The following is an 82048-nucleotide window of genomic DNA, read 5'->3' as shown; positions in this document are numbered from 1 at the left end:
CGCAGCGGCGGGAGCCGGTGCCGGGGTCGCTGCAGCGGCAGGCGCCGGGGCCGGAGCCGCGGCGGCCGGAGCGGGAGCCGGCGCAGGAGCAGCGGCGCCCGCGGGTTCAAGCATCACCAGCACCGAGCCTTCGGCCACGTTGTCGCCGACCTTGACCTTGACTTCCTTGACCGTGCCGCCCTGCGGCGAGGGCACGTCCATCGTCGCCTTGTCCGATTCCAGCGTGACCAGCGCATCCTCGGCGTTGATCGTATCGCCCGGCTTCACGTGGACTTCGATGACGGGAACGGCGTCGTAGTCGCCGATATCCGGCACCTTGATTTCAATCGCTTGACTCATTCAGTGTCTCCTGGACAGGACGGCGCGCGTGACAACAAGCAACAAGAGCGTCGAGATTACTTTGACGCACGTGCCTTGTCACGCCGCGGCGCCCCGGCCATTTACTGGACAACGCCCAGGCAAGGCCCGGGCGACCCGGGCGCGGCGTTGCCGTGCCCGGGGGTTCGCGGGAGTGACAGCCGGATCAGACCGTCATCGGGTTCGGCTTGTTCGGGTCGAGGTTGTACTTCTTGATGGCCTCGGCGACCTTGTCGCGCGGGATGGCACCCTCGTCGGCAAGCGCCTTCAGGGCGGCCAGCGTGACCCAGTGGCGGTCCACCTCGAAGAAGTGGCGCAGCTTCTCGCGGGTATCCGAGCGGCCGAAGCCGTCGGTGCCCAGCACCACGTAGCGGCGCGGCACGAACGGGCGGATCTGCTCGGCGAAGGCGCGCACGTAGTCGGTCGACGCGATCACCGGACCGCGCACCGACTTCAGGCACTGGGTCACGTGCGATTCGCGCGGCGTCTCGGTCGGATGCAGCAGGTTCCAGCGCTCGGCGGCCTGGCCTTCGCGGGCCAGCTCGGTGAAGCTCGGGCAGCTCCACAGGTCCGACTCGACGCCCCAGTCCTTCTTCAGCAGTTCGGCGGCGGCGATCACCTCGCGGAAGATCGTGCCCGAGCCGAGCAGCTGCACGCGCGGGGCGTTGCTGTTCTCGGCGCCCTTGCGGAAGGCGTACATGCCCTTGACGATGTCCTTCTCCACGCCAGCCGGCATTTCCGGATGCTCGTAGTTCTCGTTCATCACCGTCACGTAGTAGTACACGTCCTCCTGCTCGGCGTACATGCGGCGCAGGCCGTCCTGCATGATCACCGCCAGTTCGTACTGGAAGGTCGGGTCGTACGAGATGCAGTTCGGGATCACCGCGTGGAACACGTGCGAGTGGCCGTCCTCGTGCTGCAGGCCTTCGCCGTTCAGCGTGGTCCGGCCCGAGGTGCCGCCCAGCAGGAAGCCGCGCGAACGCATGTCGGCGGCGGCCCAGCACAGATCGCCGATCCGCTGGATGCCGAACATCGAGTAGTAGATGTAGAACGGGATCATCTGCACGCCGTGCGTCGAGTACGACGTGGCGGCCGCGATCCAGTCGCACATCGCGCCGGCTTCGTTGATGCCTTCCTGCAGCACCTGGCCAGTCTGCGATTCCTTGTAGAACATCAGCTGGTCATGGTCTTCCGGCACGTACTTCTGGCCCTGCTGGTTCCAGATGCCGATCTGGCGGAACAGGCCTTCCATGCCGAAGGTGCGCGACTCGTCCGGAACGATGGGCACCACATGCTTGCCGATCTGCTTGTCCTTGAGCAGCGTGTTCAGGATCCGCACGAACGCCATCGTGGTCGAGACCTCGCGGCCCTCGCCGGTGGCCTTGAGCAGCGCCGAGAAGGCCGACAGGTCGGGCACCGGCAGCGGATCGGCCTTCTGGCGGCGCGTCGGCAGATAGCCGCCGAGCTCCATGCGGCGGGCGCGCATGTATTCGAGTTCCTTCGAGCCTTCCTCGAAGGTCAGGTACGGGACTTCTTCCAGCTTGTCGTCCGGCACCGGCAGATTGAACTGGTCGCGGAAGCGGCGGATCGCCTCGACCGGCATCTTCTTCTGCTGGTGCGTGATGTTCATCGCCTGGCCGGCATCGCCCATGCCATAGCCCTTGATGGTCTTGGCCAGGATCAGCGTCGGCTGGCCCTTGTGCTCGGTGGCGGCCTTGTAGGCGGCGTAGATCTTGTGCGGATCGTGGCCGCCGCGGTTCAGGCGCCAGATGTCGTCATCGGACCAGTCGGCCACCATCGCCTTGAGCTCGGGCGTATTGAAGAAGTGCTCGCGCACGTAGGCGCCGTCCTTGGCCTTGAAGGTCTGGTACTCGCCGTCGACGCACTCCATCATGCGCTTCATCAGCAGGCCCTTGGTGTCGCGCGCCAGCAGCGAATCCCAGCGGCTGCCCCAGACGACCTTGATCACGTTCCAGCCGGCGCCGCGGAATTCCGACTCCAGTTCCTGGATGATCTTGCCGTTGCCGCGTACCGGACCATCCAGGCGCTGCAGGTTGCAGTTGATGACGAAGACCAGGTTGTCCAGCTGCTCGCGGCCGGCCATGCCGATCGCGCCCAGCGATTCCGGCTCGTCGGTCTCGCCGTCGCCGAGGAAGGCCCAGACCTTGCGGCCCTCGGTGTTGACCAGGCCGCGGCTCTGCAGGTACTTCATGAAGCGGGCCTGGTAGATCGCCATGATCGGGCCCAGGCCCATCGACACGGTCGGGAACTGCCAGAAGTCCGGCATCAGCCACGGGTGCGGGTACGACGAGATGCCCTTGCCGTCGACTTCCTGGCGGAAGTTGTCGAGCTGCTCCGCGGTCAGCCGGCCCAGCAGGAAGGCGCGCGAATAGACGCCCGGAGCCGAGTGGCCCTGCACGAAGACCAGGTCGCCGCCGTGCTTGTCCGACGGCGCATGCCAGAAGTGGTTGTAGCCGACGTCGTACAGCGTGGCCGCCGACGCGTACGACGAGATGTGGCCGCCGACGTTGGTGTGCTTGTTGGCCCGCAGCACCATCGCCATCGCGTTCCAGCGCGAGTACGAACGGATGCGGTGCTCGATGTCCTGGTCGCCCGGGATGCGCGCCTGCTGCTCGACCGGGATCGTGTTGATGTACGGGGTTTCCGCGTGGAACGGCTGGGTGACGCCATTGACGCGGGCATATTCGATCTGCTTGTCGATCAGGAAGGCCGCGCGCTCGCTACCTTCCGCGCCGATCACGCCCTGCAGGGCCTCCAGCCATTCTTGGGTTTCCTGCGGGTCGGCGTCGTTGGCGCCGGCTGCGCCGAGGATCTGCTCTGGTACGGCTGACATGGATCGTCTCCTGTGGAATGCGTGCGCCAGCAACGGCCGCTTTCGTGGGTGGCTGGCCTGGCGCTGTCTGACGGGGGTGCGGAGCGAGGCGTGGATGGGCGGATGGGCTGGCCTGTCGCCGGCGTGTCGCTGACACCCGGACAAGGTCCGACCGTCTTCCTCCCGCATCGTTCGGTCGGCACCGATTCTATGGAAGGCGATTTCTCAGCACAAGCGAAATTTTCAAATTACGGTATCGTTTCTCATGATGCGAAATATTGCCGCAACGCACCACGAGGCCGCCAGCCGCGCCCCCACGCGGCCCGCGGGCAGACGGAGCGCGGCGCGTGCCGCATAGGCGCTTTCCCCAAGCGACGCACTGCAGCAATCGAGCTACACTGCCCGGTCAGTCGTCAATCCCATCATGCTGTCCATCCACCGCCTCGTCCGCCGGCTGCTGCCGGCCCTCCGCCTGCCGATGATTCCCCCCGCCGCCGATGCCTCCCGCGATGCCGGCGGCGCCGGGATCCCTGGCGGCGGCCCCGGCGCGATCGACCAGTTGAGCGCGCTGACGCCGCTGGACGCGCTCGAGGGGCTGGGCCCCGCCGACGAGGCCGCCGACGGCCGCCCCTTCACGGGCCCGCCGCGCGGCCTGTGGTGGCTGCGCTGGCGCAACCTGGTCGCGACCAGCTGGTTCATGTTCATCCCGCTGGTGGCGATCGTGCTGTTCTCCGGCGCGATGGGCGTGATCCTGTGGTCCCTGCACGAGACCGAGCGCCAGCAGCAACGCGACGCGCTGTATCGCGACGCCGCCTGGGCGCAGCAGCGCGTCCGGTTGTCGCTGCTCAGCAATCAGGACCAGCTCGCCTCGCTGGCGCGCGACATCGCCGCGGCGCAGCTCGACCAGCGCGCTTATCGCACCGCCGCGCAGGAGGTGCTGCGCGAGAATCCGGAGATCGTCTTCATCAACTGGCTCGACGCCACGCGGCGCGCGCGCTGGTCGCTGCCTTCCACGTCGGAATTCGCCGCGCGGCTGCGCGAGACGCCGGAGCAGCCGCTCGAACCCGACGTGCTGGACACCTTCGACACCGCGCGCGAGACCCAGCGCGTGGTCTATTCGCGCCCGCTGGTCAACGAACGCGGCGACAGCTTCATGCTGATGCAGGTGCCGATCGTGCGCGACAACGAGTTCCTCGGCACGCTGGGCGCGCTCTATTCGATCAACGGCATCCTGACCCATCTGCTGCCGCCCGAGCTGACCGAGCGCTACCGCTTCTCGCTGATCGACAAGAACAACCAGCTGCGCGCCAGCACCTCGCTGCGGCCGGTGCCGGCCACCGCGCTGTCGTACGAGGTGCTGCTCGACCCGCCGGGGCACTCGCTGTCGCTGCGTGCCGATGCCTATCCGCCCGCGTCGAACCTGCCCAACAACATGCTGCTGTGGCTGGTGGTCGGGCTGTCGTGCTTCCTGCTGTGGAGCCTGTGGAGCATGTGGCGGCATACCAGCCGCCGCTCCGAGGCGCAGCGCGCGCTGCTGGCCGAGACCTCGTTCCGCCGCGCGATGGAAAACTCGATGCTGATCGGGCTGCGCGCGCTCGACCTGAACGGGCGCATCACCTATGTGAACCCGGCCTTCTGCCGCATGACCGGCTGGCAGGAGCACGAGCTGGTCGGGCGCGTGCCGCCCTTCCCCTACTGGCCGCCCAACGACCAGCAGGAGATGCAGCGCCAGATCGATCTGACGCTGCAGGGCAAGTCGCCCACCGGCGGCTACGAGATGCGCGTGATGCGCCGCGACGGCACCAGCTTCTTCGCCCGCATGTATGTGTCGCCGCTGATCGACAGCCGCGGCCGCCATACCGGCTGGATGAGCTCGATGACGGATATCACCGAGCCCAAGCGCGCGCGCGAGGAACTGGCCGCGGCGCACGACCGCTTCACCACCGTGCTGGAAAGTCTGGATGCCGCGGTGTCGGTGCTCGCCACCGACAAGCCGGAGCTGCTGTTCGCCAACCGCTATTACCGGCAGCTGTTCGGCTGGGAGCCCGAGGGGCATCTGAAGCTCGCCGGCGGAGAGGTCGAGCAGGAGCAGGTCACCAGCGACCATACCGATTTCGTCGACGCCTACGCCGGCCTGCCGGCCTCCGAGCTGATGCCGTATGCGTCCGACGCGCGCGAGATCTTCGTGCCGGACATGCAGAAGTGGTTCGAGGTGCGGCGCCGCTATATCCAGTGGGTCGACGGCCATCTGGCGCAAATGCAGATCGCCACCGACATCACGGTGCGCAAGGCGGCCGAGGAAATGGCCCGCCAGCACGAGGAACGCCTGCAGTTCACCAGCCGCCTGACCACCATGGGCGAGATGGCCTCGTCGCTGGCGCACGAACTGAACCAGCCGCTGGCGGCCATCAACAACTACTGCATGGGCGCGGTGGCGCGGCTGCGCTCGGGGCGCAGCACGCCAGAGGACCTGATGCCGATCCTGGAAAAGACCTCGGCCCAGGCGGTGCGCGCCGGCACGATCATCAGCCGCATCCGGGGCTTCGTCAAACGCAGCCAGCCGCAGCGGCGCGAGACCGCGCTGCACGATATCGTCGCCGACGCGGTGGGGCTGGCCGATATCGAAGCCACGCGCCGCCGCGTGACGATCCTGACCCGGCTGCCGCCTCCGCCGGTCACGCTCTATGTCGACCCGGTGCTGATCGAGCAGGTCCTCGTCAATCTGCTGAAGAACGCGGTCGAGGCGATGTCGGGCCTGCCGGCGATGCGCGCCGCGGGCGTGGTGCGGCTGCACGCCCGCATCGACCAGGGCGAGCTCGGCCAGACCGTCTGCATCGACGTGATCGACCAGGGTCCGGGCGTGGACGAGGCCACCAAGGAACGGCTGTTCGAGCCCTTCTTCAGCACCAAGTCCGACGGCATGGGCATGGGCCTGAATATCTGCCGCTCGATCATCGAGTCGCACCAGGGCCGGCTGTGGGTCGAAAACAATGCGGACGGCATCGGCTGTACGTTTAAAATCATGCTGCCGCTGGAGCCGGAGGTTGCCGATCAGTGAGCGCCCTCGATGAGGGCAGATCGGCAGGGCCGGATCGGCAAGACCATCGGAGAACCGGCCGCCCCGCTGCCCCCGCCGTGGCGGGTGTGCGGCGCAGGCGGCCGGAGTTACACTAGCCGAATCGCACAGACGCAGCATCAGGAGACTTCATGACCGTAGCGCCAAACCCCACTCCCCACCGCGGCGAGACCGTCTTCATCGTCGACGACGATGAAGCGATGCGCGACTCGCTGACCTGGCTGCTGGAGGGCAATGGCTACCAGGTTCGCAGTTTCGCCAGCGCCGAGCAATTCCTGGCCGCCTACGATGCCAACCAGGTCTCCTGCCTGATCCTGGACGTGCGGATGCCCGGCATGAGCGGCCCCGAACTGCAGGAACGCATGATCGCGGAGAACATCCATCTGCCGATCGTCTTCATCACCGGCCACGGCGACGTGCCGATGGCGGTATCGACGATGAAGAAAGGCGCGATCGACTTCATCGAGAAGCCGTTCGACGAATCCGAGCTGCGCGCGCTGGTCGAGCGCATGCTGCAGAAGGCCAGGGCCGACCATTCGGCCGCGCGCGAGCAGCGCGCCGCGCAGGACTTGCTGGGCAAGCTGACCACGCGCGAACAGCAGGTGCTCGAGCGCATCGTCGCCGGACGCCTGAACAAGCAGATCGCCGACGACCTGGGCATCTCGATCAAGACGGTGGAGGCGCATCGCGCCAACATCATGGAAAAGCTCAACGTCAACACCGTGGCCGACCTGCTGCGGCTCGCGCTGTCGCGCAACAGCTGATCGACGCCGACGGATCCTTTACGTCAGATCCGCTCGCTCTTCCCCGGCTGCCGTCCTCCCTCACCTCGTTCCTCCCCATCCCTTCAGGCCAGCGCCCGGCACCACGCCGGACGCTGGCCGGTCCTCGAAAAAGCTAGCGTTCCGGCGGTTCCGCGACAGCGTGCGCGACGGCCGCCGAGCATCGTTCGGTTCCCCCGGGCGCGGTCCGCCGTTGCCGTTCCGGCTTGGCCGCTCCCGCTCTTCCCCTGCCGGAGCCGACCGATGCTGAACCCCTCGCCACTCGCGCCGTCCTCACCGTCCTCACCGTCCTCACCGTCCTCACCGTCCTCGTCGAACGCCTTCAGCGCACCTGCCGGCCACGCGGTAGCAGCCGAAACCGCGCGCCCATGGCTGACGCTGCTGCCGCAATCGATCCTCGAGCACGTGCTCGACTTCCTGTCCCTGCATGACCGCGTCACGCTGGAGCGCAAGGCCTGCCATGCGCTGAGCCGGAGCCTGCGGGCTCGCGCCGCCGTCGACGGCGCGCTGATGCAGGTGACCGACATCTGGTCCGCGGCATCGCTGCGGGCGCAGCTGGGCGTCCTGCCGCAGTCCAACCTGCCTGTGTTCGGACGCGCCCAGGTAATGGCCGGCATGCTGGCGCGCCTGCCCGAATTGCCGCGTGGCGAACGCTGGAGCGCCATCGAAGCGGTACTCGACCGACTCGATACGGTGTCCGGCGCGGCCGGGCCGGTGCTGGACGCGCTGGCCGCCTGCATCGCGGACCCGCTCACCAGCGGCGAGCTCGACGAAGCGCAGTGGAAGCGCCTGGCGCAGGCGGTTGCGATGGTGCCGCTGGCGGTCGGCGCACGGGCGCGCGTCGCGGCCCTGCGCCGCGCCGTCGGACCCCGGCCCACGCCATCGAGCCGGCGGCTGGCGACGACGCTGTTGCCCGACGCCACCCGCGCACTGGCCGTGGCGCGCGCCTTGCCCGCCTGCGAGCAGCGCCAGGGATTCGAGCAGCTGCTGTGCGCGCTGATGGCCGGTGCGCGCGATCACGCCGCCTACGCGGCGGACTGGTCGGCACTGCTGGCGGCCGCCGCCGGCGAGATCGGCCGCGATGCCGCCTTTGCCGCGCGCCTGTTCTGCGCCCTGCTGACGCTGCTGCCCGGCGGCCGCACCGCGAGCGAGTACCACGGCCGGGCGCCTTCACCGGAGGAGGCGTTGCAGCGCTGGAGCGCGGTGCTCCATGGCGCGGCGGCACTGCCCGGCGACGCCGGCTTCGCGGTCGCCCGCGCGGCCATCCGCACCGCCACGGCCACGCTGCTCAGCGATCCCGAGCGCGCCGAGCCGGCGATCGCGTCGCTGCTCGCCCATCTGCAGGCATCGCGCATGCAGACGGCGCAGCAGCTGCACGTACGCGCCGAACTGATTCCCTATCTGCCGCCCGCGCAGCAGGTTCCGGCATGGCACGCGCTATGGGACGAGGTCGAACGGCGGTCGCTGCCGTCGCCGGCGATGCTGCTGGTCCATGTCCAGCGCTGGCACCCTTGCGATCCGGTCCATGCCTGGCGGCGCGCGCAAGACTACTGCCTGACCGCCACCGCGCCGACGCCCGAGCAGCGCGCCGCGCTGATGTGCCAGGCCGGGCTCTTCTGCGCGCCCGGCACGGCCGACGCCGAAGCCATGTTCGATGCGATCGGCGAACTGGCCCTGCGCCACCACCAGTTGCTGCCGCTCGTGCAATGGGTGGCCGCCGATGACGACCAGCCTGCCGACCGTATCCTGTCCGTCATCTGGAAATTGCCGCCGCCGGTGCAGGCGCGTGCCTTCTCGCAATGGCTGGCGCTGCGCGGTTGGGTCGACGAACTGCTGCCTGTGCCGCTGCCGCTGGCACGGCAACTGCAAGCGATGGGCTGCTGGGAGGAACTGGGCGAGATGTCCACTGCCTGGACCCGGCGCTGCAGCCGCCTGCTGGAAACCGGGCCGACGCTGCTGCCCTCGGCGGCGCACGACGCCTTGCCGGAACTGGCCGCGGACATGCTCGGCGTGCTGGAGGCGTCCGCCCCTGCCGCTCGCCCGCCGGAGCTGCTGGCGGAGGTCGCCCAACTGACCAGCGGCCTGTGGCTGCAGGCCGCTGCATCGCCGCTGATCGATCGCACCTGGGACCTGATCGACCGGCTCGATGCGCCGGCGGTGCGTACCGCGATGGAGACCCTGTACCGGCTCAAGCAGGCATCCCGCAAGCTGCCCGGCGACGGCGACCTGCTGTTGGGCGAGTGCTGGGCCAGGCCGACGCTGCTGCGCGCCGCCGAGCTGGTGCGCACGCGCTTCACCGCGCCCGAGCGCCGCCGCTGGCTGGCGCGGCTGGTCGAGGCCGAAGGCCGGATGGGTGATTTCCGTCCGGACGTGGAGCGCAACCGCTTCGATGCGGTCCGGCAGGCGCTGTGGCGTATCGCGAGCGCCCTGCCGAGGGAGGCCATCGACGCTGTGCACGGCACGATCGCGGCCTGGTTTGCCCCCGCCTCGCGCGATCCGTCGGCGCTCAGGGCCTGGCAGCAGGCCGTGGCCCAGTTCGACGCATACCGGCGCTAGGGCGGCGCGGCGGTCGCGGTCGCTGTCGCTGTCGCTGTCGCTGTCGAGGAGGGTAGGCCTTCCTCCCCCCCAATGGACATTCCGCGCACGGCATGCGGCCGGGACCGAGAACCGAAAGGCGCGGGCGCTTCCGGATCGCGGCCCTCCACATCCGCCGACAGAATGCCGGGCCCGCGAACCGCGGCAGTCGGGCGCCATTCCGGCCGTCCACCGCCGGTTCGCCGAAGAGACCTGTCATGCAAGCCAGCCCCGCCCGCCAGACCGTTGCCCCTTGCCTCGCCGACGGCACCCCGCCATCCGAGCCGGTTCCGCAGCCGGCCACCATGTCCGGCCTGGAGTTGCTGCCCGCACCGGTGCACGACTTCATCCTCGCGCTGCTGCCGCCGCAATCCAGGCTCTGCCTGGAACGGCAGGTTTCGAAGGGTCTGCAAACCCGGCTCGAACGACATGCACGCCACGATCTGGCGCTTCGGCGCGCCGCCAACGTATGGACCGTTGGCGAGCTGGCGGCAGTCCTGTCCGATGGATCGGCCCAGCCGTTCGGCGGCCTGCCACCCGCCTCGCGCGCGGCGGTTCTGGGCACGCTGGTCGGCCGGCTGCGCGGCCTGCCGCGATCCGGACACGACGCCGGTTTCCGGCTGCTGCTGGAACAGACCCTGCGGCTGCCCGCGCCGCTTCGGACGGCGCCGCTGAACACACTGGCCAGTTGCATCGACGAACGTGCGGCCGTGGTGAGCCTCGACACCTTGCTTGACTGCGTCGCCATGATCGCGGCCGAACCGCTTGCGCTATCGGCAAGGCTCAGGCGCACGGCCCTCGCGCTGGAGAACCGCGCGAAGCCGTGCGGCATCGCCAGCCAGTTGCTGCCGGACGCTTCCGCGGCGCTGGCGCTGGCTCGGGCGTTCCCCGCTGCCGAGCAGGCCGAAGCGCTGTCGGTCGGCACGGCGGCTTTCGCACGCGCCTGCGCCAACGACCAGGACGCTGCGGCCCCGTGGCGCGCCCTGCTCCAGTGCGTGGCGCGGGACGAGGCCAATCCCGCGCAACGCGGTCGCTTGATCGCCGCGCTTGCCGGCTGCCTTCCCGGCATCGACGGACAGCACGCATTCTTCGGCATCGACGCCGCAACGGCGTCGCGACATTCGACGCTGCTGCTGGATACGGTCTTTTCCCTGCCGGGCGATGGACCGTTTCACGCCATCGCCTGTCTGCTGGGCACCGAGGCTTCCCCAGGTCCGTTCCAGCATGTCAGCCGCACGCAACGAACCGAATTGCTCAGCGACATCGCGCAGCGGATGCAGGCTGCGGCCTTGACCGAGCCGCAGCGGCTCCATCTCCGTGCCGCGCTGTTGCGCTTCGTGCCGGATCTGGCGACATGGGACACCTTGTGGGACGCGGCGCTGCGGGGCGAGCACGCAGAAACGCTGCGATTGCTGGGCTCGGTCCTGCCGATTTGCCAGTCGCCCGCGCCCGATCCCACCCGGCTGCTGCGCTTGCAATCCGCCGCGCTGGACGCAACGGCGTTGCCGCCTTCGACCCGTTCCGCACTGCTGAAGGAGGCGCTGTACTACGGCCGGGACGCGATCAACGCATCGGGCCTGACCGAATCGACGCTTGCCGGCGCCGCAGCCTTGGCGCGCGACCACGGCGAATATGGCGCACTCGCGCGCTGGGCGCAGGCCGGCCGGCCAGCCGCGAGGCGTCGCGTTGTCCAGGTCATCCGAGGCCTTGCGCCGGCGCATCAGGTGAGCGCCGTGCGGCAATGGCTGGACGACGGGAGGTGGTCGGGTCTGGAAGATCTCGTCGACCTGTCGGCACTGGCGGATCCGCTTGCGCGGACGGGCCACTTCGGCGAGCTTGCCGACCTCGTCCGTACCGTCTGCGAACGGGGCGCGAAATGGACCGGCCAGTGGGGCTGCAGGCCCGCGCTTCGAGGACGGGTCGAAGCTTCGGGGCGGATACTCGCCGACTATTGGATCGGGCAGCTCGAAGCGATTCCGCAGTGCCGGAGGCCCGCAACGCTTGCCGCGGCGGCCCTGTTTGCCCACCAGCTCGACGCGGTGACGGATCACGACGCCGAACGGGTCCAGCGGGCATGGAAGCTGATCGAGCCCCTCGATGCGGACGATCTGCGCCTCTGTCTGGCGGACCTGCGCCCGTTCCGCCGGCTGGAGAAGTGGAATGCGCCGGGACAGGGATTGCAGGACCGCTGGCCAAGGTCCGCCGTCCCGCTCGCTGCCGCGATCGTGCGCACCCGATTGTCCGGACCGGAACGGCGCGAATGGCTGGCGCATTTGCTCGGCAGGCTGTTGGCCCTGGAGAGCGAGGGGGAGGCTGCCGGGCAGGGCGGACGCCAGCCACGCTTCGACCGCGCAAGGCAGGCGGCATGGGACCTCGCCATCAGCTTGCCGCGGGCGCAATGGTCCTATGCCGTGGGCTATCTCGCGCAGTGGTTTGCCGCCCCGCCGGACGCGCCGCATGAGCGCGCGCCATGGGAGCAGGCCAGGGCAAGCTTCGATGCATGGTTCGGCGCCTGAACGGGCGGAGTGCATGCCGGCGGTTCCTCCGCCCTCCCGTCCGCCGTCCCCTCCGTCATCCCAACGACGGCGCCCGCTGACGGCGCCCGCTGACGGCTCCCTCTTGCGGCGCCCTCTGACGGTGCCCTTTGGCCGGACGGGACGGCCAGGGCGCGCCGGCGGGCACGCGCCCCGGCCACCGGTGCCGACGCTTTATAATCGCTGTTTTGCGCACCGTCCCTCCCCGCCCTGCCCTGCAGGCAATCACGCCGGTCGCATCTCCACCCGCGTCTTTCACCTCTGCCGCTCCTGCGCCTCAAGCCCATGCCCGCCCAATTGATCGACGGCAACGCCCTTGCCAAGCAAATCCGTTCCGAAGCCGCCCTGCGCGCCGCCCGCCTGACCGAGCGCGGTCACCAGCCCGGGCTCGCCGTGGTCCTGGTCGGCGAGGACCCGGCCAGCCAGGTCTATGTCCGCAACAAGGTCAAGGCGTGCGAGGACAACGGTTTCTACTCGTCGCTGGACCGCTATCCCGCGGACCTGTCCGAGGCCGACCTGCTGGCCCGCATCGACGAACTGAATCGTGATCCGAAGATCCACGGCATCCTGGTGCAGTTGCCGCTGCCCAGGCACATCGACAGCCACAAGGTGCTGGAGGCGATCGCCCCGGAGAAGGATGTCGACGGCTTCCACGTCGCCAACGCCGGCGCGCTGATGACCGGCGCGCCGCTGTTCCGCCCCTGCACCCCCTATGGCTGCATGAAGATGCTCGAGTCGATCCAGTATCCGCTGCGCGGCGCGCAGGCGGTGGTGGTCGGCGCCTCCAACATCGTCGGCAAGCCGATGGCGATGCTGCTGCTGCAGGCCGGCGCCACCGTGACGATCTGCAACAGCAAGACGCGCGACCTCGGCGCCCATACCCGCCAGGCGGACGTGATCGTCGCCGCGGTCGGCCGCCGCAACCTGATCACGGCGGACATGGTCAAACCCGGCGCGGTGGTGATCGATGTCGGCATGAACCGCGACGACGCCGGCAAGCTGTGCGGCGACGTGGACTTCGCCGGCGTACGCGAAGTGGCCGGCTATATCACGCCGGTCCCGGGCGGCGTCGGTCCGATGACGATCACCATGCTGCTGGTCAATACGCTGGAGGCGGCCGAGCGCGCGGCAGGCTGAGGCGAGCGCCGGTACACTGGTCAAAACGGCTGGGCAAAACCGCTGGGCAAGCCCCTGGCCGATCCGCTGGACGACCCGCCGGACAACGCGCCGGCCCCCTCGCTGCGAAGCCACGCTGGAAAACCGCGCAGATGCCCCCAGCTGCGGAATATCCGACCGTCAACCCCAACGCCAACGCGAACGAACAAGCCATGGACCAAGCCGACAAGAACGCCAACCCGCTGCTGGACTTCAGCGACCTGCCCCGCTTCGCCGAGATCCGCCCCGAGCATATCGGCCCGGCGCTGGACGTGCTGCTTGAAGCGGCGCAACGCGCCGTCGCGCTGGTCGAGGATCCGGCCCGGCCCGCCACGTGGGCCGATACCGTCGACACGCTCGAGCAGGCCACCGAGCCGCTGGGCCGCGCCTGGGGCGTGGTCGGCCACCTGAGCTCGGTCGCCGACACGCCGGCGCTGCGCCAGGCCCACGCCGAAAACCTGCCGCGCATGACCGAGTTCTGGTCCTCGCTGGGCCAGAACCTGGCGCTCTACGAAAAGTACAAGGCGCTGGCCGCCAGCCCCGAATACGCGGCGCTGAGCCCGGCCCGCAAGCAACTGCTCGACAACGAGCTGCGCGGCTTCCGCCTCGGCGGCGCCGAGCTGCCGGAGGACCAGAAGCCGCGCTTTGCCGAGATCCAGGAACAGCAGGCACAGCTGGGCAAGGCTTTCTCCGACCACGTGCTGGACGCGACCAACGCCTACTCGCTGGTGATCGAGGACCCGGCGCGCCTGGCCGGCCTGCCGCCCGACACGCTGGAAGCGGCGCGCGAGGCCGCGGCCAAGGACGGCAAGGAAGGCTGGAAGTTCACGCTGCATTTCCCCTCGTATTTCCCGGTGCTGCAGTACGCGGACGACCGCGCGCTGCGCCAGACGCTGTACGAGGCCAACGTCACGCGCGCCTCCGAGCTGAGCCCGCAGTACGGCACCGGCCAGGCCGACTGGGACAACACCGCGAATATGCGCGAGCAGCTGGCGCTGCGCCGCGAAGAAGCCCGCATGCTGGGCTACGGCTCGTACGGCGAGGTGTCGCTGGTGCCCAAGATGGCCGATTCGCCGGCGGAAGTGCTGCGCTTCCTCGACGAACTCGCCGCCAAGGCCCGCCCCTATGCCGAGCGCGACTGGGCCGAGCTGCGCGAATTCGCCGCCAAGGAACTGGGCCTGGCCGAGCTGGCGCCGTGGGACGTCGCCTATGCGTCCGAGAAACTGCGCCAGCAGCGCTATGCCTTCTCGGAACACGAGGTCAAGCAATACTTCCCCGAGCCCAAGGTGCTCGAAGGCCTGTTCGGCGTCGTGCAGAAGCTGTTCTCGGTGCGGATCGCGCCGGACGAGGCGCAGACCTGGCACAAGGACGTGCGCTTCTACCGCGTCACCAGCCCGGACGGCACGCTGCTCGCGCAGTTCTATCTGGACCTGTACGCGCGCGAGGGCAAGCGCGGCGGCGCGTGGATGGACGACGCGCGCGGCCGCCGCGAGCGCGGCGACGGCAGCGTGCAGACGCCGGTCGCCTACCTGACCTGCAACTTCTCCGCACCGGTCGGCGACAAGCCGGCGCTGTTTACGCACGACGAGGTCATCACGCTGTTCCATGAGTTCGGCCACGGCCTGCACCATATGCTGACCCAGGTCGGCGAGCTGGGCGTGTCGGGCATCAACGGCGTCGAATGGGATGCGGTCGAGCTGCCCTCGCAGTTCATGGAGAACTTCTGCTGGGAATACGAGGTGCTGGCCGACATGACGCGGCACGTCGACACAGGCGAGCCGCTGCCGCGCGCGCTGTTCGAGCGCATGCTGGCCGCGAAGAATTTCCAGAACGGCATGATGACGCTGCGCCAGATCGTGTTCTCGGCGTTCGACATGCACCTGCACACGGACTTCGATCCGGACGGCGACAAGTCGGTGCTGGAGCTGTCGCGCGAGATCAACGACCGCATCCACGTGGTGCCGCAGTACCCGTTGTCGCGCTGGCCCAATACCTTCAGCCATATCTTTGCCGGCGGCTATGCGGCGGGCTACTACAGCTACAAGTGGGCCGAGGTGCTGTCGGCCGATGTCTACGCGGCCTTCGAGGAAGCGGCGCAGCTGACCGGCAGCGTGCTCGACAGCGAGACCGGCGCGCGCTATCACCGCGAGATCCTGTCGGTGGGCGGCAGCCGTCCGGCGATGGAGTCGTTCACGGCGTTCCGCGGCCGGCCGCCGCAGATCGATGCGCTGCTGCGCCACGGCGGGATGGCGGCATGAGCGGCGCGCCCGACGACCTGCTCGCCGGCATCGACGGCGCCCCGGCGGTGCCGGCCACCGGCAGCACGCTGCCGCCGCCGCTGCCCGCCACCGCGCCGGCCACGCTGCGGATCGCCTCGTGGAACGTCAACTCGCTGAAGATCCGGCTGCCGCAGGTGCTCGACTGGCTGATCGCGCAGGAGAACGCCGATACGCCGATCGACGCGCTGTGCCTGCAGGAACTGAAGCTGCCCGAGGACAAGTACCCGCTGGCGGAACTGGAGAGCGCCGGATTCCACAGCATCTTCGTCGGCCAGAAGACCTATAACGGCGTGGCGATCCTGGCGCGCAACACCACCATGCCGGCCGCCACCGACGTGGTGCGCAATATCCCCGGGTTCGAGGACGCGCAGCAGCGCGTGGTCGCCGGCACCTATGGCGACGTGCGCCTGGTCTGCGCGTATTTCCCCAACGGCCAGGCGCCCGACAGCGACAAGTTCGCCTACAAGCTGCGCTGGCTCGAGGCGCTGGCCGCGTGGCTGCGCGACGAACTGCAGCGCTATCCGAAGCTCGCGCTGCTGGGCGACTTCAATATCGCGCCCGAGGATCGCGACGTGCACGACCCGAAGAAGTGGGAAGGCCAGAACCTGGTCTCGCCGCCGGAGCGCGCCGCCTTCCAGACGCTGCTGGAACTGGGCTTTGCCGACGCCTTCCGGCTGTTCGAGCAGCCGGAGAAGAGCTTTTCGTGGTGGGACTACCGCATGCTGGCCTTCCGCCGCAATGCCGGCCTGCGGATCGACCATATCCTGCTGTCGCCGGCGCTGCGCGAGCGCTGCACCGCCTGCACGATCGACCGCACGCCGCGCACCTGGGAACAGCCGTCGGACCATACCCCGGTGGTCGCCACGATGCGGCTGGGCTGAACGCGAACGGCCGTTGCGGCAATGGCTGCAGCGGCCGTTTCATCGGCCTGCCTTATCGTCTGCCCTCTCGCCTGCCTTATCGTCTGCCGCATCGCGTCCGCCTTATCGCCTGCCTCATCGTCCGCCTTATCGCCTTCATAAGGGTCACCATCGGCCCCGAGACATCGCCCGCCTCGGGCGATGTTTTTCGAATGACGGTGGCATCGCTTATCATGCGGGGCAGAGACACCACCGACGCGCCGGACCACGAGCCGGCGCGCAGCCCCTCGGGCCCGCCATGCAAGCCGTGCAACCGTTCCCTTCCTTCGTCTTTCTCCCCGCCCGCCTGACGACCCTCGCCGGCGCCACCGACCTGCCGCGGGACGCCGTTCCCGCGACCGCCCGGTGACCGCGCCGGCGGTGAGCCGCTCCGCCCGCGGCTGGCAACGGCTGCTGCCGGCCTGGCGCCATCGCGTCAGCGCGGCGACGCTGCGCGCCGATCTGCTGGCCGGCCTGCTCGGCGCGGTGCTGGTGCTGCCGCAGGGCGTGGCGTTCGCCACGCTGGCCGGGCTGCCGCCGCAATACGGCATCTACGCGGCGGTGGTGCCCTGCATCGTGGCCGCGCTGTTCGGTTCCAGCTGGCACGTGATGTCCGGCCCCACCAATGCGAATTCGCTGGCACTGTTCGCGATGCTCAGCCCGATCGCCTTCGCCGGCAGCCCCGAGTACATCAACCTGGCGCTGGGCGTCACGATCCTGGTCGGCGTGCTGCAGCTTGCGGTCGGTACGCTGCGGCTCGGCTCGCTGGCCAATTTCATCTCGCCGTCGGTGCTGCTCGGATTTACCTGCGGCGCGGCCTCGCTGATCGCGCTGTATGCGCTGAAGGACCTGTTCGGGCTGCAGGTGCCGACCGGCACCAGCGCCTTCGGGGTCGTGCGCCACCTGTTCGAGCATGCCGCCACCATCAACTGGAGCGCGGCGGCGGTGGGCGCGGTGACGCTGGCCGTCACGCTGGCGGTCAAGCGGGTCGCGCGCCGGCTGCCGTTCATGCTGCTCGGGCTGCTGGCCGGTTTCCTGTGCGCCTGGCTGCTGAACCGCAGCGGCTGGGGCGGTGCGCAACATGTCGACGTGGTCGGTCCGATCCCGGCCGCGGTGCCGCCCTTCCGCATTCCCGATATCCCCTGGGACCGGCTGTCCGATCTGCTGGGCATCGCGTCGGCGCTGACCATCGTCGCGCTCGGGCAATCGATCTCGATCGCCAAGGCGGTCGCGCTGCGGTCGGGCCAGCACATCGACGCCAATCGGGAGTTCATCGGACAGGGGCTGTCGAACATCGCCGGCGGCTTCTTCTCGGCCTATATCTCCTGCGGCTCGCTGAACCGCTCGATGCCGAATTTCGAGGCCGGCGCGCAGACGCCGCTGGCCAGCGTGTTCTCCGCCCTGCTGCTGGTCGCGCTGGTCGCGGTCAGCGCGCCGCTGCTGGCGCAGATTCCGCTGGCGGCGATCGCCGCGATGCTGCTGCTGGTGGCCGGGGGCCTGTTCGATTTCGCGCGCCTGCGCCGCATCGCGCGGCTCTCGCGCACCGAGTTCGCGATCGCGCTCGGCACCTTCGCCGCGACGCTGGTGATCCGGCTCGAAATGGCGGTGCTGCTGGGTACGGTGCTGTCGCTGGTCGCTTATCTATATCGCACCTCGCGCCCGGCGGTGCGGACGCTGGTGCCCGACGCCGACGATCCCGACCGCCGCTTCACGCCGCTGGACGAACTACGCCGCCCGCAGCCCGAATGTCCGCAGCTGAAGCTGATCCGGATGGAGGGCGCGATCTTCTTCGGCGCCGTGCAGTACGTCACCGACAGGCTGCACGAGGCGCGCGCGCAGATGCCGACGCAGACGCGGCTGCTGGCGATGACCAAGAGCATGAACTTCATCGACCTGGCCGGCGCGGAAATGTGGGAGGCGGAGCTGGCCGAGCGCCGTGCGCTGGGCGGCGATCTCTATTTCCACCGCCCGCGCACGCAGGTGCTGCAGACCTGGGCGCAGACCGGCTTCATCGCCAAGCTGGGCGACGATCATATCTTCGCCACCAAGCGGCACGCCCTGCACAGCATCGTGCCCACGCTGGATCCGAAGATCTGCGCGACGTGTACCGTGCGGGTGTTCGAGGAGTGTCCGCATGAGGCGGCGGCCCCGGGAATTCCGGGTCAACCGGTGCGGGCAGCGCAGGAGACGAAGGCGGACGCAGCGGACGCAGCGGACGGCGTGGCCGGGCCGGAAGCGGCGGCTGGTGAGATCGAAGCCGTGAAGCGGAAACAAGCGCGGGGGGAATGAACGCGGCGGAAACAAGCGCGGCGGGAATGCGCGAAGCGGAAATGAAAAACGCCGGTATGAAACCGGCGCCAGACTGGGTCCAGCCGCAGCGCGCCCTGTTGCCCGGACCGTAGCGGCCCGGTGCGGGCGCCCCTGCTCAGACGGGCGCCACGTGCGCGCGCTTGACCACGATGGGCTGCGGCACGCCCTGTTCGATCAACACGACAGCGGCGCGTTCGATGGTATCGCGGCCGGCGCGGAATGCTTCTTCGAGCGACAGCACCTGGTCGGCGCTGAACCCTTCCCACAATGCCTCGCGCGTGACCACGCAGGTCACCTTCTGGCCGTCGACAATGGCGTGAAACAGCAAGCCCTCGTTATTGATGTCATAACGATCTTGCTCCTGGAATTTGATCTCCATCGGTACAGCCCTCCATTGCAAGTGAGTGGGCATCCTAACATGGGTCCCGCCGACGTCGCACAAAAGTCCTTTGCGAAGATCGGTCATCTGCCGAGACTGCCGCCGCCATTCCGAGTTCCATCGGCGAGCGCAAATTTTGTCACGGCCGCCGATGCGTTTCAGCGTGCCGGGATTTGACAACTTTGCAAATAATGCTAGAATCTCGGACTTCGTTGGGGCGTTAGCTCAGTTGGTAGAGCAGCGGACTCTTAATCCGTAGGTCGAGTGTTCGAGTCACTCACGCCCCACCACTTTTCAACGCCCAACCTCTATCGGTTGGGCGTTTTCGTTTCCGGGTTCCCCGACGCCGCGCGGGGTTCGGCGGCGTTCTGCGTGTGCCACGCAGTGAAGCCGCACCGCCCGAAAGTCGCCCAGTTCGACTCTCTTTTGCTCTCTCTTCTCTCAAAACCGGCGCCAACTTCTTGGCGGAAGCGCACGCAGGCGGCCTCGTACGTCAATGACTTGCGCGTGCGTCACGGCCAGCGGTTGTTCATCGTGCTTGGAAGAGCAAGGCATCAAGCCTGCACGGGGCTCAATGCTGCAGCACAGGGCATCGAGTACAGCCCCGGGCGCCCCTGCACGACCTGGACGAGGGCCCGGTATGCAACGAGTGGCCCTTCGGCTTCCGGCTTGCCCTTGTCGCGCGTCTTGACCTTGAACACGTCGATGGGCTTGGCGCTGTCGAGCCCGGCACGCCGCATGACCTGTTCGGCGGTGCGGGGCTCCCCCTTGAACGACCACAGGGCCTCGAACACTGCTGCCTGAGCCTCGGTCAGCCGGATCGGGCCGTGCGGCCCCTCGGGCAGCGTGACCCAGCGGAAATCCGCCGAGAAAGGCCCCTTCACCGGCGTCGTTGGATCGCTGGCCTGCGGGCCTGGTGGCTCACCCGACATGCCGATGAACGAGATGCCGCCGCCGTAGAAGGCGAACCGATCCTCCAGAGCCAACCACTCCACGCCCGGGCCGAAGGGCGCCCCGCGCGTCTCGCGCGGCTTCGGCGTGATGACGCGGATCGGCCCGCCTGCGACCCGCACCCGCTCCAGCAGGGCCGGCTCGCGCCATAGCCGGATCAGATCGCGCGCCAGCAGGACTGGCGAGCACCGGGAATCGCCAAGGCGCCACACGCCATCGCCGAGGGCGTCGATGCCGTCGCGGCTCTCGATCGAAAGCGCCAGCCGCAGCTTTCGGCGCAGCCAGTCCTCGTCCAGCGCCAACGCGGCCATGTCGTCGGCCGCGACGTCCACCGGCCCGCACTCGGGGCAATGGCAGGTACGCCCCTGGTGCCCGTTGCCCCAGACCTGCGCCCGGTGCTGGTGGCAGTAGGGGCACAGCACGAACCGCTGGTCCAGGGCCGTGGGCTTCACCGCCTGCCCGAGGGCCGGCAAGGCGGCGATCTCGCGGGGAGAGAGCGCCGCTCGAAGGATGGGCGTGCCGCCCGCGAACAAGCGGCACACCAAGGCCCAGGCGTCGTGCGTGGCCACCGGTTAGTCCTCGCCAATCGTGGAGCGATGCGGCTCAGGATTGGCAGTTCCCGCTTCCGGCGGCGCTTCCCGGACGTTCAGCGTCTGGCCGGGCTGCAAGATGCCCAGCGAGACCAGGTAGCCCTCCAACTGCGCCTGCAACGCGGCATCGAACTTGTGCAGGTTCAGCCGTCCGCGACGCGTCACCTCGACCGTGACGACCTTGGAACGAGCCTTTCCGGGTTCGGGCGGGTAGTAGAGGTTGATGCGTGCCGCCGTGATCAACCAGCCGCGGGCCAGCGGGTCCTCACCGGGGAACTCCTCGCGCAGCAGTTCGGTGACGCAGCGCTGCTCGCTCGACGCCATCGCCGTGCAATCGAGCTTCAATGCCGTGCTCGGACTCAACACCGAGAGGGACTTGACCTGCAGCGCCACGAAGCCGTCCGCCACGGCCTGCGGCACGTCGAAGCCGAGGCGCAAGACCGACAGGTCCAGCGTCGGCGGCTTGATACGGTGCGCGTCCACCTTGACGCCCAGCAGGTGCTCGGCGAAGGCGTCCACGAGCATCTGGTGGTACTTGGCGCCACCGCGCACGAGGGTGCGAACGACCCCAGTGGCCACGGCGTACTCCAGCACCATGTGGATGTTCGGGTTGCCGACGCGACGGGTGAGATGGGCGCCCTCGAACTCCAGGCGCAGCATGGCCAGGTCCTTGACGTGGACCGTCAGCAGGAACATGCCGGGGCGGCGTTCCACCAAGTAAGCCACGCTGCCGTCGCCGCACTGCAGTTCGCGCTGATAGAAGGCCGAGATGGCCTGGCGCAGCGCGGCCAGCGCGGCATCCGAGGTGTTCGGCCGACGCTTCACGCCGAGGTCGTGCTGCTGGGCCTGCGATCCGTGGCGCTCCAGGTAGTCGAACTCACAGGCCCGCTCGAACAGCGCCGGGTGGCTGGCATACAGCCAGAAGGAGCGGTGGGTGTCGCTCCGGCATCCCACCAGGCCCAGCAGCGCGGCGCCGTCCCCGGCGGCGGCCTGGAACATCGCCTGCTTGCCGGCCGGGTCGGCCAACTGGACGCTGGCCATGAGGTTGCCGATCAGACGGTCGCGGGCGGCGACGTCGGGCCAGGCGCGAACGGCCTCCACCAGCGCCTGCGAGGTGCGCGGCGTGTCCTCCCAGTCGAAATCGTCGGCCACGGGCAGGCCGTGCGAGGCCAGGAAAGCGCTGAGCGTCGCGTCCACCGGCAGTTCGAGCAGCACGTCGACGAAGGTCTTCTTCATCTTCTCGGTCCTTTCCGCAAGAGGTGTCGAGGGCTGCGGACCGAGGGGCGGGTTCGCGGGCCGGCGACGGGGTTACCGAACAGGGCTCTCACCAGCGTAAAGCAGCGAGATACAGCGCGATTGTGTCCCGCCCCATTCCGCCTGTCAATCATCGCGGCACGTCTGGCGCTTTTTGGTATATCGTGGCTATACTTTTGGGTCTGTTTTCCTACACTGACAGTCGATTCGAGACGGGACATCGCCATGGCTTCGGCGTTTGGAGTACGCCTGCGGCGATTCCGCGAGGCGAAGAAGTTGACCCTGCAGCAGGTGGCCGACGCGGTCGGCTGCACCAAGGCCTACATCTGGGAACTGGAGATGAAGGAGGGTCAACGCCCCTCGGCTGAGCGCGTGCAGGCGCTGGCCAAGGTGCTGGGCGTCACGATGGAAGACATCATGGGCGAGCCCATGCCCCAGGTCCCCGAGGCCAGCCCCGAGGATGTGGCCTTCTTCCGTGCCTATGCCGGCATGACCGAAGCTGAGAAGGACCGGGTGCGCCAAGCGCTGAAGATCATCTTCCCGGACAAGGATCTGCCGGAAAGCAAAAGGTGAACACGCCCCCGGCCCTCAACGGCGCGATCGCCGCCAACAAAGTCCACCACTGGTTGCGGGCTTGGTACGGCGCGGACGTGCCCGAGGCCATCGATCTCGATGTCGTGCGGCAGATGCTGCCGACCACGCCCTACGGCAAAGGGGTTCGGGAAATTCGTCCCCCGGTGCAGTTCAACGACGATGCCTTCGAGGGCCTGCTGGCGCGGGACCCCGGTGACCCTCAGGTCTGGGGTATCGCCTACAACGGCACGGTCAGCCCGCAGCGCCAGCGATTCACCATCGCTCACGAGCTCGGGCACTTCGTCCTGCACCGCGACCGGCAGCCGCGTTTCAACTGTGACAAGGAAAGCGTCCACTCCGGCCACGAGACGATGCGCCTGATCGAGCGCGAGGCCGACGATTTCGCCGGCAACTTGCTGATGCCCGGTGATCGGCTGCGCGAGTGGATCTCGAACCGACGCATCGATCTGCACGTCCTCAGCGCCATTGCCGAGCGCTTCCAGGTGTCGTTCGAGGCGCTGTGCATCCGCTTCATCAAGTTCACCCCGCAGCGCGCCATCTTGGTCTACTGGGACAACGGCTACGCGAAGTACGAATGGCGCAGCAGCAGCGCCGTGAGAACCCGGGCGCGCATCCGGCGCACCGGCGATCCGCAAGAGCCCTTACCCGGCACGCTCGCCGCCGACGCGAGCGTCGAGCAGGCATGGGACGGCGTCGAGATGTCTGCTGCGATCTGGTGCCCCGAGGAGGCGCCCTACATGAAGCTGCGCGAGTTCAAGCACAGCTACGCCTCGAGAGATCGCGTCCTGACCCTGCTGCTGTTGGAGAGCGCCGAGCCGCGCGCTTGGGATCGATCCTGGCAGGATGGCGAAAGCAACGACTGCGATGACCGGTTCGTCTCGACAGGCCAGCACCCGATGCGATGACGCAGGGCGCCGTAGCCCGCGCATCCCCGCCAGAACACGTTACGCGGAGCCCCATCGATTCCTAGCATGACAAGCGTTTTCCATAGGAACGCTTGCGATGCACGAACTCGAACCTTTCTCCCTTTCTCCTGCCGCCGATCAGCCAAGGCACGCGCACCAGGAAGTCGTTGATCTCCTCGCCGCAGGCCTTCTGCGGCTTCGCGCCCGCCGCGAACTCCCGCTTTCCGACACCAGAGACGAAGTTGGCCTTGGCTTTGTCGGCCAACAGCGCGTGAATGCGAACCCCGATAACAACAACGGAGTTCGCCCATGACGGCACACGCACCCACAGTCGACGCTACCACCATCGCCGCTCGCATCGCCCAGCTGCCCCACCTGCCGATGGACAGCCTCTGGGCGCTGTGGGACGAGTACTTCGAGGAGCGGCCCAAGCATCACCACCGCACGTGGCTGGAGAGTCGGCTCGCCTACAGGATCCAGGAGCGCGCCTTCGGCGGGTTGAAGCCCGCGACCCGCCGCAAGCTCGAGGAGATCGGTGAGACGGGCATCCTGCCGCGCCAACTGCGCCGCGACGCGAGTCGGCTGCTACCGGGCACCGTGCTCACGCGGATCTTCGACGACGTCGAGCACCGCGTCCTGGTGCGCGGCCCGAACGACTTCGAGTATCAGGGGCAGCGGTTCAAGAGCCTGACGGCGATTGCCCGCCACATCACCGGCACGCCTTGGTCGGGCCCCGCGTTCTTCGGCCTCAAGACCAAGCACGGCCAGAAGGAGCCGGCATGAGATCACGATGGCCCGCATCCCCGTCGACCATGCCGACGCCTGGTCCCGTCACGCCATCGAGGCGCTGTGCGGTCTACACCCGCAAGTCCACCGACGAGGGACTGGACCAGGAGTACAACAGCCTGGAGGCCCAACGCGACGCGGGGCTGGCCTTCATCGCCAGCCAACGCCACGAGGGCTGGATCGCCGTCGAGGAGGGTTATGACGACGGCGGCTACTCCGGCGGTAATCTCGACCGCCCGGCGCTCAAACGGCTGCTCGCCGACATCGATGCCGGCAGGATCGACATCGTGGTCGTCTACAAGATCGACCGATTGACGCGAAGCCTCGCGGACTTCGCCAAGCTGGTGGAGGTGTTCGACCGCAACGGCGTCTCCTTCGTCTCGGTCACGCAGCAGTTCAACACCACCACCTCGATGGGGCGGCTCACGCTCAACATCCTGCTGTCCTTCGCGCAGTTCGAGCGCGAGGTCACCGGCGAGCGCATCCGCGACAAGATCGCCGCCTCCAAGGCGAAGGGCATGTGGATGGGCGGCATGCCGCCGCTGGGCTATGACGTCGTCGATCGCAAGCTCGTCGTCAACGAGCGCGAGGCCGCACTCGTGCGTGACATCTTCCGGCGCTACGCCGAGCATGGCTCGGCTGCACGGCTGGTGCGGGAGATGGCGGTCGAGGGGCACACCACCAAGGCCTGGGTGACCCAAGGCGGGCGCCGGCGCACGGGCCGACCCATCGACCAGCAGTTCATCTTCGCGCTGCTGCGCAACCGCATCTACCTGGGTGAGATCCGCAACCACGGCACGTGGTATCCCGGCCAACACGAAGCGATCGTGCCGCAAGACCTGTGGGACGCCGCGCACGCGTTCATCGCGCGCCGCAAGCAGGCGCCGCGCGAGCACCGCGCCAAGCATCCGGCCCTGCTCGCGGGGCTGCTGTTCGCGCCCGATGGGCAGCGCATGCTGCACACCTTCGTCAAGAAGAAGAGCGGACGCACCTACCGCTACTACGTCCCCTACCTGCACAAGCGCCGCAACGCGGGCGCGAGCCTGGCGCCGGACGCCCCGGACGTCGGGCATCTGCCCGCGGCCGAGATCGAGAACGCGGTGTTGACGCAGATCCACGCGGCGCTCTCGGCGCCGGAGGTGCTGATCGGCACCTGGCGGGCGTGCCAGCGCCACCCGGCCGGTGCTGCCCTCGATGAAGCGCAGGTGGTGGTGGCGATGCGACGCATCGGCGACGTGTGGGCGCAGTTGTTCCCGGCCGAGCAGCAACGCATCGCGCGGCTGCTGATCGAGCGGGTCCAACTGCATGAGCACGGACTCGACATCCTCTGGCGCGAGGACGGCTGGCTGGGATTGGGGCCCGAGATCGGCGCGCATCCGCTGGTCGAGGAATCCAGCGCACAGACCGAGGAAACACCGGCATGAGCACCACGACGAACCCGCGCAAGCGCGCTATCCGCGTCGAGGTCGGAACCGATGCCCGCAGCTACGTCAGCGATGGCCAGCGCGTCACGCTGGTGCCGCTGACGATCAAGCGCCGCCAGAACCGCAAGCTGCTGATCCCGCCCGCGCCCGATGCCGCCACTGTGACGGGTGGCTTCGACGTGCCGATGATCAAGACGCTCGGCAAGGCGTTCTACTGGAAGCGGCTGATCGACGAAGGCGTCTATCCGACGACCGCCGACCTGGCGCGCGCGCTGAAACTGGAGCCAGGCTGGGCGGCCGAGGTGCTGCGCATGACCATGCTGGCACCGGACATCGTCGAGGCGATTTTCGAGGGCCGCCAGCCCCGGCATCTGAATCTGCACACGCTGCGTGGCCGCCAAGACCTGCTGCCTCGCGACTGGGGCGAGCAGCGTCGGCTGCTGGGCTTTCCTTCAGCTTGAGACTGGCGCTCAGCTGGCGCAACAACTACCTCTGCCACGCTCCTGGATTGGTGGGCACGGCACAGTGCCGTAGGAGCAATAGACGCAGCAGTCCCCGGGCTTGGGCTTGAGTATGGCGTGGCAGGCCTCGCACTCATAGAACCACTGGCAGGCATCGGTAGGCATGGTCTCGGTCTTGGTGTGACCGCACTCCGGACAAGTCAACGTCGATTCCAGAACGACGGCAGTCACTTCACGCTCCCGACCACCGTCGAGGGGTAGCCAGCATCCTGGGTCGCCCGCGTCAGCGCCTCTACATTCGCCCGCGCGTCGTCGAACGTCACGGTCGCCTGTCGTTTGTCGAGGTTCACGTCCGTCTTGGCCACGCCCGGCACCTTGCCGAGCGCCTTCTTGACCGTAATCGGGCAGGCGGCGCAGTTCATGCCCGGCACTGACAGGGTGACGGTCTTTGTCGCGGCGATGACTGGCACGCTCACGATCAGGGCGAGCGTCAGCATCGGAAAACCAAGCAATCTCTTCATAAAACCTCCGTTCAGTAAAACCAGGGCGCGACCAGCGGGAAGCCGAGCGCCACGATCACCAGGGCGACCACGATCCCGAACAGCAGCTCGTAGCCGCGCCGAACCGACGGCACCGCGCAGGCCTGTCCGGGTTCGCACGCCGGGGCTTTCGCCCATATGCGTCGCCCGGCGAGGAACAACGCGACGAGGGCCGCGCCGATGAAGATCGGGCGGTAGGGTTCGAGGGCCGTCAGGTTGCTGATCCATGCCCCTGAGAAGCCCAGCGTGATCAGCACCAATGGCCCGAGGCAGCAGGTCGATGCGAGGATGGCCGAGACGAATCCGGCCGCGAGCGCCGCACGGCCGCCTCCGGTACTGCCTTGCGCAGTTGGGGTGTCTGGTTTCATGGAGTAAGCTTACTTCCGTACTTAAGTACGGAGTCAAGACCATGAACAGCACGCCCGAGATCGAGGCGATGACGATCGGCGCGCTGGCGCGCGCGGCTGGCGTCAATGTCGAAACCATCCGCTTCTACCAGCGCAAGGGGCTGTTGCCCGAACCAGATCGGCCGCAGGGAAGTATCCGCCGTTACGGCGCCGACGAGCTTGGCCGCGTCCGCTTCATCAAGTCGGCACAGCGGCTGGGCTTCAGTCTCGACGAGGTGTCCGAACTGCTCAAGCTCGAGGACGGATCGCACTGCGCCGAGGCGCGTGCGCAGGCTCAGCGCAAACTCGTTGACGTTCGCGAACGACTGGCTGACCTGCAGCGCATCGAAGCGGCGCTGTCCGAGCTCGTGCAGCGCTGCAATGCCATTCGCGGCCGGGTGCGCTGCCCCTTGATCGCCGCCTTGCAGGCGGAGTGACGCACAGCCGTCCTTGACTGATCCTCGACCATGACGGCGGGCCTTGTGCCCGCCGTTTTCGTATCGGCGAGAACTTTGGCGAACCCGAAGTTCCCGCGTGGTTCGCCATTCGGTCCCTCCAAGGTTCGCCACCCGAAGCCTGCAATGACACCTGTTCCTCAACAGCGTCATAGGAGGCTTCCATGCCGACAACGGCAAGCACCATCCCCCGGTCGCCGGTCGATGCGATCAACGGCCTGTCTCCCGGCGACCGTCGGGTCCTCAACGAGAACGAGCTCGCGCAGCGCTGGGGCCTGAGCCCCAAGACCCTGCAGCGCTGGCGCAGCGAAGGGCGGGGCCCGCGCTACCTGAAGCTGTCCAAGCGCGTCAGCTACCCCCTGGAGTCGGTCATCGAGTTCGAGCGTGGCGCCCTGCACGACTCGACCTCCGAGCGCGCGGCGCGCTGAAGGGGGATGCGATGAGCGATTTGACCCTCTACCCCGCCGACATCGCCGCGATGTCCGTCGGCCAGCTGGCTCAACTTCCGCCCGCCCAGAAGGCGGAGATCAGCCGCCACCTGGACGAAGCGCTCGCCTGGCTCAAGCAGGCCCGCGCCAAGTTCGACGCTGCGCTGGAGGCCGCCTACGGCGAGCAGGCCCGTGCTGCCCGCCTCGAGGCGGGCAAGGACTTCGGCGTCGTGCACCTGAAGGACGGGCTGCTTCGCGTGACGGTCGATGTCCCGAAGCGCGTGTCCTGGGACCAGGCGCAACTGGCCGCCATCGCCCGGCGCATCGCCGCCGCCGGCGAGAAGGTCGAGGACTACCTGGACGTCGAGTACTCCGTCTCGGAATCGCGCTTCTCCAACTGGCCGCCGGCACTGCGCGCCGGGTTCGATGCCGCCCGCACCGTCAAGCCCGGCAAGCCCACGTTCCGGCTGGCCCTCGTCTCGGAGGAGTGATCCATGAGCACCGAACTGATCCCGTTTGATTTCGAAGGCCGTCCGGTCCGGGTCGTCACGGATGCCCAAGGCGAACCGTGGTTCGTCGCGGTGGATGTGTGCGCGGTTCTTGAACTGCCGAACACCACCCGCGCCCTGGCGCGACTGGACCCTGACGAGCAAGCCCTGATCTCAATTCAGGGCATCTCGCGCGGCAATGACCAGGTCAACGTCGTCAACGAGCCCGGGCTGTACAGCCTGGTCCTCGGCAGCCGCAAGCGCGAGGCCAAGCGCTTCAAGCGCTGGGTCACCCACGAGGTGCTGCCGGCGATCCGCAAGACGGGCAGCTACACGGCGCCAAGTGCACGCCCGACCCTGCCGGCACCCACCCAGGACCGCATCGCCGCTCTGCTGCTGATCGGCGAGGCCGTGGCCAAGGTGCCGGGGGTCAAACCCGGCATCGCGATGGCGGCCACGCTCTCCTGCATCCAGGAGAACACGGGCCTGGCGGTCGAGACGCTGCGCCGCGCCCTTCCTGCCCGGGACACTGCGGCGAACGAGGCGATCTGCTCGCTCAACGCCACCCAGCTCGGCAGGCTGCTCGGCCTGTCGGCCAAGGCCATCAACCAGCGCCTGGCCCACCACGGCCTGCAGTTGCGCAACGAGCGGGACGAGTGGGAACTGACCGAAGCCGGCGAGGCTTGGGCCGAAGCCATGCCGTACTCGCGCAACGGGCACAGCGGCTACCAGATCCTCTGGAACCCGGCGGTCGCGGAGCGGCTGAAGGAGGTGGCGTGATGGCCCTCCCCATCATCACCGCCGATCAGCGGCTGCGCGAGAAGCAGGGCGTGAAGCTCGTGCTTCTAGGCAAGAGCGGCATCGGCAAGACCAGCCAGTTGAAGACCCTGCCCGAAGCCTCGACCCTGTTCGTCGACCTCGAGGCTGGCGACTTGGCCGTCAAGGACTGGCGCGGCGACTGCGTGCGCCCGAGCACCTGGCCGGAGTTCCGCGATCTCGTGGTGTTCCTGGCCGGCCCGAACCCGGCGTTGCCGGCGGATGCGCCGTACTCCGAGGCGCATTACCGGCATGTGTGCGAGCGCTACGGCGATCCCGCGCAACTGGCCAAGTACGACACCTACTTCGTCGACTCGATCACGGTACTCGCGCGCCTGGCGCTCGTCTGGGCCAAGACCCAGCCGCAAGCCTACAGCGAGCGCACCGGCAAGCCCGACACCCGGGGCGCCTACGGCCTGCTCGGCTCGGAACTGATCGGGGCGCTGACCCATCTGCAGCACGCGCGCGGCAAGCACGTCGTGTTCGTCGCCATCCTCGACGAGCGCCTGGACGACTTCAACCGCAAGGTCTTCGTGCCGCAGATCGAGGGCGCCAAGACCGCGGCGGAACTGCCCGGCATCGTCGACGAGGTGGTCACCTTGGCCGAGATCAAGGCCGAGGACGGATCAATCTACCGCGCCTTCGTCTGCCACACGCTGAACCCCTACGGCGTCCCGGCCAAGGACCGCTCCGGCCAGCTCGAGTTGCTGGAGCCGCCGAACCTGCGCGCGCTGATCGACAAGTGCGCCGCCGCCACCCGCCTTCCGCCATCCGCTACCGCCTTCGAGGAGTGAGCCATGACCGCCTGGAACGATTTCAACGACGCGCAGCAGCAGCCCAGTTTCGACCTCATCCCCAAGGGCACGCTCGCCCGCGTGCGCATGACGCTCAAGCCCGGGGGCTTTGATGACCCGGCCCAGGGCTGGACCGGCGGCTACGCCACGCAGAGCTTTGGAACTGGCTCGGTCTATCTGGCGGCCGAGTTCGTGGTGCTGGAGGGCGAGTACGCCCGGCGCAAGCTCTGGAGCAACATCGGCCTGCATTCCCCGAAGGGCCCGGCTTGGGGCCAGATGGGGCGCAGCTTCGTGCGCGCCGTGCTCAATTCCGCCCGCAACGTCCATCCGCAGGACATGAGCCCGCAGGCCGCCGCCGCGCGGCGCATCCAGGGCTTCCACGAGCTCGACGGCATCGAGTTTGCGGCCCGCATCGACATCGAGAAGGACGGCCGCGGCGACTTGAAGAACGTCATCCGAAACGCCGTCGAGCCCGACCACCCGGACTACGCCCGCCTGATGGGGCTGCCGCCGAAGAACCCCGGCACCGCCCACTCCGGCGCGCCGGCGGCGGTCGCCCCGCCCCGTGCGATGCCCGCACCGGTTGCCCCGCAACGCCCCGCCGTGCCGGGCAAGCCGGCCTGGGCGCAGTGAGAGGAGGGGCGATGAAAACGAGCGAAGCGAAGTTTCGCGAAGCCGAAGGCGAGAGCGAATGCAATGAGCGGCAAGTGCTGGGTCTGCAAACGACAGGCGGGCGGCTACGGCCACTCGGACCTTCGGCATCCGGTGGGCGATGCCCGGCGCTATCCGATCGACTGGGTGTTCTGCTCGCGGCGTTGCCAGCAGGCGTTTCACGCGCTCTACGGTCAGTGGCTGCGGGTGCAGGAAGGACGCACGCCCAAGACGGAGGTGGCCATGATCGACCCGTCTGACGTCGAACTGGCCGCGATGAAGAAGTGCCTCAAGGCCTTCGGCGAGGTCGCGGGCGAGATCGGCTTTGCCAAGCCGCTGGGCGAGTATTCCGAGGCCGAGGCGCTCCAGGTGGTCGACGCCATCGTCACCTGCTACACGGAGGCGATGGTCGAGCACCACGAGGCGACCAAGTATCCGCCGGTGCGGGGCTTGAAAGACCCGGTGTCCGACCCCTTCGCCGACCTCGAGGACGATCTGCCGTGGGAGGAGCCGAAGGCTCAAGCGCAGACGGCACGCACGGCAGCACCCAAGGAGGCGCGGCGATGATGGACTTCAACGCCTCCAAGAGCCTGTCGGGTCAGCTCACGGCGCTGATCGACGCCGGGCTGCAGCAGTCTCGCGCGGCGCAGCCTCGCCGCACCTACCTCGGCGCCTCGCGCCTCGGGGTCGCCTGCGAGCGCGCGCTGCAGTACGAGTTCGCCGACGCCCCGGTCGATCCGGGTCGCGAGACCGACGGCCGCATGCTGCGCGTCTTCGAGCGCGGCCACCTCATCGAGGACTGCATGGTCGGATGGCTGCGTGCCGCGGGCTTCGATCTGCGCACGCGTAACGACGCGGAGGAGCAATTCGGCTTCTCGGCGCTGGACGGGCGCCTGCAGGGCCACGTCGATGGCGTGCTCGTCGCCGGGCCCGACCTGGGGTTCGGTTGCGGCTACCCGGCGCTGTGGGAGAACAAGTGCTTGGGAGCGAAGTCGTGGCGCGAGCTGGAGAAGCACCGGCTCGCGTCTGCCCGCCCGGTCTACGCCGCGCAAGTGGCGCTCTACCAGGCCTACCTCGAACTGCACGCGCACCCGGCCCTGTTCACGGCGGTGAACGCCGACACCATGGAGATTCACGCCGAGCTGGTGCCGTTCGATGCGGCGTTGGCGCAGCGCATGTCCGACCGGGCCGTGAAGGTCATCACGGCCACCGAGGCGGGCGAACTGCTGCCGCGCTCGTTCTCCGATCCCACCCATGTCGAGTGCCGGATGTGTCCGTGGCAGGACCGGTGCTGGAGGGCTGCGGCATGAACGAGACACCGCTGCACCAGGTGCTCGGGGAGCGCCTGATCGACGCACGCGAGGCGGCACTGGCGCTCAATCTGCCGCACTACTGGCTCACGCACGCGAAGGAGCGCCGGCGTCTGCGCCTGCCGCACTACCGGGTGGGCAAGCTGCTGCGTTTCAAGCTCTCCGAACTGATGGCGTGGATGGAGGAACGTCAAGCCCTGCTCACGGCCGACGCAGGGCACGAGGAGGAGTCGGATGCTGGACTTCAATGACACCGCACCCGCGCCCGAGATCCCGGCGTCCGAGCGCCGCGAGGCCGTGCGCGCCGCGCTGCTCGCGAGGCTGGAGTCGGTGCTGTTCACCCTGTTCCCCGCTGGAAAGAAGCGCCGCGGCAAGTTCGTCATCGGCGACGTGCTCGGCAGCCCGGGCGACAGCCTGGAAGTCGTGCTCGACGGCGACAAGGCGGGACTGTGGACCGACCGCGCCGAAGGCTCCGGCGGCGATGTGTTCCACCTGATCGGCGCTCACTTCGGCGTGGACGTGCACGGCGACTTCGCCCGCGTCCTCGACCTGGCCGAGGACCTCGTCGGCCGAGCGCTCACGGCGCCGCCGCGCAAGGCGGCCAAGAAGGCCTCGATCGACGACCTCGGCCCGGCCACCGCCAAGTGGGACTACCTCGACGCACAAGGGCGCCTCATCGCCGTGGTCTACCGCTACGACCCGCCCGGGCGCAAGAAGGAATTCCGGCCCTGGGACGCCAAACGGCGCAAGATGGCACCGCCCGAGCCGCGGCCGCTGTACAACCAGCCGGGGATCCAGGACGCCGCCCAGGTCGTGCTGGTCGAGGGCGAGAAATGCGCCCAGGCCTTGATCGAGCTCGGGATCGTGGCCACCACCGCGATGCACGGGGCGAATGCGCCCGTGGACAAGACCGACTGGTCGCCGCTGGCGGGAAAGGCCGTGCTGATCTGGCCCGACCGCGACAAGCCGGGCTGGGAGTACGCCGTGCAGGCGGCCCAGGCGATTCTGTCGGCGGGCGCGAAGACCTGCCACATCCTCTACCCACCCGAGGAAGCCGCCGAGGGCTGGGATGCGGCCGATGCCGTGGCCGAGGGCTTCGACGTCGCGGCCTTCCTCGCCCACGGCCCGCGTGTGCAGGTGCATGACATTGCGGACCCCGGCGAGCCGGTGATCGGCGCGGATGAATCGGTGTGGGGCACCGAAGATGCCCTGGCGCTGGCCTTCACCCGCCGCTACCACCGCGACTGGCGCTACGTGGCGGCCTGGGGCCGCTGGTTGGTGTGGGATGGCCGGCGTTGGCGCAACGAGGAAACGCTGGCGGCCACCGACTTGATCCGCGGTGTCTGCCGACACGCGGCCCTCCAGGCCGACAACCCCAAGCTGGCGGCCAAGCTGGCCACCTCCGGCACCGTCGGCGGCGTCGAACGCCTGGCTCGCGCAGACCGACGTCATGCCGCGACCACCGCCGAGTGGGACGCCGATCCCTGGCTGCTCAACACCCCAGGCGGCGTGGTCGACCTCAGGACGGGCCGCCTGCGCGCACACGACCGCGCCGACCGCATGACCAAGATCACCACCGCCACGCCCGGCGGCGACTGCCCGACCTGGCGGCGCTTCCTTGCCGAAGTCACCGGCGGCGACGCGGACCTGCAAGCCTATTTGCAGCGCGTCAGCGGCTACTGCTTGACCGGCTCGACCCGGGAGCATGCGCTGTTCTTCCTCTACGGCACCGGCGCCAACGGCAAGTCGGTGTTCGTGAACACCCTGGCCACGATCCTCGGCGACTACGCCGCCAGCGCGCCGATGGACACCTTCATGGAGGCGCGCGGCGACCGGCATCCGACCGACATGGCGGGCCTGCGCGGGGCGCGCTTCGTCTCCTCCATCGAGACCGAGCAGGGCCGGCGCTGGAACGAGTCCAAGGTCAAGGCCATCACCGGCGGCGACAAGGTCTCGGCGCGCTTCATGCGCCAGGACTTCTTCGAGTACACGCCCCAGTTCAAGCTGGTCATCGCCGGCAACCACAAGCCCGCGATCCGCAACGTGGACGAGGCGATGAAGCGCCGGCTGCACCTGATCCCCTTCACGATCACCGTGCCGCCCGAGCGGCGCGACAAACACCTGCAGCAGAAGTTGCTGGCCGAGCGGGACGGCATCCTGGCCTGGGCGCTGGAAGGGTGCCTGGCCTGGCAGCGCCTGGGCCGGCTCGATCCGCCGCCGCAGGTGGTGGCGGCCACCGAGGAGTACTTCGAGGCCGAGGACGCGCTGGGCCGCTGGCTGGAGGAGCGCTGCGTGCGCGAGGCCAATGCCAAGTCACTGACCGCCGAACTGTTCACCGACTGGAAGCAGTGGGCGGAGGCCGCCGGCGAGTTCGTCGGCTCACAGCGCCGCTTCTCCGACCTCTTGATCACCCGCGGCGTCGAGAAATGGCGCAACGCCGCCGGCATCCGGGGCTTCCGTGGCGTGGGTCTCAAGCACCCGATGCAGCCCGCCTACACCCCCTATGCCGACGACTGAACACCCGTGACCACCGACAGGACTGACGCATCTGACGCTGTCCATCGTAAGTCTCTACGCGCGCGCGCGTGCGCGCGCCTCACGGGAACTATCGATATCGTGCGTCGGATGCGTCAGTCCCCACCGAACGAGGACTGACACCATGCACACCACGATCCTGGCCCTGGACCTGGGCACCACCACCGGCTGGGCGCTGCGCGACCGCACGGGCCGAATCACCAGCGGCACCGAATCCTTCAAGCCCCGACGCTTCGAAGGCGGCGGCATGCGTTTCCTGCGCTTCAAGGGCTGGCTCACCGAACTCAAGGCCCACGCCGAGGGGATCGACGCGCTGGTCTTCGAGGAAGTGCGCCGCCACGTCTCGACCGACGCGGCGCACGCCTACGGCGGGTTCCTGGCCACGCTCACGGCCTGGTGCGAGCACCACGGCATTCCCTACCAGGGCGTGCCGGTGGGCACGATCAAGAAGCACGCCACCGGCAAAGGCAACGCCCGCAAGGACGCGGTGATGGCGGCCGTGCGTCGCCGGGGTCACGCCCCGGCGGACGACAACGAGGCCGACGCCTTGGCGCTGTTGCACTGGGCCATCCAGCATCACGACGCGGCGCAGGAGGCGTGAGATGGACGTCCCGACCCCTCGCTACCGCTGCCCGCTGGGGCGCCTGCAGCCCGAGCCGATGGACGTGGAGGCCGTCAAACGCCGCGGCTGGCGCGAGCAGCGCCTGCTCGTCGTCTGCCTCGACGACGACCGGCTCGACTGGATGGAACGCGAGCTGATCCGCCGAATCGGCGAGCGGCTCTACGGCGCACGGGAGGCGCGCCATGGCTGAGTGGACCGTCGAGCGTGTGGCCGAACGCTTCCGGGAGGCGGCCATCACCGCCCACCGCCTGCCGCCCGTGCGCGTGCAGGGCTACTTCAACACCTGGCCCGCGATCCGGCGCATGCCCTGGGAGACGCTGGGGGCCGAACCCTCGATCCGGCGCTTCCCGCCCGCACCCGAGACGGTCGAGCGGATGCTCGAGACCATGCGCTGGGTCTTGTGGCTGGAGGAAGAGGAACGCCACCTGGTATGGATGCGCGCCGAGCGCCACCGCTGGCGCGAGATCTGCGCCCGCTTCGGCTGCGACCGGACCACCGCCTGGCGGCGGTGGCAGCGGGCGTTGCATTTGGTGGCCGATCACCTCAACGGCGTCGCCTTGACGGCGTAGTGTTTTGGCGTGATTTGGCGGGTGCGGTCGCGCATCCGCGCGCATCGGCGGCGAAATGCGGCTTTCGCCGCTGCAACAGATTCGCCGGTCCGGGGGTAGGATTGCAGCTATCTTCTGGACAGCGGTGACGGTCGAGGAAGCCGCCCGGGCATTCACGGGTCCTTCCTGGCCAATAGCCCATGCGGGGGGCGCGAGCGCGGCATTCGCCTAGCGTCCGACTGCAAACCAAGGTTTGCAGGGTTTGCAGTTTGCACCCGCACCAGTCCGCACCCATCACGAGCCCGCCCGCGGTTTTCCGTCGGCGGGTTTTCCTTTTTCGAGGAACCGATTCTGAACACGCTCAACGTCGAGTACCGCAAGGTCGAGGCGCTGATTCCCTACGCCCGCAACCCGCGCACGCACACCGACGAGCAGGTGGCCAAGATCGCGGCCAGCATTGTCGAGTACGGCTGGACGAACCCGGTGCTGGTGGACGGCGACAACGGCATCATCGCGGGCCACGGCCGTTTGGCTGCCGCGCGCAAGCTGGGACTGGATCAGGTGCCGGTCATCGAACTGGCGCACTTGTCGCCGACGCAGAAGCGCGCCTACGTCATCTCCGACAACCGGCTGGCGCTCGATGCGGGATGGAACGGGGAACTACTGGCGCTGGAACTGGCCGAGCTGTCCGAGGCCGGGTACGACCTTGGGCTGACCGGTTTCGAGGATGCCGAGATCGAGGCACTGCTCGCCGACGACGTGGTCTCCGATGAGGCCGACCAGGAGCAGCAGGACGCAACGGACGGCGACGAACCGGACGCCGCTGACGACGTGCCGGATGCACCCGTGGTGCCGGTGTCGCGCACCGGCGATGTCTGGGCCATCGGCCAGCATCGCCTGATCTGCGGCGACGCGACCGACCGTGCCGTGGTCGGCACGCTGATGCAAGGCGACATGGCTCGCCTGTGCTTCACCTCACCGCCTTACGGCAATCAGCGTGACTACACCTCGGGCGGCATCGCCGACTGGGATGGCCTGATGCGCGGCGTGTTCGCCCATCTGCCGATGGCTCAGGATGGCCAGGTGCTGGTCAACCTCGGGCTGATCCACCGCGACAACGAGGTCATCCCGTATTGGGATGCGTGGCTCGGTTGGATGCGCCAGCAGGGCTGGCGGCGTTTCGCGTGGTACGTCTGGGATCAGGGCCCGGGCATGCCCGGCGACTGGGCGGGCCGCTTCGCGCCAAGCTTCGAATTCGTTTTTCACTTCAACCGCCAGAGCCGCAAGCCGAACAAGATCGTGCCGTGCAAGCATGCTGGCCAGGAATCGCACCTGCGTGCTGACGGGTCGTCCACGGCAATGCGCGGCAAGGATGGCGAGGTGGGCGGCTGGACGCACAAGGGCCAGCCGACACAGGACACCCGCATTCCCGACTCGGTGATCCGCGTGATGCGCCACAAGGGCAAGATCGGGCAGGACATCGACCACCCGGCCGTGTTCCCGGTCGCGCTGCCGGAGTTCGTCATCGAGGCCTACACCGATTCGGGCGACATCGTGTTCGAGCCCTTCGGTGGCAGCGGCACGACGATGCTGGCTGCAGAGCGCACCGGTCGGATCTGTCGCACGGTCGAAATCGCGCCGGAGTACGTGGATGTTGCGATCAAGCGCTTCCAGCAGAACCACCCTGGCGTGCCCGTCACACTGCTGGCCACAGGCCAGTCCTTCGACCACGTCGCCAACGAGCGTCTGGCCACCACGGAGGCCGAGCAATGAACGCCTCCTGGTTGGCCGACAAGATCGAGCAGTGGCCCACAGGCAAGCTGCTGCCCTACGCCCGCAACGCGCGCACCCACTCGGATGAACAGGTGGCGCAAATCGCTGCGTCGATTGCCGAGTTCGGGTTCACCAATCCGATCCTGGCGGGTAGCGACGGCGTGATCGTCGCCGGGCACGGTCGGCTCGCCGCCGCGCAGAAACTCGGGTTGGAGGTGGTGCCGGTGGTCGTGCTCGACCATCTGAGCCCGACCCAGCGCCGGGCGCTGGTCATCGCGGACAACCGCATCGCCGAGAACGCCGGGTGGGATGACGCGATGCTGCGCATCGAGATCGCGGCCCTGCAGGACGATGACTTTGACCTGTCGCTCACCGGCTTCGATGCCGACGCGCTGGCCGAGTTGATGGCGGGCGACGAGCCGGATACTGAGGGCGAAGCCGATGACGATGCGGTGCCCGAGGTCAGCGAGACGCCGGTCTCGCGTCCGGGCGACGTCTGGCTGCTCGGTGGTCACCGCCTGCTGTGCGGCGACTCCACTCTGGCCGAAAGCTACGAGCGACTACTGGAAGGCGAGCAGGTGGACATGGTCTTCACCGATCCGCCGTACAACGTGAACTACGCCAACAGTGCCAAGGACAAGATGCGCGGCAAGGATCGCGCGATCCTGAACGACAACCTGGGCGACGGCTTCTGCGACTTCCTGCTGGCGGCGCTGACGCCCACCGTCGCGCATTGCCGGGGCGGCATCTACGTGGCGATGTCCTCCAGCGAACTCGACGTGCTGCAGGCGGCGTTCCGCGCCGCCGGTGGCCACTGGTCGACGTTCATCATCTGGGCGAAGAACACCTTCACGCTGGGTCGCGCCGACTACCAGCGCCAGTACGAGCCGATTCTGTACGGATGGCCCGAAGGGGTGCAACGCCACTGGTGCGGCGACCGTGATCAGGGCGACGTGTGGCAAATCAAGAAGCCGCAGAAGAACGACCTGCACCCGACGATGAAACCGGTGGAGCTGGTCGAGCGGGCGATCCGCAATTCGAGCCGCCCCGGCAACGTGGTGCTGGACCCGTTCGGCGGCTCTGGCACGACGCTGATCGCCGCCGAGAAATCGGGGCGGCTGGCGCGGCTGATCGAACTCGACCCGAAGTACGTCGACGTGATTGTGCGCCGCTGGCAGGACTGGACTGGGAAACGTGCCACCCGCGAGGCGGATGGCATGGCGTTCGATCAGGCGGCCCGCGACTCGTCGGTGATCTCGCAGTGAATCACGAAGCCCGTCAGGTAGGGCAGACCGCGCGGGATGCCGTATTGCTTGCTGGTCTGGCGTCCAATCGTCCAGCCCATCCACTGTCGGGTGGCGGCGTTGATCGCGTCCGTCAAGGTCTGGCCCCGGTACAGCCCGTTCTGAACCTCGTCGGCAAAGTGGCGGCCGTGTCGGCTGTCGAGGAAGATCCGCACCGATTCGAGGGGCTGGCCGGTGGCGTCCGAAATGGCGTTCATCGCCAAGGGCCACGCAGCGCTGGCGTGCTCGTTCATCGTGCCCCAAAAGCCCCAGGCTTCGTTCTGGGTGGCAGGGATCTGGTTGGTGGTCATCTCGGGCTCCTTCGGGTTGATCGTTGCGACGTCCGTAGTAACGCGCTGCTCGATTGAGAAGCCAAGCGCCGCTTGGCCTCTTTCTCGATCTTTCTGATCAGGCGATGCGGTAGACCCGCTCGCCGCCCTGAGCCTTGTCCGAGACGATGGTCAGGCCGAGCTTCTTCTTGAAGGCTCCGGCGAAGGTGCCGCGCACCGTGTGCGCCTGCCAGCCCGTGGCGTCGCAGATCTGGCGCACCGTCGCGCCCTCTGCGCGCTGCAGCATCCGGATGACTTCGGCCTGCTTGCTGTTTTCGCGGGTGCGCGGCTTGGCCTGCGTGGTCTTGTCCTGGGCCCACTCGGCCTCGGCGGCCGTCACGGCGGCCTCGATCTCCGGGTCGGCGTCCAGGGGCGCGGGACGGGCGCGACCCATCGCGTCGTAGCCCTCGGCGGCGACGAACCAGTCGTTGCCGTCGGTGGTGATCAGGGCGCGGTTGAACAGGCCGTCTAGCACTTTCTTGCGTGCGCCGCCTTTGATGTTGTCAGGGAACCAGTCGATCTTGCCGCCGGTGTGTTCGAGGGCGTAGGCCAGGATCGCGTGCTGGGCCGGGGTCAGTTGGCTGGTGGTCATTTGCTGCTCCTTCGGGGTGGTTGATGGGTGACGTGATGAACGCGCTGTTCCAGAGAGAAGCCAAGCTGATTCCGGGGGAATGACGAACAAATGAATGAAGGGGCCGCTGGTTCTCAAAATGGGCATCTCGATACGCGCTTACGCCCGCCACCGGGGCGTAACCGACACCGCTGTTCACAAGGCCATCCGGGCTGGGCGCATCACGCCGGAAGCTGACGGCACCATCGACGCCGACCGCGCGGATCGGGAGTGGGCACGCAACTCGGATGCTCCCAAGGCGGGGACGCGCGCCAAGGCCACGAAGGTCGCCGTACCGGAAGGCGGTGGCGACGGTCCCGCCGCCCTTCCTGCTGGCGGTGCGTCGCTGCTTCAGGCGCGCACGGTCAACGAGGTGGTCAAGGCGCAGACGAACAAGGTGCGGCTGGCCCGGCTCAAGGGCGAGCTGGTGGATCGGCCGCAGGCCATCGCCCATGTCTTCAAGCTGGCGCGCTCCGAGCGCGATGCGTGGCTGAACTGGCCCGCTCGCATCTCCGCGCAGATGGCGGCCAAGCTCGGGGTCGCCCCGCACACGATGCATGTCGCGCTCGAGGCCGCCGTGCGCGAGCACTTGCAGGAACTTGGCGATCTGCGCCCGCGCGTGGACTGAACAGGAACAAATGGACGTCGATTACGAAGGCGCAGCCGAAATCGAACGCGCGTGGCGCGAGGGCTTGACGCCCGATCCGCTGCTCACGGTGTCCGAATGGTCGGATCGGCATCGGATGCTCTCCAGCAAGGCATCCGCCGAACCGGGCCGCTGGCGCACCAGCCGCACGCCGTACCTGAAGGCCATCATGGATTGCCTGTCCCCGACCTCGCCGGTCGAGCGCGTGGTGTTCATGAAGGCTGCCCAGCTCGGCGCGACCGAGATGGGATCGAACTGGATCGGCTACGTCATCCACCATGCGCCGGGCCCGATGATGGCGGTCTGGCCGACGGTCGAGATGGCCAAGCGCAACTCCAAGCAGCGCATCGACCCGCTGATCGAGGAATCGGGCGTGCTGGCCGAGTTGATCGCTCCGGCTCGCTCGCGCGATTCGGGCAACACGATTCTGGCCAAGGAGTTTCGCGGCGGCGTGCTGGTGATGACCGGCGCGAACAGCGCGGTCGGCCTGCGCTCGATGCCGGTGCGCTACCTGTTCCTCGACGAGGTGGACGGCTACCCGCTGGACGTCGAGGGCGAAGGCGACGCGATCTCGCTGGCGGAGGCGCGCACGCGCACCTTCGCGCGCCGGAAGATCTTCATCGTTTCCACGCCGACGATCTCGGGCGCATCGGCCATCGAGCGCGAGTACGAGGCCAGCGACCAGCGCCGCTACTTCGTGCCGTGCCCGCATTGCTCGCACCGGCAGTGGCTGCGCTTCGAGCAGTTGCGCTGGGACAAGGGCGCGCCGGAGACGGCGGCCTATGTCTGCGAATCCTGCGACACCGCGATTGCGGAGCACCACAAGACGTGGATGCTCGAACACGGCGAGTGGCGCGCGATGGTCGAGGACGGTGCGCCGCGCACGGCGGGCTTTCACCTGTCCTCGCTATACAGCCCGGTCGGCTGGCGCGCGTGGCGCGACATCGCCGCCGCGTGGGAAGCGGCGGTCAGCAAGGAATCCGGTTCCGCCGCCGCGATCAAGACCTTCAAGAACACCGAACTCGGCGAAACGTGGGTCGAGGAAGGTGAAGCGCCCGACTGGCAGCGGCTGGTCGAACGCCGCGAGGATTACCGCATCGGCACGGTGCCGCAAGGCGGTCTGCTGCTGGTGGGCGGCGCGGACGTGCAGAAGGATCGCATCGAAGTCTCGGTCTGGGCCTTCGGACGCGGTAAGGAAGCATGGCTCGTCGAGCACCGCGTGCTGATGGGCGACACCGCGCGTGAGCAGGTGTGGAAGCGTCTGGCCGAGATGCTCGACGAAACCTGGACGCACGCCACGGGCGCGGCGATGCCGCTGGCACGCTTCGCGCTCGACACCGGCTTTGCCACGCAGGAAGCCTACGCCTTCGTGCGCGCCTGCCGCGATGCGCGCGTGATGGCCGTCAAGGGCGCATCGCGCGGCGCGGCGCTGATCGGCACGCCGACGGCGGTCGATGTCTCGCGCGACGGGAAGAAGCTGCGCCGTGGCATCAAGGTATTCACCGTCGCGGTCGGCATCGCCAAGCTGGAGCTTTACAACAACCTGCGCAAGGCGGCCAACGTCGGCGAGGACGGCGTCACCACGACGTTCCCCGCAGGCTTCGTCCACCTGCCCAAGATCGACGCGGAGTTCACCCAGCAGCTCTGTGCCGAACAACTGATCACCCGCCGCGACCGCAACGGTTTCCCCGTGCGCGAATGGCAAAAGATGCGCGAGCGCAACGAGGCGCTCGACTGCTACGTCTATGCCCGCGCCGCCGCAGCGGCGGCGGGCCTGGATCGCTTCGAGGAGCGTCACTGGCGCGAACTGGAGCGACAACTCGGCATGGAGCGTCCACCGGACGATTCGCCGCCGCTCGAACCGACACATCCCAACGAGGCCACCCACAGCGGTGGCCTTTCTGCTTCTGGAACCCGCAACGGCAGCCGGCGCGTGATCAAGAGCCGCTGGCTGACCCGATGAGAGAAGACCTTTGACCTACACCACCACCCAACTCGATGCGCTCAAGCGCGCGCTGGCCACTGGCGAGCGCCGCGTGAGCTTCGGCGACAAGACGGTCGAGTACCGCTCGGTCGAGGAACTGCAGGTCGCTATTCGCATCGTCGAAGCGGAACTTGCGCGCAGCGTCGGTCGGAGCACCAAGCGTCAGATCCGTGTCACCACGGGCAAGGGCTTCTGACATGGCGTGGTTCTCCCAAACCGTGCGCCGCCTGTTCGGCCAATCGCCCGTCCATGAAGCCGCCGGCCGTGGCCGCCGCGCGCTGGCGTGGATGCCCGGCAATCCCGGCGCGGTCGCCGCGATGCTGGCCACCCACACCGACCTGCGCGTCAAGAGCCGCGACCTCGTGCGCCGCAATGCGTGGGCGCAGGCCGCGCTCGACGCCTTCGTCGCCAACGCGGTCGGCACCGGCATCAAGCCGCAGAGCCTGTCGGACGACGAAGACTTCAAGGCCGACGTGCAGGCGCTGTGGCGCGACTGGACCGAGGAAGCCGACGCGGCGGGCCAAACCGATTTCTACGGCCTGCAAGCCTTGGCCTGCCGTTCGATGCTCGAAGGCGGCGAATGCCTGATCCGGCTACGGCCGCGCCGTGTCGAGGATGGCTTGGTCGTGCCCTTGCAGCTTCAACTGCTGGAGTCGGAGCACCTGCCGATCCACCTCACCACCGATCTGCCCTCCGGCAACGTGGTGCGCTCGGGCATCGAGTTCGACGCGCTGGGCCGCCGTGTGGCCTACCACCTGTACCGCTCGCACCCCGAGGACGGACGGCTCGCGCCGATGTCGGGCCAGGGCGGGATGGAGACCGTGCGCGTGGACGCGCGCGAGGTCATCCACCTCTACCGCGTGCTGCGTCCCGGCCAGATCCGCGGCGAGCCGTGGCTGTCGCGCGCGCTGGTCAAGCTCAACGAACTCGACCAGTACGACGACGCCGAACTGGTGCGCAAGAAGACCGCCGCGATGTTCGCGGGCTTCGTCACGCGCCAGAACCCCGAGGACAACCTGATGGGCGAAGGCCCGGCCGATGGCGACGGCATCGCGCTCGCCGGGCTGGAGCCGGGCACGCTGCAGATTCTGGAGCCGGGCGAGGACATCAAGTTCTCCGATCCGGCGGACGTGGGCGGCTCGTATTCGGAGTTCCTGCGCACGCAGTTCCGCGCGGTCGCCGCCGCCATCGGCATCACCTACGAGCAACTGACCGGCGACCTGACGGGCGTGAACTACTCGTCCATCCGCGCCGGACTGCTTGAGTTCCGCCGCCGCTGCGAGATGGTGCAGCACTCGGTGCTGGTCCATCAGATGTGTCGCCCGGTGTGGGCGACGTGGATGAAGCAGGCCGTGCTCGCCGGCTCGCTCGATGCGCCGGGTTTCGCGCGCGGTGGGCCGGCGCGCCGCCGCCAGTACCTGCAAGCCAAGTGGATTCCGCAGGGCTGGCAGTGGGTCGATCCCGAGAAGGAATACAAGGCCATGCTGCTGGCGATCCGTGCGGGCCTGATGAGCCGCTCGGAAGCCATCTCGGCCAACGGTTACGACGCCGAAGACGTCGACCGCGAGATCGCCGCAGACAACAAGCGCGCCGACGACCTCGGCCTGATCTTCGATTCCGACCCTCGCTACACGTCGAAGGACGGCGCGAATGTGCGTGATGGGGCGGAACCCAACCGCAACGCCATCGCGCCCGACGCCACCGGCGGCGACTCCTCCGCCTGACCGCTTTCCCCGAAGGATTCCCATGACCGTGCTGCCTCATCTGGCGGCTCGCCTGTTCGGCGTGCCGCTGGCGATCCATCGCCCGAAACTCGACGTCATCCTCTCCGTGCTCGGCGCACGCATCGGCCTCGCCGATCTCGCCGCGCCCGTGGGTTACACGCCAACGGCGCGCGCGCCCACGCCGGTCAGCGGCAAGGTCGCTGTCATCCCGATCCACGGCACGCTGGTGCGCCGCACCTCTGGCCTCGAAGCCGAGTCGGGCCTCGCCAGCTACGCCGGCATCGCCGCGCAACTGGACGCCGCGCTCGCCAGCCCCGAGGTCGCGGCCATCCTGCTCGACATCGATTCACCGGGCGGCGAGTCGGGCGGCGTGTTCGATCTGGCCGACCGCATCCGGGCGGCGTCGCAGCTGAAGCCGGTCTGGGCCGTGGCCAACGACATGGCATTCTCGGCCGCCTATGCGCTGGCGTCCGCCGCCACCCGCGTGTTCGTCGCGCGCACCGGTGGTGTCGGTTCGATTGGCGTCATTGCGATGCACGTCGATCAGTCCGCCAAGGACGCCAAAGACGGCGTTCGCTACACCGCCGTGTTCGCGGGCGAGCGCAAGAACGACCTCAACCCGCACGAGCCGATTTCCGACGCCGCGCACGCGGTGCTCAAGGCCGAGGTGGATCGCGTCTACGAGCTGTTCGTCGAGACCGTCGCGCGCCATCGCGGCCTCGACGCGGGTGCCGTGCGCGCCACCGAAGCCGGCCTGTTCTTCGGCCCGAATGCCGTCGCCACCGGACTGGCCGATGCCGTCGGAGGTTTCGACGACGCGCTCGCCCAGCTCACGCAATCGCTTTCCCCACTCCCGACTCTGGTGACTCCGGCCAGCCAAGCGGGCTTACGCGCCGCCGGGCCGTCCCAAGGCAAGCGCGCCCCCTCGGGGGGCAGCGAGCCGCAGGCGCAGCTTGGGGGCCATTTTCGCAACCACCCGATGGAGTCTTCCATGAATGAACGATCCGACCCCACTGCTCTTGATCGGCCTCTTGCTGATCCTGCTGGCAGTCCTCCTCAACCGTCCGCCGGCACCACGTTGAGTGTGCTTGAGGCCATCGAGATCGCACAGACCTGCACGCTCGCCGGTCGCGCCGACCTGATCGCAGGCTTCCTCGAAACCAACACCGCGCCCGCCCAGGTGCGCAGCCGACTGCTCGCGGCGCAGGCCGAGGCCAGTCCCGAAATCGTCAGCCGCATCGCGCCCGATGCCGCGCGTCCTGCGGCCAGCAATCCGCTGATCGACGCGGCCAAGCAGCTCGCGGCGCAATCCACCAAGAAGGAGATCTGAAATGTCCGTTCTCGCCGAACCGCTGAATCTGGGCGACCTGCTCAAGTTTGAGGCGCCCAACCTCTACTCGCGCGACCGCGTCACGGTCGCCTCCGGCCAGAACCTGCCGCTGGGCGCGGTCATCGGCATCGTCACCGCCACCGGAAAAGTCACACGGATCGACCCGTCCGCCACCGACGGCACGCAGGTCGCCGCCGGCGTGCTGCTGCAAGCTTGCGACGCGACGCTCGCCGACCGCGACGACGGCCTGATCGTCGCGCGCCACGCCATTGTCGCCGACCACGCGCTCGTGTGGCCCGCGGCCATCACCAACGCCGAAAAACTCAGCGTCGTGGCGCAGCTCAAGGCGCTGGGCGTGCTCGTCCGTCAAGGAGCCTGACCATGAATAACCCCTTCAGCAATCCCGCATTCTCGATGGCCGCGCTGACCGCCGCCATCAACATCCTGCCCAACCGCTACGGGCGCCTGGAAGAACTGAACCTGATGCCACCCAAGCCGGTGCGCCAGCGCCAGATCGTCGTCGAGGAAATGAACGGCGTGCTCAACCTGCTGCCCACGCTGCCGCCGGGTTCGCCCGGCACGGTCGGCGTGCGCGGCAAGCGCAAGCTGCGCTCCTTCGTCGTGCCGCACATCCCGCACGACGACGTGGTGCTGCCCGAGGAGGTGCAAGGCATCCGCGCCTTCGGTTCGGAAACCGAAACCGAGACGGTCGCGGGCGTGGTCGCGCGCCATCTGGAGACGATGCGCAACAAGCACGCGATCACGCTGGAGCACCTGCGTGTCGGCGCGCTCAAGGGCGTGATCCTCGACGCGGACGGCTCGGTGCTCTACGACCTGTTCGATGCCTTCGAGATCGCGCAGCAGACGGTGTCCTTCGAGCTAGGCACGGCGGGCACCAACGTCAAAGCCAAGTGCGGCACGGTGCTGGCGACCATCGAGGAAAACCTCAAGGGCGAGTTCATGAACGGCGTCCACTGCCTGTGCTCGCCGGAGTTCTTCGCCGCGCTCACCGGCCACGCCAAGGTCGAGAAGGCGTTCGAGAACTGGCAGAACGGAGCCATCCTCATCAACGACATCCGTCGCGGCTTCACCTACGGCGGCATCACCTTCGAGGAGTACCGGGGCCAGGCTACGGACGCCAGCGGCACCGCGCGCCGCTTCATCGCCGCCGGTGAGGCGCACGCCTTTCCGCTGGGCACCATCGACACCTTCGGCACCTACTTCGCGCCGGCGGACTTCAACGAGACCGTCAACACGGTCGGCCAGCCACTGTATGCCAAGCAGGAGCCGCGCAAGTTCGACCGGGGCACGGACCTGCACACCCAGTCGAACCCGCTGCCCATGTGCCACCGCCCGGGCGTGCTGGTGAAGCTGACCGTCTAATGGTGCGCGTCGAGGAGCTGTACGCGGCGGCCGCGGACGCGGGGCTGCTGGTGGATGCAGAGGTCGGCGGGCAGATCGTCATGGTGGACTTCCTTGCCCCGGACGAGACCGTGCTCGATGGCCTCGCGCTCTCCACCGACTACACGATGCGCTTCCTCGCCTCGGCTCTGCCCGATCTGGCCGTGGGCCAGGTCGTGAGCATCGGTGGCACGAGCTACCGCGTGCGCGACGTGCGGGCCATCGGTGATGGCAGCGAGCGGCGTGCCGATCTCACCCGCATTTGAGGACTCTGCCTATGAACTCCATCCGTGAGCGCATCTTGCGGGAGGTCGTGGCCCGTCTGTCGGCCGCTGTCGCACCCGTTCCAGTGCTGCGACAACCGGCCGTGCCGGTCACCCGCGACGCGAGCCCCGCGCTGCTGCTCTTCGCCGAGAGCGACCGCATCACCGGCTACGCCAACCACCTCGTCGACCGGGTGCTGACGCTGCGCCTCACCGTGGTGGCGCGCGGCGATGACGCGTTCGACCAGGCCGACCGGGCGATGGTAGACGCCCACTCGGCGCTGATGCCTGACGCGACCCTCGGCGGCCTCGCGCTCCTGCTGCACGAGGTCGATGCCGAGTGGGATGCCGAGGATGCCGACGCTGGCGCCGTCGCGCTGCCGGCCCGCTACGAGATCCGCTACCGCACCCATGCCATGGACCTGACCCAGAAAGGATGACTTGCCATGACCGTTGAACTCATCAAACCCCACACCCATGCCGGCGTGCAGTGCGTCCCCGGCACGCGCCTCGACGTCGACGAGGCCACCGCACGCTGGCTGATCGAACGCGGCGTCGCCAAACCTACCGAGGCGCCCGATGAGCCGGGCGTCAAACCGCAATTCACCGCACGCAAGGGAGACTGACCATGCCGTATTTCTCTGGACAAGGCCGTGTCTACATCGGCGCCCGCGACGCTGCCGGCAACCCGCAAGGGCTGAGTTTTGTCGGCAACGTGCCCGAGCTCAAGGTCTCGCTGTCGGTGGAAACGCTGGAACATCAGGAATCGACCAGCGGACAACGCCTGACCGACCTGCAGCTGATCAAGACCAAGAAGGGCGAATTCGCCTGCACGCTGGAAGAGCTGATCGCGGTGAATCTGGGCCTGGCGCTCTACGGCACGACCATCGAACAGGTCAGCGGCACGGTGACGGCCGAGGCACTGCCCAACCCGGTCACGGCAGGAAGCCTGTACCTGCTCGCCAAGCAGAACGTCTCCTCTGTGGTGGTCAAGGACGCCTCGGGCACGCCCAAGACGCTGCCCGCCGCCCAGTACAGCCTCAATGCGAAGCACGGATCGCTGGTCATCAACGACAAGACGACGGGCGGCCCCTACGTGGAGCCGTTCAAGGTCGACTACGCCTATGGAACCGCGCAATCCACCGCGTTGTTCACGCAGCCGCTGCCGGAGCGCTGGGTGCGTTTCGAAGGCCTGAACATCGCCGACAGCAACCGCGAGGTGGTGATCGACCTGTACCGCGTGGCGATCAACCCGGCCAAGGAACTGTCGGTGATCACCGACGAACTGCTGAAGTTCGAGCTTTCCGGACAGGTGCTGGCGGACACGCTCAAGCCCGCTGCCGGCGACCTCGGTCAGTTCGGCCGCATCGTGCTGCTGTGAGGAGTACACGATGACCACCTCTGACCTGGATGTTCTCGTCCCGCAAACCCAATCCCTGGAGATCGCCGGGCAGCGCCTGACGATCAGCCCGCTGGTAATCGGCGAGCTGCCCGCGATGCTCAAGGCCGTGCGGCCTTTTGCCGAGCAGCTGACGGGCGAACCGGACTGGCTCGCCTTGCTCTGTGACTACGGCGACGCCTTGCTGGCTGCGCTGGCGCTCGCCAGCCGTCAGCCGCGCGAATGGGTGGACGCGCTGGCGCTCGACGACGCGATCACGCTCGCCGCCACGGTGTTCGAGGTGAACGCGGATTTTTTCGTGCACCGGGTCGCGCCGAAGGTCAGCACGCTCGCGCAGTCTCTGAGCGGACGGTTGGCTGGAGCGACGCCATCGCCCGCCTGATCCGCAGTGGCCACCGCTACCCGGACATCCTCGGCTACACGCTGGGCCAGCTGAACGCGTTTCTGGCCGCCGACAGCCGTCTCGAGCGCGAACGGCTCTCCACCCAGCTCGCGGTCATGACCACCGCCGCCCAGGGCAACCGCGAAGGCATCCGTCAGCTCCAGGCCGAACTCCAACAGGGAATGCGCGATGAAGATCGATCTGGTCGCTGAGGGCTTGCTGGATCGTCGTCGCTTCAACGCCTGGCAAACCGATACCCACAAAACGATCCACACCGCCGTCGCCCGCGCGATGCGGGATTCCGGCAAAGAGATGGCCGAGCGGGTGCGGGGCGAAATGCGCGCCAGCTTCAAGGTTGCAAGTCCCAAGTTCCTCCGGTCGATGCACGCCAAGGTGTTCGACCGTAAAGCCACGGAATTTCCGGCGCTCTACATCGGCTCGAAGGTGTCCTGGCTGGGCCTGCACGAACAGGGAGGAACGATTCGGGGGCGGATGCTGATCCCGCTGCTGCCGCAACACCGGCGTATCGGACGCAAGGCGTTTGCCCGGGTGATCGATGCGCTGATGCGATCCGGCAATGCCTGGTTCGTCGAAAAGAACGGCCAGCAGATCCTAATGGCCGAGAACATCGGCGAGAACGCCCGGCCGCTGGCGCGCTTCCGCAGCGCCGAGCGGGAGCGCACCGGCGCCAAGCGCATCAAGCGTGGCCAGGAGATTCCTGTCGCCATGCTGGTGCGGCGCGTGACCCTCAAGAAACGTTTCGACCTTACCCGTTCGGTGCGGGTCGATCTTCCCCGCCTGACGGCGGCCATCAGCAAGGCAATGTCGAAGGTTTGAGCAATGGCGAATAATCGCGCGCAGATCCTCATCACCGCCGTCGATGAGACGCGACGCGCCTTCCAGTCCGTCCAGGGCAGCCTCTCGCGCCTGCGCAGCGAAGCAGGCCAGGTGGGAGAAGTCCTGTCCCGCATCGGCGGTGCCATCGGTGTGGGACTGGGTGTGCGCGAACTGGTCGAGGTCGCCGACCAGTACAAGAACCTGCAGGCGCGCCTGCGGCTCGCGGTCACCTCCCAGGAGGAGTTCAACCGCGCCGACGCGGCGTTGTTCGAGATCGCGCAGCGCAACCGCGCACCGCTCGCCGAAACCGTCACGCTCTACGCGCGGCTGGCGCCCTCGGTGCAGGCGCTGGGGCGTTCGCAGGCGGACGTGCTGGCGGCGACCGATGCCATCGGACAGGCCGTATCGCTCTCCGGCGCCTCCAGCGAGGCCGCGGCCGGGGCGCTGTTGCAGTTGGGCCAGGCCTTCGCCTCGGGACAACTGCGCGGCGAGGAATTCAATTCGGTCATCGAGCAGACACCGCGTCTGGCGCAGGCCATCGCCGATGGCATGGGCGTGCCGCTCGGCTCGCTGCGGGCCCTGGCGCAGGAAGGAAAGATCACGTCCAAGGCCGTGCTCGACGCCTTGCTCAAGCAGCGTGGCCGGCTCGCCGAGGAGTACGGCAGCCTGCCCGATACGGTGTCGGGTGCGCTCACCCGTCTCAAGAACGCCTTTCTGCGCGCCTTCGGCGAGCGCGACGCGAGCTCCGGCCTGACCGCAGGTCTGGCGCAGGCGATCCAACTCGTCGCCCAGCATCTCGAACTGCTGATCGATCTGGCGGGGGTCGTTCTGGTTACCGCCTTCGGCCGGATGGCGGGCGCCTTTGCCACCAGCATCGCCGCCGCCCGAGCGGAAGCGGCGGCGCGGCGTGCCAACCTGCGCACGCTGGAAGCCGAGGCGCTGGCACGGGTCCGCCTCGCCGATGCGGCCTTGGCCCAGGCGCGGGCGCAAGGCCTCGCCACCAGCGCACTGGTCGTCGATGCGGCAAAGGCCCGGCTGCAAGCCACCGCCGCCACCGGTGCCGTGACTCAGGCGGTGGCCTCCACGTCGCTGCTCGGTCGCGCGGCGGGTTTGTTGCGCGGGGTGCTGGCACTCCTGGGCGGCCCCATCGGCGTGATCGTGACCACGGTGACGCTTTTGGCCGGGGCCCTCTATTCGGCGCGCAACGCCGTGGTCGAGTTCGGCGGCAAGACCGCTTCGATCAAACAGATCATCAGCGCCACCTGGGACCTGGTGGTCGAGAAGGTCGGCGACGTCGTCAGCGCCCTGGGGCGGCTGGTCGGCGCCAACAATCTGAGCTGGGCGCGCGTCCGCGAGGTGATGGTCGATGCGCTCCGAGCCATCGGATCTGCCATTCGAACGATGGTCAATGTCGTCATCGGCGCCTTCAACGCGGTCGGCAGCGTCGTCGGCGTCACGGCTGCCTTCATGGTCGAGCGCTTTCGCAATGCCTTCTCCGACATCGGGGAACTGGCTAAGGCCTTGGGCCAGGACGTGGCAGCGGCCTTCAGCGGCGACTTCTCGATGCAGTCGCTGCGCGCCGCGCTCGGCCGCCAGCTCGGCGAGGTACGAGATTTCGGGCAGGAACTGGCGGGGGCCGTGCGCGATGCCGTGACGCGCGACTACGTCGGGGAGGTCGCACAGGCCATTGCCGGCCGCATCCGCTCCTCCGATAAGAACCAGCCTGGCGTATTCGGCCGTCCACAACCACCCGCCAAGCCGACACCCGACAAGGGGGTCGAGGCGGCCAAGCTCGAACTCGTGCAGGCGCAGGCCGAGGCCGAATTCAAGATCCTCAAGGATGCGCTGGATCGCCAGGCGCGCGAACTGGACGCGGCGCTCGAAGACCGGCTGATTTCGCTGAAAGACTACTACGCGGCCAAGACCCGGATCGAGCAGCAGGAGATCGATGCGGAAATCCGGCGCGTGCAGGTGTCGCTCTCGCAGCAGCAGCGGCTGGAAAAGACGGGCAAGGACGAGCCCGCACGCATCAAAGCGAAAGGAGAAGTCGCAAAGCTCGAGAGCGAGTTGACCGTCCTCAACCACAAGCGCGCGGACGTCGAGGTCGCCAATGCCCGCAAAGCCGTCCAGGCCGAGCGCGAGTTGCGCGAGGAGCTCGCCAAGGTGCGCGACGAACTGCTCGATCTCACGGGTGCGGCGACCAGCCAGGACCGGCGCGCAGCCATCGAGCGGCAGTACCAGCCCCTGATCGAGCGGCTCCGTGCCGAGGGCGACACCGAAGGGGCGGCCACCGTCGGTCGGCTGATCGACGTCAAAGCATCGGCCGCCGACCTCGCCGAGTACGAGCGCCAGTTCAACGACACGCTCGCGCGGATGCGTGCGTCTGAAGAGTCGATCAATCTGCAGCGTCAGTCCGGGCTCCTCACGGAATCCCAGGCCCGCCAGCAGATCCTTGCGCTGCACCGGCAGACCGGCCAATCGCTCGATGCTCTGCTGCCGCAGTTGGAGGCTACCGCCACAGCCATTGGCCCGGACGCCGTCGCCCGGGTGCAAGCGTGGAAGAACGAGATCGCGCAGGTGAAGTTGGTCGTCGACGACGTGGCGGTGGCCATCGACGGCGCGGTGCAGGATGGTTTCGCGCAACTGTTCCAGGACATCGGCAGCGGCGCCAAGTCGGCCAAGGACGCATTCGCGGATTTCGGGCGATCCGTGCTGCAGACGATCAACCGCATCGCCTCGCAGAAACTGGCCGAAGCCTTGTTCGGCAGCCTGATGGGCGGTGGCACGGCAGGCAGTGCCGGAGGCTTGGGCGCGTTGATCTCGTCGTTCTTCGGCTTTGCCTCCGGGGGCTACGTGACCGGTCCTGGCACATCGACCAGCGACTCCATCCCGGCGCGCCTCTCCCACGGCGAGTACGTGGTCAATGCCCACGCGGTGAGCCGGCTCGGGTTGTCGTTCCTGGATGCCATCAACGGCTTGTCTGCCGGGCCCCGTGTGGCTGGTGGTCGTCTGGCCTTTGCCGCTGGCGGCCTCGTGCCGGAAGCCCCCGCGCAGCCAGCCCCGGGTCAGAACATCCGCATCGTCAATGTCATCGACCCGGCGATGGCGGCCGACTACCTCAACAGCAGCGCCGGCGAGCGCGTGGTGATGAACCTCATCCAGCGCAATGCCGCCTCCGTTCGCAACATCCTTGGAAGATAAGAATGGCCTGGACTTCTGGCACCGCAACCAATGCCGCCGACCTGTTCAACAAGCTGATCACGTTTCTGACCTCCGACGCGACCCTGGTCGCCGGGGGCGAAGCCTGGACGCTGTTACGCCGTGACACCTTCACGCTTGACGCGAAGCGGGATCTGGCCGAACTGCGGGGCCCAGGTTCCTCGGCGGGCGATGCGATCTACGTGCAGGTTTGCCTGTTCGCCGACGGTGCGGCACCCGCGTATTCGATCCGGGTGCTCGGGTCACAGTCCTGGCAAAGCATCGTTTCGATCAACACACCCGAGGGCCAGCCGGGCAGCCTGCTCTCGGGCGCCGGTTCGCTGGGCATCGTGCCGAGGATGCCGCTCTTCAACAGCGCGATCAGCTACTGGTTCGTCGCCAACGGCCGGCGCTTCATCGTGGTGGCGAAGTCCTCGGCGTATTGGGGCGCGCTCTACGCGGGCTTCATCCTGCCTTACGGCACCCCGGCCCAATATCCGTACCCGCTATTCATCGGGGCCAACACGTCGCGCGGCGACAACTACCAGAGTTCGGATCTCGACATCGCGGGCAGCGCCTTCTGGCGCAACGATGGTGAATACGGCAGCTACAGCGCGGCGCTCCTGCAACCGAGCGGCGGCTGGGTCGGCACCAACCGCTTCGATACGACCTACACCGGTCGCGCCTGGCCCTGGGCGATGTCGTTGGAGACCAGGAAAAACAGCGCCGGGCGCTACGACCTGGGCAATCTCACGCAGTTGCCGAGCGGCGCGAGCCCGCTGCTGCCGGCGATCCTCTATGACTGCGCGACGACTCGTCCGTTCTCGATATGGGGCGAGCTGCAAGGCGTGTTTGCCGTGCCGGGCTTCGGAGTGGCCGCTGGCGACACCGTGACCGTGGCCGGCAAATCCCATCTGGTCGTGCAGGCGGCGACTTCCACCAACGCGGCGCGCTTTGCCGCCATCCAACTCGCTTGAGGCGATCATGGCTTACATCACCGGTGCGTCGGCCGACATCAACACGCTGCTGACTGCCATCAAGAATTTCGCGGTCGCCAACGGCTGGACGGCCAATGCAACCGACACCTTTACGCTGACCTTTCCGACCTATGGATCGAATGGTGGCGCCACTCACGCCGGCACGACGTCGATGATTTCCTCGGTCAGTGGCTCCGATGCGTACAAGAACCAGTCGGAAACGAGCCTCGTCGCGAACCGGGTCGTGCTGACCAAGAACGGCTTGTCCTACCAGCTGTTCGCGGTCAACAAGAAGCTCTACAAGAACGGCGTCAATGGCACCTACGCCTGCCTGGAGGCCTGGGTGTGCGACGGCTTCGCTGCCGGCACGGCCGCCAACCTGCAGACCAACAACCGAAAGTTCGTGATGGTAGGTCCCTTGGCCACCTCACTCTATGCCTACCACCTGTTTTCCAACGGCGACTTCGTGCACGTGGTGATCGAGGAAACGCCGGGCCGATTCCGCCACCTGTCGTTCGGCTTCATCAACAAATACGGCGCCTTTGCCGGGGGCCAGTATCTGACCGCAGGATGCCCCATCGAATCGTTCACGACCACGGCCTACGCCTTCAACAGCTCGAATCAGATGGTCCCGTTCGGATCGAACGGCCAAGGGCTGTCGCGATCGGCGCTCGCGTCGAACGGTTATCCCGGTACCTACGTCCGAGCCGACATCGACGGCTGGACGGTCGGCTGGCGCCTGCTTTCGACCGGTGTCTGGGATACGGCCAACCTGGATGCCTACGGCTGCACGACCTATTCCAACTCGGTGAACAACCGCGCAGGCTATATCTCGGGGGGACCCCAGGTTTCCTTCCACACCCTGGCACACGATCTGGCCTACCACTGCTCCCCGCAGAGCTACAACGGCCTGGCACCGATGATGCCCTGCTACGTGGGCGTCAATCGCACGCCCTACGTCGGCACCTGGACGCTGCTCGGTGAATTCCCCGATGTGCGCTTCCTGAACATCTCCAATTTCAACCCGGGCGACGAACTGACCCTCGGCACCGACGTATGGAAGATCTTCCCGCTGTGGAACAAGGCCTACACGCTCGGGGCAGAACCGATCAGCTACGACTACGGCTTGGCTTACCGCAAGGTGGTGTGAATGCCTGACTTTGTCGGAGCCTTCACGTCAGGCATTCTGGGCGGTGCAGCGGCCGCAGGAATGAACGCCCTGTGGGACAACGGTCGGCCCGGGTATTACGAGCCGGCCACCGCCGTTGCCGCCATCGTCGGTGCGATGGGTGCCATCGCGAGCGGCCAGCCATCGCCCGAGGCCCTGATCGAGCGGGCCGGCGCACACTGCGGTTCGTTCTCGGACGACTACTACCACCGGATCTACCTGTCGCCGTCCCGGATCGAGTTCGGCAACCTCGTCATCCCCACGACCCGTACCGTCGAAATCTGGAACGCGTTCCTGGACCCGGTCACGATCTTCCTGCTCGATGGCGATACCGAGGGGCTGTCCCTGGGCTTCTTCCCGCCAGCGAGGATGCGAGCACTGGAGGACATCTTCTACGAGGTCACGGCCACCCTCGACGGCCCGAGCTTTGTCGACACGCTGCTGACGCTGCATTTTTCCGCCGGCGGCACCCGCGACCTGGCGATCAGCTACGGCCGGGTGCTGGTCATGGGCCTGCTGCACGATTGGCAAGGCGGCTTCACCGAGCGCCTGGAATGGCTCACCGACGTGCTGACGATGCGCGATGGCGGCGAGCAGCGGGTGCGGCTGCGAGCCGATCCCCGGCGCTCGTTCGAGTTCGACGTGCTGGAGTACGGCAACGGCGGGCAGCTGGACCTCTTGATGAACGTCTGGCAGTCGCGCGTCTATGCCGTGCCGGTGTGGACCGACAAGGCCTGGCTTGCGGCCGCCATCCATCCCGGCGACACGGTGCTGGCCGTGAATACCACTGACATGGACTATCACCCCGGTGGGCTCGCCATCGTCGGCTCAAGCGCTGGCGCCAGCGAGGCCCTCGAAGTTCTGTCCCTGACCGCCGGAACGATCACGCTCAAGCGCCCGACGTTGGGGAACTGGTCCGCAGGCTCCTGGATCGCCCCGGCCCGGCTGGGACGGTTACCCGCCCAGCAGACCGTCACCCGGCCAACGGCGGCAATCTCCCAGGCCAAACTGCGCTTCGAGCTGGAGGACCTGGCCTCGCCGGTGACGGCGATCAGTTCGCCGATCCAGTACCGAGGCTACGACACGCTGCTGCAGCACCCGAACCGGGTCGAGGACGTCAGCATCGACTATCAGCGACTCGCCGATGTGTTCGACGTTGAGACCGGCACGCCTGCGGTGATCGACATCCCGAATCGTCCCCTCATCGTGCGCCGCCACCAGTACCTGCTACCGGATCGCGCCCGGCTCACTGCGATGCGGGGCTGGCTCGCCGCCCGCGCCGGCCGGCAGGTGCCTTTCTGGGTGCCGACCTGGGAGCGTGGCCTCGAAGTCGCCCAGCCCTTCGCCCTGGATGCCACGGAAATTCTGGTCCAGGGCCGGGGCTTCGCCACCTACTACCAGGCCATGCCCGGCCGGCGGGACGTGGCCTTCCTGCACAACGACGGCACCTGGTTCTTGCGCAGCATCACCGGGTTCGAGTTCGTGGACGGGGTGGTGGAACGGATGCGGATCGACGCCGCGCTGGGACGGGCCTGCGTGCCGTCCGATTTCCGGATCGTCTGCTTCCTGGAACTGGCACGACTGGAGAGCGATGCCGTGGAATTTTTCTTCGAAACGGATCGTGTGGTTCGGGTGACTTTGCCTATTCGGAGCATCAACGGATGACCTATCAGAACATTGAGGCGAGCGTCCATTCCGGGCAGCCGGTCGAGTTGTACCGGTTCACGCTGGGCACGACCGTCTGGCGCTACACGTCGGCGCGGGATGCCGTGACCTACAATGGCGAGCCGTACATCCCGGCGCCGATCCGGCGCTCGGAGATCGAGCAGACGCAGGAATTCGGCCGCGCGATGCTCAATCTCGAAGCAGCGCTCGACATCGGCGTGGTGCAGTCCTTCATCGTGACCCCGCCCGATGGCGTGCTGTCACTCACCATCTTTCGCCAGCACCTGTCCGACCCGGGGACGGAATTCATCACTTGGTGGAAAGGGCGCGTCGTGTCGGTGGTGTTCGGCGGCATCACGGTGCAGATGCGCTGCGAACCGATTTTCACGACGCTCAAGCGTTCGGGGCGGCGGGCGAACTACCAGATCAACTGCCGTCATCCGCTCTACCACGGCGGCTGCAAGGTCAACGCGGCCGATTACAAAACGGCCGGCATCGTCGAGAGCGTGGCGGGGCTGGAGGTGACTGCGTCCGTCTTTCTGCCCAAGCCGATTGCCTGGTTTGTCGGCGGACGCCTCATGGCCGCCGGGGCGCAACGGATGATCGTCGCCAGCTCCGGCGGCGCGGTGACCCTCTCGGCGCCGATCCCCGGCCTGAAAGCCGGCGACGCCTTCGAGGCGTATCCGGGCTGCGACCACACGCTCGCGACCTGCGCCGCCAAGTTTGGCAACCAGCTGAACTACGGCGGTTTCCCCTACATCCCGGTGAAGAACCCCTTCACCGGCGACGCCATCGTTTGAGGCTTTTCCATGTGGCAATACCTGATCGTGTGGGTGATCACGACGGTCCTGTCGTCGCTGCTCGCCCCCAAGCCCAAGACCACCACGCCGCAGCCCGGCGATGTCGATGCGCCGGTCGCCGCGACCGACAGCCCGATCCCGGTGTTGTTCGGCACGCGGACGATCAAGCAGCCGAACTGCGTCTGGTTCGGCGACGTGCGCACGGCGCCGATCAAGACCAAGGGAGGCGGCAAGAAATGAGCGAACCCCGCATTGCTACCCATCTCGATGCCAAGGCGCTCGGCTACTGCAACGCTGGTCTGCGCCGATGGTTTCCGCGTGACGGCGTGACTTTCGATGATTTTCGCCGGCAAGGCGTGAGCACCGACTGGCTGCGCGCCACCGGGGACGCGATGGCGATCCGGCTGGCCGAGCACGTGGAGCGGGCCGAAACGGGAGCCAAGGCATGAGCGGCGGCAAAGGCAGCAAGAGCGTCACGGTCGGCTACCGCTACTACGCGGGGATGCATCTGACGCTGTGCCACGGTCCGGTCGATTCGCTCAACAAGATTGTCGTCGGCGAGCGCACGGCGTGGTCGGGGTCGATGACGTCTAGCGGCCAGATCACCATCAATCAGCCCGACCTGTTCGGCGGTGACGACCGTGAGGGCGGTATCGTCGGCGCCGTGGACCTGGTGATGGGCAATGCGGCGGACGGCCAGAACGACTATCTCGTGGCCAAGCTGGGAACCAATGTGCCAGCTTTCCGGGGCGTGGTGTCGCTGGTGCTACGTCAGCCGCAACTGTCGGCGATGAACCCCTACATCAAGCCCTGGAGCGCGGAACTCACGCGGATCATCCGCCGATCCGACGGCTCGCCGCAGTGGTACTCGGACAAGGCCGCCATCGCGGGCGACATGAATCCGGCGCACATCATTTATGAGTGCCTGACCGACCGCACCTGGGGCCGGGGCTACAGCTCGGCAGAGATCGACGACGCCTCCTTCCGTGCCGCTGCCGACACGCTCTATGCCGAGAATTTCGGGCTGTCGATCCTGTGGGATCAGCAACAGGACATCGAGGCCTTCATCGAACGCATCCTGCAGCACATCGACGGTTCGATCTACGTGAGCCCCCGCACCGGCCTGTTCACCTTGAAGCTGACCCGCGACGACTACGATCCGGCGACGCTGCTGGAGCTGAACCAGACCAACGTGATCCGGCTGGAGTCTTTCGAGCGCACCTTGCCGGAGGAGCTGATCAATCAGGTCACACTGTCCTACCACGACCGCACGACCGACAAGAGCGTGTCGATCTCGGTGCAGGACATCGCCGGCATCGAGCGATCCCTGGGGGAAATCAAGGACGCCAAGGTCAGCTACGAGGGCGTGGCCAACGGCGCCTTAGCCGCACGCCTCGCGATGCGGGATCTGCGCCAGCTTTCGTCCACTCTGGCGAAGATCACGCTGGTGGCCAACCGCACGGCCGCCAGCCTCAACATCGGCGACGTGTTCAGACTCTCCTGGCCCGAGCTGCGGATCGAGCAACTGATCCTTCGGGTCGCGCAGATCAGCTACGGGACGCTGGCCGACGGCCGGGTGCGGATCACCTGCGTCGAGGACGTGTTCGGCCTGCCCGATGCCGTCTATCTCGCACCCGCCGAGAGCGGCTGGGTCGATCCCCGGCAAGCGCCTATCGCCGCGAATTTCGTGTCAGTGAGCGAACTGCCGTACTGGACGATTGTTCACGAGCTGACCGGCGAGTCGGCCGCCGCCCAGGCCGAGATTGATCCGAATGGCGGGTTCCTGTCCGTGTCGGCGGTGCGCCCCTCGGATGCGGCGATCAACTACGCGGTGCTGACTCGGCAGGGATCGGCGGCCTTCGAGAAGATCGGTGTGGGGGACTTCATCCCGTCCTGTGTGCTCGCCAATGACATCGGGCAAACCGAGACGGTGCTGAACGTCCTCTACGGGGTCGACCTGGATCTGGTCACGCTCAATACCTACGCGCAGGTCGGCAGCGAGTTGGTCGCCGTGAACGCGGTCAATGTGGCCGCCGGCACGGTGACGGTGGATCGGGGCGTGTTGGACACAGTGCCGGCGAAGCATTCAGCGGGTGCGCGGCTGTACTTCGTCGAAGACGGGCAGTTTTACAACACGAGCCAGTACCTGAGCGGTGAGATGGTGCAGACCAAGGTGCTGCCCGCCACCGGGATGGGTGTTCTGGCAGAGGCGTCGGCGCCGACGATCAGCTACACCTTTGCCAAGCGGCAGATCCGCCCCTATCCGCCGGGGAAGTTTCGGGTCAACAACCTCGATTACAGCGTCAGCTACATCACCGGGGAGGTAACGGTCAGCTGGGCCCACCGCAGCCGGGTGCTGCAGACCGCCTATCTAGTGGCGCAAGGCGAAGCGAATATCGGGCCGGAGCCAGGCACGACCTACACCGTGCGGATTTATGGCGAGGCGGGGACGCTCAAGCACACGGAAACAGGGCTGACCGGCACGAGCTGGACCTATCCGATGGCCACCGAAATCGCCGAGAGCGGCCTAAATCGCCCCCATGAAAAACTGACCGTCAAGGTCGAGGCAGTGCGCGACGGCCACATCAGCTGGCAGGCCCAGCAAATCGACATCCCCGAGTGCCGGGGCTACGGGATGTTCTATGGGGCAAGTTATGGGGAATGACCCCACCACAATCCATTGGAGAGAATGACATGGCAGCTCTGCAAGGCCCGAACTTGGGCGTGAACTACGGCTGGGCCGCCCGCGAGTCGGGCTGGAACACGGGGATGGACGCCAACCTGAAGCTGCTCGATGCGGTGCTGCAGCTGTCGGTGAAGTCGCGCGCGCAAGCCACGCCGCCGGCCTCGCCCGCCAACGGCGACCGCTACATCGTGGCGGCCAATCCCACCGGTGCCTGGGCCGGAAAAGCCGGCCAGATTGCCGTCCGCATCGATGCGGGGTGGTCGTTCTATGCTCCGAAGATCGGCTGGACCTGCTTCATCGAGGACGAGGGCGTGCTCTCAGTCTACAAGGCCTCCGGCTGGAGCCCTGGCCTCGCCTTCTGATCATTACTTTCGCCCACCTGAAACCCGCCCTCGAGGCGGGTTTCGCATTTCTGGAGACCACCCATGACTGAACCTGACAGCAAACCAGCGCTCGTCGAGAACATGCTCCTGCTGCGCAAGGAGGACTTCGACGAACTGCTCGACCGTGCCGCCGAACGCGGAGCCGAGCGTTGCCTCGCCCATCTCGGCCTGGAAAACGGCCACGCGGCGCGCGACATCCGCGAGCTGCGTGATCTGCTGGATGCGTGGCGCGATGCCCGGCGCACCGCGTGGCAAACCTTCATCAAAGTGGTCACCACCGGCATCCTGGCCGCGCTGCTGGTCGGTGCCGCCATCAAACTCAAACTGATGGGAGGCCCCCAATGATCGAGACTCTGCTTGGCGGCCTCCTCGGCGGCGCCTTCCGTCTCGCGCCGGAAATCCTGAAATGGCTCGACCGCAAGGGCGAGCGCGGCCACGAACTGGCGATGCAGGACAAGGCACTGGAGTTCGAGAAGCTGCGCGGCGCGCAGCGGATGGCCGAGATCGGCGCGAGCGCGGATGCGGCGTGGAACGTCGGTGCCATCGAGACGCTGCGCGAAGCCGTGCGCACGCAGGGAGAGAAAACCGGCGTGCGTTGGGCCGACGCGCTGTCGTGCAGCGTGCGGCCCGTGATCACCTACTGGTTCATGGCGTTGTACTGCGCGGCCAAGACGGCGGCGTTCGCGGCCGCCGTGACTGCCGGCACGGGATGGGGCTTGGCCGTCCTGCACGCGTGGACAGAGGCCGACCAGGCGCTGTGGGCCGGGGTGCTGAACTTCTGGTTTTTGGGTCGCGTGTTCGACCGGGTGCGGCCGTGATCGAGGTGCCGCAATCGGCCATCGATCTGGCCAAGCGCTTCGAGGGCTTCCACCGCGTTCCGAAAGCCGATCCGGGCCGCGCGTATCCGTACATCTGCCCGGCGGGGTATTGGACGATTGGCTTCGGCCACCTCTGCGATGCCCAGCACCCGCCGATCACCGAGGACGAAGCGGAAGCGTATCTCGCCCTCGACCTGAACACGGCGCTGGCCGCCACGCTGCGCTATTGCCCGGTATTGGCCTCCGAACCCGAAGGGCGGTTGGCGGCCATCGTGGATTTCACATTCAACCTCGGTGGTGGGCGCTTGCAGACCTCGACGCTGCGGCGGCGGATCAACCAGCGGGACTGGCCCGCCGCCGCGACGGAGCTGCGGCGCTGGATCTATGGCGGCGGCAAGGTGCTCCCCGGCCTTGTATCGCGTCGGGAAGCTGAGGCCGTTTGGCTCCTTTGCAATGCCTGAAAACGAGCAGTTCGCAAGCGCTTGGCTTCACGCCGAAACAGCGCGTTCATGTCATCTCCTTGATTTCTGGAGTGCGCTGTGAACCCACGATTCAAGAAGGCCATCATCGACGACGTCACCGCCGCGAATGTCGACGAATCCTTGCAAGCCCATCTTCTCGATCTCTTCGAGTACGCCATGAAGTCCGTCGCTCCAACGCTGATCCGAGAGGCGCGGTTTGACACCAGCGATTTCGGCACGGCCTGCCAGCACGGCGGCGACGGCTTCGCCATGCTGCTCAGCCGGGCCCATGCCAATTCCCGCGATGCATGGTTTGGCGCGTTCCAGCGCGGCGACCAACGACTTGATGTGGTCGGGCACCTTGAGTGAACAGATTCACGCGCTGCCCTGCGGCGGCGCGGGCGGTGTTGCACCGGGGCGATAGGTCGAATCGAACACCATGTCCGCCAGCCAGCGTTTGAAGTTCGGGTTGTCGCTGAACTGCTTGAAGAGTTCCGTGTGGTCGTCCAGCAGCTCCAACACCACGCGATTGAGCGCCTTGTCGTGCTCCAGCCGCGCGTTCTGTTTGCCCGAGTTGGCCTGCGCGTTCTGGTAGGCCTTGTCCTGCGCGACGCGCGCCGGAATCTCTTCGGTGACGACCTTGCGAATGTTGTCGGCGTCATGCCACTCGATGTTGCCGAACAGGTCGTTGAACTGCTTGATGATGTTCGACAAACGATCCAGTTCCGGCTCGCCGCCACCTCCGCCACCACCGGGCGGTGGAGGTTCGACCAAGGCATCGGTGTCGTCCATGGCCATGCGCATCGAGGCCTGCGCCTGCGCGCGGTAGCTGTCCATGTCGATGGCCTCCAGCACACCCTTGGACAGGTCTTCCTCTTTGGGCGCGGGCAGCTTCGGAATCAGGAAGTTCAGGAAGATCGACAGCTTCTCCCAGGCCGGGTGACCGTAGGGCAGGATGGCCGAAAGGAACGAATAGCTGCGGACGAAGGCCTTCGCCTTGCCCTTGAACTTCACTTGGTCGTCCTCCGAGAGCTTTTCGACGTACTCGGCGACGCACGCATCTAGGATCGGGTCGAGCCGGTCGCGCTCGGCGCCGCCCAGGTACTGCGCAACGAGGTCTTCGACCTGCTGCCAGCTGTAGACCTGCTGTGCGTCCAGGTCGCTCTTCAGGTCGTGGAGCTTGTTCGGGTCAGTCTCCCCCTCCTGGATCGTGGCGCGGTAGTACTCCTGAAACGCCGCCTTCACGGCCTCCGCGTTGTCGGCGAAGTCGAGCACGAAGGTGTCGGCCTTCTGCGGGTGCGCCCGGTTCAAGCGCGAGAGCGTCTGCACCGCCAGCACGCCGGCCAGCGGCTTGTCCACGTACATCGTGTGCAGCAGCGGCTCGTCGAAACCGGTGACAAACTTGTTGGCGACGATCAGGAAACGATACGGCTCCTGCCTGAGCTTGGCCGGAATGTCCTTGCTCGGAAACCCGTTGAGATCGGCCTCGGTCTTCTTCGAGCCGCCCACCTCGAACTCGCCAGAATACGCCACGATGGCCTTGTACGGACTCTTGATCTCGGTGAGGTAGTCCGACACCTCGCGGAAGTAGTCGATGGCCCGGGCGATGCCATTGCAGACGATCATCGCGCGGGCTTTGCCGCCGATCTTCTTGGCGCCGATCACCTGTTCGGCAAAGTGATCGACCATGATCTCGGCCTTGCGGCGGATGGCCTTGTCGTGGGACTCCACGTAGCGCCGGATCTTCTTCAGCGCCTTGGCCTTGTCCACCTCCGGGTCGTGCTCGACGGTCTTGGCGACGTGGTAGAAGCTCGACACCGGCGTGTAGTTGGCGATCACGTCGAGGATGAAGCCCTCCTGGATCGCCTGCTTGGTGGTGTAGGTGAGCTCCTCGGGCGAACGGAATTGCACCGTGTCGCCCACCACCTGGCGCTCGCCGAAAAGCTCCAGGGTCTTCGTCTTGGGCGTGGCCGTGAAGGCGTAATAGCTGGCGTTGCCCAGCATCCTTCGGGATTCGATCAAGGCGTTGACCTTGTCCTCGACCGACTCCTCTTCTTCCTCGGCGCCCTCTGCCGCCTGGCTGGAGAGCGCCAGATGCATCTTGGCCGTGGTCTTGCCGCCCTGGCTGGAATGCGCCTCGTCGATTAGCAGCGCGAACTTCTTGTCACCAAGGTCCCCCAGTTCGTCCAGGATGAACGGGAACTTCTGCACCGTGGTGACGATGATCTTCTTGCCCCGGCGCAGGAAGGTGCGCAGCTCGTCGGCGCTTTCCGAATGACCGTAGATCGAAGCCACGTGGTCGTAGGCCTTGATGGTGCGGGCGATCTGCGCATCCAGCGCGCGGCGGTCGGTGATGACGATGACCGAGTCGAACTGCGCCTGTGTGTTGTCCGCCGCCGTCTTCAGCTCCACCAGCTGGTGTGCCAGCCAGGCAATCGTGTTGCTCTTGCCGCTGCCGGCCGAGTGCTGGATCAGGTAGCGCTTGCCCACGCCGTCGGCGCGCGAACGGCGCAGCAGCGCGCGCACGGTGCGCAACTGGTGGAAGCGGGGAAAAATCTGCTTGCGCGTCCTGCGTTTGCGGCCATTGGTGTCTTCCTCTTCCTCCTCGATGACCTGCGCGTAGTTCTCGATGATGTTGGCCAGCGACTCCTTGGCCAGCACCTGCTTCCACAGGTAGTCGGTCCTCAGGCCATTCGGGTTCGGCGGGTTGCCCGCGCCGCTGTTCCAACCCTGGTTGAAGGGCAGAAACCAGGAGGTCTTGCCGGTCAGGTGGGTGCAGAAGCGCACCTCGGCATCGTCCACCGCCACGTGGGCGATGCAGCGGCCCAGCTGGAACAGCAGTTCGGCCGGGTTGCGGTCGGTCTGGTACTGCACCACGGCGTCCGCCACGGTCTGCTTGGTCAGTGAGTTCTTCAACTCGAAGGTGAGCACCGGCAGGCCGTTGATAAACACCACCATGTCCAGCGCACGCTGAGACTCGTCGTTGCTGTACCGCACCTGGCGGGTGACGCTGAAGAGGTTCTTGCCGAAGGCCTCGGTGGCGGCCGCATTGCCCGGCGTGGGCAGCAGCTTGTAGAGATCGACGTGTACCGGCCCGTGGCCCACACCTTTGCGCAGCACGTCCACCACCCCGCGCTTGGCGATCTCGCCTTGCAGCCGGTGCAGAAACTGGGTGCGCTGGATGCCATCGGCGTCCAGGTTCAGCGTTTCGACGGCCTTCGGCTGCGTGGCCCGCAAGAAGGCGAGCAACTGGGTCAGGTCCAGCGCCACGTCGCGGTGGTAGTCCGCGGCATGGCCCTGCACGTAGCCGCAGGCGACCAGATCGCGCACGATCAGGGCTTCGAGACCTTTTTCGCTGGTGTCAGTTGTCGCCATCGGCTTCCTCCTCGTCGCTGTTGCCAGCCTCGTCGTCGCCCAAGGCAGCCAGTTCCTCGTCGCTCGCCACATCGTCCGGGCCGGGCTGCCATCCGCGCACATCGATTTGGCCGGTGACCACGTCGGCAATGAGACGGTCGCGGTATTCGCGGATCAGCTTGATTTCCTGCTCGGCGCGGGCGATGGCTTCGTCCAGCGGCGCACTCTCGGTCTTGATGTGCGCAACGATGTCCTGCTGCTCATTCACGGTTGGCGGCAACGCCACAGGGAAGCGCCCCAGCACAGTTTCTGCGATGGCGGGATATGCGATGCCGATGGAATTGGCCGTCACCCGGTTCACGAAGGCGTTGCTCTGGATGACGTAACCGAGGTACTCCGGCTCCACACTGTTGCTGGGTGTGAGCACCGCGAAACCGGTGGATGCGATCAGGTCTTCTGCGTCCTCACTGACATACCAGATGGCCTTCAGGTAAGTCCGCACAGTCGAGATAATGGTGTCGCCTCGGCGCAGGACGCGACGCGCTCGGGACGGCGCAGCCTCGAAGCGGATGCGCTCAAGTTCCTTCGCCAAGCGCCCGGTTCCTACCGAGCCGATGTCCACGTAGCGGAACTCGAAGTCGGGGTCTGTTTTCTCGCCGAGCGTTCTGGCGTTAAGGCGTGCCCACCGTTTCAGTGGCTTCACCTCCCAATGCGCTGGCACCTCGCCCAGCCATGCGATGCCGGAGGGTTTGAGCGGCGCGGCGGGGTTCAGGCCGCGCGTGACGGCGCGGTCGATGATGGCGAGCTTCTGTTCGGTGAGCAGCTCGATGAGCTTGCGCTTGGCGCGGATGAAGCGGGCGATGTGCGCGTCCTGCGCGCGCAGGTAGGCGACGATCTGGTCTTGCTCGGGGCGCGGAGGCACAAGCGAGGGCATCTGTTTGAAGGACTCCCAATACAGCCGGTTGCGGTCAGCCACGATGCCACGCGAGAACTTGTTGACCTCCTGCATGTAGGCTGCTGTGCGGAACAGGTAGCTGCAGTAGTGGCTGTTCGCCTCGTCGTAGGGCCTCACCACGACATAGGCCGGGCTGACCAAGCCGTCGGCAGGAGCGGGGCCGACCGCGCCTTGCCACATGCGCATCATGTTGTAGGCAATGTCGCCCTTGCACGCGCGCTTGTATTTCTCCTTCTGGCTCATCATCTGCTTGCGCTTCAGGTTGTCCATGTCCCGGACGCGAACGCCTGTGCGCAGCGACACCTCCAGAATCGGCAACTCAGGAAAACCCGTTTCCACACGGTGGCTGAACAGCCGACCATTGCGCAGCACTTGCCAGTCAGCGGGCACCCTGGGAGCCCATGGCAGGCCAGAGTCGCGGTAGCACGGATACGCGCTGCCCGCCGCCATCACACCGCCCCCACGATCTTCTTCAGCAAACCCTCGCTCTGCTGCTCCAGCGCGAGGATGTCGGCGCGGATTTCGGCCAGTGTGCGCAGCGGCGCGGGCTTGTAGAAGTAGCGGGCGAAGGAAATTTCGTAGCCGATCTGGGTCTTGCTCCGGTCGATCCAGGCATCCGGGGCGTGGGGCAGCACCTCGCGCTCGAAAAACGCCTCGATGCCGCCGGGCTCCTTGAGCGGCACCTGCTCGGTGTCGCGCAGCTCCGGGTCGGGCTCGTACTCGACCAGGAAGCGATCCTTGCCAACGACCTCCAAATACCTGCCGTCAAAGCCCTGCTCGAAGTGCCCGTCCATTTTCAGCTTGGTGCGCTTGGCAATCACCGGCGGCGCCGATTCGTCGCGCCAGCTCACGGCCTTGAAGATCGCCTTCTTTTCGGCGGCGGTCGGTTTCTTGTCGTGTGCGGCCATGGCGGCGTCGAAGCGCTTGCGGAACACGTTGTGGTCGTCGAAGACGCCGTCGCCCAGCTCCTGCCGAGCCAGTAGCGCCAGTTCCAGCAGCGCCTTGTCGCGTTGCCACGTCGTGGCATCGAGCAGCTTCTTGCGGCGCTTCTCGGGCACTGCCTTCTTTGCGGGCGTGCCCTCGTCCTCATCGCCCTCCAATTCGTCTTCTTCTTCCCCAGTATCGCCCTTCAGCCAGGCTTCGATTTCGGGCTTGAGCTTGGCGAACCGGGTGTAGAGCGCATCGCCATACCGGGCCCAAAGCTCGGCGCGCAGCGCCTCATCGCCGCTGGCAAAGCGCAGGCTCTCGATGGCGCTGCGCTTGAGCTGGCTCTTCAAGCGCAGCGGGCGTTCGACGGTGATCTTCCAGTAGCCGAAGTCGGCGTTGTCGAACCATTTGCATTCGGGTGTGTCTTGCGGCTGCCCGAGGTAGAGGTCCAGAATGCGCTGGATGTCGGCCTCGGCGAGCTCGCAATTCTTCTTGCCCAGGTTGCGGCGCAGCGGCGCAAACCATTTGCTGGCGTCGATCAACTGCACGCGGCCCTTGCGGTGCTCGGCCTTGCGGTTGGCGAGCACCCAGATGTAGGTGGCGATGCCGGTGTTATAGAAGATGTTGAGCGGCAGCGCGATGATGGCTTCGAGCCAGTCGTTCTCGATCACCCAACGGCGGATGTTGCTTTCGCCCTGGCCGGCGTCGCCAGTGAACAGGGCCGAGCCGTTGTGGACGATGGCGATGCGGCTGCCCAGGGGTGAGTTCTTCTTCATCTTCTGCAGCTTGTTCACGAGGAACATGAGCTGCCCGTCGCTGGTGCGGGTGATGAGCCGGAACTCGGGGGCGCCGCCGTGGCTCACGATGAAGCGCGGGTCGGAAAAGCCCTGCTTGCCGCCCATGCGCTCCAGATCGGTCTTCCAGCTCTTGCCGTAGGGCGGGTTGGAGATCATGAAGTCGAACTCGCGGGCGCGGAACTGGTCGGCCGAGAGGGTGGACTTGTCCGCGCCGCCGACGATGTGCTCGGCCTCGTCGCCCTCGCCCTTCAAGAGCAGATCGGCCTTGCAGATGGCGTAGGTTTCGGGATTGATCTCCTGCCCGAAGAGATGGATGGAAACTTCCTTGCCGTGCTCCTCGGCCAACTCCTGAAGCGTCTCCTCCGCGACGGTCAACATGCCCCCGGTGCCGCAGGCGCCGTCATAGAGCAGGTAGGTGCCGGACTGGATTTGGTCGGCGACGGGCAGGAACAGCAGCTTGGCCATGAGCTTGACCACGTCGCGCGGTGTGAAGTGCTCGCCAGCCTCCTCGTTGTTTTCTTCGTTGAAGCGACGGATGAGTTCCTCGAACACGGTGCCCATGCCGTGGTTGTCCAGCGCGGGCAGCTTGATGCGGCCGTCGGCGTCCTTGACCGGCAACGGCGACAGGTTGATGTCCGGGTCGAGAAAGTCCTCGATCAGATAGCCCAGCACATGGGCATCGACCAGGGTCTGGATCTGGTCGCGAAACTTGAACTTGGTGAGGATCTCCTGGACGTTGGGCGAAAAGCCGTCGAGGTAGGCGATGAAGTCTTCGCGCAGGCGCTGGCCCTGGCTTGCGGCCTTGAGCTTGGCCAGCGTGAATTCGGACGTGTTGTAGAAGGCCTGGCCGGCGGCCATGCGCAAGGCCCCGTCCTGCTCGGCGACCTTGTTCGTGTCGAGGAAGCGTTTGCGCTCCAGCACCTTCTGCTTGGTCGGCTCCAGCACCGCATCTAGCCGCCGCAATACCGTGAAGGGCAGGATGACGTCGCGGTACTTGCCGCGCACGTACACGTCGCGCAGGCGGTCATCCGCGATGTTCCAGATGAAGTCGGAGATCCATTTGATCTGGCTTTGGTCTTGTACTTTTCCGCTGTTCATATCGTCATGTTCTGTTCGCGCGGCACGGGCTGGGCTTGGGCATGTCAATCCTTATGGCCTTGCCGCCCCCCTTCGGTCTGCTCCGTGATCCACAGGTCGATTTCCTGGCGCCGGAAGCGCCAGGTGCCCCCGACTTTGAATGCCGGGATCTTCTTGGCCGCTGCCAGGCGGTACACCGTGCGCTTGCCCACCTTGAGGTAGGCCGCCACTTCATCGAGCGTGAATATCTCTGCCGCGTCGTCTGTCATCGCTGTTTCACCCGGTGCCGAAAGTAGGCCGGCATGGTGGTAATCTTGGCTAGGATACGGCAAAATCGTGCAATCTTGAACAGCTAACCGATTTACTTGGCAGGAGGGGGGATGATCGACCCGGCAAGCCAGGCCCAACTGAAGGAGGCCATCGCGGACTGCATCGGCACCGACCAAGGGGTGCTGGATGCGCTGCGGGAAGAGATTCGCCCGCTGAAAAGCGCCACACGCCGCATTCAGCCGCGCGCGACGACGTCCATCTCGCTGGTCGGCACCGATGGCGGAAACAACCAGCTCCAGTTCGACCCCTTTCTGATCCAGCTGGTCCGGGTGGTGGACAGCAGTAACAACGAGTACTGCTTGGAGGCCGTCTCGCCCACCACACCGGTTCAGAAGCTCAATGAGCGTCAGTTCGGGTCGGACGGGTCGGCGCGCACAGCCTTGGGCGAGATGATGGCTTTTTTGGGCGTCGACAACCTGCCGGCGCTCTCTCACATGATTCGACCGACCGACAAGGGCAAGCCGGTCTCTCCCAGCTGGGTGCAGGTCTACCGGGAGCTGGTCGAGTGGGCCATCTTGTTCGCGATCCTGAAGAAGGACTTTGGCACCGATACCTTGATCGTTTGCGACGGCCTGCTGCGCAGCAAGGTCTTCGCCAAGGATCGGTTCCAGCGGCTGCTCCAAGGCATGAAGGAGCGTATCGACGCGCAGTGGAACAAGAGCCGTCGTCGGGTGTACCTCGCTGGTGTGGCCAAGCACAGCAAGGTGCTTTCGCGGTATCGGCTCGCCATGGCCCTGGAAGGCGTGCTTCAAACTGACTACCCGGCCTACGTGGAAGTGCCGCGTGAAGTGGAGGAGAAGGCCTACGTCTGGTCGGAGTTCGCGCGAGGAGATGACCGCGCTGATGATGGCGGGGAGACCAACAAGTTTGTCGGCGGCAAGATGTTCTTGGTGAAATTCGGGTCGCACCGGCGTGACCCGGTGTGGCCGGTTGACGTCTTTGTTCCGCAAGTTGGCGATGCTCAGACCATCCTCGGCTCGATGCTGGCTGACGCGATCAACGGCTTTCCGGTGCCGCACTATCCGCGTTGCCTGCAGAAGGCCCATGAAAACGCAGCCCTGGTCGATTTCGATTTCGACATCCTGCAGGACTTCATTTACGAAGGTGTGCGATCGAGTCTTGGCGGTGACGCCGGGACCCTGGACGCGTTTCAGCTACAGGACGCTGACCCAGCCCAACGCCGGTACGGATAAGGAAGCACAACATGGCAGAAATTCAACTCTTTCCCAGGGAGCAGGTCGTCGGCATCTTCCGGGGCTTCCAGCAAGGCGGCATGGAGTTCCACGCCGACCTGGTATTGCCGTACCGGAACGAGTTCCAGAACATCCCGATGCACGGGCAGTTCCTCCTTGTCCAATTGGAGACGCCCGATGAGGCCGTGCTGGGACGCATCGCCTCCTTCTCCTCGGAGGGCAAACTGTCTTTCGGCTCCGGCGAGGAATTCAATATCCGCGCAGTCCGCGAGGAGCGGCCGATCCCCGAGGATCTGCGCGAGCAATACCTCAAGTACCGGGTCAACATTCGCGTGCTGGGCGTGCTGCGAAAGAATGGCAAGGGGCTGACGTTCGTCCCCTCGCATCGCCGGCTTCCCCATGTAGGCAGCAAGGTGGCCTTCCCGAGCGATGAGGTGCTGCGCGAGATCGCCGGCCACAACATCGACGGAGCTCCCATCGGCCATCTCGCCTTCGGCGAGTACATCTACGCCGCGGGCAGCAAGTCCTTCCAATCGCAGGAATGGATGCAGGTCGTAGACCCGGAGGTGCTGGTCCGCTTCCCCATCGAGTCGCTTGTGTCTCGCCGCAGCTTCATCTTTGCCCGCGCGGGCTTCGGCAAGTCCAATCTCAACAAGCTGCTTTTCTCGAAGCTCTACGAGACGACACCCTTCGTCACCAAGCGTGCCGGCAAGCAAGTTCCCGTAGGCACGGTGATCTTCGATCCGGATGGCGAGTATTTCTGGCCCGATGACAAAGGCCGCCCAGGTCTCTGCGATGTCCCGGCGCTGGAGGACAAGGTCGTCGTCTTTACGGACAGGAGGAATCCAAGTCCCTTCTACCAGTCGTTCGTGGCGGGCGGCATCAAACTGGACATCCGGCGCTTGCGCCCAGGCGATGTGATCTCGATCGCGCTCGGACCCGAGCGCCAGGAGCAGCAGAACGTTCGCAAGCTACGCGGTCTTCCGCAAGACCGGTGGGAGTCGCTGGTCAACCTGATCGACACCAACGGGAATACCACGCCGCTGGACGACATTTGTGGGCTGCTCGACCTTGACCCCCAGCGGCAAGAGGCCGAGGCCTTGGCGGCCCGAGGCAACATGACAGCGATCGTGAAGATGCTGCATGACAAGAGCAGCCAGCTCATGGACATGCTGGTTCACGCGTTGTCCGAGGGGAAGCTGTGCGTCATCGACGTGTCCCAGATGCGTGGCGGTCAGTCATTGGTGCTATCGGGGTTGATTCTTCGCCGGATCTTCGACCGCAACCAACAGGAATTCACCGCAGCCGACCCGAAGACGATTCCGACGATTGCCGTCGTCGAAGAAGCGCAGTCGGTGCTGAACGAGAACGCCCCGGCTGCCGAGCCCTACGTCGCTTGGGTAAAGGAGGGCCGCAAATACGACCTCGGCGCGCTGTTGATTACCCAGCAGCCGGGCAGCATCCCTGTCGAGATTCTCAGCCAGGGCGACAACTGGTTCATCTTCCATCTGCTGTCGGCAGCGGATCTCACCTCACTGAAACGGGCCAATGCCCATTTCAGCGACGACTTGCTGAGCTCGCTGCTCAATGAGCCCATCCCGGGCCAGGGTGTGTTTTGGAGCTCAGTGGGAGGCAAGCCTTACCCGGTCAGCCTTCGCGCCTTGTCCTTCGAGAAGATGTTCTCGATGCGCGATCATGACTACAACCAGCCTGCGGGCAATACCTATGCGCAAACCCTGCGCAGCACTTTCTCCGGGATGAGGCAGATGGCGGCCCGTGTCCCGGAAGCCGAGGGCACCGGCGGCTTGTTTCCAGCGGAGACGGAGCATGAAGAAGCCGACTCCGTGGATGTCATGGCAGCCATTGAGCGGCGCGCTATCGAAGCTCTGCAGGGAAACGACGACCTTCGCCAGAAACTCGAATCCCAAAATGGCATGCCATGGTATGGGGTTCAACAGTTCCTGATCGACCACTTGCCGGAGCACTTGGAGGACCGCCGTCAGTTTGCGTACAACTTGGTCTCGAAGGCCATGAACGCAGTGTTTGGACCACAACCCACAGCGTGGGAGACCTTCAAGAACCCAGGCACAGGAAAGACGTGGATAAGAGTCAGAAAATGACCGTTAACTTTCAGCGTGGCGATACCGCCCTGAATGGAATTTGTCCGTACTTCACGATGTTCCCGCTCGATTTTCCGCTGAACATACTGCAGCGGAAAGCGCGCCCGGGTGATGTCGTGCTTGATCCATTCTGTGGCCGGGGCACCACCAATTTCGCGGCGCGTCTGGTCGGCCTCCGTTCCCTTGGGGTGGATTCCAGTCCGGTTGCCGCAGCCATTACGGCTTCCAAGCTCGCGACAGCCACCGTCGAAGACATCCTTGCCGAAGCGCGCAAGATTCTGACCGAACGTGAGGCGCACCGCATCCCGACCGGTGAGTTTTGGCAATGGGCATTTCACTCCACCGTGCTGGATTCGCTGTGTCGGTTCCGGGAGGCATTTCTGGAGGACTGCGCCACGGACGCGCGCATCGCGCTGCGCGGCATTGTGCTGGGTGCCCTGCATGGCCCGAAGCAGAAGACCTTCCCGAGCTACTTCTCCAACCAATGCCCCCGCACCTACGCTCCCAAGCCTGCCTATGCGACACGCTTCTGGCAAGGGCGGGGACTTGTGCCCGAGCCTATCGACGTGTTGGCCGTGATCGAACGCCGGGCGAAGCGCTACTTCGGAACGTCTTCCGACATCACGGGCGCCGTGCGATTGGCAGACAGCCGCGAGGCGGGAGCGCTCCACCCGAACACTGCGGGCACTCGGTTCGACTGGGTGATCACCTCGCCGCCGTACTACGGGATGCGGACCTACATTCCCGACCAGTGGCTGCGCAACTGGTTCGTCGGCGGTCCCGACGCTGTTGACTACAGCAATCGCGATCAGGTCGTACATTCCAGTCCCGAGGACTTCGCAGCTGATCTGCGCCGGGTGTGGCGGAACGCGGAAGAGGTGTGCGCCGAAGATGCAAGAATGGTCATTCGATTCGGCGGCATCACGGACAGGCGCGCCGACCCGCTGGACCTCATCAAGAGCTCTCTCGGTGACAGCGGCTGGCGCATCACCACGATCAGGGAGGCAGGCTCCGCCACCGAAGGCAAGCGCCAGGCAGATGCCTTCCTTCGCACCAAGTCCAAACCGATGGTCGAGTACGACGTTTGGGCGACCAGACAGTAGCCTGTGGCCCGGGTTGCCTTGAGCTTCCCAGCTTTCACTTTTCTGCCCGCCCGGGTCGAAGAGCGAAAGTGGGCCGCGAAATGAGCGAAATCAACGAAATGAGAGTCCCGACAAGGACTTGCGGGCGTTTTGGTGAGGCGAAGCGAGCGAAATGAGCTTCGCGCCACTACGCGAGTCGGTACACCCGCGTTGGCGTACCCGGCGTGTCGGCAGGCCGCTCGACCCACTGCACGCTGATCCTGGGCGGCGTGCTGGCCAACAGGTGCTCCAGGCTGGCGTCGATCCGCGCCTTGGTCACCTTGCCCCGGAAGCACTCCGCGCTGATCTGGCTGCGCGTGGCCTGGCCACGCTCGTGGAGGAAAGCCAGCACGCGGTTCGACATTTCCAGCACCTGCGCCAGCTTCGCCTCCTCGGCGGCGCTGACGAACACGAAGCGCACGGACGCCGTGGCGTGGCGAATCCATGCCGTCGCCGCGTCGATGTGCTTGGCATCGATGCGGGTTTGCAGATCGGTCAGCGCCATCAGCATCGCCAGCCGTAGCAGCATCGGGGCACGGCGCTCCAACAACGCGCCGACGACGCCGTCGCCGAGATCGTCGTTCAGTTCGCCCCGGTAGAGCTGGGCATAGCGCCATTGCGCCTGCGGCGATAGCTCCATCCGCAGGTGGTCGCGACGGTCGTGCCGATTGGCATGAACGAAGGCCAACACCTCGAGCGTCCTGCACGCCAGATGCTCCACCACCGCCTGCGGCGTCTCCTTCGGGAAGGGCAGCATCCGCGTGCGCTCGGCCCAGATCAACAGGAAGCGATTGGCGAAGCCGTTGGTGAGATCGCGGGCGCTCATCAGGCCCGTCAGTTCGCTGGGCGAGATCGCGCCGCTCAGGCAGACGTGTGGTTGGCTGGCGTAAAGCCGGTTCGACTTGGTGGCGGGCTTCAGATCGACGCCATCCCAACAATCGCGCAGCGCCGCCGACAGCGTGTTGCCGTCGCGCCGTCCCTGATGCAGCACGTTGGCGAATTCGGATTCGACCACCCACAGCCGCTTGTCCTCGATGGCGGGCACCTCTAGTCGGCCTTGCCGATAACCATCGTGCATCAGCGCCACCAACCCCTCGCGGCTGGACAGGCCGCCGCGATGAATCTGCGGCGCGAAGCCTTCGTCCATCGCGCGCAGCGCCTGATCGATGCGCAGCACCAGCGACACCGCGTCGCCCTTGCGGCCACGGCCCGAGCGCCCGACATGCAAGCAGAACAGCCGCGCGTGGTGGCGGGTGTTGCCGACAGGCAGGTACACGCCGCGCCCGACCGCGCAGGACAGATAGGCCATGAAGTTGGCGGCGATGGCGACTGCATTGGTTTCCGTGCCTTCGCTGCCGGCATGGGCCACGTCGCCGATCAGGCCATACAGGCACGCCGGATCGGCCACGGGCGCATTGCGATGCGCGACCATCGCCGCCTCTCCGCCGTCATCGGCATCGTCCGGCGGTGATGTGGCGTGCGGTCGGTGAATAGCATCGCCGATCCGTCGCATTCACTTTCCGTCCAGCGCCACGGTCTGGATGATGTTCTCGAACTCGGCCAGCACGTCAGGCTGGCGCTGCGACAGAAAACGGAACACCGCCTTGTTGTCGATCAGCTTGCCGAGGTAGCCGCGTGCCAGGACCAGGAGTAGCACGTCCTGACCGTAGGACTTTTCGACCAGCTTCAGTTGCCCTTGGATGTTTCCCATCTCGCGCTCCATCTTCACCATCTGTTCCGCCGTGACGCCGGGCAGCTTCCGAGGCCGCTTCTCGCTGACCAGCAGGTGCGGCGGCGTGGCCGCAAGCAGGGCTTCGGCGTAGGCGACCGTCATGTTGTTGGCAGTGAGCATCAGCTCCACGCACTCGACCTGCCGGGTGGGTTTGAGTTTGCGCAGCACCGAACCGAGGTTGGCAGAGAAGTGCTGATCCTTCAGCATCTCGACCGCCTCCGGGCAGATGCCTTCGAGCAGGCTCACCTTCTTGTGGATCTGGCTGATGTCCACGTTCAGCGCCTTGGCCAGCCGCTCGGGCGAAACGCCACGCTCGACTGCTCGCCGAAGCATGTGGTGCTCCTGAATGGACGAGATGCGGTTGATCCGGTTGTTGTAGGTGTAGCTTTCGTCGTCGGTAGCGACCAGGCACGGTGCGTCGACGTAGCCGAGCTGCCGCAGCGCCAGCAGGCGCATGTGCCCGTCGAGCAGGATGTGCTGGCCGGTGGCCTTATCGGCCTTGCCCACGCTCAAGGGTTCGATCAGTCCGACTGCTTCCATCGAGGCCATGATCTGCTTGAACTTTCGCGACGTATTCAAGCCCTCCGGCGTCTTGCGCGACGGCAGAATCCGATCCAGCGCAAGCGTGATCGGTTCTGGGATGAACCCCAGCGGCGGGCGGCTCATGCCGCGTGACCTCCAGCCCAGACGCGCTCGGCCAGTTGCTTGGGCAAGGTGTCCAGTCCTTCGGCGCGCAGCAGGTTGGAGAAATGCTCGTCGGCCAGCAACTGGCGCAGCGCCTCGATCACGAACAGCAGGCGCTGCTGGGTGAATTCGGCCTTCTTGACCATCAGCTTCTGCCGCTCGACCTCGTGCTGGTAGTTGCGCACCAGGCTGGAGGTGGTGACGGACGCTCCCTTGCGCGTGGGCCGGTGGGCCAGCGTTTTGCCCAAGCTGCTGCGCCGCTGAAGCACGCGACGCGCCTGCATCAGTTGCCCGCCGCGCAGTTGGCCGCTTTCGTAGGCGTCCTGCAACGCGGCCTGCACCGCTTCTTCGTCGCTTGCGCCCGCGATGGTGATGGCGACGCTGAGCGGAACCCTTCCGGCCTCGACGGCGGCCAGCAGGCGTTCCTCGCTCTTTTCGAAGAGGAGCAGGATGCCTTTGATGTAGTCGAGACTCAGGCCGGTCTTCTGGGCGATGACGCGCTTGTCGTAGCCCTGTTGGCTCAACTGCTCGATGCTCATCAGCAGTTCCAGCGCACTGTATTTCCTGCGGGCGATGTTCTCGGTCAGGCTCATGATGAAGGCGTCTTCGTCATTGACCCGCACCACCAGTGCCGGAATCTCTCTCTCGCCGAGCGACTTGAAAGCCTTGAGCCGTCCCTCACCGCAGATCAGCAGGTAGCGTTTGCCGTCTTTGAGATCGTCGCGCGGCGTGACCGTGACCGGCTTCTTCAGACCGACGTTCTTGATGTTGCCGACGATCTCCTCGAACACGCGGCCGTTGCGGTCGCGTGGGTTGAGCACCGCGATCTGATCGACCGGGATCATCTGCAGCTCGGTGGCGTGGTGCATTTTGCTCATGCGACTCTCCTCAGACGGCTGCGCTCGGCCATGCCGTAGAGGTAGTCCAGGCTGTCGAAGCGGTAGCTCTCGAATTCGAGGCCGTTGTGATCGGCCAGGTGAATGCGCGGCTGGCCGAAGTCCAAACGCGGCAGCAAGTAGTAGTCCAACGCAGCCTGATTGCTGTCATCCAGACGCACGGCGACCGTGATGTCGGGCGTCAGGCTGGTATCGAAGCGCACCTTCCAGCGGCGGCGGTCGTTGTCCAGCAACTGGCAGCGCGAGAGCACCAGCGAGACGGTGAACTCGCGGTTGACCGTGAGCAGGTCGGTCGCCGGATCGCGCGCGACCGCGCCGCCGACATCGGCGATCATCCGCTCGGTTTGGCCGACGATCTCCGGGTGGAGGCGGCGCAGGAACTGGTTGACCTCCAGATACTGGTAGTCCCGATCCGGCGTGAAGCCCACCGTCTGGTAGGCGCGGATCAGGCTGCCGAAGCGGTGCGCGTAGGCCGCCGCCGACGGCATCCCCTCGGACTCGTCGATGATCAGGCCGGACAGGTAGCCGTGCTGCTGGAAGAGCCGCCGCAGCTTCTCGATCAGCTCCTCGTTGCTGAAGCGGTGGGCGCGTTCGCGCAGGATGCCTTGCGCCGTGTAGAACAGCTCGGGCGGCACGATGCCCTCGAACGCGCCTTCCTTCTTGATCCACATCTCCGGGCGGTTCACCACGCGCACCTTCTTGAGCTTGAAGGAGCGCCTGTTGTAGACGTTGTTGCCGATGTATTTCTCGTTGGACAACACCTCGCGCACCGTGGCCCGCGTCCAGTCGCGCCCGAGGTCGGTCCGAATGCCGCGGGTGTTGAGCCGGTCGGCGATCTCGGATTCGAACAGGCCGTCCTCGACGAACCAGCGGTAGATCTGGTTCACGACCGCCACTTCCTCGTCCGGGCCGGGCTGCAGGATCACGCGGTCGGTTTGCAGGCTCTTGTGCTCACCACGCGAAAGCTGCCCCTTCACCGCACCGGACTGGTCGATCAGCACGCGTCGCAGACCGTAGCCCGCTGGCCCGCCTTGGCGGAATCCGAGTTCGATCAGGCGGCACTGTCCGGCGAACACCTTCGCCGACAGCTCGCGGCTGTATTCGCCCGCCATTGCACGTTTGACGCCTTTGACGATGGTGGACACCGGCGAGCCGTCGTTCTCGAACTGCTCGGCGCAGTAGGCGACCTGAATTCCGGCGCGGCGGCAGATGTATTCGTAGTAGGCGCTTTCGTCGGCGTCCTGGAACCGGCCCCAGCGGCTCACGTCGTAGACGAGGATGATCTGGAAGTCGGCCTTGCCTGCCTGGACGTCGCCGATCAGTTGCTGGAGCGCCTGCCGACCGTCGATGCGCAGACCGCTCTTGCCCTCGTCGGCGTAGGTGCGGACGATCTCGATGTTGCGCCGGGCGGCGTACTCGCGAATTTTGTCGGCCTGGTTCTCCGTCGAGTATTGCTGGTGCTCGGTGGACATGCGCACGTACTGCGCGGCGCGGAACACCGGCCCCGGCGGACTTATAGGCGATTCGTTCGATTGCATAGACCCGGTCACTCCGTGATTGGCGATCTCGGGTCTGCCGCCCCTTCAATGGACACGCCGCCGCCGCACGGCGGCAACGCACACGGTTGGAATCGTTGCCATGCAGGATGTTCGAGAGAACCCGTTTTGGAAGCAAAGTTACGGGCGAATCGACGAGGCGTCGATCACGTCCTCTCTTGACACGTCCATCTTGCACGGACACGTCACGCAGACCGGCGTGATCTCGACGACCCACGAGTCGCCGTTTTCCCTCGGCAATGCCGGATGCAGCGTGATGCGGTACAGGCCGCTCGGCAGGTCGCACGCGTCCATCTTTGCAAGATCGCCGTTTCGGCCCTGGTCCCGCGACCGCGGCTGCTCGCGGTTGCGCTGTGCGTACTCGGGCCGGGCGTCGCGGTAGTTTCGCCAGTAGTCCTGATTGCGCTGCGACCACGCCTGCTGGGCGGCGCGCTGGTTGATCCGGTAGTCCGGATCGGATTGGAGCTTGGCTCGCTGCCACTGGCGCTTGCGGGCGCGCTGGCAGTCGGGCGCGGAACAGAAGGCTTGGTCGGGAACTTGCGGGCGGGGTTCGAAGGGCTCGCCGCAGCAGGTGCAGTGTCGGGTCATCGTCGGGGTCTCCATGCAAATCCGCACGGAAGCCGCGACCGATCACCGTCGCCGGATGATCACGGGGGCGATCAGGCGCTCATGGGAGCGAGGCCGCGCGATTACTCATGGGCGACCACTTCCATGTAGGGCCGCATCACGTTGGCGACCCGGCACACCTTGGCGTACCGCCACAGATCCTCCGCCGAGGCCTTGCGCGCCCTCCAGGCATCTTTCAGCGCCTCCATCGCCACATCCAGACCGATCTTGTTGCGGTGCTTGAAGCAGTCCACGACCGTCTTGGCCGCGCTGTAGACCCGCAGCGTCACGCCGTCGCCCCGGTGTTCCTCGATGCCTGCTGCGTGGGCATCACCCGTCATCTGCACCATCCTGATCGGCGGCCAATCGATGCGCGGCGCGTGGCAGCCGCGCGGCATGGCGATCCAGACCTGGGGTGGCAGTTGGGTGGTCAGTCCGTGGAATTGCAGCGCGGACAGCAGGCAGAACACGGCCTGCGGCGCTCTGGCCGCCACCACCACGAGGCTTTCGTGTTCCGAGACCGGATGGCCGGGTAGGCGGTAGAGGCCGCGCCCGACCCGGTCCAGCAGGCCGGCGGCGATCAGGCGCGTCAGGACGACCCGTGGCGCGTCGATGGCGTCCAGATCGCTGGCGCGCAGCAAACCTTTCTGGCTGGCCAGATCGAGCACGCGCTGGCTGTGGGTGTCGGCGGGCATGGCTGGAGCATGTTCCATATATTCTCTCAATGTAGCATTTTGGAGAAACATAGGAACATCGTGCTGCTGGATGCGGTGATTAGCTGCCACATTCGCCGCACATCATGCGGAGAATGACTTGCCCTTGCGGCGAATAAGGTGTTTAATCTCCGCATGGATAGCGGAGAAAAACTCTACATCTGGCAGGCCAACGACTGGCCGAAATGGCGCTACGACCTGTCGGCGCTCACTGGCCCGTTGACCGAGGTCAGCCGCGCCCAAGGCGTGCTGCTGGGCCGTCTGGCCGACGTGGGCATGGCGCTGCGCGATCAGGCCAGCCTCGCCGCCTTGACCGAGGACGTGGTCAAAACCAGCGAAATCGAAGGTGAAGTGCTGAACGTGGAATCCGTGCGCTCGTCCATCGCCCGGCGCTTGGGCGTGGACATCGGCGCAGTGGCTCCGGTGGATCGGCACGTCGAAGGCGTCGTGGAGATGGTGCTCGACGCCACCTCGCGCAGCGCCGAACCACTGACCGCCGAGCGCCTGTTCGGCTGGCACGCCGCCCTGTTCCCGACCGGGTACTCGGGCATGAATAGGCTCACCGTGGGCCAGTGGCGCGACGATGCCGCCGGGCCGATGCAGGTGGTTTCCGGCCCGGTGGGGCGACGCAAGGTTCACTTCCAGGCACCGCCCGCCGACGTGCTGCCCGTGGAGACGGCGCGCTTCCTCGCATGGGCCAATGAGGAAACCGGCGAGCCCATGCTCATCAAGGCCGGGCTGGCGCATCTGTGGTTCGTCACGCTGCACCCCTTCGACGACGGCAACGGCCGCATCGCCCGCGCCGTGGGCGACCTGTTCCTCGCGCGCGCCGATGGTAGCCCGCAACGCTTCTACAGCCTGTCGGCGCAAATCCAGCGCGAGCGCAAGGACTACTACGACGTGCTGGAGCGCACGCAGAAGGGCACGCTCGACGCCACCGGCTGGCTGTCGTGGTTCCTCGACACACTCGGGCGCGCCGTCACCAGCGCACAGTCCACGCTGGATGCCGTGCTGGTCAAAGCACGCTTCTGGCAACGCTGGGCGGGCATGTCGTTGAACGAGCGGCAGGTGAAACTGCTCAACCGCCTGCTCGACGGCTTCGAGGGCAAGCTCACGAGCAGCAAGTGGGCCGCCATCGCCAAGTGCTCGCCCGACACCGCGTTGCGCGACATCACGCAGTTGCTGGAACTGGGCGTGTTGAAGAAATCGCCCGGCGGCGGGCGCAGCACCGGCTACGAGCTGGCGGGCCAGTAGGCCGGTGGCGCGGATGCAGTGGTCAGACGGGCAGCGATGCCAAGGCATGCAGCAACGATCTATGCTGGCTGGCGGGATCGGCCTTCACGTCGATGCCCTGATCTTGAGCGTCCTGCAACCAACGTTTGGCCCATACCATGACCTCGTCGCGGTCGAACCGGATGAGCTTCTGAACCCGACGATGCGGGATGCCCAACGCCTCTCGCATCTGCTTTTGCGTGAAGACGTACAGGGGCAGTCCGGTCATATACGATATCTCGCGCGCATCAACCAACTTCGAGCCGCTCGGGAGGACGACGTCGGATGCTTGCTCCCACGTCGCTGACCGGAGGGCTTGGGACTCGAAGTCGAAGACCTCGTCAATGGGGTACACGACGCGCTTGGACATTTTCATGAATCGAGGCCCGCGGCCTTCGCTGCGCCAGCGCTGTAACGTCTTGGGGCTGATGTTCCAGCGCGTGGCCAGCTCGTTTTCGTTCATCATCATCTTCTGCATGGTTGACTCCGTTCGTGGTTGAAGGCAACGCATTCAGGCGTGACGTCGGCCACGAAGCCAAGTCCTCGGCAAGGCCTCCGTGCAGTCTCAGCGCAATGCGAGCATCAGCGGGTTGCACATATGTCCCTGCTCGGCGCGCCGATTCCCACTTCTATGGGGACGTTTCGGCATCGCTGAAGATAAGCGGTTCAAGGTTCCGGTAGAATCCACCACCAGATACTTGTCCGACGAGGTTCGTCGGAATCCGAAAAGCCCTTTGTCTTCAACGACTTAGGGCTTTTTTCATTCCGGCGAGGTCCGACGAGGTACGCCCCGATCCAAGCGCCGTTGCAGAAGATTTTGCGGAAAGTCCAAATACCTTCCGACGATCTTCGCAGCGCTCTTCAACGAGTTCAGCGTAAGGAG

At 66.6% G+C, this 82048-nt stretch carries 80 protein-coding genes and 1 tRNA gene; 59 read left to right on the top strand and 22 right to left on the bottom strand.

Translation table 11 applies throughout. The features are described 5' to 3' along the window. Together F1599_RS03480 and aceE are read right to left on the bottom strand one after the other, a co-directional pair. A partial coding sequence (locus F1599_RS03480) for a biotin/lipoyl-containing protein (RefSeq protein WP_317845727.1) occupies positions 1-339 on the bottom strand: 339 nt, incomplete at its 3' end. 184 nt (positions 340-523) lie between these two features. Beyond that, a complete protein-coding gene (gene aceE / locus F1599_RS03475) occupies positions 524-3211 on the bottom strand; it encodes a pyruvate dehydrogenase (acetyl-transferring), homodimeric type (protein WP_150082187.1) in 2688 nt (895 codons plus the stop codon). Positions 3212-3614: 403 nt separating this feature from the next. Here aceE and F1599_RS03470 point away from each other — a divergent pair, with 403 nt between their 5' ends. The 8 genes from F1599_RS03470 (at position 3615) to F1599_RS03435 (ending at position 18778) form a co-directional block, all read left to right on the top strand. Continuing rightward, the gene (locus tag F1599_RS03470) at positions 3615-6248 is read left to right on the top strand and encodes a PAS domain S-box protein (protein ID WP_149318913.1); all 2634 of its coding nucleotides are present in this window, start codon (positions 3615-3617) and stop codon (positions 6246-6248) included. Positions 6249-6397: 149 nt separating this feature from the next. Continuing rightward, positions 6398-7030 (top strand): response regulator transcription factor, encoded by a 633-nt coding sequence (locus F1599_RS03465; protein ID WP_006578226.1) that lies wholly within the window; start codon positions 6398-6400, stop codon positions 7028-7030. 261 nt (positions 7031-7291) lie between these two features. Then, the gene (locus F1599_RS03460; RefSeq protein ID WP_150082186.1) at positions 7292-9604 is read left to right on the top strand and encodes a hypothetical protein; all 2313 of its coding nucleotides are present in this window, start codon (positions 7292-7294) and stop codon (positions 9602-9604) included. Between the two features lie 236 nt (positions 9605-9840). Then, positions 9841-12138: a hypothetical protein gene (locus tag F1599_RS03455; protein ID WP_150082185.1), complete on the top strand. Its 2298-nt coding sequence runs from the start codon at positions 9841-9843 to the stop codon at positions 12136-12138. Between the two features lie 303 nt (positions 12139-12441). After that, entirely contained in the window at positions 12442-13293 is an 852-nt protein-coding gene (gene folD / locus F1599_RS03450) for a bifunctional methylenetetrahydrofolate dehydrogenase/methenyltetrahydrofolate cyclohydrolase FolD (RefSeq protein WP_149318916.1), read from the top strand. Between the two features lie 191 nt (positions 13294-13484). Continuing rightward, positions 13485-15569: a M3 family metallopeptidase gene (locus F1599_RS03445; protein WP_149318917.1), complete on the top strand. Its 2085-nt coding sequence runs from the start codon at positions 13485-13487 to the stop codon at positions 15567-15569. Positions 15570-15673: 104 nt separating this feature from the next. Further along, positions 15674-16471, top strand: coding sequence for an exodeoxyribonuclease III (gene xth, locus F1599_RS03440; RefSeq protein WP_150082191.1), 798 nt, complete (start codon positions 15674-15676; stop codon positions 16469-16471). A gap of 399 nt (positions 16472-16870) precedes the next feature. Then, positions 16871-18778, top strand: coding sequence for a SulP family inorganic anion transporter (locus tag F1599_RS03435; RefSeq protein WP_190286289.1), 1908 nt, complete (start codon positions 16871-16873; stop codon positions 18776-18778). Between the two features lie 136 nt (positions 18779-18914). Here F1599_RS03435 and F1599_RS03430 read toward each other — a convergent pair whose 3' ends face one another. Further along, a complete protein-coding gene (locus F1599_RS03430; protein ID WP_006579010.1) occupies positions 18915-19178 on the bottom strand; it encodes a DUF1488 family protein in 264 nt (87 codons plus the stop codon). Positions 19179-19392: 214 nt separating this feature from the next. On the opposite strand from F1599_RS03430, the gene F1599_RS03425 reads away from it, so the two are divergent. After that, a tRNA-Lys gene (locus F1599_RS03425) sits at positions 19393-19468 on the top strand. 264 nt (positions 19469-19732) lie between these two features. Here the strand turns inward: F1599_RS03425 and F1599_RS03420 are convergent. Both F1599_RS03420 and F1599_RS03415 read right to left on the bottom strand, forming a co-directional pair. Continuing rightward, the gene (locus F1599_RS03420; protein WP_053822782.1) at positions 19733-20698 is read right to left on the bottom strand and encodes a hypothetical protein; all 966 of its coding nucleotides are present in this window, start codon (positions 20696-20698) and stop codon (positions 19733-19735) included. 3 nt (positions 20699-20701) lie between these two features. Beyond that, positions 20702-21955, bottom strand: coding sequence for a hypothetical protein (locus F1599_RS03415; protein ID WP_053822781.1), 1254 nt, complete (start codon positions 21953-21955; stop codon positions 20702-20704). Between the two features lie 243 nt (positions 21956-22198). Here F1599_RS03415 and F1599_RS03410 point away from each other — a divergent pair, with 243 nt between their 5' ends. Together F1599_RS03410 and F1599_RS03405 are read left to right on the top strand one after the other, a co-directional pair. Further along, positions 22199-22546 (top strand): helix-turn-helix domain-containing protein, encoded by a 348-nt coding sequence (locus tag F1599_RS03410; RefSeq protein WP_053822780.1) that lies wholly within the window; start codon positions 22199-22201, stop codon positions 22544-22546. Next, complete coding sequence (locus F1599_RS03405; protein ID WP_223819440.1) at positions 22543-23472, top strand: ImmA/IrrE family metallo-endopeptidase; 930 nt, start codon at positions 22543-22545, stop codon at positions 23470-23472. Before F1599_RS03410 ends, F1599_RS03405 begins: the two co-directional genes overlap by 4 nt. 61 nt (positions 23473-23533) lie before the next feature. Here F1599_RS03405 and F1599_RS25745 read toward each other — a convergent pair whose 3' ends face one another. Further along, positions 23534-23737, bottom strand: coding sequence for a hypothetical protein (locus F1599_RS25745; protein ID WP_053822779.1), 204 nt, complete (start codon positions 23735-23737; stop codon positions 23534-23536). A 44-nt stretch (positions 23738-23781) separates the two neighbouring features. On the opposite strand from F1599_RS25745, the gene F1599_RS03395 reads away from it, so the two are divergent. The 3 genes from F1599_RS03395 to F1599_RS03385 are packed head-to-tail and all read left to right on the top strand — an operon-like array spanning position 23782 to position 26143. After that, a complete protein-coding gene (locus F1599_RS03395) occupies positions 23782-24255 on the top strand; it encodes a DUF2924 domain-containing protein (protein WP_053822778.1) in 474 nt (157 codons plus the stop codon). Positions 24256-24284: 29 nt separating this feature from the next. Then, a complete protein-coding gene (locus F1599_RS03390) occupies positions 24285-25682 on the top strand; it encodes a recombinase family protein (RefSeq protein WP_053822777.1) in 1398 nt (465 codons plus the stop codon). Next, positions 25679-26143: a hypothetical protein gene (locus tag F1599_RS03385; protein ID WP_053822776.1), complete on the top strand. Its 465-nt coding sequence runs from the start codon at positions 25679-25681 to the stop codon at positions 26141-26143. Before F1599_RS03390 ends, F1599_RS03385 begins: the two co-directional genes overlap by 4 nt. A gap of 9 nt (positions 26144-26152) precedes the next feature. On the opposite strand, the gene F1599_RS26110 is transcribed toward F1599_RS03385, so the two are convergent. The 3 genes from F1599_RS26110 to merT are packed head-to-tail and all read right to left on the bottom strand — an operon-like array spanning position 26153 to position 27050. After that, positions 26153-26374: a GDCCVxC domain-containing (seleno)protein gene (locus F1599_RS26110; RefSeq protein ID WP_082371571.1), complete on the bottom strand. Its 222-nt coding sequence runs from the start codon at positions 26372-26374 to the stop codon at positions 26153-26155. Continuing rightward, positions 26371-26664, bottom strand: coding sequence for a mercury resistance system periplasmic binding protein MerP (merP, locus tag F1599_RS03375; protein WP_053822775.1), 294 nt, complete (start codon positions 26662-26664; stop codon positions 26371-26373). The genes F1599_RS26110 and merP overlap by 4 nt, the downstream gene beginning before the upstream one ends. A gap of 11 nt (positions 26665-26675) precedes the next feature. After that, the gene (gene merT, locus F1599_RS03370; RefSeq protein WP_053822774.1) at positions 26676-27050 is read right to left on the bottom strand and encodes a mercuric ion transporter MerT; all 375 of its coding nucleotides are present in this window, start codon (positions 27048-27050) and stop codon (positions 26676-26678) included. A 41-nt stretch (positions 27051-27091) separates the two neighbouring features. Between merT and merR the strand changes: the two genes are divergently transcribed. The 15 genes from merR to F1599_RS03295 all read left to right on the top strand — a co-directional run bounded on the left by merR (position 27092) and on the right by F1599_RS03295 (position 38753). After that, positions 27092-27505 carry an Hg(II)-responsive transcriptional regulator gene (gene merR, locus F1599_RS03365; protein ID WP_053822773.1) on the top strand — a complete coding sequence of 138 codons (414 nt, stop codon included), beginning with the start codon at positions 27092-27094 and terminating at the stop codon, positions 27503-27505. A 182-nt stretch (positions 27506-27687) separates the two neighbouring features. Further along, a complete protein-coding gene (locus tag F1599_RS03360) occupies positions 27688-27951 on the top strand; it encodes a helix-turn-helix transcriptional regulator (RefSeq protein WP_053822772.1) in 264 nt (87 codons plus the stop codon). Positions 27952-27962: 11 nt separating this feature from the next. Then, positions 27963-28442, top strand: coding sequence for a hypothetical protein (locus tag F1599_RS03355; protein WP_053822771.1), 480 nt, complete (start codon positions 27963-27965; stop codon positions 28440-28442). Positions 28443-28445: 3 nt separating this feature from the next. Then, positions 28446-29219, top strand: a complete 774-nt coding sequence (locus F1599_RS03350; RefSeq protein ID WP_053822770.1) for a BRO-N domain-containing protein — start codon at positions 28446-28448, stop codon at positions 29217-29219. Further along, the gene (locus F1599_RS03345; protein ID WP_053822769.1) at positions 29219-30049 is read left to right on the top strand and encodes an ATP-binding protein; all 831 of its coding nucleotides are present in this window, start codon (positions 29219-29221) and stop codon (positions 30047-30049) included. The genes F1599_RS03350 and F1599_RS03345 overlap by 1 nt, the downstream gene beginning before the upstream one ends. Positions 30050-30052: 3 nt before the next feature. Then, entirely contained in the window at positions 30053-30682 is a 630-nt protein-coding gene (locus tag F1599_RS03340) for a hypothetical protein (RefSeq protein ID WP_053822768.1), read from the top strand. Positions 30683-30745: 63 nt separating this feature from the next. Beyond that, on the top strand, positions 30746-31267 hold the full coding sequence (locus F1599_RS03335) for a DUF6511 domain-containing protein (RefSeq protein ID WP_053822767.1): 522 nt from the start codon (positions 30746-30748) through the stop codon (positions 31265-31267). Next, a complete protein-coding gene (locus F1599_RS03330; protein WP_087782354.1) occupies positions 31264-32010 on the top strand; it encodes a hypothetical protein in 747 nt (248 codons plus the stop codon). The genes F1599_RS03335 and F1599_RS03330 overlap by 4 nt, the downstream gene beginning before the upstream one ends. Beyond that, positions 32007-32261, top strand: coding sequence for a helix-turn-helix domain-containing protein (locus F1599_RS03325; protein WP_053823234.1), 255 nt, complete (start codon positions 32007-32009; stop codon positions 32259-32261). Before F1599_RS03330 ends, F1599_RS03325 begins: the two co-directional genes overlap by 4 nt. Further along, positions 32245-34527, top strand: coding sequence for a phage/plasmid primase, P4 family (locus tag F1599_RS03320; RefSeq protein WP_053822766.1), 2283 nt, complete (start codon positions 32245-32247; stop codon positions 34525-34527). The genes F1599_RS03325 and F1599_RS03320 overlap by 17 nt, the downstream gene beginning before the upstream one ends. Positions 34528-34669: 142 nt before the next feature. Continuing rightward, complete coding sequence (locus F1599_RS03315) at positions 34670-35146, top strand: crossover junction endodeoxyribonuclease RuvC (RefSeq protein WP_087782353.1); 477 nt, start codon at positions 34670-34672, stop codon at positions 35144-35146. Between the two features lies 1 nt (position 35147). Further along, positions 35148-35357 (top strand): hypothetical protein, encoded by a 210-nt coding sequence (locus F1599_RS03310; RefSeq protein ID WP_053822765.1) that lies wholly within the window; start codon positions 35148-35150, stop codon positions 35355-35357. Continuing rightward, positions 35350-35736, top strand: coding sequence for a DUF6362 family protein (locus F1599_RS03305; protein ID WP_053822764.1), 387 nt, complete (start codon positions 35350-35352; stop codon positions 35734-35736). Before F1599_RS03310 ends, F1599_RS03305 begins: the two co-directional genes overlap by 8 nt. A 330-nt stretch (positions 35737-36066) precedes the next feature. Further along, the gene (locus F1599_RS03300; RefSeq protein WP_053822763.1) at positions 36067-37488 is read left to right on the top strand and encodes a site-specific DNA-methyltransferase; all 1422 of its coding nucleotides are present in this window, start codon (positions 36067-36069) and stop codon (positions 37486-37488) included. Beyond that, positions 37485-38753 carry a site-specific DNA-methyltransferase gene (locus F1599_RS03295; RefSeq protein ID WP_053822762.1) on the top strand — a complete coding sequence of 423 codons (1269 nt, stop codon included), beginning with the start codon at positions 37485-37487 and terminating at the stop codon, positions 38751-38753. Before F1599_RS03300 ends, F1599_RS03295 begins: the two co-directional genes overlap by 4 nt. Here the strand turns inward: F1599_RS03295 and F1599_RS03290 are convergent. Beyond that, positions 38717-39082, bottom strand: a complete 366-nt coding sequence (locus F1599_RS03290) for a hypothetical protein (protein ID WP_053822761.1) — start codon at positions 39080-39082, stop codon at positions 38717-38719. The two genes, F1599_RS03295 and F1599_RS03290, sit on opposite strands and share 37 nt — an antisense overlap. A 97-nt stretch (positions 39083-39179) precedes the next feature. Then, a complete protein-coding gene (locus F1599_RS03285) occupies positions 39180-39692 on the bottom strand; it encodes a DUF3489 domain-containing protein (RefSeq protein WP_053822760.1) in 513 nt (170 codons plus the stop codon). Between the two features lie 118 nt (positions 39693-39810). Between F1599_RS03285 and F1599_RS03280 the strand changes: the two genes are divergently transcribed. From F1599_RS03280 to F1599_RS03150, 26 genes are all read left to right on the top strand, one after another. Beyond that, on the top strand, positions 39811-40338 hold the full coding sequence (locus F1599_RS03280) for a hypothetical protein (RefSeq protein ID WP_053822759.1): 528 nt from the start codon (positions 39811-39813) through the stop codon (positions 40336-40338). Positions 40339-40348: 10 nt separating this feature from the next. After that, complete coding sequence (locus tag F1599_RS03275; protein ID WP_053822758.1) at positions 40349-42319, top strand: phage terminase large subunit family protein; 1971 nt, start codon at positions 40349-40351, stop codon at positions 42317-42319. 10 nt (positions 42320-42329) lie between these two features. Beyond that, a complete protein-coding gene (locus tag F1599_RS03270) occupies positions 42330-42536 on the top strand; it encodes a phage head-tail joining protein (RefSeq protein WP_053822757.1) in 207 nt (68 codons plus the stop codon). A gap of 1 nt (position 42537) precedes the next feature. Next, positions 42538-44064 carry a phage portal protein gene (locus F1599_RS03265; protein ID WP_053822756.1) on the top strand — a complete coding sequence of 509 codons (1527 nt, stop codon included), beginning with the start codon at positions 42538-42540 and terminating at the stop codon, positions 44062-44064. Between the two features lie 22 nt (positions 44065-44086). Further along, the gene (locus tag F1599_RS03260; protein ID WP_053822755.1) at positions 44087-45394 is read left to right on the top strand and encodes a S49 family peptidase; all 1308 of its coding nucleotides are present in this window, start codon (positions 44087-44089) and stop codon (positions 45392-45394) included. A 1-nt stretch (position 45395) separates the two neighbouring features. Continuing rightward, entirely contained in the window at positions 45396-45773 is a 378-nt protein-coding gene (locus tag F1599_RS03255; RefSeq protein ID WP_053822754.1) for a head decoration protein, read from the top strand. Positions 45774-45775: 2 nt separating this feature from the next. Next, the gene (locus F1599_RS03250) at positions 45776-46777 is read left to right on the top strand and encodes a major capsid protein (protein WP_053822753.1); all 1002 of its coding nucleotides are present in this window, start codon (positions 45776-45778) and stop codon (positions 46775-46777) included. Continuing rightward, a complete protein-coding gene (locus tag F1599_RS03245) occupies positions 46777-47061 on the top strand; it encodes a head-tail joining protein (protein WP_174782328.1) in 285 nt (94 codons plus the stop codon). The genes F1599_RS03250 and F1599_RS03245 overlap by 1 nt, the downstream gene beginning before the upstream one ends. 11 nt (positions 47062-47072) lie before the next feature. Next, positions 47073-47498, top strand: a complete 426-nt coding sequence (locus F1599_RS03240) for a hypothetical protein (protein WP_053822752.1) — start codon at positions 47073-47075, stop codon at positions 47496-47498. Between the two features lie 6 nt (positions 47499-47504). Next, positions 47505-47684, top strand: coding sequence for a DUF7210 family protein (locus F1599_RS03235; RefSeq protein ID WP_053822751.1), 180 nt, complete (start codon positions 47505-47507; stop codon positions 47682-47684). A 2-nt stretch (positions 47685-47686) separates the two neighbouring features. Beyond that, positions 47687-48439, top strand: a complete 753-nt coding sequence (locus F1599_RS03230; protein ID WP_060784898.1) for a phage tail tube protein — start codon at positions 47687-47689, stop codon at positions 48437-48439. Between the two features lie 10 nt (positions 48440-48449). Then, positions 48450-48839, top strand: a complete 390-nt coding sequence (locus F1599_RS03225) for a DUF6631 family protein (protein ID WP_053822750.1) — start codon at positions 48450-48452, stop codon at positions 48837-48839. A gap of 189 nt (positions 48840-49028) precedes the next feature. Next, positions 49029-49676, top strand: coding sequence for a DUF6441 family protein (locus F1599_RS03215; protein WP_053822749.1), 648 nt, complete (start codon positions 49029-49031; stop codon positions 49674-49676). Between the two features lie 3 nt (positions 49677-49679). Next, positions 49680-52877 carry a tape measure protein gene (locus tag F1599_RS03210; RefSeq protein WP_053822748.1) on the top strand — a complete coding sequence of 1066 codons (3198 nt, stop codon included), beginning with the start codon at positions 49680-49682 and terminating at the stop codon, positions 52875-52877. Positions 52878-52879: 2 nt separating this feature from the next. After that, positions 52880-53851 carry a hypothetical protein gene (locus tag F1599_RS03205; protein ID WP_053822747.1) on the top strand — a complete coding sequence of 324 codons (972 nt, stop codon included), beginning with the start codon at positions 52880-52882 and terminating at the stop codon, positions 53849-53851. Between the two features lie 7 nt (positions 53852-53858). Continuing rightward, positions 53859-55001, top strand: a complete 1143-nt coding sequence (locus F1599_RS03200; protein WP_060784896.1) for a hypothetical protein — start codon at positions 53859-53861, stop codon at positions 54999-55001. Beyond that, positions 55002-56684, top strand: coding sequence for a hypothetical protein (locus tag F1599_RS03195; protein ID WP_144425851.1), 1683 nt, complete (start codon positions 55002-55004; stop codon positions 56682-56684). Next, positions 56681-57484, top strand: a complete 804-nt coding sequence (locus F1599_RS03190; RefSeq protein ID WP_053822743.1) for a phage BR0599 family protein — start codon at positions 56681-56683, stop codon at positions 57482-57484. Before F1599_RS03195 ends, F1599_RS03190 begins: the two co-directional genes overlap by 4 nt. 9 nt (positions 57485-57493) lie before the next feature. Further along, positions 57494-57724 carry a hypothetical protein gene (locus F1599_RS03185; protein WP_053822742.1) on the top strand — a complete coding sequence of 77 codons (231 nt, stop codon included), beginning with the start codon at positions 57494-57496 and terminating at the stop codon, positions 57722-57724. Further along, positions 57721-57933, top strand: a complete 213-nt coding sequence (locus tag F1599_RS03180) for a hypothetical protein (RefSeq protein ID WP_053822741.1) — start codon at positions 57721-57723, stop codon at positions 57931-57933. Before F1599_RS03185 ends, F1599_RS03180 begins: the two co-directional genes overlap by 4 nt. After that, positions 57930-60149 carry a phage tail protein gene (locus tag F1599_RS03175; RefSeq protein ID WP_104566653.1) on the top strand — a complete coding sequence of 740 codons (2220 nt, stop codon included), beginning with the start codon at positions 57930-57932 and terminating at the stop codon, positions 60147-60149. The genes F1599_RS03180 and F1599_RS03175 overlap by 4 nt, the downstream gene beginning before the upstream one ends. 29 nt (positions 60150-60178) lie before the next feature. Further along, a complete protein-coding gene (locus F1599_RS03170; protein WP_060784893.1) occupies positions 60179-60532 on the top strand; it encodes a DUF2793 domain-containing protein in 354 nt (117 codons plus the stop codon). Positions 60533-60595: 63 nt separating this feature from the next. Continuing rightward, on the top strand, positions 60596-60898 hold the full coding sequence (locus F1599_RS03165) for a DUF6127 family protein (protein ID WP_060784892.1): 303 nt from the start codon (positions 60596-60598) through the stop codon (positions 60896-60898). Next, a complete protein-coding gene (locus F1599_RS03160) occupies positions 60895-61371 on the top strand; it encodes a hypothetical protein (protein ID WP_053822739.1) in 477 nt (158 codons plus the stop codon). The genes F1599_RS03165 and F1599_RS03160 overlap by 4 nt, the downstream gene beginning before the upstream one ends. Continuing rightward, positions 61368-61832, top strand: a complete 465-nt coding sequence (locus F1599_RS03155; RefSeq protein WP_053822738.1) for a lysozyme — start codon at positions 61368-61370, stop codon at positions 61830-61832. The genes F1599_RS03160 and F1599_RS03155 overlap by 4 nt, the downstream gene beginning before the upstream one ends. A gap of 78 nt (positions 61833-61910) precedes the next feature. Then, on the top strand, positions 61911-62201 hold the full coding sequence (locus F1599_RS03150; RefSeq protein WP_053822737.1) for a hypothetical protein: 291 nt from the start codon (positions 61911-61913) through the stop codon (positions 62199-62201). 6 nt (positions 62202-62207) lie between these two features. Here the strand turns inward: F1599_RS03150 and F1599_RS03145 are convergent, their stop codons facing one another. From F1599_RS03145 to mads1, 4 genes are all read right to left on the bottom strand, one after another. After that, the gene (locus F1599_RS03145; protein WP_053822736.1) at positions 62208-65207 is read right to left on the bottom strand and encodes a type I restriction endonuclease subunit R; all 3000 of its coding nucleotides are present in this window, start codon (positions 65205-65207) and stop codon (positions 62208-62210) included. Beyond that, entirely contained in the window at positions 65194-66513 is a 1320-nt protein-coding gene (locus tag F1599_RS03140; protein ID WP_223819439.1) for a restriction endonuclease subunit S, read from the bottom strand. Before F1599_RS03140 ends, F1599_RS03145 begins: the two co-directional genes overlap by 14 nt. Positions 66514-66590: 77 nt before the next feature. After that, positions 66591-68963 carry a type I restriction-modification system subunit M gene (locus tag F1599_RS03135; protein WP_053822734.1) on the bottom strand — a complete coding sequence of 791 codons (2373 nt, stop codon included), beginning with the start codon at positions 68961-68963 and terminating at the stop codon, positions 66591-66593. A gap of 44 nt (positions 68964-69007) precedes the next feature. Continuing rightward, positions 69008-69211 carry a methylation-associated defense system helix-turn-helix domain-containing protein MAD1 gene (gene mads1 / locus F1599_RS03130; RefSeq protein WP_053822733.1) on the bottom strand — a complete coding sequence of 68 codons (204 nt, stop codon included), beginning with the start codon at positions 69209-69211 and terminating at the stop codon, positions 69008-69010. A gap of 111 nt (positions 69212-69322) precedes the next feature. Between mads1 and F1599_RS03125 the strand changes: the two genes are divergently transcribed. From F1599_RS03125 to F1599_RS03115, 3 genes are read left to right on the top strand one after another with little or no spacing between them, the layout of a single operon-like run. After that, positions 69323-70465, top strand: coding sequence for a hypothetical protein (locus tag F1599_RS03125; RefSeq protein WP_053822732.1), 1143 nt, complete (start codon positions 69323-69325; stop codon positions 70463-70465). An 11-nt stretch (positions 70466-70476) separates the two neighbouring features. Beyond that, the gene (locus tag F1599_RS26580; RefSeq protein ID WP_053822731.1) at positions 70477-72585 is read left to right on the top strand and encodes an ATP-binding protein; all 2109 of its coding nucleotides are present in this window, start codon (positions 70477-70479) and stop codon (positions 72583-72585) included. Further along, positions 72582-73688 carry a DNA methyltransferase gene (locus F1599_RS03115; RefSeq protein ID WP_063392212.1) on the top strand — a complete coding sequence of 369 codons (1107 nt, stop codon included), beginning with the start codon at positions 72582-72584 and terminating at the stop codon, positions 73686-73688. The genes F1599_RS26580 and F1599_RS03115 overlap by 4 nt, the downstream gene beginning before the upstream one ends. Positions 73689-73854: 166 nt before the next feature. Here the strand turns inward: F1599_RS03115 and F1599_RS03110 are convergent, their stop codons facing one another. The 6 genes from F1599_RS03110 to F1599_RS03085 form a co-directional block, all read right to left on the bottom strand. Beyond that, entirely contained in the window at positions 73855-75138 is a 1284-nt protein-coding gene (locus F1599_RS03110) for a hypothetical protein (protein WP_081092653.1), read from the bottom strand. Between the two features lie 81 nt (positions 75139-75219). Then, positions 75220-76104, bottom strand: a complete 885-nt coding sequence (locus F1599_RS03105) for a plasmid partitioning protein RepB C-terminal domain-containing protein (protein WP_053822728.1) — start codon at positions 76102-76104, stop codon at positions 75220-75222. Then, positions 76101-77000, bottom strand: a complete 900-nt coding sequence (locus F1599_RS03100) for a plasmid partitioning protein RepB C-terminal domain-containing protein (protein ID WP_053822727.1) — start codon at positions 76998-77000, stop codon at positions 76101-76103. Before F1599_RS03100 ends, F1599_RS03105 begins: the two co-directional genes overlap by 4 nt. After that, entirely contained in the window at positions 76997-78556 is a 1560-nt protein-coding gene (locus tag F1599_RS03095) for a recombinase family protein (protein ID WP_053822726.1), read from the bottom strand. Before F1599_RS03095 ends, F1599_RS03100 begins: the two co-directional genes overlap by 4 nt. Positions 78557-78694: 138 nt before the next feature. Beyond that, positions 78695-79162, bottom strand: coding sequence for a hypothetical protein (locus F1599_RS03090; protein WP_053823232.1), 468 nt, complete (start codon positions 79160-79162; stop codon positions 78695-78697). Between the two features lie 101 nt (positions 79163-79263). After that, entirely contained in the window at positions 79264-79875 is a 612-nt protein-coding gene (locus tag F1599_RS03085; protein WP_053822725.1) for a type IV toxin-antitoxin system AbiEi family antitoxin domain-containing protein, read from the bottom strand. A 153-nt stretch (positions 79876-80028) separates the two neighbouring features. On the opposite strand from F1599_RS03085, the gene F1599_RS03080 reads away from it, so the two are divergent. Next, on the top strand, positions 80029-81147 hold the full coding sequence (locus tag F1599_RS03080; RefSeq protein ID WP_053822724.1) for a Fic family protein: 1119 nt from the start codon (positions 80029-80031) through the stop codon (positions 81145-81147). A gap of 22 nt (positions 81148-81169) precedes the next feature. Here F1599_RS03080 and F1599_RS25740 read toward each other — a convergent pair whose 3' ends face one another. Then, entirely contained in the window at positions 81170-81643 is a 474-nt protein-coding gene (locus F1599_RS25740) for a helix-turn-helix transcriptional regulator (RefSeq protein ID WP_186449262.1), read from the bottom strand. Between the last annotated feature and the right edge of the window lie 405 nt (positions 81644-82048).

Source organism: Cupriavidus cauae (genome assembly GCF_008632125.1).
GTDB classification, from domain to species: domain Bacteria; phylum Pseudomonadota; class Gammaproteobacteria; order Burkholderiales; family Burkholderiaceae; genus Cupriavidus; species Cupriavidus cauae.
Note: the sequence above shows the minus strand (reverse complement) of the source record. Positions and strands in the feature narration are given on the sequence as shown.

Coding starts and splice junctions, on each gene's coding strand:
- mads1 (WP_053822733.1), bottom strand. CDS start 69,211: ATGACAGACGACGCGGCAGAGATATTCACGCTCGATGAAGTGGCGGCC.
- merT (WP_053822774.1), bottom strand. CDS start 27,050: ATGAAACCAGACACCCCAACTGCGCAAGGCAGTACCGGAGGCGGCCGT.
- F1599_RS03330 (WP_087782354.1), top strand. CDS start 31,264: ATGATGGACTTCAACGCCTCCAAGAGCCTGTCGGGTCAGCTCACGGCG.
- F1599_RS03085 (WP_053822725.1), bottom strand. CDS start 79,875: ATGCCCGCCGACACCCACAGCCAGCGCGTGCTCGATCTGGCCAGCCAG.
- F1599_RS03340 (WP_053822768.1), top strand. CDS start 30,053: ATGACCGCCTGGAACGATTTCAACGACGCGCAGCAGCAGCCCAGTTTC.
- F1599_RS03235 (WP_053822751.1), top strand. CDS start 47,505: ATGACCGTTGAACTCATCAAACCCCACACCCATGCCGGCGTGCAGTGC.
- F1599_RS03390 (WP_053822777.1), top strand. CDS start 24,285: ATGCCGACGCCTGGTCCCGTCACGCCATCGAGGCGCTGTGCGGTCTAC.
- F1599_RS03170 (WP_060784893.1), top strand. CDS start 60,179: ATGGCAGCTCTGCAAGGCCCGAACTTGGGCGTGAACTACGGCTGGGCC.
- F1599_RS03290 (WP_053822761.1), bottom strand. CDS start 39,082: ATGACCACCAACCAGATCCCTGCCACCCAGAACGAAGCCTGGGGCTTT.
- F1599_RS03460 (WP_150082186.1), top strand. CDS start 7,292: ATGCTGAACCCCTCGCCACTCGCGCCGTCCTCACCGTCCTCACCGTCC.
- F1599_RS03215 (WP_053822749.1), top strand. CDS start 49,029: ATGAAGATCGATCTGGTCGCTGAGGGCTTGCTGGATCGTCGTCGCTTC.
- F1599_RS03360 (WP_053822772.1), top strand. CDS start 27,688: ATGCCGACAACGGCAAGCACCATCCCCCGGTCGCCGGTCGATGCGATC.
- merR (WP_053822773.1), top strand. CDS start 27,092: ATGAACAGCACGCCCGAGATCGAGGCGATGACGATCGGCGCGCTGGCG.
- F1599_RS26580 (WP_053822731.1), top strand. CDS start 70,477: ATGGCAGAAATTCAACTCTTTCCCAGGGAGCAGGTCGTCGGCATCTTC.
- F1599_RS03295 (WP_053822762.1), top strand. CDS start 37,485: ATGAACGCCTCCTGGTTGGCCGACAAGATCGAGCAGTGGCCCACAGGC.
- F1599_RS03455 (WP_150082185.1), top strand. CDS start 9,841: ATGCAAGCCAGCCCCGCCCGCCAGACCGTTGCCCCTTGCCTCGCCGAC.
- F1599_RS03110 (WP_081092653.1), bottom strand. CDS start 75,138: ATGGTCGCGCATCGCAATGCGCCCGTGGCCGATCCGGCGTGCCTGTAT.
- F1599_RS03470 (WP_149318913.1), top strand. CDS start 3,615: ATGCTGTCCATCCACCGCCTCGTCCGCCGGCTGCTGCCGGCCCTCCGC.
- aceE (WP_150082187.1), bottom strand. CDS start 3,211: ATGTCAGCCGTACCAGAGCAGATCCTCGGCGCAGCCGGCGCCAACGAC.
- F1599_RS03350 (WP_053822770.1), top strand. CDS start 28,446: ATGAGCACCGAACTGATCCCGTTTGATTTCGAAGGCCGTCCGGTCCGG.
- F1599_RS03385 (WP_053822776.1), top strand. CDS start 25,679: ATGAGCACCACGACGAACCCGCGCAAGCGCGCTATCCGCGTCGAGGTC.
- F1599_RS03465 (WP_006578226.1), top strand. CDS start 6,398: ATGACCGTAGCGCCAAACCCCACTCCCCACCGCGGCGAGACCGTCTTC.
- F1599_RS03210 (WP_053822748.1), top strand. CDS start 49,680: ATGGCGAATAATCGCGCGCAGATCCTCATCACCGCCGTCGATGAGACG.
- F1599_RS03115 (WP_063392212.1), top strand. CDS start 72,582: ATGACCGTTAACTTTCAGCGTGGCGATACCGCCCTGAATGGAATTTGT.
- folD (WP_149318916.1), top strand. CDS start 12,442: ATGCCCGCCCAATTGATCGACGGCAACGCCCTTGCCAAGCAAATCCGT.
- F1599_RS03095 (WP_053822726.1), bottom strand. CDS start 78,556: ATGCAATCGAACGAATCGCCTATAAGTCCGCCGGGGCCGGTGTTCCGC.
- F1599_RS03195 (WP_144425851.1), top strand. CDS start 55,002: ATGCCTGACTTTGTCGGAGCCTTCACGTCAGGCATTCTGGGCGGTGCA.
- F1599_RS03100 (WP_053822727.1), bottom strand. CDS start 77,000: ATGAGCAAAATGCACCACGCCACCGAGCTGCAGATGATCCCGGTCGAT.
- F1599_RS03250 (WP_053822753.1), top strand. CDS start 45,776: ATGAATAACCCCTTCAGCAATCCCGCATTCTCGATGGCCGCGCTGACC.
- F1599_RS03090 (WP_053823232.1), bottom strand. CDS start 79,162: ATGACCCGACACTGCACCTGCTGCGGCGAGCCCTTCGAACCCCGCCCG.
- F1599_RS03080 (WP_053822724.1), top strand. CDS start 80,029: ATGGATAGCGGAGAAAAACTCTACATCTGGCAGGCCAACGACTGGCCG.
- F1599_RS03205 (WP_053822747.1), top strand. CDS start 52,880: ATGGCCTGGACTTCTGGCACCGCAACCAATGCCGCCGACCTGTTCAAC.
- F1599_RS03230 (WP_060784898.1), top strand. CDS start 47,687: ATGCCGTATTTCTCTGGACAAGGCCGTGTCTACATCGGCGCCCGCGAC.
- F1599_RS03320 (WP_053822766.1), top strand. CDS start 32,245: ATGCTGGACTTCAATGACACCGCACCCGCGCCCGAGATCCCGGCGTCC.
- F1599_RS03180 (WP_053822741.1), top strand. CDS start 57,721: ATGAGCGAACCCCGCATTGCTACCCATCTCGATGCCAAGGCGCTCGGC.
- F1599_RS03190 (WP_053822743.1), top strand. CDS start 56,681: ATGACCTATCAGAACATTGAGGCGAGCGTCCATTCCGGGCAGCCGGTC.
- F1599_RS25740 (WP_186449262.1), bottom strand. CDS start 81,643: ATGCAGAAGATGATGATGAACGAAAACGAGCTGGCCACGCGCTGGAAC.
- F1599_RS03305 (WP_053822764.1), top strand. CDS start 35,350: ATGGCTGAGTGGACCGTCGAGCGTGTGGCCGAACGCTTCCGGGAGGCG.
- F1599_RS03395 (WP_053822778.1), top strand. CDS start 23,782: ATGACGGCACACGCACCCACAGTCGACGCTACCACCATCGCCGCTCGC.
- F1599_RS03145 (WP_053822736.1), bottom strand. CDS start 65,207: ATGGCGACAACTGACACCAGCGAAAAAGGTCTCGAAGCCCTGATCGTG.
- F1599_RS03255 (WP_053822754.1), top strand. CDS start 45,396: ATGTCCGTTCTCGCCGAACCGCTGAATCTGGGCGACCTGCTCAAGTTT.
- F1599_RS03245 (WP_174782328.1), top strand. CDS start 46,777: ATGGTGCGCGTCGAGGAGCTGTACGCGGCGGCCGCGGACGCGGGGCTG.
- F1599_RS03430 (WP_006579010.1), bottom strand. CDS start 19,178: ATGGAGATCAAATTCCAGGAGCAAGATCGTTATGACATCAATAACGAG.
- F1599_RS03345 (WP_053822769.1), top strand. CDS start 29,219: ATGGCCCTCCCCATCATCACCGCCGATCAGCGGCTGCGCGAGAAGCAG.
- F1599_RS03415 (WP_053822781.1), bottom strand. CDS start 21,955: ATGAAGAAGACCTTCGTCGACGTGCTGCTCGAACTGCCGGTGGACGCG.
- F1599_RS03125 (WP_053822732.1), top strand. CDS start 69,323: ATGATCGACCCGGCAAGCCAGGCCCAACTGAAGGAGGCCATCGCGGAC.
- F1599_RS03225 (WP_053822750.1), top strand. CDS start 48,450: ATGACCACCTCTGACCTGGATGTTCTCGTCCCGCAAACCCAATCCCTG.
- F1599_RS03185 (WP_053822742.1), top strand. CDS start 57,494: ATGTGGCAATACCTGATCGTGTGGGTGATCACGACGGTCCTGTCGTCG.
- F1599_RS03325 (WP_053823234.1), top strand. CDS start 32,007: ATGAACGAGACACCGCTGCACCAGGTGCTCGGGGAGCGCCTGATCGAC.
- F1599_RS03105 (WP_053822728.1), bottom strand. CDS start 76,104: ATGAGCCGCCCGCCGCTGGGGTTCATCCCAGAACCGATCACGCTTGCG.
- F1599_RS03355 (WP_053822771.1), top strand. CDS start 27,963: ATGAGCGATTTGACCCTCTACCCCGCCGACATCGCCGCGATGTCCGTC.
- merP (WP_053822775.1), bottom strand. CDS start 26,664: ATGAAGAGATTGCTTGGTTTTCCGATGCTGACGCTCGCCCTGATCGTG.
- F1599_RS03135 (WP_053822734.1), bottom strand. CDS start 68,963: ATGAACAGCGGAAAAGTACAAGACCAAAGCCAGATCAAATGGATCTCC.
- F1599_RS03445 (WP_149318917.1), top strand. CDS start 13,485: ATGGACCAAGCCGACAAGAACGCCAACCCGCTGCTGGACTTCAGCGAC.
- F1599_RS03310 (WP_053822765.1), top strand. CDS start 35,148: ATGGACGTCCCGACCCCTCGCTACCGCTGCCCGCTGGGGCGCCTGCAG.
- F1599_RS03260 (WP_053822755.1), top strand. CDS start 44,087: ATGACCGTGCTGCCTCATCTGGCGGCTCGCCTGTTCGGCGTGCCGCTG.
- F1599_RS03265 (WP_053822756.1), top strand. CDS start 42,538: ATGGCGTGGTTCTCCCAAACCGTGCGCCGCCTGTTCGGCCAATCGCCC.
- F1599_RS03335 (WP_053822767.1), top strand. CDS start 30,746: ATGAGCGGCAAGTGCTGGGTCTGCAAACGACAGGCGGGCGGCTACGGC.
- F1599_RS03175 (WP_104566653.1), top strand. CDS start 57,930: ATGAGCGGCGGCAAAGGCAGCAAGAGCGTCACGGTCGGCTACCGCTAC.
- F1599_RS03315 (WP_087782353.1), top strand. CDS start 34,670: ATGCACACCACGATCCTGGCCCTGGACCTGGGCACCACCACCGGCTGG.
- F1599_RS03165 (WP_060784892.1), top strand. CDS start 60,596: ATGACTGAACCTGACAGCAAACCAGCGCTCGTCGAGAACATGCTCCTG.
- F1599_RS03160 (WP_053822739.1), top strand. CDS start 60,895: ATGATCGAGACTCTGCTTGGCGGCCTCCTCGGCGGCGCCTTCCGTCTC.
- F1599_RS03280 (WP_053822759.1), top strand. CDS start 39,811: ATGGGCATCTCGATACGCGCTTACGCCCGCCACCGGGGCGTAACCGAC.
- F1599_RS03285 (WP_053822760.1), bottom strand. CDS start 39,692: ATGACCACCAGCCAACTGACCCCGGCCCAGCACGCGATCCTGGCCTAC.
- F1599_RS03200 (WP_060784896.1), top strand. CDS start 53,859: ATGGCTTACATCACCGGTGCGTCGGCCGACATCAACACGCTGCTGACT.
- F1599_RS03240 (WP_053822752.1), top strand. CDS start 47,073: ATGAACTCCATCCGTGAGCGCATCTTGCGGGAGGTCGTGGCCCGTCTG.
- F1599_RS03275 (WP_053822758.1), top strand. CDS start 40,349: ATGGACGTCGATTACGAAGGCGCAGCCGAAATCGAACGCGCGTGGCGC.
- F1599_RS03410 (WP_053822780.1), top strand. CDS start 22,199: ATGGCTTCGGCGTTTGGAGTACGCCTGCGGCGATTCCGCGAGGCGAAG.